Annotated in this window: 104 protein-coding genes (2 of these 104 running past the window's edge); 49 read left to right on the top strand and 55 right to left on the bottom strand. The window is 65.9% G+C overall.

The window, feature by feature from the left end; translation table 11 throughout:
• Positions 1-517, bottom strand: the 5' portion of a protein-coding gene (gene gluQRS / locus HNS03_RS06410) for a tRNA glutamyl-Q(34) synthetase GluQRS (protein WP_367193864.1). It extends 371 nt beyond the left edge of the window; 517 of the gene's 888 nt are visible here — the first part of the coding sequence; its start codon is at positions 515-517; its stop codon lies off the left edge, out of view.
• A 125-nt stretch (positions 518-642) separates the two neighbouring features.
• On the opposite strand from gluQRS, the gene HNS03_RS06405 reads away from it, so the two are divergent.
• Entirely contained in the window at positions 643-1284 is a 642-nt protein-coding gene (locus HNS03_RS06405; RefSeq protein ID WP_367193900.1) for a DNA-3-methyladenine glycosylase, read from the top strand.
• A gap of 26 nt (positions 1285-1310) precedes the next feature.
• Here HNS03_RS06405 and HNS03_RS06400 read toward each other — a convergent pair whose 3' ends face one another.
• Entirely contained in the window at positions 1311-1562 is a 252-nt protein-coding gene (locus HNS03_RS06400) for a GlsB/YeaQ/YmgE family stress response membrane protein (RefSeq protein ID WP_367193899.1), read from the bottom strand.
• Positions 1563-1739: 177 nt separating this feature from the next.
• On the opposite strand from HNS03_RS06400, the gene HNS03_RS06395 reads away from it, so the two are divergent.
• A complete protein-coding gene (locus HNS03_RS06395) occupies positions 1740-2390 on the top strand; it encodes an alpha/beta hydrolase (RefSeq protein WP_367193863.1) in 651 nt (216 codons plus the stop codon).
• A gap of 116 nt (positions 2391-2506) precedes the next feature.
• Complete coding sequence (locus HNS03_RS06390; protein WP_367193862.1) at positions 2507-3064, top strand: HNH endonuclease; 558 nt, start codon at positions 2507-2509, stop codon at positions 3062-3064.
• Between the two features lie 51 nt (positions 3065-3115).
• On the opposite strand, the gene HNS03_RS06385 is transcribed toward HNS03_RS06390, so the two are convergent.
• Together HNS03_RS06385 and HNS03_RS06380 are read right to left on the bottom strand one after the other, a co-directional pair.
• Positions 3116-4111, bottom strand: coding sequence for an MDR family oxidoreductase (locus HNS03_RS06385; RefSeq protein ID WP_367193861.1), 996 nt, complete (start codon positions 4109-4111; stop codon positions 3116-3118).
• 87 nt (positions 4112-4198) lie between these two features.
• Positions 4199-5419 (bottom strand): MFS transporter, encoded by a 1221-nt coding sequence (locus HNS03_RS06380; protein WP_367193860.1) that lies wholly within the window; start codon positions 5417-5419, stop codon positions 4199-4201.
• Between the two features lie 503 nt (positions 5420-5922).
• Between HNS03_RS06380 and HNS03_RS06375 the strand changes: the two genes are divergently transcribed.
• Positions 5923-7173 carry an Nramp family divalent metal transporter gene (locus HNS03_RS06375; protein ID WP_367193859.1) on the top strand — a complete coding sequence of 417 codons (1251 nt, stop codon included), beginning with the start codon at positions 5923-5925 and terminating at the stop codon, positions 7171-7173.
• Positions 7174-7325: 152 nt separating this feature from the next.
• On the opposite strand, the gene HNS03_RS06370 is transcribed toward HNS03_RS06375, so the two are convergent.
• Positions 7326-8087 carry an SDR family NAD(P)-dependent oxidoreductase gene (locus HNS03_RS06370; RefSeq protein WP_367193858.1) on the bottom strand — a complete coding sequence of 254 codons (762 nt, stop codon included), beginning with the start codon at positions 8085-8087 and terminating at the stop codon, positions 7326-7328.
• A 251-nt stretch (positions 8088-8338) separates the two neighbouring features.
• Here HNS03_RS06370 and HNS03_RS06365 point away from each other — a divergent pair, with 251 nt between their 5' ends.
• Complete coding sequence (locus tag HNS03_RS06365) at positions 8339-8818, top strand: MarR family winged helix-turn-helix transcriptional regulator (RefSeq protein ID WP_367193857.1); 480 nt, start codon at positions 8339-8341, stop codon at positions 8816-8818.
• 390 nt (positions 8819-9208) lie between these two features.
• Here the strand turns inward: HNS03_RS06365 and HNS03_RS06360 are convergent, their stop codons facing one another.
• The 3 genes from HNS03_RS06360 to HNS03_RS06350 all read right to left on the bottom strand — a co-directional run bounded on the left by HNS03_RS06360 (position 9209) and on the right by HNS03_RS06350 (position 11433).
• A complete protein-coding gene (locus HNS03_RS06360; protein WP_367193856.1) occupies positions 9209-9715 on the bottom strand; it encodes a tyrosine phosphatase family protein in 507 nt (168 codons plus the stop codon).
• A gap of 179 nt (positions 9716-9894) precedes the next feature.
• On the bottom strand, positions 9895-10524 hold the full coding sequence (locus HNS03_RS06355) for a hydrolase (RefSeq protein WP_367193855.1): 630 nt from the start codon (positions 10522-10524) through the stop codon (positions 9895-9897).
• 15 nt (positions 10525-10539) lie between these two features.
• On the bottom strand, positions 10540-11433 hold the full coding sequence (locus tag HNS03_RS06350; protein ID WP_367193854.1) for a folate-binding protein YgfZ: 894 nt from the start codon (positions 11431-11433) through the stop codon (positions 10540-10542).
• A gap of 186 nt (positions 11434-11619) precedes the next feature.
• Here HNS03_RS06350 and HNS03_RS06345 point away from each other — a divergent pair, with 186 nt between their 5' ends.
• Positions 11620-12960 carry a dihydroorotase gene (locus HNS03_RS06345; protein ID WP_367193853.1) on the top strand — a complete coding sequence of 447 codons (1341 nt, stop codon included), beginning with the start codon at positions 11620-11622 and terminating at the stop codon, positions 12958-12960.
• Positions 12957-13886 carry a DMT family transporter gene (locus HNS03_RS06340; protein WP_367193852.1) on the top strand — a complete coding sequence of 310 codons (930 nt, stop codon included), beginning with the start codon at positions 12957-12959 and terminating at the stop codon, positions 13884-13886. The genes HNS03_RS06345 and HNS03_RS06340 overlap by 4 nt, the downstream gene beginning before the upstream one ends.
• A 190-nt stretch (positions 13887-14076) precedes the next feature.
• Here the strand turns inward: HNS03_RS06340 and HNS03_RS06335 are convergent, their stop codons facing one another.
• The gene (locus HNS03_RS06335; protein WP_367193851.1) at positions 14077-14811 is read right to left on the bottom strand and encodes a hypothetical protein; all 735 of its coding nucleotides are present in this window, start codon (positions 14809-14811) and stop codon (positions 14077-14079) included.
• A gap of 305 nt (positions 14812-15116) precedes the next feature.
• Here HNS03_RS06335 and HNS03_RS06330 point away from each other — a divergent pair, with 305 nt between their 5' ends.
• Positions 15117-15761 carry a LysE family translocator gene (locus tag HNS03_RS06330; RefSeq protein ID WP_367193850.1) on the top strand — a complete coding sequence of 215 codons (645 nt, stop codon included), beginning with the start codon at positions 15117-15119 and terminating at the stop codon, positions 15759-15761.
• Between the two features lie 45 nt (positions 15762-15806).
• Here HNS03_RS06330 and HNS03_RS06325 read toward each other — a convergent pair whose 3' ends face one another.
• Complete coding sequence (locus tag HNS03_RS06325; RefSeq protein ID WP_367193849.1) at positions 15807-16247, bottom strand: NUDIX hydrolase; 441 nt, start codon at positions 16245-16247, stop codon at positions 15807-15809.
• Between the two features lie 77 nt (positions 16248-16324).
• Here HNS03_RS06325 and HNS03_RS06320 point away from each other — a divergent pair, with 77 nt between their 5' ends.
• Entirely contained in the window at positions 16325-17071 is a 747-nt protein-coding gene (locus HNS03_RS06320; RefSeq protein ID WP_367193848.1) for an SOS response-associated peptidase, read from the top strand.
• Positions 17072-17278: 207 nt separating this feature from the next.
• Here the strand turns inward: HNS03_RS06320 and HNS03_RS06315 are convergent, their stop codons facing one another.
• Positions 17279-17902: a glutathione S-transferase family protein gene (locus HNS03_RS06315; RefSeq protein ID WP_367193847.1), complete on the bottom strand. Its 624-nt coding sequence runs from the start codon at positions 17900-17902 to the stop codon at positions 17279-17281.
• Positions 17903-17931: 29 nt separating this feature from the next.
• Positions 17932-19374, bottom strand: coding sequence for an FAD-binding oxidoreductase (locus HNS03_RS06310; RefSeq protein WP_367193898.1), 1443 nt, complete (start codon positions 19372-19374; stop codon positions 17932-17934).
• 162 nt (positions 19375-19536) lie between these two features.
• On the opposite strand from HNS03_RS06310, the gene fabI reads away from it, so the two are divergent.
• The 5 genes from fabI (at position 19537) to HNS03_RS06285 (ending at position 23821) form a co-directional block, all read left to right on the top strand.
• Positions 19537-20355 carry an enoyl-ACP reductase FabI gene (gene fabI / locus HNS03_RS06305; protein ID WP_367193846.1) on the top strand — a complete coding sequence of 273 codons (819 nt, stop codon included), beginning with the start codon at positions 19537-19539 and terminating at the stop codon, positions 20353-20355.
• Positions 20356-20361: 6 nt separating this feature from the next.
• Positions 20362-20979: a histidine phosphatase family protein gene (locus tag HNS03_RS06300; protein WP_367193845.1), complete on the top strand. Its 618-nt coding sequence runs from the start codon at positions 20362-20364 to the stop codon at positions 20977-20979.
• 88 nt (positions 20980-21067) lie between these two features.
• The gene (gene aroC, locus HNS03_RS06295; RefSeq protein WP_367193844.1) at positions 21068-22180 is read left to right on the top strand and encodes a chorismate synthase; all 1113 of its coding nucleotides are present in this window, start codon (positions 21068-21070) and stop codon (positions 22178-22180) included.
• The gene (ribB, locus tag HNS03_RS06290; RefSeq protein WP_367193843.1) at positions 22177-23295 is read left to right on the top strand and encodes a 3,4-dihydroxy-2-butanone-4-phosphate synthase; all 1119 of its coding nucleotides are present in this window, start codon (positions 22177-22179) and stop codon (positions 23293-23295) included. Before aroC ends, ribB begins: the two co-directional genes overlap by 4 nt.
• Positions 23279-23821: a hypothetical protein gene (locus HNS03_RS06285; RefSeq protein ID WP_367193842.1), complete on the top strand. Its 543-nt coding sequence runs from the start codon at positions 23279-23281 to the stop codon at positions 23819-23821. The genes ribB and HNS03_RS06285 overlap by 17 nt, the downstream gene beginning before the upstream one ends.
• 282 nt (positions 23822-24103) lie before the next feature.
• Here HNS03_RS06285 and HNS03_RS06280 read toward each other — a convergent pair whose 3' ends face one another.
• The 7 genes from HNS03_RS06280 to HNS03_RS06250 form a co-directional block, all read right to left on the bottom strand.
• Complete coding sequence (locus HNS03_RS06280) at positions 24104-24418, bottom strand: hypothetical protein (RefSeq protein WP_367193841.1); 315 nt, start codon at positions 24416-24418, stop codon at positions 24104-24106.
• A 94-nt stretch (positions 24419-24512) separates the two neighbouring features.
• A complete protein-coding gene (locus HNS03_RS06275; RefSeq protein ID WP_367193840.1) occupies positions 24513-25610 on the bottom strand; it encodes a class I SAM-dependent methyltransferase in 1098 nt (365 codons plus the stop codon).
• A gap of 8 nt (positions 25611-25618) precedes the next feature.
• Entirely contained in the window at positions 25619-26896 is a 1278-nt protein-coding gene (locus HNS03_RS06270; RefSeq protein ID WP_367193839.1) for a class I SAM-dependent RNA methyltransferase, read from the bottom strand.
• Positions 26893-27669, bottom strand: a complete 777-nt coding sequence (locus tag HNS03_RS06265; protein WP_367193838.1) for a TlyA family RNA methyltransferase — start codon at positions 27667-27669, stop codon at positions 26893-26895. The genes HNS03_RS06270 and HNS03_RS06265 overlap by 4 nt, the downstream gene beginning before the upstream one ends.
• Positions 27670-27682: 13 nt before the next feature.
• Positions 27683-27817, bottom strand: coding sequence for a hypothetical protein (locus tag HNS03_RS06260; RefSeq protein WP_367193837.1), 135 nt, complete (start codon positions 27815-27817; stop codon positions 27683-27685).
• A 119-nt stretch (positions 27818-27936) separates the two neighbouring features.
• Positions 27937-28530 carry an SCO family protein gene (locus HNS03_RS06255; protein WP_367193836.1) on the bottom strand — a complete coding sequence of 198 codons (594 nt, stop codon included), beginning with the start codon at positions 28528-28530 and terminating at the stop codon, positions 27937-27939.
• Between the two features lie 175 nt (positions 28531-28705).
• Positions 28706-30145 (bottom strand): MFS transporter, encoded by a 1440-nt coding sequence (locus HNS03_RS06250; protein WP_367193835.1) that lies wholly within the window; start codon positions 30143-30145, stop codon positions 28706-28708.
• 812 nt (positions 30146-30957) lie between these two features.
• On the opposite strand from HNS03_RS06250, the gene HNS03_RS06245 reads away from it, so the two are divergent.
• Both HNS03_RS06245 and dxs read left to right on the top strand, forming a co-directional pair.
• Complete coding sequence (locus HNS03_RS06245; protein WP_367193834.1) at positions 30958-31872, top strand: pirin family protein; 915 nt, start codon at positions 30958-30960, stop codon at positions 31870-31872.
• Positions 31873-32033: 161 nt separating this feature from the next.
• A complete protein-coding gene (gene dxs, locus HNS03_RS06240; protein WP_367193833.1) occupies positions 32034-33965 on the top strand; it encodes a 1-deoxy-D-xylulose-5-phosphate synthase in 1932 nt (643 codons plus the stop codon).
• Positions 33966-34030: 65 nt separating this feature from the next.
• Here dxs and HNS03_RS06235 read toward each other — a convergent pair whose 3' ends face one another.
• From HNS03_RS06235 to HNS03_RS06225, 3 genes are all read right to left on the bottom strand, one after another.
• Positions 34031-34291 (bottom strand): exodeoxyribonuclease VII small subunit, encoded by a 261-nt coding sequence (locus HNS03_RS06235; protein WP_367193832.1) that lies wholly within the window; start codon positions 34289-34291, stop codon positions 34031-34033.
• A 359-nt stretch (positions 34292-34650) separates the two neighbouring features.
• Complete coding sequence (locus HNS03_RS06230) at positions 34651-35577, bottom strand: histone deacetylase family protein (protein WP_367193831.1); 927 nt, start codon at positions 35575-35577, stop codon at positions 34651-34653.
• A 58-nt stretch (positions 35578-35635) separates the two neighbouring features.
• Positions 35636-36670: an L-threonylcarbamoyladenylate synthase gene (locus tag HNS03_RS06225; RefSeq protein ID WP_367193830.1), complete on the bottom strand. Its 1035-nt coding sequence runs from the start codon at positions 36668-36670 to the stop codon at positions 35636-35638.
• 119 nt (positions 36671-36789) lie between these two features.
• Between HNS03_RS06225 and HNS03_RS06220 the strand changes: the two genes are divergently transcribed.
• The 3 genes from HNS03_RS06220 to panC all read left to right on the top strand — a co-directional run bounded on the left by HNS03_RS06220 (position 36790) and on the right by panC (position 40453).
• Complete coding sequence (locus HNS03_RS06220) at positions 36790-38574, top strand: acyl-CoA dehydrogenase (protein ID WP_367193829.1); 1785 nt, start codon at positions 36790-36792, stop codon at positions 38572-38574.
• A gap of 191 nt (positions 38575-38765) precedes the next feature.
• A complete protein-coding gene (panB, locus tag HNS03_RS06215; protein WP_367193828.1) occupies positions 38766-39611 on the top strand; it encodes a 3-methyl-2-oxobutanoate hydroxymethyltransferase in 846 nt (281 codons plus the stop codon).
• Positions 39608-40453, top strand: a complete 846-nt coding sequence (gene panC / locus HNS03_RS06210) for a pantoate--beta-alanine ligase (protein WP_367193827.1) — start codon at positions 39608-39610, stop codon at positions 40451-40453. Before panB ends, panC begins: the two co-directional genes overlap by 4 nt.
• A 166-nt stretch (positions 40454-40619) precedes the next feature.
• On the opposite strand, the gene HNS03_RS06205 is transcribed toward panC, so the two are convergent.
• From HNS03_RS06205 to HNS03_RS06135, 15 genes are all read right to left on the bottom strand, one after another.
• Entirely contained in the window at positions 40620-41123 is a 504-nt protein-coding gene (locus HNS03_RS06205) for a copper chaperone PCu(A)C (RefSeq protein ID WP_367193826.1), read from the bottom strand.
• Between the two features lie 67 nt (positions 41124-41190).
• On the bottom strand, positions 41191-41595 hold the full coding sequence (locus HNS03_RS06200; RefSeq protein ID WP_367193825.1) for a hypothetical protein: 405 nt from the start codon (positions 41593-41595) through the stop codon (positions 41191-41193).
• 167 nt (positions 41596-41762) lie between these two features.
• Positions 41763-42884: a 2Fe-2S iron-sulfur cluster-binding protein gene (locus HNS03_RS06195; protein WP_367193824.1), complete on the bottom strand. Its 1122-nt coding sequence runs from the start codon at positions 42882-42884 to the stop codon at positions 41763-41765.
• 7 nt (positions 42885-42891) lie between these two features.
• Positions 42892-44139, bottom strand: a complete 1248-nt coding sequence (locus HNS03_RS06190; protein ID WP_367193823.1) for an SRPBCC family protein — start codon at positions 44137-44139, stop codon at positions 42892-42894.
• Positions 44140-44394: 255 nt separating this feature from the next.
• Positions 44395-44532: a cytochrome bd-I oxidase subunit CydX gene (gene cydX, locus HNS03_RS06185; protein ID WP_367193822.1), complete on the bottom strand. Its 138-nt coding sequence runs from the start codon at positions 44530-44532 to the stop codon at positions 44395-44397.
• A 185-nt stretch (positions 44533-44717) separates the two neighbouring features.
• A complete protein-coding gene (gene cydB, locus HNS03_RS06180) occupies positions 44718-45872 on the bottom strand; it encodes a cytochrome d ubiquinol oxidase subunit II (protein WP_367193821.1) in 1155 nt (384 codons plus the stop codon).
• Positions 45873-45878: 6 nt separating this feature from the next.
• A complete protein-coding gene (locus HNS03_RS06175; RefSeq protein WP_367193820.1) occupies positions 45879-47471 on the bottom strand; it encodes a cytochrome ubiquinol oxidase subunit I in 1593 nt (530 codons plus the stop codon).
• 68 nt (positions 47472-47539) lie between these two features.
• Entirely contained in the window at positions 47540-49231 is a 1692-nt protein-coding gene (locus HNS03_RS06170; protein WP_367193819.1) for an amino acid ABC transporter ATP-binding/permease protein, read from the bottom strand.
• Positions 49228-50907, bottom strand: a complete 1680-nt coding sequence (gene cydD, locus HNS03_RS06165; protein ID WP_367193818.1) for a thiol reductant ABC exporter subunit CydD — start codon at positions 50905-50907, stop codon at positions 49228-49230. Before cydD ends, HNS03_RS06170 begins: the two co-directional genes overlap by 4 nt.
• A 4-nt stretch (positions 50908-50911) precedes the next feature.
• Entirely contained in the window at positions 50912-51484 is a 573-nt protein-coding gene (locus tag HNS03_RS06160) for a GbsR/MarR family transcriptional regulator (protein WP_367193817.1), read from the bottom strand.
• 368 nt (positions 51485-51852) lie between these two features.
• Complete coding sequence (locus HNS03_RS06155; RefSeq protein WP_367193816.1) at positions 51853-54795, bottom strand: FAD-binding and (Fe-S)-binding domain-containing protein; 2943 nt, start codon at positions 54793-54795, stop codon at positions 51853-51855.
• A 119-nt stretch (positions 54796-54914) separates the two neighbouring features.
• Positions 54915-56198 (bottom strand): TRAP transporter large permease, encoded by a 1284-nt coding sequence (locus tag HNS03_RS06150; RefSeq protein ID WP_367193815.1) that lies wholly within the window; start codon positions 56196-56198, stop codon positions 54915-54917.
• Positions 56195-56686, bottom strand: a complete 492-nt coding sequence (locus tag HNS03_RS06145; protein WP_367193814.1) for a TRAP transporter small permease — start codon at positions 56684-56686, stop codon at positions 56195-56197. Before HNS03_RS06145 ends, HNS03_RS06150 begins: the two co-directional genes overlap by 4 nt.
• A gap of 85 nt (positions 56687-56771) precedes the next feature.
• Positions 56772-57770, bottom strand: a complete 999-nt coding sequence (locus tag HNS03_RS06140; RefSeq protein WP_367193813.1) for a DctP family TRAP transporter solute-binding subunit — start codon at positions 57768-57770, stop codon at positions 56772-56774.
• Between the two features lie 37 nt (positions 57771-57807).
• Positions 57808-59454, bottom strand: coding sequence for an amidohydrolase family protein (locus HNS03_RS06135; protein ID WP_367193812.1), 1647 nt, complete (start codon positions 59452-59454; stop codon positions 57808-57810).
• A gap of 374 nt (positions 59455-59828) precedes the next feature.
• Between HNS03_RS06135 and HNS03_RS06130 the strand changes: the two genes are divergently transcribed.
• The 4 genes from HNS03_RS06130 (at position 59829) to nikE (ending at position 65095) form a co-directional block, all read left to right on the top strand.
• On the top strand, positions 59829-61454 hold the full coding sequence (locus tag HNS03_RS06130) for an ABC transporter substrate-binding protein (protein WP_367193811.1): 1626 nt from the start codon (positions 59829-59831) through the stop codon (positions 61452-61454).
• A gap of 152 nt (positions 61455-61606) precedes the next feature.
• Complete coding sequence (locus HNS03_RS06125; RefSeq protein ID WP_367193897.1) at positions 61607-62638, top strand: ABC transporter permease; 1032 nt, start codon at positions 61607-61609, stop codon at positions 62636-62638.
• Entirely contained in the window at positions 62635-63492 is an 858-nt protein-coding gene (locus tag HNS03_RS06120) for an ABC transporter permease (RefSeq protein ID WP_367193810.1), read from the top strand. The genes HNS03_RS06125 and HNS03_RS06120 overlap by 4 nt, the downstream gene beginning before the upstream one ends.
• Positions 63485-65095 carry a nickel ABC transporter ATP-binding protein NikE gene (gene nikE, locus HNS03_RS06115; RefSeq protein ID WP_367193809.1) on the top strand — a complete coding sequence of 537 codons (1611 nt, stop codon included), beginning with the start codon at positions 63485-63487 and terminating at the stop codon, positions 65093-65095. Before HNS03_RS06120 ends, nikE begins: the two co-directional genes overlap by 8 nt.
• Positions 65096-65134: 39 nt before the next feature.
• Here the strand turns inward: nikE and HNS03_RS06110 are convergent, their stop codons facing one another.
• The 3 genes from HNS03_RS06110 to HNS03_RS06100 all read right to left on the bottom strand — a co-directional run bounded on the left by HNS03_RS06110 (position 65135) and on the right by HNS03_RS06100 (position 68555).
• On the bottom strand, positions 65135-66373 hold the full coding sequence (locus HNS03_RS06110; RefSeq protein WP_367193808.1) for a saccharopine dehydrogenase NADP-binding domain-containing protein: 1239 nt from the start codon (positions 66371-66373) through the stop codon (positions 65135-65137).
• 50 nt (positions 66374-66423) lie between these two features.
• The gene (gene nspC, locus HNS03_RS06105; protein ID WP_367193807.1) at positions 66424-67521 is read right to left on the bottom strand and encodes a carboxynorspermidine decarboxylase; all 1098 of its coding nucleotides are present in this window, start codon (positions 67519-67521) and stop codon (positions 66424-66426) included.
• 113 nt (positions 67522-67634) lie between these two features.
• Entirely contained in the window at positions 67635-68555 is a 921-nt protein-coding gene (locus tag HNS03_RS06100) for a 3-hydroxyacyl-CoA dehydrogenase family protein (protein ID WP_367193806.1), read from the bottom strand.
• A 128-nt stretch (positions 68556-68683) separates the two neighbouring features.
• On the opposite strand from HNS03_RS06100, the gene HNS03_RS06095 reads away from it, so the two are divergent.
• Positions 68684-69427 (top strand): TSUP family transporter, encoded by a 744-nt coding sequence (locus tag HNS03_RS06095; protein ID WP_367193805.1) that lies wholly within the window; start codon positions 68684-68686, stop codon positions 69425-69427.
• On the opposite strand, the gene HNS03_RS06090 is transcribed toward HNS03_RS06095, so the two are convergent.
• Both HNS03_RS06090 and hppD read right to left on the bottom strand, forming a co-directional pair.
• A complete protein-coding gene (locus tag HNS03_RS06090; RefSeq protein ID WP_367193804.1) occupies positions 69424-70902 on the bottom strand; it encodes a gamma-glutamyltransferase in 1479 nt (492 codons plus the stop codon). The genes HNS03_RS06095 and HNS03_RS06090 overlap by 4 nt on opposite strands.
• Before the next feature lie 99 nt (positions 70903-71001).
• Complete coding sequence (hppD, locus tag HNS03_RS06085) at positions 71002-72114, bottom strand: 4-hydroxyphenylpyruvate dioxygenase (RefSeq protein ID WP_367193803.1); 1113 nt, start codon at positions 72112-72114, stop codon at positions 71002-71004.
• Positions 72115-72261: 147 nt separating this feature from the next.
• Here hppD and HNS03_RS06080 point away from each other — a divergent pair, with 147 nt between their 5' ends.
• Complete coding sequence (locus tag HNS03_RS06080; protein WP_367193802.1) at positions 72262-72729, top strand: Lrp/AsnC family transcriptional regulator; 468 nt, start codon at positions 72262-72264, stop codon at positions 72727-72729.
• Positions 72730-72734: 5 nt separating this feature from the next.
• Here HNS03_RS06080 and HNS03_RS06075 read toward each other — a convergent pair whose 3' ends face one another.
• From HNS03_RS06075 to HNS03_RS06045, 7 genes are all read right to left on the bottom strand, one after another.
• Complete coding sequence (locus tag HNS03_RS06075) at positions 72735-73541, bottom strand: DUF2189 domain-containing protein (protein ID WP_367193801.1); 807 nt, start codon at positions 73539-73541, stop codon at positions 72735-72737.
• Between the two features lie 283 nt (positions 73542-73824).
• The gene (gene dusA, locus HNS03_RS06070; protein WP_367193800.1) at positions 73825-74886 is read right to left on the bottom strand and encodes a tRNA dihydrouridine(20/20a) synthase DusA; all 1062 of its coding nucleotides are present in this window, start codon (positions 74884-74886) and stop codon (positions 73825-73827) included.
• 200 nt (positions 74887-75086) lie between these two features.
• Complete coding sequence (locus tag HNS03_RS06065) at positions 75087-75809, bottom strand: DNA helicase (protein ID WP_367193799.1); 723 nt, start codon at positions 75807-75809, stop codon at positions 75087-75089.
• Positions 75810-76046: 237 nt separating this feature from the next.
• Positions 76047-77183 (bottom strand): alanine racemase, encoded by a 1137-nt coding sequence (locus tag HNS03_RS06060; RefSeq protein WP_367193798.1) that lies wholly within the window; start codon positions 77181-77183, stop codon positions 76047-76049.
• Complete coding sequence (locus HNS03_RS06055; RefSeq protein ID WP_367193797.1) at positions 77180-78862, bottom strand: hydantoinase B/oxoprolinase family protein; 1683 nt, start codon at positions 78860-78862, stop codon at positions 77180-77182. The genes HNS03_RS06060 and HNS03_RS06055 overlap by 4 nt, the downstream gene beginning before the upstream one ends.
• Positions 78859-80961: a hydantoinase/oxoprolinase family protein gene (locus tag HNS03_RS06050; RefSeq protein ID WP_367193796.1), complete on the bottom strand. Its 2103-nt coding sequence runs from the start codon at positions 80959-80961 to the stop codon at positions 78859-78861. Before HNS03_RS06050 ends, HNS03_RS06055 begins: the two co-directional genes overlap by 4 nt.
• A gap of 39 nt (positions 80962-81000) precedes the next feature.
• The gene (locus HNS03_RS06045; protein ID WP_367193795.1) at positions 81001-82431 is read right to left on the bottom strand and encodes an MmgE/PrpD family protein; all 1431 of its coding nucleotides are present in this window, start codon (positions 82429-82431) and stop codon (positions 81001-81003) included.
• A 170-nt stretch (positions 82432-82601) separates the two neighbouring features.
• Between HNS03_RS06045 and HNS03_RS06040 the strand changes: the two genes are divergently transcribed.
• The 4 genes from HNS03_RS06040 to HNS03_RS06025 all read left to right on the top strand — a co-directional run bounded on the left by HNS03_RS06040 (position 82602) and on the right by HNS03_RS06025 (position 86604).
• Positions 82602-83330, top strand: a complete 729-nt coding sequence (locus HNS03_RS06040; RefSeq protein WP_367193794.1) for a GntR family transcriptional regulator — start codon at positions 82602-82604, stop codon at positions 83328-83330.
• A 179-nt stretch (positions 83331-83509) separates the two neighbouring features.
• On the top strand, positions 83510-84499 hold the full coding sequence (locus HNS03_RS06035) for a Bug family tripartite tricarboxylate transporter substrate binding protein (protein ID WP_367193793.1): 990 nt from the start codon (positions 83510-83512) through the stop codon (positions 84497-84499).
• Between the two features lie 125 nt (positions 84500-84624).
• Complete coding sequence (locus HNS03_RS06030) at positions 84625-85092, top strand: tripartite tricarboxylate transporter TctB family protein (RefSeq protein WP_367193792.1); 468 nt, start codon at positions 84625-84627, stop codon at positions 85090-85092.
• A 9-nt stretch (positions 85093-85101) separates the two neighbouring features.
• Positions 85102-86604 carry a tripartite tricarboxylate transporter permease gene (locus HNS03_RS06025; protein WP_367193791.1) on the top strand — a complete coding sequence of 501 codons (1503 nt, stop codon included), beginning with the start codon at positions 85102-85104 and terminating at the stop codon, positions 86602-86604.
• A gap of 59 nt (positions 86605-86663) precedes the next feature.
• Here HNS03_RS06025 and HNS03_RS06020 read toward each other — a convergent pair whose 3' ends face one another.
• From HNS03_RS06020 to HNS03_RS06010, 3 genes are read right to left on the bottom strand one after another with little or no spacing between them, the layout of a single operon-like run.
• Positions 86664-87836 carry an FAD-dependent oxidoreductase gene (locus HNS03_RS06020; RefSeq protein WP_367193790.1) on the bottom strand — a complete coding sequence of 391 codons (1173 nt, stop codon included), beginning with the start codon at positions 87834-87836 and terminating at the stop codon, positions 86664-86666.
• The gene (locus HNS03_RS06015; RefSeq protein WP_367193789.1) at positions 87833-89074 is read right to left on the bottom strand and encodes an MFS transporter; all 1242 of its coding nucleotides are present in this window, start codon (positions 89072-89074) and stop codon (positions 87833-87835) included. The genes HNS03_RS06020 and HNS03_RS06015 overlap by 4 nt, the downstream gene beginning before the upstream one ends.
• Before the next feature lie 9 nt (positions 89075-89083).
• Positions 89084-90970, bottom strand: coding sequence for a TonB-dependent receptor (locus tag HNS03_RS06010; RefSeq protein WP_367193896.1), 1887 nt, complete (start codon positions 90968-90970; stop codon positions 89084-89086).
• 285 nt (positions 90971-91255) lie between these two features.
• Here HNS03_RS06010 and HNS03_RS06005 point away from each other — a divergent pair, with 285 nt between their 5' ends.
• The 11 genes from HNS03_RS06005 (at position 91256) to HNS03_RS05955 (ending at position 101896) form a co-directional block, all read left to right on the top strand.
• Positions 91256-92218 carry a helix-turn-helix transcriptional regulator gene (locus HNS03_RS06005; protein WP_367193788.1) on the top strand — a complete coding sequence of 321 codons (963 nt, stop codon included), beginning with the start codon at positions 91256-91258 and terminating at the stop codon, positions 92216-92218.
• A gap of 193 nt (positions 92219-92411) precedes the next feature.
• Entirely contained in the window at positions 92412-93569 is a 1158-nt protein-coding gene (locus tag HNS03_RS06000; protein ID WP_367193787.1) for a M20 aminoacylase family protein, read from the top strand.
• Positions 93570-93617: 48 nt separating this feature from the next.
• Positions 93618-94133 carry a MarR family winged helix-turn-helix transcriptional regulator gene (locus HNS03_RS05995; RefSeq protein ID WP_367193786.1) on the top strand — a complete coding sequence of 172 codons (516 nt, stop codon included), beginning with the start codon at positions 93618-93620 and terminating at the stop codon, positions 94131-94133.
• 104 nt (positions 94134-94237) lie between these two features.
• A complete protein-coding gene (locus HNS03_RS05990) occupies positions 94238-95347 on the top strand; it encodes a hypothetical protein (protein WP_367193785.1) in 1110 nt (369 codons plus the stop codon).
• Positions 95337-96035, top strand: coding sequence for an aspartate/glutamate racemase family protein (locus HNS03_RS05985; RefSeq protein ID WP_367193784.1), 699 nt, complete (start codon positions 95337-95339; stop codon positions 96033-96035). Before HNS03_RS05990 ends, HNS03_RS05985 begins: the two co-directional genes overlap by 11 nt.
• A gap of 23 nt (positions 96036-96058) precedes the next feature.
• Positions 96059-97072 carry a zinc-binding dehydrogenase gene (locus tag HNS03_RS05980; RefSeq protein ID WP_367193783.1) on the top strand — a complete coding sequence of 338 codons (1014 nt, stop codon included), beginning with the start codon at positions 96059-96061 and terminating at the stop codon, positions 97070-97072.
• Positions 97069-98871: an AMP-binding protein gene (locus HNS03_RS05975; RefSeq protein WP_367193782.1), complete on the top strand. Its 1803-nt coding sequence runs from the start codon at positions 97069-97071 to the stop codon at positions 98869-98871. Before HNS03_RS05980 ends, HNS03_RS05975 begins: the two co-directional genes overlap by 4 nt.
• Positions 98868-99731, top strand: coding sequence for a VOC family protein (locus tag HNS03_RS05970; RefSeq protein ID WP_367193781.1), 864 nt, complete (start codon positions 98868-98870; stop codon positions 99729-99731). Before HNS03_RS05975 ends, HNS03_RS05970 begins: the two co-directional genes overlap by 4 nt.
• Positions 99715-100191, top strand: coding sequence for a TRAP transporter small permease (locus HNS03_RS05965; RefSeq protein WP_367193780.1), 477 nt, complete (start codon positions 99715-99717; stop codon positions 100189-100191). The genes HNS03_RS05970 and HNS03_RS05965 overlap by 17 nt, the downstream gene beginning before the upstream one ends.
• Positions 100188-101483 carry a TRAP transporter large permease gene (locus HNS03_RS05960; RefSeq protein WP_367193779.1) on the top strand — a complete coding sequence of 432 codons (1296 nt, stop codon included), beginning with the start codon at positions 100188-100190 and terminating at the stop codon, positions 101481-101483. Before HNS03_RS05965 ends, HNS03_RS05960 begins: the two co-directional genes overlap by 4 nt.
• Positions 101484-101491: 8 nt before the next feature.
• Positions 101492-101896, top strand: coding sequence for a PaaI family thioesterase (locus HNS03_RS05955; RefSeq protein WP_367193778.1), 405 nt, complete (start codon positions 101492-101494; stop codon positions 101894-101896).
• A gap of 16 nt (positions 101897-101912) precedes the next feature.
• On the opposite strand, the gene HNS03_RS05950 is transcribed toward HNS03_RS05955, so the two are convergent.
• Both HNS03_RS05950 and msrB read right to left on the bottom strand, forming a co-directional pair.
• Positions 101913-104030: a S9 family peptidase gene (locus HNS03_RS05950; protein ID WP_367193777.1), complete on the bottom strand. Its 2118-nt coding sequence runs from the start codon at positions 104028-104030 to the stop codon at positions 101913-101915.
• Positions 104023-104445: a peptide-methionine (R)-S-oxide reductase MsrB gene (msrB, locus tag HNS03_RS05945; protein ID WP_367193776.1), complete on the bottom strand. Its 423-nt coding sequence runs from the start codon at positions 104443-104445 to the stop codon at positions 104023-104025. The genes HNS03_RS05950 and msrB overlap by 8 nt, the downstream gene beginning before the upstream one ends.
• Before the next feature lie 293 nt (positions 104446-104738).
• On the opposite strand from msrB, the gene HNS03_RS05940 reads away from it, so the two are divergent.
• From HNS03_RS05940 to HNS03_RS05905, 8 genes are all read left to right on the top strand, one after another.
• The gene (locus HNS03_RS05940) at positions 104739-107129 is read left to right on the top strand and encodes a putative monovalent cation/H+ antiporter subunit A (RefSeq protein WP_367193775.1); all 2391 of its coding nucleotides are present in this window, start codon (positions 104739-104741) and stop codon (positions 107127-107129) included.
• Positions 107126-107545: a Na(+)/H(+) antiporter subunit B gene (locus HNS03_RS05935; RefSeq protein WP_367193774.1), complete on the top strand. Its 420-nt coding sequence runs from the start codon at positions 107126-107128 to the stop codon at positions 107543-107545. The genes HNS03_RS05940 and HNS03_RS05935 overlap by 4 nt, the downstream gene beginning before the upstream one ends.
• Entirely contained in the window at positions 107545-107922 is a 378-nt protein-coding gene (locus HNS03_RS05930; RefSeq protein ID WP_367193773.1) for a Na+/H+ antiporter subunit C, read from the top strand. Before HNS03_RS05935 ends, HNS03_RS05930 begins: the two co-directional genes overlap by 1 nt.
• Positions 107923-107962: 40 nt before the next feature.
• A complete protein-coding gene (locus HNS03_RS05925) occupies positions 107963-109495 on the top strand; it encodes a Na+/H+ antiporter subunit D (protein ID WP_367193895.1) in 1533 nt (510 codons plus the stop codon).
• A complete protein-coding gene (locus HNS03_RS05920; protein WP_367193772.1) occupies positions 109492-109965 on the top strand; it encodes a Na+/H+ antiporter subunit E in 474 nt (157 codons plus the stop codon). Before HNS03_RS05925 ends, HNS03_RS05920 begins: the two co-directional genes overlap by 4 nt.
• Complete coding sequence (locus HNS03_RS05915; RefSeq protein ID WP_367193771.1) at positions 109962-110285, top strand: cation:proton antiporter; 324 nt, start codon at positions 109962-109964, stop codon at positions 110283-110285. The genes HNS03_RS05920 and HNS03_RS05915 overlap by 4 nt, the downstream gene beginning before the upstream one ends.
• Positions 110282-110686, top strand: coding sequence for a monovalent cation/H(+) antiporter subunit G (gene mnhG, locus HNS03_RS05910; protein ID WP_367193770.1), 405 nt, complete (start codon positions 110282-110284; stop codon positions 110684-110686). Before HNS03_RS05915 ends, mnhG begins: the two co-directional genes overlap by 4 nt.
• Before the next feature lie 967 nt (positions 110687-111653).
• On the top strand, positions 111654-112103 hold the full coding sequence (locus tag HNS03_RS05905; RefSeq protein ID WP_367193769.1) for a MucR family transcriptional regulator: 450 nt from the start codon (positions 111654-111656) through the stop codon (positions 112101-112103).
• Between the two features lie 57 nt (positions 112104-112160).
• Here HNS03_RS05905 and HNS03_RS05900 read toward each other — a convergent pair whose 3' ends face one another.
• Positions 112161-112574, bottom strand: a complete 414-nt coding sequence (locus tag HNS03_RS05900) for a hypothetical protein (RefSeq protein ID WP_367193768.1) — start codon at positions 112572-112574, stop codon at positions 112161-112163.
• Positions 112575-113016: 442 nt separating this feature from the next.
• Here HNS03_RS05900 and HNS03_RS05895 point away from each other — a divergent pair, with 442 nt between their 5' ends.
• On the top strand, positions 113017-113112 hold the beginning of the coding sequence (locus HNS03_RS05895) for a helix-turn-helix domain-containing protein (RefSeq protein ID WP_367193767.1). The gene runs 228 nt beyond the window's last position; only the first 96 of its 324 coding nucleotides appear in the window; its start codon is at positions 113017-113019; the stop codon falls past the right edge of the window.

Here is a 113112-nt window from a genome sequence, read left to right as displayed (position 1 = left end):
CGAGGTCGATGGCCAGATGGGCGATGGCCTTGCGGGTCTTGAGGCGGAGCGTTGCGGGCGCATCCGTCGCAATTCGGGTGGCGATCGCGTCCGTGGTCAGGAAGGCTTCGTCGGGCGGGGCGATCCAGGCGCCGTCGGGGTCGCGGCGCCAGGGCGTTCCGGCTTTTTCGGCGGCTGCGGCAGCCTCGGCGATTTCGCGGCGGGTGGCGACGGAGCGGCGCACCAAGCCGAGGGCGTCGAGCCGGGCGAGGGCGGCGCGATAGTCGTCGGTGTGTTCCGACTGGCGGCGGATGTCCGGTGCCCATTGAAGCCCGAGCCAGTCGAGGTCTTCGAAGATTGCGTCTTCGAACGCCGGACGGGCGCGGGTCTGATCGATATCGTCGATCCGCACCAGAAAGCGCCCGTTGTTGGAGGCCGCCAAATCGTGGTTCAAAATGGCCGACAGCGCATGGCCCAGATGGAGATAGCCATTCGGGCTCGGTGCAAAGCGATAGGTGGGTAATGGGTCGGTGGGCACGGGCGTTGGCTGGCGATCGGTCGGATGCGATTTCGTTGGGTAGCGGGGAAGGGAGACCCATGGCAAGGACCTCGCGGGTTGCCAAGGCCAAAGCCGGGGCCGCGCCATCGGCTGCGCCGCTTCCGGTGGCCGCGATCCGCACGGAGGCGGACATTGCCCACGGGCTCGAAGTTCTGCTCGCCACGGACCCGCGGCTTCACGCCATTGCGAAGATCGCCGGTGAAGTGCCGCTGCGGTTGCGCGCGCCGGGCTTTGAGGGGCTGGCGCGGATCGTGGTCTCCCAGCAGCTTTCCGTGGCGAGTGCGGCGGCGATCTGGGACCGGTTGACGGCGACGCTGTCGCCTCTGTCGTCGGCAAGCATCGCCGAGGCCTCCGACGAGACGTTGAAGGCGACCGGTCTGTCGCGGCCGAAAATCCGCACGCTTAGGGCAGTGTCGGAAGCGGTCGATGGCGGGCTGGACCTTGCCGGGCTATGCGCGGTGCCGGCGGCGGACGCGCATGGCCAGTTGTGCGCGGTGAAGGGCATCGGGCCCTGGACCACGGACATCTATCTTCTCTTTTGCGCCGGACATCCGGATATCTTCCCCGTGGGCGATCTGGCGCTGCAGGTCGCCGTCGCCGATGCCTTGTCTTTGGAGGCGCGCCCATCGCAAGCGGAGCTCACCGCGCTTGCGGAAGGCTGGTCGCCGTGGCGCGGCGTGGCCGCCCGTCTGTTCTGGAGCTATTACCGCGCGCGTCGGCAGGGCCGCGAAACCCTGCCGGTTTGATCGGTCAGGCCCGGAGGCTGCCGGATTTAGCGGCGCAGCGCGCGGTAGATGGCGAGCAGGATCAGCGCGCCGACGATCGCGGTCAGGATCGAGGCGAGCGATAAGCCGCCGGTGACGGCGCCGAAGCCGAGCGCGGTTCCGACATAGCCGCCAACGAACGCGCCGGCGATGCCGATCAGCATGGTGATGAAGATGCCGCCGGGATCGCGCCCCGGCATGATCCATTTCGCGATTGCGCCGGCGATCAGACCGAGAATGATCCAGGAAATGATGGTGATCATAGTAGCCAAGCCCCTTAGGTGATGGTGCCCTCGGAAACCACGTTAACCGGGTTTGGGTTCCGTTTTCATGACGCCGTGGCGACTTGGATGCTTTCCCAATTCCGTTGGAAGTATCCGATTGTCGCCTGAAACTGCCGAAGCGAGCATCGCAGACCGAGAAGGGATCGCACAGCCATGAATCCTGAGAGTGCCCCGCGTCTTGAACCGGAAGGGCCCGTGCGCGGCCTGGTCGTGCTGATCCATGGCTACGGGGCCGACGGCTCCGACCTGATCGCGCTCGGCGAGGCGTTTGCGCCTGCGCTCCCCGGCGTCGCCTTCGTGGCGCCGAACGCGCCGGAGCCGTGTGCGGCCATGCCGATCGGGCGGCAGTGGTTTGCGCTCACGATGCGCGATCCCTCGGAATATTGGCGTGGCGTCAGCGCGGCCGGGCCTGGTCTCGACCGCTTCATCGATGGCGAGCTTGAGCGCTACGGCCTGACGGACGATCGTCTCGCCCTGGTGGGCTTCAGCCAGGGCGCCATGATGGCGCTTTATGTCGGCTTTCGCAGGGCGGAACGGATTGCGGGCCTGATCGGCTATTCCGGCCTGCTGGCGGGACCGGAACATCTGGCGCGGGATCTGCGCCATCGCTTCCCCGTCCTGCTGGTTCATGGCGACAGCGATGATGTCGTGCCGGTTAAGCACAGCCTTCAGGCGAACGAGCGCCTGCGGGAGCTGAACGTCCCGGTCACGTGCCATGTCGAGCCGGGCCTCGGCCATGCAATCGGGCCGGTCGGGCTCGAAATGGGAAGATCTTTCCTCGCCGAAGTCTTGCCGGCTAACTGATTCCGCGACACCATGTGCTGCGCACAAAGGCTCTTCACAAGAGTGACATAGAGCCTATACATAGTGTCGCCGCGCATCCGAAGTTGGCGAATCAACTGAGGGACGAGGGACATCGAGTGACCATAGCGGTATCTCCCGATGCGCACCCTACGTTGGTGCTGAACGCCGACTACCGGCCACTGAGCTATTATCCGCTCTCCTTGTGGTCCTGGCAGGATGCCATCAAGGCGGTCTTCCTCGACAGGGTGAACATCGTTTCCGAATATGAAGCGGCGGTGCGAAGTCCGTCCTTCGAGATGAAGCTTCCAAGCGTCGTCTCGCTCAAGACGTACATCAAGCCTGCCCGACACCCCGCGTTTACCCGCTTCAACGTCTTCCTCCGCGACCGGTTCGAGTGCCAATATTGCGGCACCCGGGAAGACCTGACCTTCGATCACCTGATCCCGCGCTCCAAGGGCGGCCTCACCCTCTGGGACAATGTGATCACAGCCTGCTCGCCCTGCAATCTGCGCAAGGGCAACAAGTCCTGCCGCGATATCGACATGTGGCCCCGCCAGATGCCGTACCGGCCGACGGTGCAGGACCTGCACAACAATGGCCGCCTGTTCCCGCCGAACTATCTCCACGAAAGCTGGCTCGACTTCCTCTATTGGGACACCGAGCTGGAGCCCTGATCGCGGCCTATGGGGTGTGCCGGGATGAACTTCCGCGGGGCGACCGGCGCCTCAGTTCAAATCGACCACCAGGCGGCCGCGCACCTTGCCGGCCATCAGCTCTTCGGCTTTGGTGATGATGTCGTCGAATCCGATCGCGGTGGTGATCCGGGTCAGCCGGTCCCGGTCGAAGTCGCGTACCAGCCGGTCGTAGGCTTCCACGCGCAGACGGCGCGGCGCCATCACCGAATCGATGCCGAGCAGGGAGACGCCGCGCAGGATGAACGGTGCCACAGAGCCCGGCAGGTCCATGCCTCCGGCAAGCCCGCAGGCCGCGACGGCCCCGCCGTACTGAACCATCGACAAGACGTTTGCCAGCGTTTCCGAGCCGACCGTGTCGATCGCGCCCGCCCAGCGCTCCTTGGCAAGCGGCCGTGCCGCGCCCTGAAGCTCTGAGCGCTCGACGATCGTGGTCGCGCCGAGCTCGTGCAGATAGTCGGCCTCCTCGGGCCGGCCGGTTGAGGCGGCCACCTCGTAGCCGAGCTTGGCGAGGATCGCGAGGGCGACCGACCCGACGCCGCCGGCGGCCCCCGTCACCAGCACCTGCCCGCGTTCCGGCAGGATGCCGTGACGCTCCAGTGCGATCACGCACAGCATCGCCGTGTATCCGGCGGTGCCGATCGCCATCGCCTCATAACCGGTGAGATCGTGCGGACGCGGGATCAGCCAGTCGGCGTTGACGCGGGCGTAGCCGGCGAAGCCGCCCATATGGGTCTCGCCAACGCCCCAGCCGTTCAGGATCACCTTGTCGCCGATCGCGAAATCGACGGTGTCGGAGGCAACCACCTCGCCGGTGAAATCGATCCCCGGGATCATGGGAAAGCGGCGGACGACCGGGCTCTTACCAGTTATCGCGAGCCCGTCCTTGTAGTTGATCGTGGTCTCCTCGACGCGGACGGTGACGTCGCCCTCCATCAGGTCGTCGAGACCGATCTCCCTTACTTCCGGCGGGTTCTGGCGCTTCTCGCCCTCGGTCTTGGTGATCCAGATCGCCTTGAACCGTTCCATCGCTGACCCTTTCGGCTCGCATTGTCTCCCACCCACTTCCGGTGTGACTGGGGACGGCGCGCGACGCAAGAGGGCGGTTGCGATCGATCAGGCGGCGGCGAGGCGCGGCGCGGGCGCATCGCGGATCGGCAGGTGGACCAGGGCGGCGAACACGCCGAGCCCGATCGAGATCCACCAGACGAGATCATAGGAGCCGGTCTGGTCGTATATGCGCCCGCCGAGCCAGACGCCCAGGAACGAGCCGATCTGATGGGAGAAGAACACGAAGCCGAACAGGGTCGCCATGTAGCGTGGACCGAACATGACGGCGACTAGCCCGGATGTGAGCGGCACGGTGGAAAGCCACAGCAGGCCCATGCCGGCGGCGAACAGCAGCACGCTTGCCGGCGACACCGGAAACGAGATGAACGCCAGGATGATGGCCGCCCGCGCGAGATAGAGCGCCGACAAGGCGTACGACTTGGAAAACCGCGCTCCGATGGCGCCGGCCGACAGCGAGCCGACGATGTTGAACAGGCCGATCAGCGCGAGCGCCCAGCCGCCGAGCATCGGGCTCATGCCGAGGTCGGTCAGATAGGGCGGCAGATGCACGGCGATGAACGCCAAGTGGAAACCGCAGACGAAAAAGCCGAAGACCAGCAGGATATAGCTGCGATAGCCGAACGCTTCCGCCAGCGCCTCCCGAAATGTCTGTGGGACGGCTCCCAAGTCGATCGCCGCTCGGCCCCTGAGCGCGTAGGCCAGCGGCACGAGGGTCGTGATCGCGACGGCCAGGACGACCAGCGTGCGCTCCCAACCGACCCCCTCGATAAGCGCCTGGGTGAGGGGGCCGAACAGAAATTGGCCAAACGAGCCGGCTGCCGTTGCAAGTCCGAAGGCGAGCGACTGCTTGGCGGGCGTCACGGACCGCCCGAAAGCGGCAATGACGATGGTGAACGAACCCGCGGCCAGCCCAACGCCGACGGAAATTCCCATCCCGAGTTGGAGCATCAGCGGGTCGGCCGCGAAGCTGGCAACGTAGAGGCCAATCGCATAGAAGACCCCGCCCAGAACCAGCACCCGGCCGGTCCCATAGCGGTCGGCAAGGGCGCCCATCACCGGCTGGGCCGCGCCCCAGACGAGATTCTGCACCGCCAGCGCGAGCGCGAAGGTCTCCCGCGTCCAGCCGCGGGCCTCGGTCATGGGGCTTAAGAACAAGCCGAAGGCGGAGCGCTCTCCAAAAGAAAGGAGCGCCACGAGGCAGCCGGATATGAGAATGACAGGGAGCGGAACGGCCGCCTTCACGGCAGGCGAGGACGATGCGCTCACGGTAACCTCCCGGCGGGTTTTGATCTTCTCAGCGCTTGATAGGCGCCATAGCACCTATTTATACGCCGGGATCCTGCCCCCGAATACCGAAACTTTGTGATGGAACGGATCGGGTTTGGTGATCGATCGGGAGTTGGGCTGGCTTCACCGGCACCTCGATTTATTAGAATTATTATTGGTATTGTCTGCATAATTTGCCTGAGAAAGCTGTATTCTTTCTAGTATTCATGCGTTGATAAAGAATTGATTCGGATCTCGGCGCCTGATAAGCGGTCGGTCGACTGGGCGGGGCGAGGAAAATGGGCGCGTGCCCGTTGAATCCGGCCCGGAACATCGAAATCGGCCAAGGACTGTGCCGCTGGGTTGTTTCGACCCGGGGGTGTCGATCGCGGCCGGAGCGGGCACGGGGGCTCGACATGTTGCGTGGTTTTCAAAGGCGGCGGCAGAGGAGGGAAATTCCTCTGCCGCGTGGTGAAGCATATTCGCTGGACCAAGAGAGCGTGGTGCGGCGGCCGGCATGGTGGCGCTTCTTCGGCCCGGCCTTCATCATCTCGATCGGCTACTTCGATCCCGGCAATTGGGCGACGGACCTGCAGGCGGGCAGCCAGTTCGGCTACACCTTGCTCTGGGTGCTGTCGCTGTCTTGCCTGATCGGTGCGCTGGTCCAGAATCTGTGTTCCAAGCTCGGCATCGCCACCGGCAAGGATCTGGCCCAGCATTGCGCGGAGCGTTTCCCGCCCTGGGCGGCGAAAATCCTGTTCGTGTCGGCGGTCCTGTCGATGATGGCGACCGATCTCGCCGAGATCATCGGCGTGGCAGTTGCGCTGCATCTCCTGTTCGCGATCCCCTTGTGGATGGGCGCGATCATTACCGCCGTCGACGTCTTTCTGATCCTGCTTCTGAACCGCTGGAGCTTCCGGGCGATCGAGACCGTCTTCCTGACATTTCTGACCAGCGTCAGCCTGATGTACGTGATCGAGCTCTTTATGAGCGATCCGGACTATGAGGCAGTGGTGCGCGACAGCGTTCTGCCCAGCGCCGACATCATGGATGCCAGCGCGCTGTTCATCGCCGTCGGCATCATCGGCGCGACGATCATGCCGCACAATCTCTACCTTCACTCCAACCTGGCGATTTCGCGCGTGCGCGAGAACCTGGCGAAGCCGCGAACCCTCTATCGCTGGTCGCTGTGGGACACCAACATCTCGCTCACGTTCGCCTGGTTCGTGAACGCCGCGATCCTGGTGGTCGCCGCCGCCGTCTTCAATCCGATCTACATGAAGACGGGCACCGTGATCGCGTCCTTCGATGACGCCTACAAGACGCTGGTGCCCATCCTGAGCCAGGGCGCGGGGCTGATCTTCGCCATCGCTTTGCTGGTCGCCGGCGTCGCTTCGTCCACGTCGGCGACGCTGGCCGGCCAGGTGGTGTTCGAAGGCTTTCTCAAGATGCCCAATGTGAGCCCGTTCCTGATCCGGGTCGGGACACGCACCGTGACCATGGCGCCGGCGCTGATCGCGATCTTTCTGAATGCGCCACCGGTGGAGATCCTGGTCTGGAGCCAGGTGGTCCTCTCCCTGCAGCTTCCCTTCGCGATGTTGCCGCTGGTGATTTTCACCGACGACAAGAAGACGATGGGCGACTTCGCCAACCGCGCCTGGATCCGTCTGCTTCTGTGGCCGGTGACGGTAATTCTGCTGATCCTCAACCTGGTGGTTCTGGGGCAGACGATCGGCTGGATTCCGAGCGGTTAGAGAGTATTTCCCGTTCAGATTGAAACAGTCCGAACGAAAAGGACATGCTCAAGCGATTGAAGTTGGGATCGTGTCCAGGCGAAGCGGAAACCGCTTCGCCTGGACACGTTTATGGGCCGCCCTCGCGGAGCCGGTGAGCGAAAAAGCGCTCTCTATTTCGGCGCCATCCGGAGCGCGCCGTCCAGGCGGATGACCTCGCCGTTCAGCATCTCGTTGTCGACGATCTGAAGCACCAGCTTGGCGTATTCCTCCGGCCGGCCGAGGCGGGAGGGGAACGGCACCTGCTCGCCGAGGCTCTGTTGTGCGGCCTCGGGAAGCCCTTTCAGCATTGCGGTTTCGAAGATACCGGGCGCAATGGTCACCACGCGAATCCCGAGCGGTGCGAACTCGCGGGCCGCCGGCAGCGTCAGCCCGACCACGCCGGCCTTGGAGGCGGCATAGGAGGTCTGGCCGATCTGGCCGTCGTAGGCTGCGATCGAGGCGGTGTTTACGATCACGCCGCGTTCGCCGGTCGCAAGCGGCTCGAGCTTGGCGGCACGTTCGGCAAACAGCCGCAACACGTTGAACGTGCCGATCAGGTTTACCTCGACGCCCTTGCGAAAGGCCTCGAGCGGCATGGTGCCCGAGCGCGACAGGATCTTCTGGGCCGGAGCGACGCCGGCGCAGTTCACCAGCAGGCGGGCATCGCCGTGGGCTGCGGCTGCGGCGGCGAGGGCGGTTTCCACGTCTTCCGGCTTGCTGACATCGCAGGCCTGCGCGACGCCACCGATCTCGGCCGCGACTGCTTTGGCGCCTTCCTCGTTGAAGTCGAGGATCGCCACTTTCGCGCCTTTCGCGGCCAGTGCCCGCGCGGTCGCCGCGCCCAGGCCCGATCCGCCACCGGTTACGACTGCTGCCACGCCATCGAGTTGCATCTGTTTCTCTCCCCACATCTTTCGCCGGGCGGATGCCCGAGCCGGAAACGTCGTTCTTCCTTTTTCACATCCCGCTTCGCGACGCGAGTCCGCCGAATTTGCGTTTTTCACCCTCGACATCTCGTTCGCCGCAATTAGATGGTATGGCACCTATCTTGCTGCCGACGAGATGCGTGCGGGATGTCCGGTTCGCGCGGCTCGCGGTCGGGGCCGGTGCTGGCCGACCCCGGAACGACAGGGAGGACGAGACGGTGAGCGGGCGTGATCCCGATCTGGCCTGCACGGCCTACCGCCTGCGCAAGGCTGCGCGGCGAGTCACTCAGGCCTATGAGGCCGCGCTGGCGGAGAGCGGAGTGTCGATCGTCCAGTTCGCGGTGTTGGCCGAGCTCGACCGGTCCGAAGCGCTCACGCTGTCCGCTCTTGCCGACAGGCTCGCCACCGATCGTACCACGCTGTCACGAACCGTCGATCGGATGTCGGCGCTGGGGTGGACCGGCTCGGTCCCGGCCCAGGATCGCCGCGAGCGGCGGCTCAACCTGACGGATGCCGGCAAGGCCGCCTTTGCCGGAGCGTTGCCGGCCTGGCAACGGGTGGAGTGCACCATCGCCCGCAATCTCGGAAGCGAGCGGCGCGACCAGCTTTGGACCATGCTCAAGGATTTGGACGATGTCCTCGTCGCCGTTGAAGACGCGGGCGAGGGGGAGCCGAGCGACGCTATGGCCCGACCTTAGTTGCTACAGGACTAAGTGCGAAGCCTGCGCGATCGCGCGCCGCTTGCCTTTCACTCCGCTCATTCCCGCGCAAGCGGGAATCCATAGTGAGTCGGCATACGATTCTGGCAGAAGAGGTCGGACACGGCCTCGATTTCAATATTTGTAAAACCCCATCCCGATCGAACGGGTCTCTAGTTTCCAGGCTGCTCGAAGCGCCCTATGGATTCCCGCTTGCGCGGGAATAAGCGGAGATTGGGACACTGGCTTGTCGCCAAATCCCCCTGGCGCATAGTCGAGCACTCTTAGTAGTTCACTCCAGCGAACGCCGCAGTCCAGGCGGGTTTCGCCGGGCGTATCGATTTGCTGAGCCGGGAGCTCTTTCTCGGACGCCGCGGGACAGCCCGGGCTCTACTCGATCGCGACCATGAAGGGTTCGCCTTCGAAGGCGTCGCGCCCGCGCCCGATTGCCTTTGCCGCCATGCGCATGCGTCCCTGTCGGTCGAGCCGCTCGTCGCCGAGTGCCACCAGCAGGCTGTTCGGGGTCGCCGTGGGCGAGGCCTTTCGGATCGCTTTGGCGATCTCCGCCTCGTCTCGCTCCGGCTGGAGGGCGCAGGCGGCAATGAAGGCGGCGGCCGTGGATCGGCTGATGCCGGCGAAGCAGTGCACCACCAGCGGGGTCGAGCGATCCCAGGCTTCCACGAACGTCACGAGCTGGTCGACATGGTAAGCGGCTGGCAGAACCATGCCTTCCATCGGATCGACGATGTCGTTGAAGCCGAGAAAGAGGTGATTTTCCTCCGGCACCGTTTCCGGGCGCACCACGGCGGTGCCATCGTTGATCAGCGTCACCACGTGGCGGGCGCCGCAGCTTTCCACGGTCTCGTGGAGGCGGGCGAGAGAGGTCACGTAGATCATCGGCGTCGTCCTCGAGTTGTCGGCGCGGCGGAACGGATGGATCAGGGCTGATACAACGCGGAAAGCCATTTCTCTCTTATCGTTCCGGTTCGAATCGGATCGGTGTCTTGTCTTGCACCCTGGCACGTCCCTTTTGCGACGGCGGCGCCGAGGTTGGTCGGCGACGCATCGCTCCAAGGCTAACCGGAGCGCGCAGACCGGGCCTTTTCGCACAGGGCGAAGCGCTCCAGAAATCGCGTTTGCGCGACCTCGGTGGGCCAGGGCTCCAGATAGTCTTCGGTCTCGCGGGTTGGTTTCAGCCGTCCGACGGGGCCGAAATAGCGCCGCGCTTCGCGCTCGTCGAAGCCGGCAAGGCACATCGCCTCGTGGCGGGCGGCGGCCATGTCGGCCTGCTTGATCAGGCTCGTCAGCGTGTTGCTCGGTTCCGCCGGCAAGGCGAACCGCATACGAATGGCCGCCAGCAGGCGATGTTCCACGGCCTTGTAGTTGCCGCCGAGCACCGCCTTGAACGGCGAGATCAGATCGCCCACGACATATTCCGGCGCGTCGTGCAGGAGCACGGACATGCGCGCTTCGGCCTGCATCTCAGGCTCCAGACGGGCGGCCAGATGCTCCACCAGCAACGAATGCTGGGCGACCGAATAGGGGTGCGGACCAACCGTCTGGCCGTTCCAGCGCGCCACCCTGGCCAGGCCGTGGGCAATGTCCTCGATCTCGACATCGAGTGGCGAGGGGTCGAGCAAATCGAGCCGCCGACCCGACAGCATGCGCTGCCAGGCTCGCGGCGGTGCGCCGGCAATGTCAGGCATGACGACCGAAGCGCCTCATCCTGCTTTGGTCTCGCTCTCCGGCCAGCCGAAACCGGCCCACTCCGGCAGCTCCAGACGGATCGGATGCCCGTCCGCGGTGATGGTTTCGCCGGCGTCCATGGCCGCCTTGGCCCTGTCGAGACGCACCAATGCGAGCCCGGCCTTTCCGGCCACGGAGCCAAGGGTGCCGATCGGCCGGTCGTTGGCGAGAATTTGCGCGCCCGGCGGCGGCAGGGATTCCTCTCCGAGCGCCTTCACGATCCGCCGGCGGGCGGTGCCGCGATGGTGCATGCGGGAGACGACTTCCTGGCCCACATAGCAGCCCTTGGTAAAGTCGACGCCCTTGAGCTGGTCCATGTCCACATCGTGCGGAAAGGCATCGCCGAGCACGAAGTCGCGGCCGGATTGCGGTACTCCGAGCGCGATGCGATGGGCGTGGTAGGCGCCGGGATCGGTGCGGGTGAAGCCGGAGAGGCCCGACCCCGCGACGATGGCCGTCCGTGGCACGACCGCCCGATAGCCGAGCGCATCGAGACGGGGATCGCGGACCACGACGCCCGGCAGCATCGGCGGCCCGGCGCCGCCCCAGACCACATAGACCCGGTGGTCGGCGGTCACGTCTGCGATCTCGACCTTGGCGCGCAGCTTGTAGACCTTCAGCCGCTTCAGGAATTCCGCCGCGCTCGCGCGCGGCAGGTCGACGATCAGCGTGTCGGGATGCTGGGTCATGACGAAGCCGTCGACCAGCACCTTGCCCTGGGGCGTCAGGAGTGCGCCGTAGCGGGCCGTGCCGTCGGTGATCGTCTCCAGATCGCATGTCAAAAGGTTGTGGAGAAAGGAGCGCGCCTCGGGCCCGCTCACGCGGATGACCGCCCGATCGTCGAGCTCGGCGATGTACTGAGCCGTCATCGAGGCATCTCCCAGATCACACATTGGCGCCGCAACGCGTCCCGCCGACTTCGACGTAGGGTCGCGGGCCCGCTCCGGCAAGGTTCTGCCCCGGCATCGGCGAATCGCCGCCATCGGGGAATGACCATTCAACTCATGATGCTATAAACGCGTCGGAATCGAAACCGGACCGAGGTCGCCTGAGAGATGAGCGGAAGCTTCGACACCGTGTTTGCCGGCGGTACTGTCGTCACCCCCAACGGCCGCGAGCAGGTCGACGTCGGCGTTCGGGATGGCCGCATCGCCGCGATTGGCGATCTGATCCAGGCGTCGGCTAGCGAGGTCGTGGACTGTCGCGGGCTGCACATCCTGCCGGGCGTGATCGACAGTCAGGTGCATTTCCGCGAGCCGGGGCTGGAGCACAAGGAAGACCTGGAGACCGGCGCGCGTGCCGCCGTGCTCGGCGGAGTCACCGGCGTGTTCGAGATGCCCAACACCTCGCCGACGACGACCTCCGCCGCTGCGCTGGACGACAAGCTGCGCCGGGCGTCCGGGCGCATGTCGTGCGATTATGCCTTCTGGGTCGGCGCCACGGCGGAGAATATCGATGCGCTGGCGGACCTGGAAAAGCTGCCGGGTGCGGCCGGCATCAAGATCTTCATGGGATCGTCGACCGGGACGCTGCTGGTGGAGGACGACCCGACGCTGGACCGGGTGATGCGGGCGATCTCGCGGCGCTGCGCGGTCCATGCGGAGGACGAACCGCGGCTGCGCGAACGCAAGGACCTGCGCGTGCCGGGCGATCCGACCTCGCATCCGGTCTGGCGGGACCCGACGGCGGCGCTGATGGCGACCCGCCGGCTCGTCGGCGCGGCGCGAAAGGCGGGCCGGCGGGTGCACGTCCTGCATATCTCCACCGCCGAAGAGATGGACTATCTAGCCGATCAGAAGGACGTGGCCACCCTGGAAGTCACGCCGAATCACCTGACGCTGGCGATCGACGAGGACGGCGAGCGGCTCGGCACCTTGATGCAGATGAACCCGCCGGTGCGTGATGCCGCCCATCGGGCGCGAATCTGGCAGGCCGTGCGCGACGGACTGGTGGACGTTTTGGGTTCCGACCACGCTCCCCATACCCGGGAAGAGAAGGCCAATTCCTATCCGGAATCGCCGTCGGGCATGCCCGGGGTTCAGACGCTGGTGCCGGTGATGCTCGATCATGTCGCCAAGGGCCGGCTTACGCTGGAGCGGTTCGTGGACCTGACCAGTGCCGGGCCGCAGCGGATCTTCGGGATTTCGCGCAAGGGCCGGATCGCGCTCGGCTACGATGCGGACCTAACCATCGTCGATCTGAAGCGGACCGAGACGATCAGCAACGACTGGATCGCCACCAAGGCCGGTTGGACGCCTTATGACGGGCTTTCCGTTACCGGCTGGCCGGTGGGCACGATCGTGCGGGGCATCAAGGTGATGTGGGAAGGCGACCTCGTCAATCCGGGGGAGGGCGCGCCGATCTCGTTCGTGGAGGCGTTGCCGGCGGAGGGATGACGTCGGGCGCGGCGAGGGAGGCCGCTGCCGCAAGCGGCGACAATCTCGCGCTTGCGATCGCCACGATCGTCGTCACGGTCGCCATTCTGTCTTTCGGCGATGCCGTCATCAAGTTCGTCAGCAGCGATTTTCTGCTCTGGCAGATCTTCGTGCTGCGTTCGCTGATCGCGATGCCGGCCCTGGTGGCGATCGGCTTCGCGCGCCGCGGGACCGGTCTCGCGGCATTGCGGGTGGTGCGGCCGGGTTGGACGCTTCTCAGAAGCGTGCTCCTGGTTGCCATGTGGGTGGTTTATTATGCCGCCCTGCCGCACCTGAAGCTGTCGATCGCGGCTTCGGCCTACTACACCCTGCCGATCTTCATCACGCTGTTTTCGGCGGCGTTCCTGCGCGAGCGCGTCGGTCTTGTGGGCTGGGGCGCGGTCGCGCTCGGCTTCGTCGGCGTGCTCTTGATCCTTGCCCCCAGCGCCGACGACTTCAACGCCTTCGTCCTGCTGCCGCTGGTCTCCGCCGTCTGCTACGCGCTCGCTATGATTCTGACGCGGACCAAATGTCGGGCGGAGCATCCGTTCGCGCTGTCGTTGGCGCTGAATGGCGCGTTCGTGGTCGCCGGCTTGCTCGGGACCCTTGCGGGCTGGCTCTGGGGCGGAGGCACGTCCGCCTATCTTTTGGGCAGTTGGACTGCGATGGGTCTCGGCCAATGGGGCGCCATGGCGATCCTTGCCGGTTCGCTGATCGTGGGAAGCGTGGGCGCGGCGATCGCCTACCAACTCGGCGCGCCGTCGGTGGTGGCGTCCTACGACTTCGCCTATGTCGGCTTCGCCGCGCTATGGGGCGCGCTGTTCTTCCAGGAACTCCCGGAGCTGCGCGCCGTCGCCGGCATCGTCCTTATCGTCGCCGCCGGCCTGATCGCGGTGCGTCGGCGGTAAGAAATGGCTCCAGATTCAATAACTTGAGCAAGTCCTTATCGTTTAAATAGAATCAGTTTGAACGGGACACGCTCTAGCGCACTTCCAGGCCAAGTGGAAACCGGTTGGCCGTCCGGAAATGCGTCAAAACAATGGGTTAGAGTCGTTCGGCGACTCCGTGGAAAGCAGAACGGGTCAAACCGTTGCGGGCCTACTCGCCGGCCACGAAATAGTGCAGCGTGCCGTCCGGACCGATCCCGACCCGGTAGAAGATGTAGCCGCCATGGCGGCGCATCTCGTCCACGTCGAAGGCGGTCAGGATACGATAGAGTTCGACCTCCTGTTCGGGCGACAGGCCATCGAGCGGCCAGCGCGCGAAATAGGGCCAGACATACATTTCCTGCGGCGTGCCGACATCGACATGGACCCAGCCGGCCTCCAGGATCTCCAGAAGCAGGGCCAGGATCTCCCGACCTTCGGCGTCGCCGGACGCCTGCTTGAGAAACGTCACCGGATCGTCGACCGGGTCGAACGAGAGGGTCGGCGGCATTTCGTTCTGTTCCAAGACCCGGCCGAGCTCCTCAACCTGGCCGGTTCGCGCCGCGTCCATCAAGGCATTGCGCATGCGGGCAACGGCTCTCGGCAACTCGGTATCGCCGTAGTGGACGGGCGGCGCCTTCCCGACCGCAGGCTCGGCCGGGGCCGGCGAGGTCTCCGATCCGTCACTCGGCTCGGTCGTTTGGTCCGGTGTTTGCTTCAAGGGAGCGAACGGGTGGAGGGGATCGTCGGATACCGGCGCCAGGCCCGGCTCCAGAATGGGCGCCGCGATCGGCCAGACGGCGGGGCGCTCGATGTCCGCAGCCGCCTGCGCGCCGCCCGCCGGCACGGCGAGCGCGAGCAATGGGAGGATCATGACGGCTTGTCTGATCGGTCGCGCAGCGATCACCGCACTGTCTCCTCTCGCAGGGGCTGTGCGTGCCCCAATCGTGTGGCGCATGTGCCGCCTGATCTCGCGCCGCGTCCGGCTTTCGAACGGCGATGACGTCGTGTCGCAGCGAACCGAACCCGAGGGCATGCTCGACTGGCCCGAGCGAGGGCAAACACCGAAGTCCACTTTCCCTCATCCCTCTCCAGTCTTACAAGTTGCACCGGCCTCCTTCCAAGTGTGATTGAAACTCCCCTCCAGATTGGTTCGTTAGCCGCTAACGTGATGTCTCTTGTTCAGCCCATCCTGCGGAGGCCCCCGACGTCGTGAGTGAGCTCGGCATGATCCTGTTGGGGGTCGCGATCGGTTTCATCGCGGCCGCTCCGGTCGGGCCCGTCAACGTCATGGCCATGCAGCGGGCATTTCGGCGCGGCTTTCTGCCGGGCGTGATCACGGGCACGGGGTCTGTCATCGCCGATGCCATGTTCGCGGCGGCGGCCGCGTTCGGCCTGACGGCGGTCGGCGATTTCTTCGAAGGCCATGCCCGCACCATCCAGGTGGTGGGCGGGGGGATTTTGATCCTGTTCGGGCTCCGGATCATTTTGAGCCACCCCCACATCAACGCCACCGATGGGGAGCGTTCCGAGGGTGTCCTGTCGGGAATGGCGGCCGCCTTTGCGCTGACCATCACCAATCCCGGCGCGCTGCTGGGCTTTCTCGCCCTGTTCGGAACGCTGGGCGAATGGGCGCCGGAGCCGGGGGATTGGCTGGCGGCGTCCGAGTTGGTGCTCGGGGTCGCCGCCGGCTGCCTACTGTGGTGGGTGATGATCTCGGCGATCGTGGCGCGGCTGAGGGTCCACCTGGACGATCACTGGCTGGAGCAGCTCAACTGGGTCGCCGGGGGATTGCTGACCGCAATCGGCGTGGTGATTCTCGCCCGGCTGGGTCTGATCGCGATCGGCGTGGTCTGAGCGTTTCTCAAGCGTTTCAGGCGATGCGGGGAAGCGCTTGATGCTTCAGGAGCCGTCGAGCAGGCAACGCGACCGCGCGACCACATCGGCGAGACCGTCGGTGGTCGCCAGTGCCTCGATTGTCTCCGGACGGGCCCATTGCACCGCGCGGGCGTCGTCGGCGGCGCTCGCCACTCCAGCGCGATAGCGGGCCGCGAACACCACCAGCACGTAGTGGGCGCGCAGCGTTCCGTCCTCGTCGCGGCGAATGACGTCGTGCGCATCGACAAGGCCGAGAAGGTCGGCGTCCACGCCGGTCTCTTCGGCGAGCTCCCGCAGGGCGGCATCGCGGATCGGCTCTCCCGGCTCGACATGACCGCCCGGCAGGCTCCACAGGCCCTCAAGCGGTGGACGGCCCCGCTCCACCAGAAGCACCTGGTCGCCGCGCCAACAGGCGACACTGATCCCCAGGCGGGGCAAGACGGGGGCTTGCGATTGGTTCGTCACAACGGGATACCGAGAGAGTTGGGGTCGGTGCGATCCCGTCAGGCCATGATGGGACCGAGGAACAACGGTAGGCGACGATGTGCGGCCGGTACACTCTTGTTGCGCGCCCTGAAGAGGTCCAGGCGCTTTTCGACGCGCTCGAGGCCCACCAGGCGCCGCCGCGCTACAACATCGCGCCGTCGCAACCGATTCTGATCGTGCGGGAGGACCAGCCGGGAGTGCGCCGGCTCGTTTTGGTGCGCTGGGGTCTGATTCCCGGTTGGGCCAAGGACCCGAGCAAGCTCGCCAATCTGATCAATGCGCGCTCCGAAACCGCGATCGACAAGCCGTCCTTCCGCACCGCCATGCGCCACAAGCGTTGCCTGATCCCGGCAAGCGGCTTCTATGAATGGCAAAAGCGCAAGGGCACCCGCTCCCAGCCTTATTTGATCCGCCCGAGCGAGGGCGATCTGGTCGCCTTTGCCGGCATTTGGGAAGACTGGACCGATCCCGATGGGGGGGTGATCGAAACCGCGGCGATCCTGACGACGGCGGCGAACGCGACGCTATCGCCGATCCATGACCGGATGCCGGCCGTGGTGCAGCCGGAGGATTTCGCGCTCTGGCTCGATACCCGTTCGGTCGACGCCAAAACGGCGACCTCGATCCTACGGCCGGCGCCGGAAGACACTTTCGAGGCGGTTGCGATCGGCTCCCGCGTCAATGCCGTTGGCCAGGACGATCCGGGCATTCAGAACCCGGTGGATCCGGTGTCGTCGCCACCGGCGGACGAGCCGGCCCCCGACTCGAAGCCGGACAAAGGTCAGTTCGACCTGTTCGACTGACGAAACCGGCTTTATCGTTGGCCTTCCTTGATGACTCCTCTCATTCCCGCGAAGGCGGGAAGCCATGCGGCTTTTGAGAAAGGAACGCCATCATTTCAAGCCGTTGGGAGTCGGGAAGTCTGCGCTCGCGCGCGACTTCTACTGTGAAATCGCTTGTTTCCTACGGCTTCCTGCCTTCGCGGGAATGAGCGGAATCTTTAACAGGTCTCACTGCATCGCGATTGCTGTCACATGGGTCTGGAACGGCTCGCGTTGGGCGATCTCGCCGAACCAACGTTCGACATTGGGACAAGACGGCCGCTGCTCGAACAACTCCAGAAAGCGGCGGACGTGGACAGCTGCCGGAATGTCGCCGATCGAAAAGGCGTCGCCAGCCAAAAAGCGGGTCTCGGCGAGCCGATCTTCCATCATGGCCACGGCCGCGAGGGTCTTTTCCTTCGCCGCGGCGATGGTCTTCTCGTCGCGCTCGGCCGCCGACTGGCGCACCAGACCCCAGAACACCGGGCCGATCGCCGGCGAAAGAACCGTCTGTTCCCAGTCCATCCACTGGCCGGCGATCGCGCGGGTGCGCAAATCGTCGGGATGGATCGCGGCGGCATGTTTTTCGGCGAGATAGCGCACGATGGCGTTGGATTCCCACATCACGAAGCCGTCGTCTTCCTGAAGCGTGGGCACCAGGCCGTTCGGGTTGAGCGCCAGATAGGCGGGTTCGCGGGTGCCGCCGAACGGCCCACCGATGTCGATCCGCTCGACCCGCAGGCCGATCTCGCCGATCGTCCACATCGCCTTCTGCACGTTCGCCGAGGTGTTCCGCCCCCAGATCTTCGCCATGTCGCCGCCTATGCTTGTTCGGACCAATCTCAATCGTCCGGATGGATCAATACGCGGCCGGGATTGAGGATGCCTTTGGGATCGAGCATCCTCTTGACCTGTCGCATCATTGAAAGCTCGACCGGATCGCGCACGCTCGCCACGAGATCGCGCTTCAGCCGGCCAATGCCATGCTCGGCGGAGATCGATCCGCCATGATCGCGCACGATCGCGTGGACGACCGCGTTGATCTCCTCCCAGCGTGCCAGGTAGGCGGCCTTGTCGGCGCCGACGGGCTGGCTCACGTTGAAATGGAGGTTACCGTCGCCGAGGTGGCCGAACGGCACCGTGCGCGCGCCGGGAATCAGGGTTTCGACCGCCCGGGTCGCCTCTTCCACGAAGGCGGGAATCGCGGCGATCGGCACGGCGATGTCGTGCTTGACCGATCCGCCCTCGTGGAGTTGGACTTCGGAGATCATATGCCGCAGGCGCCAGAAGGCGGCTGCTTGGTCGAGGCTTTCCGCAACGACGGCGTCGGTCGCAAGGCCGGCTTCGATGGCCTCGCCGAGGGCTGCTTCCAGCAGCGTGCGGGCTTCCTCGCGGCTCTGGCCGGAGGCGATCTCGACCAGCACATACCAGGGATGAGGCGTGGCCATCGGATCGCGATTGCCGGGCGCATGGGCGAGCACGAATTCCAGCCCGCGCCGGCCGATGAGCTCGAAGGCGACGACGGCGCCGCCGGCGGCCGCCTTCACCCGGTCGAACAGGGCGACCGCATCGGCCGGGCTTTCAACCGCGGCGATCGCGACCTCGCGGCCAACCGGCTTCGGGTGGAGCTTCAGCACGGCGGCGGTAACGATCCCGAGCGTGCCTTCCGCGCCGATGAACAGATTCTTCAGATCGTAGCCGGTGTTGTCCTTGCGCAGTCGGCGCAGTCCGTTCCAGATCTCGCCGCTCGCCAGCACGACTTCCAGCCCGAGCACCAGATCGCGGGTGTTGCCGTAGGCCAGCACGCCGGTGCCGCCGGCATTGGTGGAGATATTTCCGCCGATGGTGCAGGAGCCTTCCGAGGCGAGCGATAGCGGAAACAGGCGATCGGCCTCGTCGGCCGCGGCTTGCACGCCGGCCAGCGTGACGCCGGCCTCCGCCGTCAGGGTATAGCCCTCCGCGTCGACCTCGCGGATGCGGTCGAGCCGGGCGAGCGAGACGAGAATTTCCGCGCCGCTCTCGTCCGGCACCTGGCCGCCGACCAGGCCGGTGTTGCCCCCCTGGGGCACGATCGACGTATCCGATTCGCTTGCAAGCGACAGGATTTTGGCGACTTCATCGATGCTTCCAGGCCGCAGAACGAGCGGCGTGCGGCCATGATAAAGCCGGCGCCATTCGGTCAAGTAGGGGGCTTGGTCGTCCGGGGATCGAAGCGCATGGGATGCGCCGACGATGGCGGCAAACCGCTCGATGAGCTCGGGTGAAGGCGGGTTTTTTCGGGTCATTGCCGACACGATTTGCCACTTCTCTCCCCCTCCGTCGAGGGAGAACATGCACCTGCTCGCTCAAGCGTGTCTCGTCTCGCGGCTTGAAGCCCTCAAGGCCCTGTGCCATATCGGTGCGACCCGGGCGGAGGCGCCTCCAACAAGCGGATCATCAAGAACATCATGGCGGACTCTCGCGGCATCATGGAAGGCAGGCGCGGCCTGATTTTGGGTGTCGCAAACAACCGATCGATGGCATGGGGCATCGCCAAGGCGGTGCGCGCGCAGGGCGGGGAGCTTGCCTTCACCTACCAGGGCGATGCGCTGCGCAAGCGCGTCGAGCCGCTGGCGGCGGAGCTGGGCGCGTTCGTCGCCGGCCACTGCGACGTGACCGAGCCGGAAAGCATCAACCAGGTTTTCGACAACCTGGAGAAGGAGTGGGGCTCGATCGACTTCGTCGTGCACGCGATCGCGTTCTCCGACCGCGATCAGCTCACCGGCCGCTACGTCGACACCACGGCTGAGAATTTCAACAAGACGCTCAACATCTCCTGCTATTCGCTGACGGCGATCGCCCAGCGCGCGGAGCCGTTGATGACGGATGGCGGATCGATCCTGACGCTGACCTACTATGGCGCGGAAAAGGTGATGCCACACTACAATGTGATGGGTGTCGCCAAGGCCGCGTTGGAGGCGAGCGTGCGCTATCTGGCGGCGGATCTCGGGCCGAAGAAGATCCGCGTCAATGCGCTGTCGGCGGGGCCGATTCGGACGCTGGCCGCTTCCGGCATCGGCGACTTCCGCTATATCCTGAAATGGAACGAGCTGAATTCGCCTCTGCGCAAGACGGTGACGATCGAGGAAGTCGGCGATGCCGCGCTCTATCTCGTGTCGCCGCTGTCGCGCGGCGTCACCGGCGAAGTGCACCATGTCGATTCCGGCTACCACGTGGTCGGGATGAAGGCGGTGGACGCGCCGGACATCTCCACCGTCAAGGACTGAGCGCGGGTGACCCCGCCGGAAATCCTGCGTCCGGGCGTTCTGCTGATCCACATTCGCCACGGCCAGACCGACTGGAACGCCGAAGAGCGGCTCCAGGGCGAGACGGACGTGCCGCTGAACGATCACGGCCGGAGCCAGGCGCGGCGCAACGGCGATCGCCTGGCCGATTGCCTGGCGCGATTCGGTCGCTGCGTCGGCGATGTCGATTGGGTCGCCTCGCCCCTGTCGCGGGCGCGGGAGACCATGGAGATCGTGCGCGGCGAAAACGGGCTGGAGGCGGACGGTTATCGGCTGGAAGAGCGTCTGCGCGAGGTCGCGTTCGGTCAGTGGCGCGGCCACACCATTCCGGAACTCAAGCAGATCGATCCCGATGCGGTGCGCGCCCGGCGGCGCGACAAGTGGGGCTTCCTGCCGCCAGGCGGCGAGAGCTACGGCGACCTGAAGCGCCGCGTGGCCGGTTGGCTGGCGACGCTGGAGCGTGATTCGGTGGTGGTCTCCCATGGCGGGGTCTACCGGGTGCTGCATCACCTGGTTGTGGGTACGCCGACGGCGGAGGCGCCGGCACTACCGGCCCCCCAGGACCGGATCGCGGTCTTTCGCGACGGCGGTGTGGAGCTGATTTGAGCCTCGCGGCGCCCGGCGAACTCCCGACCGTTTGACCCGGCCGGTCACAGGACCTAGATCAAACCGCCACACATCCGCGGTCGAGAGCATGTCCCACAACACCTTCGGTCATCTGTTTCGCGTCACGACCTTTGGCGAAAGCCACGGCCCTGCCATCGGCTGCGTGGTGGACGGCTGCCCGCCCGGCCTCTCCGTCAGTCGCGACGAGATCCAAGCCGCGCTGGATCGGCGCCGGCCCGGCCAGTCGCGCTACACCACCCAGCGGCGCGAGCCGGACGAGGTGCGAGTGCTGTCGGGCGTGGTGGAGGAGGCCGATGGCCAGTACCGCACCACCGGCACGCCGATCGCCATGATGATCGAGAATGTCGATCAGCGCTCCAAGGACTATGGCGCGATCGCAGACCGCTATCGTCCGGGCCATGCGGATTTCACCTACGACGCGAAATACGGCTTGCGCGATCCGCGCGGCGGTGGGCGTTCGTCGGCGCGCGAAACGGCGGCCCGCGTTGCGGCGGGCGCGATCGCCGCCAAGGTGCTGCCTCAGGTGACGATTCGCGGCGCACTCGTGCGGATCGGGCCGCACGAGATCGACCGCACCGCCTGGAACTGGGACGCGGTGTCGGAAAACCCGTTCTTCTGTCCCGATCCCGGCACCGTCGAGGTCTGGAGCGACTATCTCGATTCGGTTCGCAAGCGCGGCTCCTCCACCGGCGCGGTGGTCGAGGTGGTGGCGGAGGGGGTGCCCTCCGGCCTCGGCGCGCCGATCTACGGTAAGCTCGACCAGGAAATCGCCGGGGCGATGATGTCCATCAACGCCGTCAAAGGCGTCGAGATTGGCGCGGGTTTCGCCGCGGCGGCGCTGTCGGGCGAAGAAAACGCCGATGAAATGACCGTCGGCAACGATGGCCGGCCTCATTTCCTGAGCAATCACGCGGGGGGCATCTTAGGCGGCATTTCCACCGGCCAGCCGGTCGTCGTGCGGTTCGCCGTCAAGCCGACCTCCTCGATCCTGACGCCGCGCCGTTCGATCACGAGCGCCGGCGAGGAGGTCGAGGTGTCCACCAAGGGCCGACACGATCCCTGTGTCGGCATCCGCGCCGTTCCCGTGGGCGAAGCGATGCTCGCCTGTGTGCTGGCCGATCATGCCCTGCGTCACCGCGGTCAGATCGGCGACTCCCTTAACAAGGTATTGCATTCATGACCGAAAAGTTCACCCGCGTCGCCGATGCCATTCGCGCCTTCGAGCGCGGCGAGATCGTCGTGGTCACCGACGACGACGATCGCGAGAACGAGGGCGATCTGATCGTCGCCGCAAACCATGCCACGCCGGAAAAGATCGCCTTCATCGTGCGCCACACCTCCGGCATCCTTTGCGCGCCGATGACCCGGGGCGATGCGGAACGGTTCAATCTTACGCCGATGGTGTCTGACAACAACGCGCCGCTGTCGACAGCCTTTACCGTCTCCGTCGACGTGCGCCATGGCCTGACCACCGGCATTTCGGCGGAAGAGCGCTGCAACACCGTGCGCGCGCTCGCCAACGGCAATTCCGGCCCTTCCGATTTCGTTCGCCCCGGCCACGTGTTCCCGTTGATTGCGCGCGACGGCGGCGTGCTCATGCGCTCCGGCCACACCGAGGCGGCGGTCGATTTGTGCAAGCTGGCCGGTCTGCCGGCGGTGGGCGCGATCTGCGAACTCGTCAATGACGACGGTACGGTGAAGCGGGGCGAGCAGGTTGCCGCCTTCGCGGCGGAGCACAAGCTGCAATCGGTGTCGGTTGCCGACTTGATCGCGTGGCGCCAGCGCACCGAGCGGCTGGTGGAGCGCATCGGCGAGGCGATCGTGGAAACCCCGATCGGTCCGGCTCAGGCGGTCAGCTATCGCACACGGTTCGAAGGCGTGCAGCATTTGGCTCTGATCTTCGGCGATATCCGCGACGGCGAATCCATTCCCGCCCGGCTGCAGCGCGAGGCGATCCTGGACGATGTGTTCGGTAAGGATCGGCCGATCGAACGGATCATGGAGCGCATCGGCGAAGCCAAGCGCGGCGTCATCGTCTATCTGCGCGATGGCTCGGCCGGCGTGTCGCCGACCTCAGACCGGCCGCGCCAGTCCGCCGGCCTGGACGAGGGGCACGACACGGCCCGCCAGCGGGACGAGGAATGGCGCGAAATCGGTCTCGGCGCGCAGATCCTGCGCGATCTCGGGGTCAGCTCGATTCGCCTGTTGGCCTCTCGCGAGCGCCACTATGTCGGCTTGGGCGGCTTCGGCATCACGATCGACGCGACAGAGATCCTCGATGATCGAGCCGGATGACACAGCCCCCGAGCCGATGCCGAAGGCCTTCTCCGTCGGCTACAATTCCACCAGCGGAGAGGCGCTGGTCTATGGCGGCGCGACGCTGATCTTCATTGGCGCGATCGTGACGCTCCTGCAGCGCGAGCCGGCCGGATTGCTGCTCGCGTTAGCCGGGCTCGGCAGCTCCGTCTACTTTCGGCCGCTGATCGAGGCCCGCCGCCCCCAGATCGCGGCGAACATGCAGGGTCTCTATGTCGATCGAATCGGTGTGATCTCTTGGACGGCGATTGCCTCGATCGACGTGCGTGAGACCAATCTGAGAACCATGCACTTCTCGCGGCTGGTGGTGCGTCTGGCCGTGCCGCTGGAGCGGGCGGTGGTGGTGCCGGACGAAGGGCCATGGTGGCGCCGGCTGACGGTGAAGAACTGGAAGCGCAAGGATGACCGGCTGGAAATCAAGCTGGATACGCTGAAAGCCGACCCGATGGTGGTGATCCGCCGGGTGAAGGCCTTTCATCGAGTGGCGACGTTCTCCCCGAGCTGATTTATTCGGTCTGCGTGTCCTTTTACTCCGCTCATTCCCGCGAAGGCGGGAATCTATAGGGAGTAAGCTGCCTGGTGGAAATACTTCCATCGCACTCTGCGCTCTTGCAGGCGCCATTCCAAATAGGAACGCGGCTATTTTCTCAGAGATGTCGTATGGATTCCCGCTTTCGCGGAAATGAGCGGAGTTTGGATCAACGCACAAGAAAAACGTTGCCGCGGAAGCTTGGAAAAGTCTGGGCCCGGTAAGACTTTCGACGTCACGCGCGGCCTGAACGAAATCCTACCCCGCCGGCCGATTCGGATCGCTCGCGGAAGCCGGCACCAGCTTGGGCTTGGGGCGGAAGGGTCGGGTGCGCTTCAAGGTGACGGCCATGGAGCGATGGGCCCGCGCTTCCACCCATTCGATGCCGCGATCGATCCGGGGCACCCGGGTGCGCAGTCTGCGCAGCGCCTTCTTGGCGCGGGGGCTCACCGTCAAAAGCAGGAAGATGCCGACGGCGAGCAGCGGGACGCCAGTTGGAATGGGGGTCCAAACGGTCAGAAGACCGAGGACAATGCAGAAGGCGGCAACCGTGAGAATTGCGATTCTGCGCATGTCTCGCACCGCTCGAGGGAGCAATAGAAAAGACCGAGCGCCTCGACCATCGACCGGCGCTCGCCTTGACTCAAACCATCACTCTACGTCCGATTTATGACTTAAGGCCCCTCGCGTCAGATCCTTTGCGTCGAAAAACCACGATCTTCGACAGGAAGGCGGTGAAGCTGTCCTCCACCGTAAAGCCCGCCGTCTCGAACGGACCGCTAAAATCGGATGTGAGATAGTTGCGATAGTAGGGCTCGTGGAAAAGCTGAGGGAACAGGTCCAGGAGCCCGTCGAAGTCCGGCTGGTCGCCGAATTGCAGCGAATCGACCAGCACGAACAGGCCCCCGGGCGCGGTTGCACGCGCCAGCTCCCGGGCGACGGTGGCCCGCACCTCCGGCGGCAACTCGTGAAAAAGGAAGATCGCGGTCGAAAAATCGAGCACGCCGGGGGCGAACGGAAGCTGCTCGGCGCTGGCGACCGCAAGCCCGCTGCGCGGACGCCGGCCGATCGTCTCCCTTGCATGGGCGAGATAGGCGTCTGAGAGGTCGATCCCGATCGTCGCCAGCCGTGGGAACGCCCGGTTGACGGTGCGCAGAAAGCCGCCGGTACCGCACGCGAGATCCATGAAGGAGAGCCGCCGCTGGTCCCGCTTCGCCAATTCGGCGGCGATGGGCACCAGCGCCTGGCGGCGCATGGCGGCGGCGGCGCCGAGGAACAGGGTCTCCACCTGGGTGTCGTAAAGGCGGGCGGAATGCTCGCTCATCCAGCCGTCGCTCTGGAAATGGAAATTCTGCATGTAGTAGTCCGGTCGGGAGGCGCTGGCCGCACTGGCGCCGACCTCGTCGTGGCTGCGCGAATGGCGACGGCGCACCACGTCCGGCAGATCGTCGAAATAGGCGCGTGAGCGCTTGATCGCGCCGGAGACGCCGCCGCGCTCGTCGCGCGGCATCGGATACAGGCCGGCCTCCACGTTGGCGAGATCGCGGGCAAGCAGGGCCTGCACGTCCTGAAACAGCCGAGCCCGGGTGGGTGTCGGCCGTTCGGTACGCGCCCTCCGCCGCTCTTCCTCGGGGATCTCCCGTCCGATGCGGTCCACCAGGCGGGTCGCGAGGAGGCTCTGGGTGCCATACCAGCCCACCCGCGCGCTCTGGGCGACGGCGTAGCGGGTGCGCGTCGCGAACCGTTCGAACGGGGACAGGGCCATGGCGCGATTCACCTCCTCAAGACGGCGACCACTTCGATATGGGGCGCGTAGAGGAATTGGTCCACCGCGGTGACCGTCTCGATCCGGTAGCCACCGTCGACCAGACTCCTGAGATCGCGGGCGAGCGTTGCAGGATTGCAGGAGACGGCGACCACCGTCTTCGCCTTGCAGGCGGCGATTTCGGCGGCCTGGGCGGCCGCGCCGGCACGCGGCGGATCGAACACGACGAGGTCGTAGCGGTCGAGCTCACGGGTGGCGAGCGGGAAGGTGAAGAGGTCGCGCACCTCGCCCGTAACCTGCTTCAAGCCCGAGGTCCGCCGGGCGGCGGCCTGGCCCGCCTCCACCAGCGCGCGCTCCGATTCTACCATGTGGACCGGACGATCTTGGGCCAGGCGCAGGGCGAACGTGCCGAGGCCGGAAAACAGGTCGACGGCCGATTTCGCGCCCGCCGCTGCCGCGGTCACATGGTCGGCGAGCGCGTGTTCGGCATCCTGGGTCGCCTGTAGAAAGGCGGCGGGAGGTAGCCCCACCCGCGCGGGACCGATGGCGACGACCGGCTCGGTGAGCATGATGACCGCCTCGCCGTCGTGGCTGAGACGGGCGATCCCGGCCGTGTGCATGGTCTCTGTAAGGGTAGCGAGGGCGGTTGGGTCGGGTTCGCGACCGCCTTCGATCGCCAGATCGATCCCGGTTTCGGTTTCCGTGACCGTCAGCCGGAGGCCGCCCTTCGCCTGGAAAGGCTTTGCGAGCGTGCGCAGCGCGGGCAGCAGCGCTTCCAGTCCCGGCGTCAGCACCAGGCAGGACTGGATGTCGACCAGGCTGTGGGAGCTGCGCTCATGATAGCCCAGGGCGAGCGAGCGGCCGCGCGCCTCCGCGCTCAAGACCGCGCGCCGGCGGGTGTGGGGTCGCGCCGAAATCAGGGAATCGATTGGGGTTGCAAAGCCGCGGGCGGTAAGCGCGGCTAAGACCAGCTCGCGCTTCCAGGCCCGGTAGGCGGGTTCGGCCATGTGCTGGAGCGCACAGCCGCCGCAGCTTCCGAAGTGCGGGCAGGGCGGCTCGACCCGGTCGGGCGAGGGGGTCTTGACCGCGAGCAGGGTGGCTCGGCTTCCCGAGACTTCGATGTCTACGGTCTCGCCGGCAAGCGTGCGCGGAACGTAGATCGGCGGATCGCCCCGCACGATGCCGTCGCCGTGGTGTCCGAGGGCGTCGATTGTGACGGTCATCCGCTTGGGCGGAGGCGCCGGCCGGGCGCTTCGGCCGCGGTTGCGCGGGCGGCCGCGGCTCATCGCTCCGCCCTCCGTGCCGCGATCAGATATTCCCGATTGCCGTCGCCGCCGGCAATCGGCGAGGCGATCAACCCGATCACCTGCCATCCGGCTTCGGTGACAAAGGCGCGGACGGCGACGAGCGCCGCCTCCACCCGCGCCTCGTCGCGCACGATCCCGCCCTTGCCGACGCCGTCGCGCCCGACCTCGAATTGCGGCTTGACCAAAGCGGCAAGGGTCGCGCCCGGGGCGGCAAGCGCAAGCGCCGGCCCCAGCGCACGGGTGAGCGAGATGAAGCTTAAGTCGGCGACGATCAGGGAGGGAGCTGCCGCCAGACGATCCGCTGTCAGTTCGCGGACGTTCAGCCCTTCGATTGCCACAACGCGCGGGTCGGCGGCGATCTCCGGTGCGAGCTGGCCGTGCCCGACATCCACCGCCGTCACTCGGTCTGCGCCGCGCTCCAGGAGCACCTGGGTAAACCCGCCGGTGGAGGCGCCGAGGTCGAGGGCTTCGGCTCCGGCGGGATCGATGGCGAAGGCATCCAGCGCGGCAATGAGCTTCAGCGCTCCGCGCGAGACGTAGCCGCCAGCCGGGTCGTCCACGACGATTTCCGCGTCGGGCGCGACCTTCGCGGACGGGCGCGATACGGCCTTCCCGTCCACCGACACAGCGCCGCGCAGAATGGCATCGCGGGCAGCGGCGCGCGAGCGCGCAAGGCCGCGTTCCGCGAGCGCCTGGTCGAGGCGCACCGGACCCTTTGTGGGGGCGAAGGAGGAGGCGGCAGCAGCGGTCACGGGATGCGGATGATCAAAAGCAGCCCGCCAGCGTCGCGAGCATGTGCTCCACGAAAATGTCGTCGCCGTAGCCGATCCACAACACGCCGGCGGTCGCGAGCAACGCGACGAGCAGCAGGGAGACCCCCAGGGCGACGGGCTTCGTCATTTGGTCGATTGGTCCTTGTCCGATCGCGCGCGCGAACAGCGTACGGATCAGACGCTATCTTACCGGTTCCGTCGGTCGACGGAAACCGTCTGCGCCGAGCGGCCGTCCGTTCGATGGCGTCAGCTTCCGTCGACGAGCCGTTCCAGCTTCGCGACGGCGTTCTCGGTCGGCTCGCGATAGTCGATCGTGCCTTTGAAATTGCCGTCCGCGTCGAACAGCATGACCGAGGCGGTGTGATCCATCGTGTAGTCGCCGTCGTCCAACTCCACCTTGCGGGCATAAACGCGGTAGTTCTTGATCACCTCGTCGATCTGCTCGCGGCTGCCCGAAAGGCCGATGATGCGCGGGTCGAACGAGGAGAGATAGAGCTTCATCTGCTCGGGCGTGTCGCGTTCGGGATCGACGGTCACGTACAGCAAATTGAGATCGTCGGCCTTGTCGCCGAGCGCGTCGAGCCAGCCTCCGGCTTCATAGAGCGTGGTGGGGCAGACATCCGGACAGAAGGTGAAGCCGAAGAACATCGCCCGGGGCTTGCCTTCGAAATCGGCCTCGGTAACGGTGTTGCCCTCGGTGTCGACCAGGGTGAACGGTCCGCCGATCGCGGTCTTGTTCTGGTCGCCGAGCTCGCCGGTATACCAGCCGATCGAAGCGGCGGCGGCTGCCGCGGCCACGAGTATGACCAGTCCCCAGGCGACGTAGCGTACGGCCTTCATGTCCGGTGATCCTGTCTCTCGGGTGTACGGTCGCGCAACCGCCGTACGTCTGCCGGCAATTTAGGCAACGATCTGGCCTGCCGAAACAGGCCGAGCGGCGTCGCACGGTCGCAGGGGGAAGGGATTCGGAAATGGGGACCGGCTGTTCCGTTCCATCACCAAACTGACAAAGCGCTCACGACGATCGGGATTCGGAATCCGGCATATTGCCGCCGCCACGATTGACCTCGTCGGACAGCGCGTCCAGCGGCTCCTCGCCTGCGGGCGCCTGCAGAAGATCGTCATAATCGGTCTCGGCATCCGGCAGCGGAAAGCCGGCGGTTTCCACCAGATGGTCGAACTCCGATTCGACGGTTTCCGGCGGCTCCGGCATTTCCATTTGCGGATGGCTTTCGTCGACGGCCTCCGGCGTGATGGCGCCGCCGACCGGCGCGGTGGAGTAGATGTCGAAGTCCGACTTCTCCTCGGTGGTGAGCGCGGCCCGCTTGCGGATCCGCACCAGGATGAAGGCGGCGAGCAGGAGCTGGACCACCGCGCAATAGAGGAACAGCCCGCCCGGTCCGGCCGACTTCATCACCACGGCGGCAATCAGCGGCCCGATGATGGAGCCCGCTCCGTAGAGAAGCAGCACCGTCGCCGACGTCTCCACCATGTCTTCCGAGGCGGTGGAATCGAAGGCGTGGGCGGCGGCGAGCGAGTAGCCGGGGAACGCCATCGCGCCGAAGCCAAAACCGAGCGCGGCCAAAAGCCACCAGCTTTCTGCCTCGGCCCTGGCCAGCAACAGCGCGAAAATGGTCGAGGCCACCATCGCCGCGACCATGACGATACGACGGTCGTAGAAGTCGGACAAACGGCCGAGCGGATATTGGCCGATCGCGCCGCCGACGAAGCAAAGGCTCATGAACACTGCCGCGGTATTGGCGGAATAGCCGAGCGAGGTCACGAACACCGGACCGAAGCCCCAGATGGCGCCCAGGATCAGGCCACTGCCGGTCGCGCCCACGAAGGCGGCAGGCGTGCTGCGAAACAGGTGATGCGGCCGGAAGCGGACAACGGCGATCGGGGCGGGTTGACCGGAATTGGTGAGCGCGATCGGCACCGCCGCCAGCGACAAAAGGATCGAGGACAGCGCGAACTGGGCGAAATCGGTGATCGGATAGAGCGTGACCGCGAGCTGGCCCAGCATGATCGTTCCGAACGAGACCAGAACGTAGGCCGACATCACCTGGCCGCGGGTGGTGTTGGTCGCCTTGTCGTTGAGCCAGCTCTCTACGATGTTGAACAGGCAGGCGATGCAGAAGCCGAACAGGAGACGGAACAGGCTCCAGCTCGTCGGCGCGACCAGGAGCGGGAAGGCGAGCGCGGCGGCCGAGCCGATCGCCACCATCGCGGCGAAGGCGCGGATGTGGCCGGATCTCAGAATCACAAACGGGCCGAACAGGCAGCCGGCAACGAATCCGATATAGTAGGCGGACCCCAACAGGCCGAGCGAAAGCTCGGAAAAGCCTTCCAGCTCGCCCCTGAGCGGCAGCAGGGTGGACTGCAAGCCGTAGCCGGCCAGCATGAAGCCGGATCCGATCAGGACGGCGACAATGGGCGCGATTGCTTGGACCATGAGGCCATCCGGGTTCGGCAGGACCAAGCCGTGTGCGGCCTGGCCGTCGACGTCACAAAGGTCGGGGCGTCGGCCCCGGCGGACAATGCGCAATCGCGGCCGCCCGGTCGTTCGTCGGGCGCCGACTTCTACTGCCTTAAACCCTGAGCGGGGCGAGGAAAAGTGGGAACCGGTTTTCCGCCCGCGCCCCGCTCGAAATGGGTGTCGATCACGTTTACGGCTTTGGCGGCGGCGAGCCAAAGCCGTCGTGATCTTTAGCGGGGCGAGGAAAAGTGGGAACCGGTTTTCCGCCCGCGCCCCGCTCGAAATGGGTGTCGATCACGTTTACGGCTTTGGCGGTGGCGAGCCAAAGCCGTCGTGATCTTTAGCGGGGCGAGGAAAAGTGGGAACCGGTTTTCCGCCCGCGCCCCGCTCGAAATGGGTGTCGATCACGTTTACGGCTTTGGCGGCGGCGAGCCAAAGCCGTCGTGATCTTTAGCGGGGCGAGGAAAAGTGGGAACCGGTTTTCCGTCGTTTTTCTCGCTCACGCCAGCTCGCTTTGTTCGCGGCTGCGCGGGCGCGGCCTGGTCTTTCGCCGTGGTCGCTGCGCTCCGCGCCTCTTGACCGGCCGGCGCGCGGTCGCGCGCTGGCTGCGCGGAAGTCTGAGGAAAGCGGCACCGGTTTCGCCCCAACCCTTCTAATGTTCGGAGCGAACCGGAAAGCCGGGTTTTCTGCGAGCCTCGCTTTGGCCGCACCACAGCCCTAGATACCGAAGAGCGAACATGGACATTCCCCGTCAGCCGATCCTTGGGCGGGGGGCGAGGAGCGCGCCGATGAGCTGGCAGCCAACGGACTTCCCGGAAAGCGTGGACGAGGGCGGCTCGCCGATCGAGACGGTCATCGTGCCTCGGGCGCGCGATATCGGCGGCTTCGAGGTGCGCCGCGCGCTTCCCTCCGCACGCCGGCAGATGGTCGGGCCGTTCATCTTTTTCGATCAGATGGGGCCGGCCGATCTGCCGGTCGGCGAAGGCCTCGACGTGCGCCCGCATCCCCATATCGGCCTTGCCACGGTCACCTATCTGTTCGAAGGCGAGATCATGCACCGCGACAGCCTCGGCTCGGTGCAGGCGATCCGACCGGGCGAAATCAACTGGATGACGGCGGGCAAGGGGATTGCCCATTCCGAGCGCTCGCCGGCGGAGGAGAGGGTCAAAGGGCCGCACATGCTCGGACTTCAGCTGTGGGTCGCGCTTCCGAAGGAGATGGAGGAGGTCGAGCCGGCATTCTTCCACCATGGCGGCGCGGACCTGCCGGTGGCGGAAGGCGAAGGCAAGCAGGTGCGGATGATGATCGGCTCGCTCTACGGCCTGTCGTCGGCGGTCACCACCTATTCCGATACGCTCTATGCCGACATTGTGCTGGAGCCGGGCGCGCGATTGCCTCTGGACGCCGGCCACGAGGAGCGGGCGCTCTATTTGATCTCCGGCGAGGTCGAGATTGCCGGCGAACGCTACGAGCCGGGTCGGCTGATCGTGTTCCATCCCAAACACGCCGCGACCCTGACCGCGCTTTCCGCCGTGCGCGCCGTCCTGGTCGGGGGCGCTTCCATGGACGGGCCGCGCTATATCTGGTGGAATTTCGTCTCCTCGTCTAAGGAACGCATCGACGATGCCAAAGCCGATTGGAAAGCAGGACGGTTCGCGCGCGTTCCTGGTGAGGACGAACTGATTCCGCTGCCCGAGCGTTGAGACCGACAGCGACAGCGGTTGGCAGGCTCTCGTCGTGCCGCTAGACCTTTGCCAGAAGCCGGTCGACGGGGGCGGCGCCGATCTGGCAGATTGACCGACTTGATATGTTGCGCGATCAGCCCATCCTGTTTCGGGAACGGGCGATCGGACCGAAGGACAGCATGACTGACGACCGTCATCCGACATTCCAAACGCCGCTCCTGGACAAGATCGGCGTGCCGGCCGACTTGAGGCAGCTTTCGGAAGCCGACCTCAAGCAGCTTGCGAACGAGCTCCGGCAGGAGACGATCGATGCCGTATCGGTCACCGGCGGGCACTTGGGCGCCGGCCTGGGCGTGGTGGAGCTGACCGTTGCGTTGCACTATGTGTTCGAGACCCCGCGCGACAAGCTGATCTGGGACGTTGGTCACCAGTGCTATCCGCACAAGATCCTGACCGGCCGGCGCGACCGGATCCGGACGCTGCGGCAGGCGGGCGGGCTGTCCGGCTTCACCAAGCGCGCGGAGTCGGAGTTCGATCCGTTCGGAGCCGCGCACTCCTCCACATCGATTTCAGCCGGTCTCGGTTTTGCGGTCGCGCGCGATCTTCTGGGCGAGAAGCACAATGTCGTATCGGTGATCGGCGACGGGGCGATGTCCGCGGGCATGGCCTACGAGGCGATGAACAATGCCGGCGCGATGGATGAGCGGCTGATCGTCATCCTCAACGACAACGACATGTCGATTGCGCCGCCGGTTGGCGCCATGAGCGCCTATCTGGCGCGGCTGACTTCCGGCGAGGCCTATGTCTCCATGCGCGAGGCCGTGAAGGGCATCGTCAGCCACCTGCCGCGCTTCGTGGAGCGCGGCGCGGCCCGTGCGGAGGAGTTCGCCCGCGGGCTCGCCATGGGCGGCACCCTGTTTGAGGAGATGGGGTTCTATTATGTCGGCCCGATCGACGGGCACAATTTCCACCATCTCCTGCCGGTCCTGAAGAATGTCCGCGACGCCAAGCGCGGCCCGATCCTGGTTCACGTGGTGACTCAGAAGGGCAAGGGCTACGCGCCGGCTGAGGGATCGTCGGACAAATATCACGGCGTTTCCACCTTCGATGTGGTTACCGGCAAGCAGGTGAAGGCGGTTTCCAACGCGCCGAGCTACACCAAGGTGTTCGGCCAGAGTCTGATTTCGGAGGCTCGCAAGGACGACCGGGTGGTGGCGATCACGGCGGCGATGCCGTCGGGCACCGGGGTCGACATGTTCCAGGAGGTGTTCCCGAACCGGACGTTCGATGTCGGGATCGCCGAGCAGCATGCGGTAACGTTCGCAGGCGGACTTGCGGCCGCCGGCATGAAGCCGTTCGTGGCGATCTATTCCACCTTCCTTCAGCGGGCCTACGATCAGATCGTGCACGACGTGGCGATCCAGAAGCTCCCCGTGCGGTTCGCGATCGACCGGGCCGGTTTTGTGGGCGCCGATGGGCCGACCCATGCCGGCGCGTTCGACATCGCCTATTTGGCCTGTCTGCCCGACATGGCCGTGATGGCGGCGGCCGACGAGGCGGAACTCCGCCATATGGTCGCGACGGCGGCTGCCTATGACGAAGGGCCGATCGCGCTGCGTTATCCGCGCGGCGAGGGCGTCGGCGTCGATATGCCGGAAGAGGGCGTGCCACTTGCGATCGGCAAGGGACGGGTCCTCCGGGAAGGAACGACAGTGGCGCTGTTGTCGTTCGGCACCCGGCTCGCCGCGGCGCTGAAGGCGGCGGAGGAGCTGGAGGCGCAGGGCGTGTCGACGACCGTCGCCGATGCCCGTTTCGCCAAGCCGCTGGATGTCGAGCTTCTTCGTCGGCTCGCCCGCGAGCACCAGATCCTGATCACCATCGAAGAAGGCGCCGTGGGCGGCTTCGGCAGCCATGTGCTGCACACGCTGGCAAGCGAAGGCCTGCTCGACACCGGCCTCAGGGTGCGGCCGCTGGTGCTGCCGGATGCGTTCATCGACCATGGCAAGCCGGATCGGATGTACGCCGATGCCGGGCTCGATTCCGCCGGGATCGTCGGGACCGTGTTCGAGACGCTCGGCCGCGATCAGGTCACCCTCGCCAAGAGGGCGTGAGGTGCTAATTTTTCTCCGCAAATGCGGACGGAGATCCGGTTCCCACTTTTTGTGGGACTTTACTGTCAGCTCGGATCGAACGGCTCGGTGCCGCCGGCGGTGCCGTCGGCGCGGGCCTGGATCTTCTCCACGCGTAGCTCGGCGCGACGCAGGAGCGTCTCGCAATGGTTCTTGAGCGCTTCGCCGCGCTCATAGATCGCGATTGATTCTTCCAGCGGGACCTCGCCCTGCTCCAGCTTCCCGACGATTTTCTCCAGCTCTGCCAGCGCCTGCTCGAAGCTCAGGGCGGCGATGTCTTCGGGAATGGTGGGCGTGGTCTCGGTCACGCGAAGCCTCTTTGGTGTTCGGGGGCGATCTCTTCCCCCACGCATGCCGTCCCCGGCCCGCCAAGGCAAGCCCCGCAAGCGGGATCAGGAAAAGTGGACACCGGTTTTCCGTCCGATCCCGCGTAGGAAAAACGGCGGGATCAGGAAAAGTGGACACCGGTTTTCCGTCCGATCCCGCGTAGGAAAAACGGCGGGATCAGGAAGTGGACACCGGTTTTCCGTCCGATCCCGCGTGGAAAGTCCTTCTCGCTCACGCCAGCTTGCTCCGCTCGCGGCTGCGCGGGCGCGGCCTGGTCTTTCGTCCCGATCGCGCGCGGGCGACGCACTCTCTGAGGCCTATCCCAGTCGGCGGCGATCCCTCACGAATCCATTAGCGCCATGATGTGGGCGGCGGTGGAGCGGGCGAGCCCTTCCAGGTCGTAGCCGCCTTCCAGGACCGAGACGACGCGACTGCCACAGAATTGGTCCGCGATCTCCATCAGGTGATAGGTCGCCCAGGCGAAATCGGCTTCCACCAACTCCAGCTCCGCGAGCGGATCGCGGACATGGGCGTCGAACCCGGCGGAGATGATCACCAGGTCGGGCCGGAAATCTTTCATCGCCGGCAGGATCCGCCCGGTCATGGCTTCCTGGAACACTGCGCCGTTGGCGCCGGCGGAAAGCGGTGCGTTGACGATGTTGCCGGCGCCGGTCTCCCTCAGGGCGCCGGTGCCCGGATAGAGCGGCATCTGGTGGGTCGAGGCATAGAGCACGCTCGGGTCGTCCCAGAAGATGTCCTGGGTGCCGTTGCCGTGATGGACGTCGAAATCCATGATCGCGACACGCTCGGCACCGTGCACCGCCTGAGCGTGGCGGGCGGCGATGGCGGCGTTGTTGAAGAAGCAGAAGCCCATCGCCGAAGCCTTCTCGGCGTGATGGCCGGGCGGGCGAATGGCGCAGAACGCGTTCGTCACCTTGCCGGTCATGACCTCGTCGACCGCGATGCAGGCCGCGCCCGCGCTCAACAGGGCGGCGTCGAGGCTACCCGGCGACATGGCGGTGTCCTCGTCGACACGCGCAAAGCCCTCTTCGGGCGCCAGCCGTCGGATGCGGGCGATATAGTCCATCGGATGGCAGCGGGCGATCTGCTCGTCATTCGCCGGCTTGGCGAGATCGCGCTCAAGCTGCTGAAAGCGCTCGTGCTCCAGAATGCGGTCGATGGCGCGCAATCGGTCGGGACGCTCCGGATGGCCGTGGGGCGTTTCGTGTTCGAGAAATTTCGGATGATGCAGAAGAAGCGTCGGCAAGTGGGCGGTTCCCGGTGATTTGTTTGTCGTTGATCTGACGACGCGCCGTCCCGGCTTGTCAATCGCCGTGGATCGAGGGCCGAGGTGCCGCCGCGCGTACCAGCCTGTCGCGGATCGCTTCGCCCAGACCCTCAGGCGGGATCGGGGCAACCGCGATGGTTGAAACGCCGGTGCGGTCGAGCCGACGCAGCGCCTGGAACAGATTTGCAGCCGCTTCGGCCAGGTCGCCGGTGGGGCTCAGGTTGACGATCGCGACCGCGCGTTCGGCGCCGTCGGGCAGATCCGGCCCGAAGGCGAGCAAAGCTTCACCGGCGGCGACGTCGTCAGCGTCCAGCCGGACGGCGGCGGACGGCGCATAGTGGGAGGTCAACAGGCCCGGGGCGGCGGGCGATTGGGTCGCGCTGGCGGGCGGATCGGCGAGCGTCGCGCCCAGGGCCTCTTCGATCGCAGCTCGAGCGAGCCCGCCGGGTCGCAACAGCCGGGCCGGCTCCCCGGAGACATCCACGATGGTGGATTCCACCCCGATCGGGCAGGGGCCGGCATCGAGCACGACGGCGACGGCCCGCCCGAGATCCTCCACCACGTCATCGGCGGTGGTGGCGCTGACCCGGCCGGAGATGTTCGCGCTCGGCGCGGCGATGGGACGGTCGAGGGCGCGGGCGAGCGCCTGCATCAGCGGTGCGGCCGGCACCCGGAGCGCAAGCGTGGGCCGGCCCGCACACGCGGCGGGCGTGACGCGACACATTGTCCCGCGGCTCACGACCAGGGTTAGGGGGCCGGGCCAGAATGCGCGTCCCAGACGGTCGGCCCGGGCATCGAGATCGCCTTCTCGGGCCGCCGCTTCAAAGTCGGGCACATGTGCGATCAGGGGATTGATCGCCGGCCGGCCCTTGGCCGCGTAGAGGCGCGCGACCGCGTCCGGATTGGTTGCGTCGCAGGCAAGCCCGTACACGGTTTCCGTGGGCACGGCGACCAGCTCTCCGTGCTTGAGCGCTTCGACGGCGCGCGCGAACGCGTCCGGATCGTCCTCCGGCCGGGTTAGCCGGGCGACGAACGGGCGCGTGACGTCAGCTTTGCTCTGATCGGCGGCCATTGACGGGAACCCGCGCCTTTCTACTGTGGATCCATATGCGCCCGGCGGGACGCGCCCCCGCCCGGCATGGCGCGGCACCGCTGCGGTGACGCCCAAGACGGCGTGGGAGGAAACGACTTATGGCCTATCAAACGCCCGTAGACGAGATCGGCTTCATGCTCAAGTCGGTGGCCGGTCTCGACCGTGCCATGGCGGAGGGGCTGTTCCCGGAGCTGACCGACGATCTGGTCGATGCGATCCTTCAGGAGGCGGGGCGGTTCGCCACCGATGCGATCGCGCCCTTGAACGAGGTCGGCGACCGCGAGGGCGCGCGGCTGGTGGATGGGCGGGTGGTGACCCCGACGGGTTGGGCCGGGATCTATCGCCGGTGGGCCGAGGCTGGATGGTCCGCGCTTGCCGGGCCTGCCGAATTTGGTGGCCAGGACCTGCCGAAGGCGCTGCATGCCGCCACCATGGACATCTGGAACCAGGCCTCGCCGGCGTTTGCGATCGCGCCGACGCTGTCCTCCGGCGCCGTCGAGGCGGTCCTCGCCCATGCCGACGAGGCGCTGAAGGCGACCTATCTGGAGCCGCTGGTGACTGGTCGCTGGGCTGGCACCATGAACCTGACCGAGCCTCAGGCCGGGTCCGACCTCGGGGCGCTTCGAACCCGTGCGGAGCGCGCCGCCGACGGCAGCTACCGGATTTTCGGTCAGAAGATCTTCATCACCTATGGCGATCAGGACCTGACCGAGAACATCGTCCATCTGGTGCTGGCACGCCTGCCCGATGCGCCGCCCGGCACCAAGGGGATCTCGCTGTTCCTGGTGCCGAAGGTGCTGGTGAAGGACGACGGCAGTCTCGGCGCCGCCAACGATGTGACCTGCCGGGCCGTGGAGCACAAGCTCGGCCTGCATGCCTCGCCGACCTGCGTGATGGGCTATGGCGATCGCGGAGAAGGCGCGGTCGGCTATCTCATCGGCGAGGAAAATCGCGGGCTCGCCTGCATGTTCACGATGATGAACAACGCCCGTCTCGCAGTCGGGCTGCAAGGGGTCGGCGTGGCGGAGCGCGCGCTTCAGGCCGCGAGCGACTATGCGCGCGAACGCACTCAGGGCCGGGCGCCGGGCTACACCGGCGAGGGCATGAGCCCGATCGTCTATCACCCCGACATCAAGCGGATGCTGCTCACCATGCGCGGCCTCACCGTGGCGGCGCGGGCGATTGCGTATCAGTGCGCGATCGCGCTCGACCGAGCCGAGCGCATGGAGGGCGAGGCCGCCGCGCACTGGCAGGGGCGGGCGGATCTGCTGACGCCGGTCGCAAAGGCCTTTTCCACCGATATCGGTGTTGAGGTCGCCTCGCTCGGCATCCAGGTCCATGGCGGCATGGGCTATATCGAGGAGACCGGCGCGGCACGCCATTTCCGGGACGCGCGCATCTTCCCGATCTACGAGGGCACCAACGGCATCCAGGCGATCGATCTGGTGATGCGCAAGCTGCCGATGGGCGGCGGCGCGGTGCTGTCGGCCTGGGTGGACGATCTGAAGGCTGATGCTGAACGCGTGCGTGGTGCCAACCAGCCCGAGCTGGCCTCCGTCGGCGACCGGCTGTCGTCGGCGATCGAGGATCTGGAGGCCGCTGCTCGCTTCCTGGCGGAGGCCCGGGCGGCGGGCCGCGATGGCGAGGCGCTGGCCGGTGCGACACCGTTCCTGACCTTGTGCGGGCTGACGGCCGGGGCTTCGGCGCTGGCGGTTGCCGCCGTCCTCTCCGCCCAGCAAGGTGCGCGCGCGACCGCCCAGCGGACCCTTTTGGCCCGCTTTTTTGCCGAATCGCTTCTGGGCCGGACGGCGAGCCTGCGGCAGGGGATCGAGGACGGAGGCGATGCGATCGCCTCGGCATCTGTCGACCTGCTGGCGGGATAGACAATCGGGCAGAAGCGGGTGCCGGTTTTTCGCCAGAACCGGCGCGATAGGCGAAAGGCCGAGCGGCCGGCGGCCGGTCGGTCTCGATACCCCTTTGCGGTCTTCCGGACGGCAGGGGTTGAGCCGAGGGCTGCGGAAGGGTCTATGTGTGCCCGCGAATGTCGGCTGAGCGTGATTTAAAGGACAACGATATGAGTGTTTCGGCACCTCGGCGGCCAGTGACGGCGCCGGACGTGCGGGCGCGCAAGGGCGGCGAGCGTCTCGTCTGCCTGACCGCCTACACCGCGCCGGTAGCGCGGATCGTGGACAGGCATTGCGACATCGTGCTTGTCGGCGACAGCGTCGCGATGGTGGTGCACGGGCTCGATACCACCCTGTCGGCAACGCTGGACATGATGATCCTGCACGGCACGGCCGTGCGCCGGGGCCTCGATCGGGCGCTGATGGTCGTCGATCTTCCGTTCGGGAGCTACGAGGAAAGCCCCGAGCAGGCCTTTCGCTCGGCGGCGCGCGTCATGGCGGAGACCGGCGCCGGCGCCGTCAAGCTGGAAGGCGGGGCGGCAATGGCGGAGACGATTGCCTTTCTCTCCGGCCGGGGAATCCCGGTGATGGCCCATATCGGCTTGACGCCGCAGGCGGTGAACGCCTTGGGCGGTTACAAGGTACAGGGACGCGGCGGTGCGGCGGCGCAGATCAAGGCGGACGCGACCGCCGTGGCGCAGGCCGGAGCATTTTCCGTCGTCCTGGAAAAGGTCGCCGAATCGCTCGCGCGGGAAATCACGGCGGAGCTTGCGATCCCGACCATCGGCATCGGCGCTTCGGCGGCCTGCGACGGGCAGGTGCTGGTGGTCGACGATATGCTGGGCCTGTTTACCGAGTTCCGGCCCAAATTCGTCAAGCGCTATGCCGAGCTCGGCGAGACCGCAGATGAGGCCGTCGCCGCCTATGCCGAAGAGGTTCGTCGCGGCACCTTTCCCGCCGACGAGCATGTGTTCGGGGGCGAGCCGAAAGCCGTTGCGGGCGGGTCGGCGGCATGAGCGTTCGGATTTTGCGCACGCGCGGCGAATTGCGCGAGACGACCGCACGGTGGCGGGCGGAAGGGGCGGCCGTGGGTGTCGTCCCGACCATGGGCGCGCTTCATGCCGGCCATTTGAGCCTGGTGGAACGGGCGCAGGCAGAGTGCGGCCGGGTCATCGTCACGTTGTTCGTGAACCCCAAGCAATTCAACAATGCCGCCGATCTGGCCGCCTATCCGCGCACGGAGGATAGCGACGCGGAGAAGCTTGCGGCGATGGGCGAACCGGTTCTCTACGTTCCCGGCGGCGAGGAAATGTACCCGGCGGGCTTTGCCACCACCGTGTCCGTCACCGGTGTGTCGGAGGGGCTGTGCGGGGCGCACCGGCCCGGCCATTTCGACGGAGTGGCGACGGTGGTCGCGAAGCTGTTTCAGCAGACCGGCGCGGATCGAGCCTATTTCGGCGAAAAGGACTTCCAGCAGCTCCACGTGGTGCGGCGTATGGCGGCCGATCTCGACATGACGATCGAGGTGATCGGCTGTCCGACCGTGCGCGAAGCGGATGGGCTGGCGCTCTCGTCGCGCAATGTGCGCCTGTCTTCGGCTGATCGGGCCGTGGCTCCGGTGCTCTACCGGACGCTCGCCGATGCGGCCGATCGCATCGCGCGCGGGGAGTCGACCGACCTGGTGCTGGCGGAGGTCCGAGACCGGATCGTCGCCGCCGGCTATAGCGAGGTGGAGTATTTGGAACTCAGGGCGGAAGCCGATCTTGCGCCGCTCGACAAGGCGGACCGGCCAGCCCGGCTGCTCGTCGCCGCCTGGCTCGGTGGGGTGCGGCTGATCGACAATGTGAAGGTCGGATAGGGTGGTTTCATGCGAAGCCGATAAAGGTCCGGCGCGGGAACGTTTTATCGCTCACGCCCGCTCGCTTTGCTCGCAGCTGCGCGGGCGCGGCCCAATTGGGCCGGCGCGCAATCGCGCGCTGGCTTCGCGTTGTCCGGCGAAAGTAGGCGCCGGTTCGACGTGCCGCTTACTGGTTCGCCTTCGGCATCTTCATGTCGCCGTGGCCGTTCTTCGGCCCCGGTGCGCCGGGCGGTGTGACGGCGAAGGTGACGTCGACCTTGCCCGCCTTTTCGAAGTCGAGCGTGGCGGTCACTTTCTCGTCCTCGGTGATGGCGTGGTCGAGCCCGACGAACATCATATGATTGCCGCCGGGCTTCAGGGCGACGGTTTCTCCGGCGGGGATCTCCAACCCGTCGGTCAGCTGTCGCATTTTCATGACGCCGCCGTCCATCGTCATGGTGTGAACCTCCATCTTGGTGGAGATCGGCGAGGTGCCGCCGGTTAGCCTGTCCGGCGCGTCTCCGGTGTTGGTGATCACCATGAAGCCGGCGCCGGTCTTGGCGCCGGGCGGCGTGGCGCGGGTCCACGGATGTTCGATCTGCAGCGTGCCGACCTTGAAGTCGTGCGCGAGGGCGGGAAGGGCGGTGCTAAGCGAAAAGGCGGCCACAAGGGCCAGTACGGTGGTCCGCATGAGAGCGTCTCCCAAAACAAGATCTGAAAGCGCCGGCAAATCGAGCGCGGCGCAGGAACAAGAACGATCAGACGGTAAGGGAGAGCTCGGGAGGGGCGCGGGGATAGGCGAGCCGTCGATCGCCGGACGACCGGGCACCGCGAAGCGGCGTTTCGGCCGGGCGTGGGGCGAGATAGGCCGACCCGAATGCCGGGGTCGCGTCGCGGCCGGGCAGGGCGGCCCCGATGGCACAGGCCATGCCACATGCGGCGGAACAGCAGGCGGGCGCATTCGGAGCCTGGTCGGAGCGCGACGGAGCCTGGCTGAACGGGTTGCAGCGCACGGCATGCGGGCCGAGCGGGTCGGCAGCGGCGGCAGCCATGGAGGCGGAGGCTACTGCCCCCACGAGCGCCTGCAAGAGCAGGAAATAGACCAGCAGGGCCGCAAAAGGTCCCCGCATCGCCCGCCTCAGCTCATGGTTGATCGCCCGCATGAAGGGGTTCTAGAGCAATTTCGGGACAAGTGGGAACCGATTTTCCGTCCGAAATCGCGACAAAGCAAGCAGGAGAGTTCGTCCGGCGGCGGCGAAATCACGGAACCATCTCAGGCCGACTTGGCCCAGTCGGCCATCTGCGACGTCGGATCGTTTTGCCTTTCGGATCAAGCTTCGACGGAGACCGGACCCACAGGCGTTGAGCAACACGCCAGCACGTAGCCTTCCGCGATCTCGTCGTCGAGAATGCCGCCGTTGTGGTTCATGTTGATCGGCCCTTCCGCCTTTACCTTGCAGGTGCCGCACAGGCCAAGCTCGCAGGCGGCGGGAATGCGCACGCCGGACGCGCGCGCGGTCTGCAAAAGGGTCTGGCCCGGCATCGCCTCGGCCTCGACCTCGGAGAAGGCGAAGGTGACCGGCACGGTCTGCACGTCCGGCGGTTCGGACGGCAGAAGGCCGTCGGAGGCTTCCGCGATCGGGGCCGGAACCGGCTCGATCGGTCCGGCGCCGAAGCTCTCCTCGTGGTAGCTGTCCATGTCGAAGCCGCCGGCTTCCAGAAGCGTGCGCACCGCGCGCATGAACGGCTCCGGTCCGCAGCAGAAGATTTCGCGCTCCTGATAGTCCGGCACCAGCATCGCGAGCCTAGTCAGGTCGATCCGGCCGGTCGGACCGAACCAGCTCACGTTGCGCGTACGCTCCTCCACCAGGAAACCGAGCGACATCGCCGGCAGGCGGCTTGCGATCAGCTCCAGCTCGGAGCGGAAGATAATGTCCTCCGGGCGCCGGGCGCAGTTCACGAAGGCGATATCGGACAGCGGCGAGCAGTCGTTCAGCCAGCGCAGCATCGACATCATCGGGGTGATGCCCGAGCCCGCCGACAGGAAGAAATATTTCGCCGCCGGATAGTCGTAGATGGAGAAGCCGCCGGCGGGGCCGTAGGCCTTGAGGTGCATGCCGGGCACGAGATTGTCGAACATCCAGCGCGTGCCGATGCTCGACGCCTGCGCCTTGACCGTCACGGAGATCGAAAACGGCCGCGACGGGCTCGACGACAGCGTATAGGTGCGCATCACCGGCTCGTCGCCGACCGGCAGCTCCAAGGTCAGGAACTGGCCGGGCTTGTAGCGGAACCAGGTCTGGCTGTCGGAGCGGAACGCGAACGTCCTCACGTCCGGCGCCTCTTCGTGCACCCAGATGCACTCCAGCACCTGGAGGTGATCGCTCCAGGGCTCCATCTCGTCGAGATAGCGATACAGGCTCGTGTGCGCCGGTGCGATCGTGTCCAACATGGCGGCCTCAGGCGACGCGCAAGGATGGCGAGGCTTCGCCCGACAGACGCTCGGCCACTGTCCGGCAATACCACTCGACGAACTGCTCCACCCCGCCTTCGTGAACGCGCGAATAGGGGCCGGGCTCGTAGGCCGGGGAGCGAATGCCGAGAGCGTTTTCCTCCACGATCTGCCGATCCTGGTCGTTGGTGAAGGTCCACACGTGGGTCAGTTCGTCGAGGTCGTAGTCGACCCCTTCGACGGCCTCGCGGTTGACCAGCCACTTGGTGGTGACGGCGGTCTCCTCCGGTCCGATCGGGAGTACCCGGAAAGAGACGGCGTGGTCGCCCAGGATGTGGTTCCAACTCGTCGGGTAATGGAACATCAGCATGGTGCCGATGCGGTCTTCGGTGACGCTGTCCGCCAGCGGTTTGCGCACCGCCGGCCGGCCGGATATGGTGTAGCTGGTGGCATCGCCGATCAGCGGCATGCGGGCGACCCGGCACTGGCCGTTGTCGGCAAGCCGGATCGTGCTCGGCAGGCCGGCGGCTTCGCAGCGGCGCCAGTGCTCGGTGATCTCCGGATCCGACATGGCGGTCTGCACGTCGGTGACGCCGGGCGCTTCGGGATAGGTCTTGCAGAGCTCGGGATGGTTTCCCGCGCAGTGATAGCACTCGCGGTTGTTCTCCCAGACGAGCTTCCAGTTGCCCTTTTCGATGATGGTGGATTCGAACGCGATCTTGGTGTCGGCGAGCTTGTGCGGCGCCAGATAGGGCTCCGCCAGCGCCCGGATCGGGCCGAAATCGGCTGGCGAATCGGCGAGCGAGACGAACACGTAGCCGGCGACCGTTTCGCACGCGACCTGCTTCAGGCCGTAGCCGGAGGCGTCGAAATCCTCGCCCATCTGACGGGCGAACAGAAGCTTGCCGTCCAGGTCGTAGGTCCACTGGTGATAGGGGCACACGAGCCGTGCGGAGGTGCCGCGCTGGGAGGCGCAGACTCGCGACCCGCGATGACGGCAGGAATTGTGAAAGGCCCGGATGTTGCCCTCGCGATCGCGCACCAGGATGATCGGATAGGCGCCGATCTGCACCGTGAAGAAGGCGCCGGGGCGCGAAAGCTCGCATTCGTGGCCGACGAACAGCCACTCCTGGTACCAGACCAGCTCAAGGTCGGCCTGGAAGAAATCGGGGTCGATGTAGAACGGCCGATCAAGGGTGAAGCCCGGGTGGCGCGCCGTGATCCGGTGAAGCATGTCGTCGCGAACGTGGTGCATCGTCTAACCTCGCTCGGTCGCACGCACACACACGCGCGGCGGCCATTTTGAACCGCCCAACTGAAGCGCAGTCCTTTTCTTCCCGCGTGCCGAAATACGACATCGCGAGACGCTCTCGACGACACGCGCGGAATTTCTACAGTTTCGCGCCAGCCGAATACCTGGGTGCGATGCACAAAAAGCGGGCGCCGGAAGCCTCCGACGCCCGCATTCTGCTTGTTTCATTTGCGCGGCCGAGGGACAGCGCGCTTGCGCTCAGTGCTGGTGGCGGTGTCCGGTGTGGCCGTTCTGCTCTAACACCGCGTCGTCTTCCTTAAGCTCGAACCACATCGCATTCAGCACCGCGAAGGCGGCGGCGAGCGGCAGGCCCAGCAGCCAGGCGAAATACCACATCGTTGATCTCCTTCATTCCGTTGGCCGGGCGCTCTGTCGCGCATGGGACAGCGCCTCGGCCGGTCGTCTCGTTCGATTGGCTCTTGGAGTGGGTCCGGGGCTGCGAAGCCGCCGAACTCACTCCAGCTCGTCGTGTCGGCGCAATTTCCGACGGAAAACCGGTTCCCTCTTTTCCCGAAATTGCTCTAGTAGGCGTGGCCTTTGCCTTCCTTGATCGCGTCTGCGTCCACCTTGCCCCAGAGCACTTTGTAGACCCAGGCGGTGTAGACCAGGATCAGCGGCAGGAAGATCACCGTGCACACCAGCATGATGAACAGGGTGAGGTGGCTCGACGAGGCATCCCAGACCGTCAGGCTCGAGGCCGTATCGATCGACGAGGGCAGGATGAACGGGAACATCGACAGCCCCGCCGTGGAGATGATGCCGAAGATCGATAGCGAGGAACCCAGGAGCGGCAGGAGATCCCGCTTCGCCCGGAACCCGACGAAGGCGATCAGCGCGCCCAGGAAGCCGAGCGCCGGCGCGATCATCATCCACGGATAGCGGCCATAGTTCTCCAGCCACACGCCCGGCGCGACATCCACGGTCTTGGCCAGCGGATTGGACGGCCCGGTCGGGGCGACCTCGCTGGTGAAGTGGTAGCCGTTGACCAGGAGCCACAGCGCCACGCCGCCGAGCGCGAACAGCACGATGGTGGCAAGCGACGCGACGCTGGCATAGGAGCGGGCCCGGGCATTGACCGTGCCCTCGGTTTTCAGAACCAGCCAGGATCCGCCGTGCATGACGACCATGGCCACCGACACCAGGCCGCACAGGAGCGCGTACGGGTTCAACAGCCCGAAGAAGGTGCCCTCGTAGAAGATCCTGAGATCGTCGTCGAAGCGGAAGGGCACGCCCTGCAGCACGTTGCCGACCGCGACTCCGAAGATCAGCGACGGCACGAAGCCGCCGACGAACAGCGCCCAGTCCCAGCGCGAACGCCAGGCCCGGCCGTCGCGCTTGGAGCGGTACTTGAAGCCCACCGGACGAAGGATGAGCGCAAATAGCGTCGCGAACATCGCCAGGTAGAAGCCGGAGAACGACACCGCGTAGAGCGGGGGCCAGGCGGCGAAGATCGCGCCGCCGCCCAGGATCAGCCAGACTTGGTTGCCTTCCCAGACCGGACCGACGGTGTTGATGACCACCCGGCGCTCAAGATCCGTCCGGGCGACGAAGGGCAGCAGGGTCGCGGTCCCAAGGTCGAAACCGTCGGTGACCGCGAAGCCGATGAGGAGGACGCCGAGCAGCACCCACCAGATCAGGCGCAGGACGTCATAGCTGATGAGATCGTGGAGGATCATTTTGGCTTACTCCGCCGGAACCAGCTTGGGAGTCGTGGGGGAGGGGCGGGCGTGGTCTTGCTCGGGACCGTCGTCGGGCTGCGGCCCCTTGCGGATCGCGGCGATCATCAGGCTCATTTCGATGATGAACAGCACCGTGTAGATCAGGACGAACCCGCAGATGGTGAGAAGCACGGTCCCGGCGCCGAGGCTGGAAACGGCAGCCGCCGTCGGCAACACGCCCTCGATGATCCAGGGCTGACGGCCGAATTCCGCCACGAACCATCCGAGCTCCGCCGCAAGCCACGGCAGCGGGGTCGCGAAGACGGCAACCCACAACAGCCAGCGCCGATCCTCCATCGTCCGGCGGGCCGACAGATAGAAGAACACGCCGGTCAGCAGGATGAAGAAGAAGCCGAGACCGACCATGAGGCGGAACGCGAAGAACAGCGGCAGGCTCGGCGGCGCCGTGTCCCAGGCCGCCTTTTCGATATCGGCATCGGTCGCCTCGGTGGGATCGTCGACATAGCGCTTCAGAAGCAGCGCGTAGCCGAGATACTCGCCATTGTCCTCGAAGGCGGTGCGAACGGCGGGGTCGACCGCATCGAGGCTTCCGGCCGAACGGATCGTCTTCAAGGCGTCGTAGGCGATGACGCCGCTGCGGATATGGCCCTTCGCGCTCTCAACCAGCTCGGTGATGCCCTCGATCGGCGTGTCGAGTGAGCGGGTGCCGATGATGCCCATCGCATAAGGGATGTGCACCGCATAGAGCGTCTCGCGCTTGGACTCGTCGGGAATGCCGAACAGGGTGAAGGACGCCGGCGCCGGCTCCGTCTCCCACATCGCCTCCATCGAGGCGAGTTTCATCTTCTGATGCTCGGTGGTGAGATAGCCGCTCTCGTCACCCAGCACGACCACCGATAGCGACGCGGCCAGGCCGAACGAGGCGGCCACCGTCATGGAGCGACGGGCGAGGGCCACATGCCGACCCTTCAGGATGTACCAGGCCGACACGCCGAGCACGAACAGGGAGGCGGTCACGTAGCCCGCGGAAACGGTATGGACGAACTTCGCCTGGGCCACCGGATTGAAGATCACGGCGGCGAAGTCCGTTACCTCCATCCGCATGGTGTCGACGTTGAAGGCGGAACCGACCGGGTTCTGCATCCAGCCGTTGGCGACCAGGATCCAGAGCGCGGAGAAGTTCGAGCCGGCCGCGACCGCATACGTTGCCACCAGGTGGCCGCGCTTGGACATCCGGTCCCAGCCGAAGAAGAACAGGCCGACGAAGGTCGCTTCGAGGAAGAAGGCCATCAGGCCTTCGATCGCAAGCGGCGCGCCGAAGATATCGCCGACATAGTGGCTGTAATAGCTCCAGTTCATGCCGAACTGGAACTCCATCACGATGCCGGTGGCGACGCCGAGCACGAAGTTGATGCCGAACAGCGTGCCCCAGAACTTGGTCATCTGGCGCCAGATCGGGCGGTCCGTCATCACATAGACGGTTTCCATGATCGCAAGCAGGACCGACAGTCCGAGCGTCAAAGGCACGAACAGGAAATGGTAAAGCGCAGTGATCGCGAATTGCAGTCGCGAGAGGTCGACGATGTCGAGTTCCATGGTATGCCGGGAAATCCCGCCTCCATCATTGCGTTGCGGCCGGACCGAGACGCATTCAGTTTTGGAACCTAGTCGGGCCGCAGCCCGGCCAGGGTGGTATCGAACTCTGGGCTTCCTCGCCTATGATCTGAGACAATGCCGCCGTCGTTCAGGAGCACGATCCGATCGCAGATCGCGGCTTCGCGGCGGACATGAGTGGCGACGAGGAGGGTGCGCCCTCGGGATTCCCGAGTGAGGCGCGCCAGTACGTCGCGCGCGGTGGCTCCGTCGAGACCTTCTGTGGGTTCGTCGATCAGCCAAAGCGGGGTGTCTCTGAGAACCAGCCGGGCGAGCGAGAGCCGCCGCGCCTGGCCTCCGGAGAGACCCAGCCCGGCCTCGCCCAGCCGCGTATCGAGACCGTCGGGAAGCGCCGCCACCTCGTTTCTGAGGCCGGCGGCGGAGAGAGCGGCCCACAGCCGGGCGTCGTCGGCATCGGCGGCGGCCAGGATCAGATTTTCCGCAAGGGTGTCGCGAAAGAGCTCCGTGCGCTGGGTCAGCAGCGTTGCGGTCGCATTGGCCACGTGGCCGGTGGTGGGCGCGACTTCGCCGGCGATCACGCCGAGCAAGGTGGACTTGCCCGATCCGCTCGGCCCCACCAGCGCGACCCGCTCGCCCTCTTCGAGCTGAAGGGTCACGTCGGAGAGGATCGCCCGGCCGATGCCGTCGACGCGGACGCTGACATCGGCAAGCGACAGGGCGACGCCGGTCCTGGGCGCGGGATGCGGTGCCTGCGAGGACGTCGTTTTCAGGCGAGGTGCCAGCCGCCCGGCGGCGAGCAGCGTGCGGCCGAGTTCCAGGGCGCCGCGGCGCAGGCCGGTAAAGGGCTCCAACGCGGCGAACGCTATCAGGACGGCAAGCGTTGCCGCCGGCGCGCCGATCGCGCCGGTATCGGCGAGCAGGGTGGCCGCCGCCAGCGTGGCCGCCAGGATCAGGGCGCCGGCTGCGCCAAAGGCAAAGATGGTGAGCGCTTCGGTCCGGTTGAGCGTGTCGTCCGCCTCCGCCATGCGGCGGTCGGCGTCTGCGATCGCCGCCTTTTGGGCGTCCTGGCGACCGGCGAGCAAAAGGTCGGTCTGGCCCGAGAGAAGATCGATCGTGCGGCTTCTGAGCGCTTCCACGGCGAAGGCGCGCAGGCGAGCGGGCCGCAGCGAGCGCCGGGCCGTCCAGATCGGGACCGCGATCCCGGTTAGAAGCAGGGCGGCGGCAATTCCGATCCCGAGCCAGAGAGAGAGCGAACCGAGCACGATGCCGGCCACGATCGCAGCGACGATCGTCGCTGCGGCGGGCACCAGAATGCGCAGATAGAGCCCATCGAGCGCGTCGATATCGGCGGTCAGCCGGTTCAACAGACTGGATGGGCGCAGGGCGAGCTGGCGGGCCAGGCCCGGTGTGGCCCATCCTCGGAACAGCCGTTCGCGCAGGGCCGCCAGCACGGCGAGCGTGGCCTCATGGGTGGCGAGCCGTTCGCCGTAGCGCGCACCGGTTCGCGCGAACGCCAGAAAGCGGATGCCCGCGGAGGGGGCGAACACGTCGAAGGCGAGCGCGGTCGCGGTGGAGAGGCCCGCAATGGCGGTTGCCGTGATGAACCAGCCGGACAGTCCGAGAAGAGCGATGCCGGCCAGCACCGTGGTCGCGGCGAGGGCGGCGCCGGCAAGCAGCAGCCAGGGGCGTTCCCGGAAGAAAACTGCCAGGACCGGGAGAACGTCGCGCGTCAGCCGCCTCATGCCACGGCCTCCGTGAGCTTTTTGTCGGCGAAACGGATCACCCGGTCGGCCCGGTTCGCGATCCGCGGATCGTGGGTGGCGACGATCAGGGTTCGGCGTTCGGCAATGGCGAAAAGATCGGCTGCGATCCGATCGGCCGTGGCTGTGTCGAGATGGGCCGTCGGCTCGTCGGCAAGCAGAAGGTTCACGCCGGGTGTGGCAACGGCGCGCGCGATCGACAATCGGACGACCTCGCCGCCCGAGAGGCCGACGCCGCCTTCGCCGATGGTGTCGGGGCGCAGCTCCGCGAGATCGCCAAGAGCGGCAAGGCCGAGGGCGCGGTCGATCGCGGTGCGGTCGAGGCCGGGGCGATGAAGGGCAACGTTTTGGCGCAACGTCCCGACGAAGACGTGGGGGCGCTGGCCGATCCACGCCATTCGGCGGCGCAACGTTGCGGCGGTTGTGTCGTCGAGGGGCACACCGTCGATCCGGATCGCGCCATCGGGGATCGGGGCGAGGCCGGCGATCAAGGCCAGCAGGGTCGATTTGCCGATGCCGCTCGACCCGTAGAGCGCGATTCGCTCGCCGGGAGCGACCGTCAGATCGAGGGCTTCGAACACGGGATCGGCGCGGCCGGCATGGGAAAAGGTGAGGCCATTCACTTCTACGGCCGCGCCGGAGGTCGCGGTGGCGGGCGCAGGCTCCGCCTCGGCGTCGTGGGCGCCGGGAAGCGGCAGGCCTTCGGCGGAAATGTTGGCAAGCGCCGTCTTGGCAGCCTCTCCGGCCGCCCGGTCGTGCCAGACCGCGGACAGCTCTCGAAGCGGTTCGAAAAAGGTCGGCGACACAAGCAGGACGAACAGGGCGTGGGCGAGATCCAGCTTGCCGCCCCAGGCGCCGAAGGGAATGCTGCCGAGCAGGTGGAAGCCGACGAACACGGCCACCAGGGCCACGCCGAGCGCGGAGAAGAGCTCCAGCACAGCCGACGACAGGAAGGCGATCCGAAGCACCTCCATGGTCCGCGTGCGCAGGCTTTCCGCGTCGGCCCTAAGCCGCTTGGCCGTCTGGTCGACGGCATCGAAGGCGCGGATCGTCTGCATGCCGCGCAGCCGGTCGAGCAGAAAGCCGTTCATATCGCCGAGCTTTTCGAGCTGGGCTTCGCTGGCCGCCTGCGCCTGCCAGCCGATCAGCGCCATGAAAACGGGAATCAGCGGGCCGGCCACCACGAGGATCGCCGCGGCGAGCCAGGAAATCGGTGCGACGCAGGCGAGAATCACCAGCGGCACGACGGTCGCCTTCAGGCGGGCCGGCTGAAAGCGCGACAGATAGGGCACCAGCGCTTCGGCCTGCTCGGCCAGAGCGCTAGCGGCCGCGCCCGAAGCCGGACGGTCGGTATCGAGGGGGGATCGGCCCGCAAGCGCGGTGACTGCGATGGCGCGTTCGCGCGACAGCGCTGACCGGGCGGCGCGGAAGGCAAGCCGGGTGCCGGCCGCATCCAAGCCCGCGCGCAGGAGCCCGAGAACGAGCACGCCCAAGGCACATAGGAGCCCGGTTCGGATTGCATCTTCCGATCCGATCGCGCCGATCGCCGCGGCGATCAGGGCGGCCTGCGGGAGCCAACCGAGGGCGGCGGCGATCTGCAGTCCGCCGGCGATCCGGACGGCGCGCGTCTCGGGGCTGGGGGCGCCAGGTGCAGCCATGCCGTCAGCTCTCCTCCGATGCGGAGCGCCGCCGGCCAAGGGCCACGATCTTGTCCTTGGTGTCGAGCACCTTGGTCACCTTCGCGCCGAGCGACAGGAGGGTGGCCAGGCGCTCGGCATCGAGCTGCTTCACGTCGTCGTACCAGGTGGTCAACTGCTCGATCAGCCCGTGCATCTCCGCCATGCGCTCCTGGGCGAAGCGTTCGTTTTCGCCCGACGGCTGCTGCAGCAGGATTTCCCGCAGCACCGACAACGTCGGGTCCACCTCGCGCTTCTTGCGCTCTTCCGCCAGCGTGCGAAGGATCACCCAGACGTCGTCGGGCGTGGTGTAGAAGTCGCGCCTGTCGCCAGGCTGGTGTTTCAGAAGCACCAGGTTCCAGCCCTGCAGCTCGCGCAGGCTCATGGAGACGTTGGAGCGCGACACGCCCAGCGCCTCGACGATCTCGTCGGCGCACAGCGGTTCGGGCGAGACATAAAGCAGCGCGTAGATCTGGCCGACGGTGCGGTTAATGCCCCACCGGCTGCCCATTTCGCCGAAATGGAGCACGAAAGATTGGATCAGCGGGGGAAGCGTCACGAGAGGCGGTCTCTGTCGGTCGGTGTTTCGGGGGCGGCCCGCCGGTGGGCGGGATCTCTCCTGGGAGCCTAGCGAGGAAGCGGCACACGCTCCTTATTCTGTCTCAAATCTGGGGTTCGCCCCGGATGACGGTCGGATTGCGGGTCGGACCGGCTCTTGAGCCAGGCATGTGCGGGCAAAATCGTTTGGATTCTCCTGTTGCATTTGAGATTTCAGAAATTTCTGAAACTTATTTATCGCCTTTACCGCGATGCAACAGGGGTCAGTTCGCCGCAGTCGCAGCCGGGGCGACGGACAGGCTCTGGCGGGCCAGCGTCGTGTTTTAAGACAAGAGAGCTTGTAAGAGCGGGTCCGTGCCGGACTTCGGCTCAGGCGTGAAGCTGGTCCGCGAGGGCCTCGACGGGATGGCGCAGTCGGCGGTTGGAGAAGCGCTTCGCCTGGGAGCGGCAGGAATAGCCGGTGGCGAGCACCTCCGTGTCGCCGGTCTCCACCGTTTCGCGCCACGAGAGGTCGTAGAGGCGCTCCGACAGGGCGCGGTGCTCCGCCTCGTGCCCGAACAGGCCCGCCATGCCGCAGCAGCCGGACCGCGCCGGGGTGAGCTCCTGGCCCAGGGCTTGGAACACCCGCCGCCAGCGCGGCGCAACCGCGGGATCGGCGGTCTTTTCGGAACAATGCGCCATCAGCCGGAACGCGGCTCGGCGAGACGTGGTCGGCAACGGCCGCCCGCTCGCAACCGCTTCGGCGAGAAAGGAGTCGATCGACAGGACTTCGTAAGGGACGCGTCCCTCGGCGGCATATTCGGCCCGGTGCAGAAGGGTCGCCACCGGCTCCACGCCGATCATGGGCAGCCCGAGCCTGGAGAGCGCCGTGAGCTCGTCCACTCGCTGGTCCCGCACCTTGCCGAAGGCATCGCGAAAGCCGCGCACATGCAGCCCTTTGCCGTTTTCGCGGACCGGAGCGGCCACCACGCGGTAGCCGAATGCGGTCAGGACATCGGCGGCAGCGAACAGCACCTCGGTGTCGAATGTGCCGGTGAAGCTGTCTGGCAGTAAGAGGACCGACGGCCGCCCGTCCCCGGCCGGCAGGGCCTCGCCGGGCGCAATCGTTGGGATGTCGCGGGCCCGGAACCCGGTCTCCACCGGTGTTCCCGAGATTTGCGGCAGGTCCACCATGGCGAACGCCCGGTCGGCGATCGCCGCGCTGACGGGGTTGCCGATCGCGAGGTTCGCGAGCGCCGGCACGCGACGCAGGGCGAGCGTCAGCGGTTCCATATGCTGCACCACCCGGTCGCGCAGCGGCCGGGCGTGGTGTCGGAAATAGCGGTCGAGAAAGGCCGATTTCATCGACGGGATATCGACCTTGATCGGGCATTGGCTCGTGCACGCCTTGCAGGAGAGGCAGGTCTCCAGCGAGCCGGCGAGCGCGGCCTCCACGGTCGCCAACGCGCCCGGGTCCTCACCGGTGGAAGACAGCCGCGTCCACTCCCGCACCAAGGCCGCGCGTCCCTTCGGCGACTGCACCCGGTCGCGCGTCGCCTTGTAGGACGGGCACATGGCATCGAGCGCATCCCAGGAGTGGCAGGCGGCGTTGCCGTTGCAGGCAACGGCCTTGTCGAAGTCGACGAGATAGGCTCGGTCGATCTCCTGGTCGGCGGCGCCGCGAAACGGCACCTCGTCGATCTTCAGAATCGACTCCTCCATCCCCTCCGGAACGGCGAGCTTGCGTGGGTTGAAGACATTGTCCGGATCGAACGCGGCCTTGATCCGGCCGAGCACGCCATAAAGCTCCTCGCCGAAGAAGAAGGGCGAATATTCCGCCCTGACCCCGCGCCCGTGCTCGCCCCAGAGCAGGCCGCCATTCTCTTTGGCGAGTTCGGCGACTGCGTCGGAAATCTCGCGGATGAGCTGGCGGTCCGCCGGCTCGGTCATGTCGACGGTCGGCCGCACGTGCAGGCAGCCGACATCGGCGTGGCCGAACATGCCGTAGTCGAGCCCATGGTTGTCGAGGATCTGCCGGAAACCGGCGACGAAGGTCGTCAGCTTCTCCGGCGGCACCGCGCAGTCTTCCACGAAGGCGCTGGCCCGGCGCTTGCCGTCGAGCGCGCCGAGAAGACCGACGGAATCGCGCCGCATTGCCCAGATGCCCGCGATCGCGGCCGGATCGGTGGCGACCTTGGCGGCGATTTCGAGCTTGGGCCCACGCTCCAGGATCGCGGTCAGGCCGGCGACCTTGCTCGCGACCTCATCGTCGGTTTCGCCGGTGAACTCCACGAACAGCAGCGCCTTGGCGTCGATGTCGCCAAGGGTTTCCTTCAGCGTCGTCCACACCGGGGTCGACTTCGCCAGCGTCAGGATCTTGTCGTCGATAATCTCGACGGCAAGCGGATCGGCGTCCACCATCCGCGGCACATCGCCGAGTGCGACCTGGAAGTCGTCATAGGCGACGATCACGAGGGCGGAGCGCTTCGGCTTGCGTTTGACCTTGAGCGTCAGCGCCGTGGTCCAGGCGAGCGTGCCCTCGGAGCCGGACAGCAGCTTAGCAAGCCGCATGCTGCCGTCAGCCCCGACCGCGTCGCGCAGATTGTAGCCGGTGAGGCCCCGGTTCATGGACGGAAAGACGTCGTCGATGAGGTCCCGGCGCGGGGCGATCTCGTCCAGGACCGTCCGGTGAATGCGACCGATCTGGTCGTCGCGGCTGGCGATCTCCCGTGCCTCGTGGGCGTCGAGATCGCGGACCTGGAAGGCTTCGCCACCGGCCAGCACCACGTCCATGGCGACGATGTAGTCGGATGTTTTGCCGTAGTGGCGCGACCCCTGGCCGGAGGCATCGGTCGCCACCATGCCGCCCACGGTCGCGCGGGTAGCGGTGGAGACCGCCGGCGGAAAAAAGTAGCCGAACGGCGCCAGATAGGCGTTGAGTTGATCGAGCACCACGCCGGGTTCGACCAAGACGGTCTCCGTGTCCGGATCGAAGGCGACGATCCGGTTCATATGCTTGGAGGCGTCGAGGATGACGCTTTCCGTGAGCGATTGGCCGTTGGTGCCGGTGCCGCCGCCCCGCGCGGAGACGGCGACCCGGTGACGGGCCGCAAGCTCGGCGACCAGGCGGATGTCGTCGCCTGTGCGCGGGAACACCACCGCCGTTGGGCGGAGCTGGTAAAGGCTATTGTCGGTCGACTGGACGATGCGCGTGCCGATATCCGTCGCGATCTCGCCGGTCCATCCGGAGCGGGCGAGATCCGCCAGAAGGCGATCGATCGCGGAGACGGCTGGCTCGCCTCCGGTTTCAAGATGGTTCGGCGCGTGTTTCATAAGGCTTTCAGGCTTCTCCGGAGTGCATCCGTACGGTCGGAGCCGGTGAATGCGCTCGAATTATTTGTTTTGTCGCAATTTCGGACGGCGAACCGGTGTCCACTTCGCCTGGAAATGCTCTACCGAACCAATGAGGGCAGGGCGAGCGTCACCCAGGGCACGTAGGCCACCAGGGCAAGCACGACCATCATGATCAGGAGCATCGGCCAAAGCGCCTTGGCGACCTCCTCGATCGAGAGTTTTGAGATCGCCGCGCCCACGAACAGGGAGTAGCCGAACGGTGGCGTCGCCATGCCCATCGCGAGGTTGATCACCACCAGCGCGCCCAGATGGGTCGGATCGAGCCCGATCTGGTTGCCGATCGAGGTCAGGATTCCGCCCAGGATGATCATGGCGGCGATGTTGTCCATCACCGCGCCGATGAACAGCAGGAACAGGTTCAGAAGCAGCAGGATCACGATCGGGTTGGACGACACCGACAGGATGCCCGAGGCGATGGTATCGGGAAGCTGTTCGATCGCCACCAACCAGCCGAAGGCGGAGGCGACGGCGATGATAAAGCAGACGATGGTGGAGGTGCGCATCGACTGCAGCATGATCGCGCCGAGATCGGAGAGCTTCAGCTCGCGATGGATGAAGAAGCCGACGATGAAGGCGTAGGCCACGCCGATCGCGGCCGCTTCGGTGGGCGTGAACACGCCGCCATAGATGCCGCCCAGGATGATGACGGGCGCGGCCAGCGACCACTTGCCCTGGTTGAGCGCGGAGCGCAGCTCCGGCCAAGTGGCGCGCTTGACGTCGGTCATGATGTTCTGGCGCCGGGCGGTGAAATAGCAGACCGTCATCAGACCGACAGCGACCAGGAAGCCGGGGATGATGCCGGCAAGGAAGAGCTGGCTGATCGATTCTTCCGCGACCACACCCCAGATGATCATCGGGATCGAGGGGGGAATCATCTGACCGATCGGACCGGAGGCGGTGGCAAGGGCGGCGGAGAAGTCGCGCCGCCAGCCGCGCTGCTCCATCTCCGGCACCATGATGCCGCCGATCGCCGCCGTGGTGGCCGGCGCGGAGCCCGAAATCGCCGCGAAGAAGGTGGCCGACAGAACCGTCACCATCCCGAGCCCGCCGGTGACGTGCTGGACCAAGGCCTGGCAGACCTTCACCAGTCGTCGCGACAGGCCGCCATGCATCATCAGATCGCCGGCAAGCACGAAGCCCGGGATCGCCAAGAGCGAGAACACCTGGGTGCCGGCGATCACGCGCTGGGCGAGAACGACGAAGGGGAAGTCGGCCACATAGAGGCCGGCGATCGCGGCAAGCCCGATGGAGAACACGATCGGAACGCCGGTCAACAGGCCGCCGAGGAAGACGAGGAGAATGGTCCAGGACGCGTCGCTCATGACGGGCTGTCCTCTTTGAGGTCGAGCGGTATCAGCAGGCGAGTCAGAGCGTGCAGCGCGCCGAGGACGCCTGCGACCGGGGCCACGACATGCAGCCACTCGATGGAGATGCGCATGGCGGCCGTCACCTGGCCGAAGGTCGAGTCCACATAGGTCGCGCCGGACCAGGCGAACACGACGCAGAAGGCCAGCACCGCAGCTGCGACGACCCGCGACCAGACCAGGCGCACCGGTTCCGGCAGCGCGGAGATGATGAACACCAGCCGGACATGAGCGCCGTCGCGGATTGCCGAGGTGGCGGCAAGCAGCGTGGTCCAGGCGAAGAGAATGATCGCCAGCTCTTCGGTCCAGGAGAACGCCGAGCCGAGCACATAACGCGAAAAGACTTGCAGGATCAGGCAGAGGATCATCAGCGTCGCAGTCGCGATGACGATCCAGCCGGTCACCCGCGCGACCTCACGGGAAATCCGGTCGAGCAGCGTGAGCATGACGGTTCGAAGCCTTCGTTGGAGCTCCCGTCTCGGGCGTGACCACCCCGGGGAGTGAACTCCCCGGGACGGACGATAGCCGAGACTATTGTTGGACCTGGGAGAGGGCCTTGTCGAACAGGTCCGGGCCGACCTCGCCTTTGAAGGACTCGTAGACCGGCGTCACCTTCTCGCGGAACGCGGCCGCGTCGGAGACGTCGTTCACCTGCATGCCGGCGGCCTTCAGCGTGTCGATCAGCTCGGCGGCGTTCGCCTCGGTCCTCTCGCGCTGCGTGGCGATCGCGGTCTTCGCCGCCTCGCGCACCGCTGCCTGCTCGTCCGGCGTCAGCTTGTCGAAGAAGCGCTTGGAAGCGAGCAGCCCGAGCGCGGAGTAGGTGTGCTTGGTCAGCGACAGATACTGCACCACGTCGGCATATTTGTTGGAGGCGATCACGGCGAGCGGGATCTCGAGTCCGTCGATGGTGCCCTGCTGGGCGGCGGTGAAGGTTTCGCCCCAGGCCATCGGCACGGCGTTGCCGCCGAGCGACTGGAACATGTCGATGAAGACCGGATTCTGCATGACCCGGAACTTCACGCCGGAGACGTCGTCGGGCTGATTGATCGGGCGGGCGTTGTTGATCATGTGGCGATAGCCGCCCTCGGCGAAGCCGAGCCCGATGATGCCCTTGGACTCCAGCTTGCTCATGAGCTCCTGGCCGACTTCGCCGTCCAGCACCTCGTGGGCCTGGTCCTCGTTGGCGTAGAGGAACGGCATGTCGTTGAGCTGGAAGGCGGGCTCCAGGTTGGCGATCGGGGCGTTGGTGATCACGCCGATATCGAGGGTGCCGAAGGTCAGCGCCTCCAGCATCTGCTTTTCGTCGCCGAGCTGGTTGTTCGGGAAGAACTGGAAGGTGAACTTGCCCGGAAGCGCCTTCTCCACCTCCTCGGCGAACTGCCGGGCGGCGATGGCGTAGGGATCCTTCTCGCCGTCGGACGTGGTCCAACCGATACGCACGGTCTGCGCGGCCTGGGCCGAGCCGAGCGAGAGCGCGAGGGCGGCCGCGGCTGTTGCCGCGAAGACTCGGCGCCTGGTGAAGTCGAACATTGGGATACCTCCCGAGGTTGTTTGTTTCAGTGGGAAGTTACACGTCGAAGCCGTAGAGCTTCGCCGGGTTGTCCGCGAGAATGCGATCTCGCGTCGCTTGGTCCGGCGCCCAGTCGAAGAGCATGTCGAGCAAGTCTCCGTCGTTGGGCATCGGAACGTTTACGTACGGATGCGGCCAGTCGGTCGCCCACAGCACCCGCTCCGGATTGGCCGCGATGATCGCCTTGGCGTAGGGCGCGACGTCGGAATAGGGCGGATGGGTCTGGGTGGTGATGCGGTAGGCGCCCGACAGCTTGACCCAGGAGCGGCCGTCCTTCAGGAGCGTAAGCATCTCCTGGAAGCCGGGGTGGTCGGTGCCGATGGAAGTCGGCATGTGGCCCATGTGGTCGAACACCGTATCCACCGGCAGCTCGCCCATGGTGGCGCGCAGGTCGGCGAACTCCGAGACGTCGATCAGCATCTGGAGATGCCAGCCGAAGGGCGCGATCCGCTGCGCCAGCCGACGCACGTCGGAGACCTCGATCCCGCTCTTGAACAGGAGATTGATGCGCACCCCGCGCACGCCGGCGGCGTGCATCTCTTCCAGTTCCCGCTCGGGGATATTTTCGTCGACCACGACGACGCCGCGAAAATTCGGCCCGCCGGCCTTTACGGCATCAATGGTGGCGCGGTTGTCGGTGCCGTAGACGCTCGGTTGCACGATCACCGCGCGGGAGATGCCGAGTGTCTTGAGCATGTGCCGATACTGCTCAAGCGAGGCGTCCGGCGGCGTATAGGTGCGGTGGGGGGTGTAGGGATAGGTCCCGGCCGGTCCGAAAATATGGGCGTGACAGTCGCAGGCCCATTCCGGCGGCGTGAATTTCGGCGGGCGCGGAGTCGGGTCCGCCGCCGCACAGGCCGGAATGGTGGTGTCACCAATCAACGTCATTCTGCTTTCTTCCCATCCTTGCAGACCGCGCAGGCCAAGTCGGTCGGCCGAGCGCAACAGGTGGTTCCAGACCGCGCGACGGGCCTGGTCGGGGTCGCCGACGCGCACGGCTTCGAGGATTGCCGCGTGCTCGGCCAAAAGGCTCGGCGCGGCGGCCCGGTCGCGGGGGGCGTGGCGCTGCTCGGCCTCGAGGCTGGCGGCGATGCGCCCGCCGACGAATTGAATGAAGTCGCTGAAGTGCGGATTGTTGGTCGCGCGCGCGAGCACGCGGTGAAACTCCTGCTGTTCGGCGATCGCCGACACACCCTCTTGGAGTCTGGCTCTCAGGGTCACGAACGCCGCCTCCAGCTCGGCGAGCTGATTGCGGGTGCGACGGCGGGCGGCCATGGCGGCGCCGGCCACCTCCATCTCCATGCGCAATTCCAGGATCTGGCGCAGGTCCTCGATGGTGCGCAGGCGCTCGACATCGATTCGGAAGGCGGAGGTCTTGGGATCGGCGGTGACGAAGGCGCCGATGCCCTGGCGGGTTTCCACCAGGCCTTCCTGGCGCAGCTTGGCAATCGCCTCGCGAATGGCGCTGCGGCCGACACCGAACTCCCGGCAGAGGGCGGCCTCGGTCGGCAGGCGGTCGCCAGGGGTGAGGGCGCCGGCCTCGATCCGTTCGGTGATCTGATCCGCGATCTCGTCCGGCAGACGCTTCGGCCGTTCCAGCGATCGGAACGTTGCCGCACCCGCTCCGGACGTGCTTGCCGTCATCTTGCTCGCCCTCCCGGGTCGATCTGTTGCTTTTGACCTCTCGTTAGCAGGTCTTCAGATGTCTGACAACTGAGGATGACGCCCCTGCCGGTGCTCGTGAGAGGGGAAGTGAGACGCTGGTCCGGTCGACGTTGGCGGGGGCGGTTGTCGTTTGGGGAAGCTGGCGGGCGCCATGCGTGATGCGTTAGCGCATAACGCACTGTGCGCAGGCGGCCGCGCACAGTGCGCGAAGAATTGCGCATGTCTGCGCGATCCGGCATCAGAGTGCGGCATCGCGCAGCAGGGACGAGTCCCTCTGGCCTCGATCCGGCGGCGACGGTGCAGGGGGCGGGATGAGGGCATCCCCGCCGGGCCGACATTTTGAGGAGGAAGGCGTGCCGAGTTTGGTTTCCAGTATCCGTCACGGTCTGATCGCTTTGAGCTTCGTCGTGGGCGCAGGCGTTCTGGCCATCGGACCCGTCGCTGCGCAGACGCGGGAGGAGACGCTGCGCGAAGTGATCAGCGGGACGATCAATTCGCTCGATCCGATGACGCTCGGGGCGACCCCGGCATCGCTTGCGCTGAGCGCGGCGACCTATGACCGGCTGATCGCCTTCGAGCGCAAGCCCCAGGAGGACGAGCCCGGCACCTACGTGTTTACGTTTTCCAAGCTGCGCGGCGAACTCGCCGAGAGCTTCGACGTGAGCCCCGACGGCCTCACCATCACGATCCACCTTCGCCCCGACGCGGTCTGGCAGGACGGCTCGCCGGTGACGGCCGCGGACGTGAAATGGTCGCTGGACCGCGCTGTCAGCGCCGACACCATGTCGAAGGCACAGCTCAAGACCGGCTCGCTGACAAGTCCGGATCAGTTTACGATCGTCGACGAGCGGACCGTGCGCATCACGCTGCCTCAGGTCGACCGGCTGGCGCTGGCGAACCTCGCCTCGCTCTATGCCCCGATGTTCAACGCCGAGCTGGTCAAGCGCGAAGCCGGTCCGGACGATCCCTGGGGCGTGGAGTGGCTGAAGACCCATACCGCATCGAGCGGAGCCTATGAGGTCGCCCGTTTCGAGCCCGGCGAGGCGGTTGTGCTTGAGCGCAACGACGATTGGAAAAGCGGCCCGATGCCGGCCTTCGAGCGCGTGATCGTGCAGACCGTGCCGGACCCGTCGCTGAGGGCCAGCCTGGTTGCGCGCGGCGATGCCGATGTGACGACCGACCTTCTGGCGGAGGATTTGGTTCGCCTGCGCGATGACGATGCGGTGAAGGTCATCGCGGCGGCACGACCGAGCGCGTTCATGGCGGTGATCTTCAACACCCAGATGGCGCCGTTCGACGATCCCAAGGTGCGCCAGGCGATTTCCCTGGCCTTGCCCTACGAGGCGATGTTCCAGACGGCGGTGTCCGGCCTCGGCGGCCGGCTATATGGTGCCGACTGGACCGACCAGCCGCCAAGCGCGGACTTTCCCCAGGCGCTGCCGCTCCACACCGACGTCGTGGCCGCCAAGGCCCTGCTCGCCGAGGCCGGCTATCCGGACGGCTTCGAGACCACGCTGTCCTATGCGGTCGCCCGGTCTTCGTGGGCGGAGCCTTCGGCCGCGCTTGTGCAAGAGGCGCTCGGCAAGATCGGGATCACGGTCCGGATCGACAAGCTGCCGGATCCGCAGATGGCCGAGGCGATCACGGAGAAGCGGTTGCCGATGCTTCTGGAGCGCTCCTACGCGCTGTTTCCGTCCGCGGAATATTTCTTCCGCATCTTTTTGAGCGGGGACTCCCGCTGGAACTTCTCAAGCTGGAACAACCCGGAGGTCAACGCGCTGTTGCCGAAGGCGCGCTTCGAGCCGGACCAGGCGGCCTATGACACGCTTGCCAAGGAGATGATTGCGATCGCGGCCGATCAGGTGCCGATGGCCTTCCTCTGGCAACCGACCCAGGACGTGGTGATGGGGACCGATATCGACGGCTTCACCACCTGGTATCACTATTATATCGACGTCCGGGACCTGAAGCGCCGCTAGAGCATTTCCAGGCCAAGTGGAAACCGATTGGCCGTCCGGAAATGCGTCAAAACAAACGGTTAGAGCCGTTCAGCGATTCCATGAACAGCTGAACGGCTCTAGACATGGCCGTCGGCCGGCGGCCGGCGGACGGGCGGCGGCGAGAGCAGACGATGCGGGTGGTGAGCCTCCTTCTGGCACGCGTGGCGAAACGGTTGTTGGCGGCCCTTCCCGCAATCGCCGGGGTGCTCGTCCTGACGTTCGTTCTGCTGCGCGTGCTGCCCGGCGACCCGGCGAGCCTGTATGCCACCTCGCCATCGGCGGGGGAGGCCGAAATCGCGGCGATCCAGGCGGACCTCGGGCTGGACCGGCCGCTGCCCGAACAGTTTTGGATCTACCTCCGGGATCTGGCGCGCGGAGACCTCGGCACATCCCTGATGACGGGCCGGCCGGTTGTCGCCGATCTGGCGCGTCGGCTTCCGGCTTCGCTGGAGCTGATCGCGGCGGCCTTCGCGCTGGCGCTGCTGGTGTCCCTGCCGCTCGGGATCGCGGCGGCGCTGCGGCCGCACAGCCTCGTCGATCTCGGCGCCCGCGTCTTGGCGACGGTCGGTATCGCGGTGCCGACCTTCGTTACCGGTCTGGTCCTGATCGAGATCTTTTATGTGCTCTTCGGTTGGGCGCCGGATCCGACCGGCCGGCTCGACATCTTTCTGATCCCGCCGGAGCAGGTCACCGGGTTTCTTGGCCTGGATGCGCTGATTGCGGGCGATCACGCCGCATTCTCCTCCGCACTTGCCAAGCTGGTGCTGCCAACCGTGACGCTCGCCGTCTTCGTCATGGCACCGATGGTGCGCATCACGCGCACGGCGATGCGGGCGGCCATGGCGAGCGATTTCGTCCGCACCGCCGAGGCGATGGGCCTGTCCCGGTTTCGGGTCGTGCTGGTCTATGGCCTCGGCAATGCGCTGCTTCCGGTGCTGACCCTCTGCGGAACCGTGATTTCCACCCTTTTGGGGGCAAGCGTGCTGGTGGAAAAGGTGTTCGCCTGGCCCGGCATCGGCTCCTATTCCGTCGACGCGCTGATGGCTGGCGATTTTGCCGCCGTTCAGGGCTTCGTGCTGATGATGGCCGGCCTGTTCGTCCTGATGAACCTGGCGATAGATCTTTGTTACCGCGCCGTCGACCCGCGCGTGTCGCTAGCATGAGCGTGCGCACGGCCATCGACAGGCGCAGGAGCTGGGCCGCTCGGTTTGACCTTGCGGCCTTGATCGGCGGCTTCGCCGTCGCGGCTCTGGTCGTTGTCGCCGTTGCTGCTCCCTGGCTTGTGCCCTACGACCCCTATGCCTCCAATGCGGCGCAAGCGCTGCAGCCGCCCAGCCTCGCTCATTGGGCGGGCACCGATCAGATCGGCCGGGACGTGTTCTCACGCCTGTTGATCGCCGCGCGGCTGGATCTTCTGATCGCGGCGGCAGCGGTGTTCGCCTCTTTCGCCATAGGCACTTTTGCCGGCGCGCTGGCCGGCTATTTCGGTGGCTGGTTCGATCGGGTCACCGGTCGGCTGGTGGACGTGCTCCTGGCCTTTCCGCTGTTCGTGCTGGCGATGGCGCTGGCCGCAGCACTCGGCACCGGCGTGGCGAGCCTCATCGTCGCGACGGCGGTGGTCAATCTGCCGTTCTATGTGCGGCTGGCCCGGGCCGAAGTGAATGCCCGGCGCGGCCTCGGCTGGGTGGAGGCGGCGCGACTTTGCGGCCGAGGGCCGCTCGGCGTGGTGTTCGGCGCATTGGTTCCCAACGTGCTGCCGGTTTTGATGGTGCAGGCTTCCACCAATCTGGCCTGGGCGATCCTGAATGCTGCCGGCCTGTCCTTTGTTGGCCTGGGCGTGCATCCGCCCACGGCGGAGTGGGGCATGATGGTCGCCGAAGGTGCGCGCTATCTGGCAAGCGGCCATTGGTGGCTGGTGGTGTGTCCCGGAGGCGCTCTTGCCGCCGCCGCGCTCGCCTTCACGCTTCTGGGCGATGGTCTCGGCGACCGGCTCGACCTGCGGGGCCGGGATGGCTGAGGATGTGTTGCAGGTCGAAGGGCTTTCCGTCCGCTACGGGGGGCACGGCGCTCAGGAGGCGGCGCTGCGCGAGGTCTCCTTGTCCATCGCGTCGGGCGAGGTGGTCGCGGCGGTGGGGGAGAGCGGGGCGGGCAAGAGCACGTTGGCAGCCACCGTGCCCCGGCTGCTGCCCCCCTCCGCAACGATTACCAATGGTTCGGTCCGCTTTGTTCGCGAGGAACTGACGACGGCGTCTCCCGCTCGGATGCGTGTGTTGCGCGGTGGGGAGATCGCGATGGTTTTTCAGAACCCGCGCGCGGCGCTGAACCCGATCCGCCGGATCGGCCGGCAGATCGCCGATGCCGTCCGTGCCCACCGATCGTTGCCGCGGCGTGGGGCGCGGGCGGAGGTTGTGGCGCTCCTGGAGGCAGTGAAGATCGCCGATCCGGAGCGCGTGGCGAACGCTTATGCCCACGAACTCTCCGGCGGCCAGTGTCAGCGTGCCTTGATTGCGCTCGCGCTGGCCGGGCGGCCACGGCTTTTGATCGCCGACGAGCCGACCACTGCGCTCGATACCGTCACCGGTGCGGCGGTGATGGAACTGCTAGCCGGACTCGTTGCCGAACGGGACATGGCGATGCTGTTGGTCACCCATGATCTCGCGCTTGCGGCCAAGCGGGCCGACCGGATCGTCGTGATGAAGGCCGGGCGGGTCGTGGAGACCGGGCCGTCGTCGTCGGTGTTGGCGACGCCGGGCGACGCCTACACGCGGGCGCTTGTGGCGGCGACGCCGCGAACCGGGCGAGGGATTGAGGCGATCGCAAGCGAACAGCTGCCGCCGGTGCGTCCTGTCGCGGTGGAGGCCGAGCCGCTGCTCGCCGTCTCCGATCTCTCCATGCGGTTTGGTGCCGTTCAAGCTCTCGATCGAGTGTCGTTCGAGGTTCGGCGAGGCGAAAGCCTTGGGATCGTCGGGGAAAGCGGGGCCGGCAAGAGCACGCTCGCTCGGCTGATCTGCCGGTTGGATGATCCATCCGCGGGCGCAATCCGGTTCGAAGGACGGGAAATCGGCAAAATCCCGGCCCGTGGCTTTCATCGCATGCCGGAGCGCAGGCGAATCCAGCTCGTGTTTCAAGATCCCGGCGGCAGCCTCGATCCGAGGCTGACCGCGTTCGAGGCGATTGCCGAACCGCTGAGGCGGATGGCGGCGCTGGGAGGAGGATGCCTCAAGGAAACGGTCGCGGATCTTGCTGAACGGGTTCAACTGTCGAGGGAGCTTCTTGAGCGTCCTCCGCACACGCTTTCGGAAGGCCAGGCCGCGAGAGTCGGGATCGCCCGGGCGATCGCGCTCTCCCCGAATCTGCTGGTGCTCGACGAGCCGACCGGCGCGCTGGATGTCTCCGTCCAAGCGGCGATCCTGACGCTTTTGGAACGGCTGAAGCGGGAGATGGGATTGTCATTCGTCTTCATCAGCCACGACCTCGCGGTCGTGCGGATGATGTGCGAGCGCGTGGTGGTGCTGCGCGACGGGCGGGTTGTGGAAGCGGGTCCCACCGAAACGGTGTTCAGCCAGCCGGCGGAGGATTACACCCGCCGGCTGATCGAGGCGCTGCCGGTTTTAGAGTAGGCCCAGATCGGGCCCAATCAATCCGGCATTGGCAGAGAGTTACGCGAACAAAGGTTCTTGCCGGTTGCCTTCCCGAATCCAGGTCGGAAGTCCGATCTTCCCGAGCACCGACAGGAACGGTTTCGGCGGAAGGTCTTCCACGTTGGCCATCCGGCCGACGTCCCAGGTGCCGTCGGCGATCAGCATGGCGGCCGCCACCGGTGGCACACCGGCGGTGTAGGAAATTCCCTGGCTGCCGACTTCCTCGAACGCGTCGGAATGGTCGGCCACGTTGTAAAGGAAGACCTCGCGCGGATTGCCGTTCTTGGTGCCCTTGACCAGGTCGCCGATGCAGGTCTTGCCGGTGTAGGTCGGCGCCAGCGAGGCCGGATCGGGCAGCACGGCCTTGACCACCTTCAGCGGCACCACCTCCTGGCCTTCCGCCGTGGTCACCGGCTGCTCGGAAAGCAGGCCGAGATTGTTGAGCACGGTGAAGACGTTGATGTAGTGCTCGCCGAATCCCATCCAGAACCGCACGGTCGGCACGTCCAGGCGCTGCGACAGCGAATGGATCTCGTCGTGGCCGCACAGATAGGTCGGCTGGCGGCCGACCACCGGCAGGTTCCAGTCGTGGCGCACCTCAAACATCTCGTTGGAGACCCATTCGTTGTTCTGCCAGGTCAGGACTTCGCTGGTGAACTCGCGGAAATTGATCTCCGGATCGAAGTTGGTCGCGAAATAGTGGCTGTGGCTGCCGGCGTTGACGTCGATGATGTCGATCGTGTCGATGGTATCGAAATAGTCGTCGCGGGCGAGCGCGGCATAGGCGTTGACCACGCCCGGATCGAAGCCGACGCCGAGCACGGCGGTCACGCCGGCCGCGTCGCATTCCTTGCGCCGCTTCCACTCGTAGTTTTCGTACCAGGGGGCCCCTTCCTGGGCCTTCAGCGGATCTTCGTGAATGGCCGTGTCGATATAGGCGGCGCCGGACTCGATGCAGGCCGACAGCACCGACATGTTGATGTAGGTCGTCCCCACGTTGATCACGATGGAGCTGTCGGTCCGGTCGATCAGATCGACGGTGGCCGACACGTCCATGGCGTCGAGCTGATGCGCTTCGATCGCGCCGGGAACCTTGAGCGCATCGGTCTCGGCCACGGAAGAGACGATCGCCTCGCCTTTTTCCACGGTGCGTGAGGCGATGTGAATGTCCCCCAAGACATCGTTGTTCTGGGCGCACTTGTGCGCGACGACCTGCGCCACACCCCCGGCACCGATGATGAGGACGTTTTTCTTCATGTCGGTGATCAGCTCCTTTGCGATATCAGTTCTGTGTCAGCTTGCGTTTCTCAAGAAAGGCTGTGTTCGTAGTCGGAAAAATCGAATTCGCGCACGACGCGGACCGTCCCGTCGAGTTCCTTGACCGCGATCGACGGCATCTTGACGCCGTTGAACCAGTTCTTCTTCACCATGGTATAGCCGGCCGCGTCGCGGAGCGAGATCCGGTCGCCGATCCGGAGCGGATCCTGGAAGCGGAATTCGCCGAAAATATCGCCGGCCAGGCAGGATTTGCCGCAGACCATGTAGGAATACGGTCCCTCATCCGGCGAGATCTCGGCGCTGGCGCGGTAGATCAGGAGATCGAGCATGTGTGCCTCGATCGAGCTGTCGACGATGGCGAGGCGCTTCTCGTTCTCCATCACGTCGAGGACGCTGACCTCCAGGGTCGTGGAGTTGGTGATCGCCGCTTCGCCGGGCTCCAGATAGACCTGGACGCCGTAGCGCTCGGAAAACGCCTTCAGCCGGGCCGCGAATGCGCCGATCGGATAGTCTTCGCCGGTGAAGTGGATGCCGCCGCCGAGGCTGACCCAATCGACCTTGGAAAGAAGCGGGCCGAAGCGGGCCTCGATGTCGTCCAGAAGCTGGTCGAACAGCGCGAAGTCGGCGTTTTCGCAGTTGTTGTGGATCATGAAGCCGGAAACCCGGTCCAGGGCGGCTTCGATCCGGGTAGGATCGCGCTCGCCCAGCCGGCTAAAGGGGCGCGCCGGGTCGGCAAGATCGAAGCTCGACGAGCTGACGCCCGGGTTCAGGCGCAGCCCGCGCACCAGGCCCTCCGACTGGGCGGTAAAGCGGTCGAGCTGGCTGAGCGAATTGAAGATGATCTTGTCGGCGTGCGAGACGACCTCGTCGATCTCGTCGTCGCCGTAGGCCACGCTGTAGGCATGGGTCTCGCCGCCGAACTTCTCGCGCCCCAGCCGCACCTCGTAGAGCGAGGAGGAGGTGGTGCCGTCCATGTGCGCGCGCATCAGATCGAACACGCACCAGGTGGCGAAGCATTTCAGCGCCAGCAGCGCCTTTGCGCCGGAAAGCTCCCGCACCCGGTCGATGATCTCCATGTTCCGCTGCAACGCCGCCTTGTCGATCAGATAGTAGGGCGTGCGGATCATCGGCGAGTCCCTTCGGTTTTTTGGGCGGGGACCCCGGGACATAGGCAACTCAGCGTCGGTAGGCAACCGCGCTGAGTGCGCTTTTTGCGTTTCCAGCCGAAACGGAGCGGTCGTTAGGCCTCCAGAATGGTCTCCAGCCGCTTCAGATGGGTCGCGAGCCGGCGGTGCAGGGCCGCGGCCTCCTCCTTGCTCCAATGGTGAAAGCCTTCGCCGGACTTCATGCCGAGCCGGCCGGTTTCCACGAGCTGTTCCAGATAGGGGGAAGGATCGGGACGGCTTTCCAGGTCGGAGAAGATTACCCGCGCGATGTCGAGCAGGAGATCAGTGCCGACCAGGTCGGCGTTCTCCAGCGGGCCGATCACCGCCAGTCGGCGGCCGAAGCTCTCCTTGACCACGGTGTCGACGGCATCGGCGTCGCAGATCCCCTTTTCCACCAGGCTGACGGCCTCGCGCCAGAGGGCGAGCTGCAGCCGGTTGCCGATGAAGCCTGGCACGTCCTTTTCGACCCGGACAGGGCGCTTGCCGACCTCCACCAGAAGATCGAACACGGCGTCGATCGCGCTGTCGTCGCTCCACTCGGTGCGGATCACCTCCACCAGCGGGATCATGTGAGGCGGGTTCCACCAATGGGTGCCGAGCGCGCGGCCGCGCCGGGTGAGCCCGCCCATGATGGTGGAAATCGGAATCACCGAGGTGTTGGAGGCGAACAGGCAATCCGGCTTTGCCGCCGCCTCGATCTCGGCAAACAGCGCCTGCTTCAGCGCCGGCTTTTCCGGTGCGGCCTCGAACACCAGGTCGGCGTCCGCCACGGCGGCTGGGATCGCGTCGGTCACGGCAATGCGCGACAGAAGCGCGTCCGTTTCCGCCGCGTCGCAGCCGATTGCCTCCGCACTCACCCGGATCCGATCGGCAAGGTCTGCGCGTGCGGCCTCGTTCGGGTCCTGAACCGTCACCCGGCGCCCGGAGCGGGCGAAGGTCAACGCGATGCCGTGGCCCATCAGGCCGGCGCCGACGACTGCGATCTGGTCTATCATGGCTGTGTTCTCTCCCCCGGCCGTTGCGGCCTCTTGTTGCCCGTTCCGCGCGCTCCGGCCGGTTTCAGCCGAGACCGCGGTCTTGTAGTGTCCCGCTCACACCCGCCGCTTCAACCGGATTCCTCGCAATGTCCTGGCAAGTCTTTGTGGCCGGATGCGCCATCGCCGCATTCGCAGCCGCGATCAGACGAATGACCGGCTTCGGCTTTGCGATGGTGATGGTCTCCCTCCTGACGTTGATGATCGGTCCGACCCGCTCGGTGCTGGTGGCGCTGTTCCTGCAGCTTGTTCTCTCCGCGCGTAACGTCAATCTGATCGTGAACGAGACCCGTTGGCATTTCCTGCCGTGGATGCTCGGTGCCGGTTTCCTGGCGATTCCCGTCGGCTTGGCTATCGTGTCGGCGGTGGACGAGCCGACGCTCAGGATCCTGGTCGGCGTCGCGGTCTTGTCGGCGCTGGTGCCGTTGGTCGGCGAGCCGAGGCCGCTCGAGCCGAGCTGGCAGGGCGGCGCGGTCAGCGGCTTCTGCGCCGGGATCTTGAACATCCTGGCCGCCATGCCCGGCCCGCCGCTGCTGCTCTATCTGATGCGGCTGAAGGACGTGAGCCTGGAAGCGCGCCGCGCGACGCTGATCACTGTGTTCACGCTTTTGACGGTCGCGGCGCTCACCGGGCATCTGGTGGCCGGCGGGGTCGATCGGGCCTCGCTGCTTCTGGCTGTCGGTTTAAGTCCGGCCGCGGTGATCGGCGACATCGTCGGCCGCCGATCGCCCTGGTCGATGAACCGGCGCATCATCGACATTCTTTCGATCGCGATCGTGATCCTCGCGGCTGCGATTCTGGTCCTGTCCGGCGCCTTTGCCTATGTCGCTTAAGCCACGCCGCACCAGGTCTCGCGGCGCCAGTCGGCGCCGGCAAGCGGAGCCCCGTCGTTGATGCCCGCCACCACCAGTCCGCCGAACGTGCTGTCGCCATCGTCGAGCACTTTCAGGCTGTGGCCGCGCCTGCGGAGGGCGGCGATTTCCGGATGGCTGCGTTCGATCAGGAGATCGCGATTTTCGCTGCGCCAGCGCGGCGCGGCGATTGCCGACGCCACGTCGCGCCCGTCCCGGTAGATCTTGGAGATCACCTGCAGCAGCGTCTGCACTTGGCCGTCGGCGCCGGGGGTCGCCAGCGCAAGCACGCTGTCCTTCGCCGTCACCATGGAGGGCGCAAGCGTGTGGACCGGACGCTTGGAAGGGGCGGGATCGTTTGGCGCGGCCCCGAACCCGGCGGCACGATCGTTCAGCACGAAGCCCCCCTTCGGCACGAACACGCACGAGCCGAAATCGTCGAACACGCTGATCAGCGAGGAGACCACCATGCCGTCAGCGTCGGAGGTCGCCACCCCGGCGGTGTGGAGATAGGCGCGCGGGCCACCACGGCGCTGGGCGCGCTCCAGATTGATCCGAAGCTTTTGGTCGAGAAGCGCCTTCCCTTCCCCAACGCGTGCCCGGTAGCTGAAGGCCGCCTCGGTCAGCTCGACGCCGGCATGATCCGCCTGATCGTCGGCCAAGGCACCGGCCTGCTCCAGCCCGTTCAGCGCCATGTTGAGAAGGATGCCCTGGGTCATCGGGGGCTGTGTCGCCACGTCCACGCCGGCAAAGCGGGTCACGTTCGGCTCGGCAAGGACGGTTTCATGGGCGGCGAGATCCTCAGCCGCCAGACGGCCGCCAAGCGCACCGACGGCTGAGGCGATCGCATCGGCGATTTCGCCTTGGTAGAAGGCCACTCGGCCGGTGTCGCCGATCGCGCTCAGGAGATCCGCAAGGGCCGGCTGCACGAACCGGCCGCCCCGACCAAGTCCCATCAACGCCCAATCGCCGGCACCACCCTCAAGCAGGCGCGTATGCTGCTCGTTTCGGGCGGTCTCCAGCCTGTTCGGAATCCGAAAGCCGGCACGGGCGATCTCGATTGCAGGCTGCAGACAATGGCCAAGGCTGAGACTGCCGAAGCGCTCACTGGCCTCGCACCAGGCACAGACGATGCCGGGAACGGTGATGGCGTTGGCGCCCTCTGGACGCTCCCCCTGATAGCCGGCGGGGGCGAGCCCCGTGCCGTTGATCGCGGTGATTCGTGCGTCGGGGCCTCTCACCAGCGCCAGCATGTCGCCGCCCAACCCGCAGGCTTCCGGGGCGACCACGCACAGCACGGCCTGGGCGGCAATGGCCGCGTCCACCGCGTTGCCGCCGGCGACCAGCATTTCCTGGCCGGCGGCGACGGCCAGCGGATGAGCCGCTGAAACTGCACCGCGCCGGCCTTCCAGCACCGGCCGCGCCTCCGACGAGAATGGATCGCGGATCTCCGGCATCGGTCCTCTCCAATGGTCGTTCGCTTGAACCTGGTATTCGCTCAGATGTAGCGCGCGACCGGAGGCGGAGAAACCGGTTTCTGCCGGAACGGGAAAGGCCTATTCCGCCGCCGAGGCGGAAAGTTCGCCGGTGCGGATCTGCTCTTCCTCGATCGATTCGAACAGGGCACGAAAGTTGCCTTCGCCGAAGCCGTTGTCGCCCTTGCGCTGAATGAACTCGAAGAAGATCGGCCCGATCACGGTCTTGGAGAAGATCTGCAGCAGGATCTTGGTCTCGCCGCCGCCCACGACGCCTTCGCCGTCGATCAGGATGCCATGTTTCTTCATCCGCTCGATCGGCTCGTCGTGGCCTTGTACGCGGTCATGGGACATCTCGTAGTAAGCATCCGGCGGGCCCGGCATGAACTGGAGACCGTTGTCGGCGAGCTTGTCGGTGGCGTCGTAGATCGCCTCGGTCCCGATCGCGATGTGCTGGATGCCTTCGCCGCGATATTTCTTCAGGTAGCTCTCGATCTGGCTCTTGTCGTCGGTGGATTCGTTGAGCGGAATACGGATCTTGCCGCACGGCGACGTGATCGCCCGGCTGACCAGACCTGTGAGCTTGCCCTCGATGTCGAAGAAATGGATCTGGGTGAAGCCGAACAGCTCGCGGTAGAAGTCCCACCACTTGTCCATGTTGCCGCGATAGACGTTGTGGGTCAGGTGGTCGAGGAAATAGAAGCCGACGCCTTCCGGCTTCGGATCGCGCTCGGCCAGCCACTCGAATTCCGCCGCATAGGGCGAGCCCTTGTCGCCATAGGTGTCCACGAAATAAAGCAGCGAGCCGCCGATTCCCACGATCGCGGGCGCGTCCAGGCTCTTGTCGTCTCCCTCGTAGGGCGTGGCGCCCTGAGCGACGGCGTGTGCCAAGGCGTGCTTGGCATCGACGACGCGCCAGGCCATCGACGGCGCGCAGGGGCCGTGCTGGTCGACGAAACGGCGGCCGAAGCTCTCCGGCTCGGCATTGAGGAGATAGTTCACGTCGCCCTGGCGCCAGACCGTGATCGCCTTTGTCCTGTGCTTGGCCACCGGCGCGAAGCCCATCTTGGCAAATAGGTCTTCCAGCTTCTCCGGTTCGTCGCTGGAGAATTCCACGAACTCGAAGCCGTCGGTGCCGGCCGGGTTCTCGGCGGAAATGGTGGCGGGCGGTGCATCGTGCGGGAACGGACCCATGGCTTCTCCTCCTGAGCTCACGCGGCCGGGAAGGGGCGACCGCGACCGTCAATCGAGCAAGTATCGCGCATTTGGGCCGCAACGGGCTTGCAGATTGCCGCGCGTAAGGGCTCACTATGCGTGGAGTGTGCGGAATCTTACCTTTGAATGCGGGAGTCGTGCATGGATGGCTACGATCGCAAGATCCTGCTGGCACTGCAGGAGGATGGCAGGCTGACCAATGCGGAGCTGTCGGAGCGGATAAACCTGTCGGCCTCCCAATGTTCGCGCCGGCGGGCGCGGCTGGAGGCGGACGGCGTGATTCGACGCTACGGCGCCCGGCTGGACCGCGATGGGCTGGGGTTTGGGCTCGCGACCTTCATTTCCGTAACGCTCGCAACCCACAACCGGGACAATGCACAGCGTTTCGACCGGCTGGTGAACGGCTGTCCGGAAGTGTTGGAGGCACACGCCCTGACCGGCGAGATGGACTATCTCTTAAAAGTGGTCGTGAAGGACCTGAGGGCGCTGTCGGCCTTCGTCAACGACACGCTGCTGCCCCACGATTCGGTCTTGCACGTGAAGACCTCGATCGTGCTGGAAACGCTGAAAGAGACCAGCGCCTTGCCGCTATAGGCCGCTCACCAGACGATGGTGCGGCGATAAAGGTGCCAGGTGGCGAAGCCGACGACCGGCAGCGCGACCAGAAGCCCGATCAGGAAGGCCGCCAGGCCCGCGGCGATCACCGCGGTGACGAGAATGGCGTAGACCAGGAAGGCGACCGGACTGCGCGCGACCGCCGCGATGCTGGTGGTGACGGCGTTCCACGCGTCCACGTCCCGGTCCAAGAGCATGGGGGCGGCGATCACCGACAGGCAGAAGGTGAGGATCGCGAAAACGGCCCCGACCGCGATTCCGATCGCGGCATAGCGGGCGCCTTGCCAGGTGGTGAAGACGGCCTCGACCAGGCCGGCAATCGTCCAGACCGGGTGGCCATAGATCTGATCGTGGATGAAATCGGCGGTTGCGAGCCAGGTCACGGCAATGACCGCCAAGGCACAGCCGAATACCGCGATTTGGGCGCCGCCATGACGCAGGCCCGCCAGATAGATCGCGCGGGGGAGGATGGGTTCGTCGTCCTCGTGGCGCCGGCTGATCTCGTAAAGCCCAAGCGCGATCCCGGGGCCGATCAGGAGAAAGGCGCTGAGCGCGGGCACCACCAGATAGACCCGGTTATGGCTGTTCAAATACCAGATGAGGAGGGCGCCCACGACGGCGTAGACGGCACCGAACAGCATCCCGAACAGGGGCGTTTCGCGCCAGTCCGCCATGCCTTCGGCGAAGGAATCGTAGACATCGGCCAACGTGATGCGGCGGACTTCCGGTCGTCCGGTCCCGACCATGAGGGTCCGTGGCGGGGCAAGGCGATGAACGTTCCCTTCGAACATCTTGGCGTGTTTCCTCAATCGTTTTCTTTGTTGCGGTTGCCCGGTCTCCCCCCAGACGCGTCGGTTCGCCACACTGCGACGGAAGGCTACAGGCGAATTGAACGCTTGAATTTGTTTAAGATCAACGTCCGGTTTCGCGACCGGTGCGGCGGGGTGCGTGTCGCGGCCGGATCGTGACGGAGCGAACGGCGCGCCTGCGGCAAGGGCCTCCCGACAGCAGGGGACGCCTTTCGCCGTTCGAAACCGCGTTCCGGAGGGGGAGGCGGACGACGTCAGGCCGCCGTCAGGCCGCCGTCAGCGTGCCGGCGCGTGCGCCGTCGTCCGCGGCGCGAACCAGGGCTATTGCCTCTGCCAGCACCTCGGCGCCGGCGTTCGGCGCCCGTGCAGCTTCGGTCAGATGGCGTCGGAACGCCCTGGCGCCGGGCCGGCCATGGACGAGGCCGAGCATATGGCGGGTGAGCGCGGAGGGGCGATGGCCGGCCGCAACCAGCGTGTCCAGATAGGCAAGCAGACCCTCGGCGACGGCAAGCGGATCGGGATCCGGTCCGGCTTCGCCGTAGATCAGTCGGTCGACGGCGGCAAGCAGGCCGGGCGTCTGATAGGCGGCGCGGCCCAGCATGACGCCGTCCACATGGGCCAAGTGGTCGCGCGCGGCGGCCAGGGTGTCGATGCCGCCGTTGATGCCGACGAACAGAGAGCCGAGCCGTGCCTTCAGCCGATAGACCCGATCGTAGTCAAGCGGGGGCACCGTTCGGTTTTCCTTTGGCGACAGGCCTTTGAGCCAGGCCTTCCGGGCGTGGACCCAGAGCGCGTCCGTGCCGGCGGCGACAACGGCGTCGGCGAGCCGGTCGAGCGCGATTTCCGGATCCTGATCGTCGATGCCGATGCGGCATTTGACGGTGACGGGCAGGGCGACGGCCGCCTTCATCGCCGCCACCGAGCGGGCGACGAGGTCCGGATCGGCCATCAGGCAGGCGCCGAAAAAGCCACCCTGAACCCGGTCGGACGGGCAGCCGACGTTGAGATTGATCTCATCGTAGCCGGTGTCGGCCCCGATCCGCGCGGCTTCGGCCAGAAGTGCGGGATCGCTGCCACCAAGCTGCAGCGCGACCGGATGCTCCTCTTGAGAAAAGCCCAACAGCCGCTCCCGGTCGCCATAAACGACCGCGTTGGCAGTGACCATTTCGGTGTAGAGCAGCGCTCGCCGCGACAGCCGCCGATGAAACACGCGGCAGTGCCGGTCGGTCCAATCCATCAAAGGTGCCACAGCAAAACGGTGCGCACAGTCGGAAGGGGATGTGTCTGATCGTTCTGACGCCTCCGGCCTTTCACCACTTGCGGACATAAACGGTCTTCTTTCCTTCCAAGCGTGGCTGCCGATTGCGGATCGCCCAGCGGCGTCGCGCAACCAGCAGCCATGCTCACAGATCTGATCCGGCGTCGCCGATGGCCAAATGGAAACCAAGTCTATCAAGCGCGAATTGTCAAAGTGCCGATGGTCCAGCCTCTGGCGCGTGCGCCGATTCGGGCGTCCTCGAACGCGCTCTATTGTCGGTCGGCAGCGCTTTGAAATGCGACGTTGCCATCGTGCAGGAAGCAGGTCTTGGAGAATGCCGCCGGATCGAAGGCGTCGGACCGGCTGATGTCTCGCAAGGCCGGAAGCGGGTTCCTGGCGGGATCATAGGAGCGCTGGATCTGGGAGAGGAAAACCAGGATGACCCCCCGCTTCTGCGCAAAGCTCTGCAGAGCGGCGATTTGCGTCATGAGGTCGGGCTTGGTCTTCTCCTGATCCAGAAGCTGCAAATAGTCGATCAGCGCGAGGGTGCCGGGCGCGGCATCGGACATCGAGCGGATGATGAAGTCGGCCCCGATCGCGTCGGAGGTGACGATCGACAGCGGGGGACCGAGGTCCGCCGGCGTTGCGCGGATCGCCTGGAATTGGCCGATGGCCTCGGCCCGGGTGTGGAACAGGGTGAAGTAGATGGCGCGCCTGCCTTCGTGCGCGGCGTCGAGCAGAAGCTGCAGCCCCATCGCGGTCTTTCCATGTCCCGGACGGGCGCCCAGAAGCAACAGATCGCCATTTCCCAGACGAGAAAGCAGGACCTTGGACGGCGAGGTTCGCGCATAGGCCGCGGCGAGCAGGCCCCACGTAGCGAAGCCTTCCTCCCGCGCGACGTGGTCCAGGGCCTTGCCCAGCGCGATCCTTTCGCTGCGGGCATGAAGCTTGGCCCGGTGCTTCAGGCGATAGATGGGAGCGGACAATCTCATTCAACGAACCTCCGTTGCGAGCGAAAACCGCAATCCCTCCTTATGCGACGGCTCGTACAGACGGTTCGGTGATCTGAAGGCCCTGTATGTCGGATACTTCCCCAGTGCGGAGGGAGGAGGCGCGGGCCAAGCCTGTTCAAGAACGATATCTCGAGAGCGCTTCCAGGCCAAGTGGAAACCGGTTGGCCTGGACAGGGCTGCGGGGACAAGAGGCGCGCCGGGCGGGGGGGAAGTGCCTCAAGCCCCGCGGGCGTCGATCGGCCAGATCTCCTTCAGGCGGTCGCCCTCGAAGACGTGTAGATGGTCGTAGAGATTGATCGTCGGGTCGCAATGGGGAACGACGAGCTCGATCAGGCTTCCGAGCGCGAGCATGGTGCCTTCGGGCAGCGTGATGCGGCCGTGCTCGTCGCTGGTGGCGGCATAGGTCGTGCCCTCGGGTGCCCCGCGCACGATTTGGGGCGGCACGCCATATTTCGAGGCAAGCCGTTTCTCGCCGGCATCGGCGGTCGCCAGACCCGGATGGTTGGCGCTGGTCACCGAGGTGGCGACGAACAGGCTCGGCGCGAACATCGGCGCGCCGCTGCCATCGGGGTCGACGGCAGCATATTCGGTATCCATGAGGGCGTAGGATCCGCACTGCAGCTCGGTGTAGATCCCGCCGGCGAGTTCCAGGACCAGGGCGCCGGTGCTGCCGCCGGTCACCCGTTGCGGCCGATGGTCCAGGGTGTTTTCCAGCGCCTCCAAAACGGCCGAGATCCGGGATGTTGCCTCGGCAGCGCCTGCCTTGCGTTCGGCAAAGTCGCGGGCGTGGGAGAGATGGCCGGCATAGGCCTGGAGGCCGTCCAGCTTCACGCCCTCGAGCGCCAGGATGCGGCGGGCCAGGGTAACGGCGTCCTCAGGTCCGGCGACGCCGGCGCGCTGGCGGCCCATGTCGAGATCGACGAGGAGGGGGACCGCCACACCACGATGCCGTGCCTGGAACGCGATCGCATCGGCCACATGCGGATGATCGACCACGCAGGACAGGCGGACGCCGCCGGCGGCGACGTCCGCGACCCGGGTGATCGCCTGCGAACTCGCGAAGGTCGAGGTCAGCAGAATGTCGCGGACGCCGGCATCGGCGAAGACCTCCGCTTCGCCCGGCGTGGCCACACAGACCCCGGCGGCTCCGGCCGCGATCTGACGCTTTGCGAGCGCGGACGATTTGTGCGCCTTGCCATGCGGTCGCAGCGCCACGCCGGCCTCATCGCAAAGATACTGCATCTTGGCGATGTTGGCATCGAGTTGGGCGCGGTCGATCAGGAGCGACGGCGTGAGAAGTCGCCGCCGCGCATCGTCTTCGCCGATCAGATGGGCATTGGCGCTGGGCTTCACGCCTCGATGGCCTCCCGCTCCACATAGCCATAGACCTTGCGGGCATGTTCAAGGCTCATCTTGCCTTCGGCGATGTCCCGGGCAATGGCCGCCCGGTCCCGCTTCTCCGGGGCGCCATAGCCGCCGGCCGCGGCCATCTCCGCGTTCAGGACGTCGCCCTTGCCGAGGGTCCGGATGAACTTGGAGGGAAGCGCCTCCTCGCGCTCTGTGCCGGGATTGAGGGTGAGCTTGCCGCCGGCCCCCGGACCGCCTCCGAACAGCCCCCAGGGCTGTGAGGTGTAGCGATCGGAGCGCACCTGGACCCGGACGTTGTCGGTCAGGAAGCGATAGTCGCGCACGATGCCGAGAGCGCCGCGGAATTCGCCGGATCCGCCGGTGTCCGGCAGGAACTCGTAGCGCTCCACCCGGATCGGGTTTTCGCTTTCGATCAGCTCGATCGGCACGTTGGCGAGGTTGCCGATGCAGTAGGGGCCGGCATCCTGGCCGTCCCGGTCGGGCCCGCCGCCGAGGCCGGTGTTGTTGTGGAACTCCAGGTGCAGGAACGAACGCCCCGTCTCCGTCCGGCCCGAAGCCGCCAGCGCGAACTCCGATCCGCCGGCGCAGGCGGGCATGCGATCCGGCACCAGCTTGGCGAGCGCGCCCAGCACGATGGAGCGCAGGCGGAAGCCGATCTGGCCGCGCGATCCGACGGCTGCGGGAAACTGCACGGAAATGAAGGTGCCCTTCGGCGCCGTCACCGTGATCGGCCGGTAGAGGCCGGCATTGTTCGGGATCTCGGCGGCCAGCACGGTGCGCAGCGCCGCATAGGTGCAGGAGACCGCGAATTCCCAATTGCAGTGGACCGCGCCACCGGTGTCGTCCTGGGTGCCGGTGAAGTCGCAGACGATCTCGTCGCCCTTCTTGGTGAGCTTCAGGTGCAGGTGGATCGGCCCGTGGCCGGCACCGTCGTCGTCGTTCCACTCATCGAATTCGACTTCGCCGTCGGGAAGTTCGGTGATGGAGTTGCGGGTCAGCTCCTCGGCATAGTCGACGAGATCGACGAGATAGCTGCCGAAGGTGGCCGGCGTCATCTGGCGGGCGATCTTCTCCACCTCGCGGGACGCCTCGTCGAGGGCGGCGAGCTGGGCATGCAGGTCGCCCATGACGCGCTCGGGAATGCGGGTGTTGGCCTCGATGATGCGGAAGACGGCGTCGCTGTTTTGGCCGCCGTCGCGCATCTTCACGGGCGGCAGCCGCAGCCCTTCCTCGAAGATCTCCTGGCTGTCGGCGGCGTTGCCGCCGGGCACCCGGCCACCGAGATCGGTGTGGTGCAGCACCAGGACGACGAAGGCCACCCGCTTGCCGTCCACATAGACCGGCTTGAAGGTGAAGATGTCGTTGAGGTGCGAGCAGCCGGAATAGGGATCGTTGGAGGCGAGGACGTCGCCTTCGCGGATATCGTCGCCGAAATAATCGAGGCAGCCCCTGAGGGCGGGCATGACGACGCCGAGATGGACCGGAACGGCGAGCCCCTGGGCGGCAAGGTTGCCGTCGCCGTCGCAGATGGCGGCGGAGAAGTCCATCGAGTTCTTCACGTTCGCCGTGCGCGCGGTGCGCGTCACCATGACGAGCGCGTTGTCGGCGATCGTGACGAGAGCGTTCTTCAGAAGCTCGCGCCGGATTGGGCTGATGTCGCTCATTGTGCCTCTCCGGTACGCGTGAGGTGGATGTTGTTCCAGTGATCGAGGCTGGCCTGCCAGCCCGGCCGGATAACGCAGGTCGTGTCGTATTCCTCCACGATCAGCGGTCCCGCGCGCGGCGCGTCCTTAAGTTCGACCCGGGTGATCACAGGCGTGTCGCACCAGCCATGCGCCAGGCCGAAATAGGCCTTGCGGCCGGTCGCGCCGAGGCTGCGCTCGTTGCCGCGGCGGCACTGCTCGGGCATGCGGGGCGCGTCCGGGACCCCGCGACAGACGGCCTTCACCGCCACGAACTGCAGTGGCTCGCCGCGCGAGGCGTAGCCGAAGGTCTGGCCGTGCTGCGTATGGAAGGCTTCCACGAGCGCGTCGACGGCCTCTTCGCTGGCGGTGGTGCCGGGCAGCACAACGGTGAGCGGAGCGGTCTGGCCGACATATTTCATGTCGATCTCGATGCGGATGTCGTGAGCCTCAGGGGCGAAGCCCTGACCGTTTAGAAGTTCGCGCCCTTGCGCGACGAGGCCGTCGATCGCCCGCTGCAGGGCGTGTCGGTCGGTCTCGTCGAAGCGGTGATAGAAGGCGGAGACGAGCTGATGCTCGACATCGGCGAAGAGCATGCCAAGGGCGGAGTAGAGGCCGGCGACGGGCGGCATGACCACCCGGCTGACCCCGGCCTCTTCGGCCAGCGAGCAGGCGTGCACCGGTCCGTTGCCGCCGATCGCCATCATGGAGAAGTGCGAAGGGTCGCGACCCTTTTCCGACGTCACGCCGCGCAGGGCGCGCAGCATGGTGGCGTTGGCGATCAGATGGACGCCGTAGGCCGCTTCGGTCTCCTCCACCGACAACTCGCCCGAAAGCTTCGCAAACGCCGTCTTCACGGCCTCGCCGTCGAGCGAAAGCTCGCCGGAGACCAACGCCTGGGGATTGAGATAGCCGAGCATGAGGTTGGCATCGGTCACGGTCGGTTGCGTTCCGCCGCGCCCGTAGGCGACGGGGCCCGGCTCGGAGCCGGCGCTGCGCGGCCCAACGGCGATGCCGCCGGCGCTGTCGACGGCGGCCAGGCTGCCGCCACCGGCGCCGACCTCGGCGATATCGATGGTCGGCACCTGCACCGGATAGCCTGCGCCGCGCACCATGCGGGCGCCGAGTACGGGCTCGCCGCCGACCTCGGTCTCCGGCGAGATGGTGTAGGCGCCATTCTCCGTCAGGGTCGCCTTGGCCGTGGTCCCGCCCATGTCGAAAACGAGCATGTCGCCGAGACCCAGATACTGGGCAAGGCGGGCCCCGCCCAGCACACCGGCGGCCGGGCCGCTTTCGATGATGGTGATCGGCTGGTCCTTGACCAGGTTGCCGGGAGCGATACCGCCGGACGACTGCATGATCATCAGCGGGGCGATAATCCCCATGGCGTCGAGGCGCCCCTTCAGCGACTCGACATAACGCGTGACGATCGGCCGGAGATAGGCGTTCACCACCGTGGTCGAGGTGCGCTCATATTCGCCGATCTGGGGGACGAGATCGGACGAGGCCGTGACCATTACGTTCGGCATCCGCTTGCGGAAGAACGCGGCCAGACGTTGCTCGTGGTCGGCGTTGACGTGTGAGTTGATCAACGCGATGGCGACGGCTTCGACGCCGGCCGCCTCGAAAGCGGTGGCGATTTCCTCAAGCCCGGTCTCGTTCAGCTCGGTGACGACCTCGCCACCGGCGCCGATGCGCTCCTCGACCTCGAAGCGGAGATCGCGCGGGACCAGCGGGTCCGGCTTGCGGTAGGTGATGTCATAGAGGCGGGGCGTCCGAAATCGGGCGATCTCCAGCACATCGCGGAAACCGCGCGTGGTGACGAGCCCGACCTTGGCACCCTTGCGCTCGATGATGGTGTTGGTGGCCACCGTGGTGGCGTGCACGAACTCCCGGACCTGTCCCGGCTCGACGCCAAGCTCCTTAAAGAGCGCGCGCGAGCCGACTTCGATGGCTTCGGAATAGTCCTTCGGCGTGGAGAGGATCTTCTTGGAGAAGACCTGCCCGTCGTCGCCGATCATGACGATGTCGGTGAAGGTGCCTCCGATATCGACGCCGAGGCGAAAACGCTGCTTGGTCATGATGCCTTTCGTGCCATCCTTGTTGGCGTGCGAGCTGTCTCAGGCACCCGCACGAACCGCGCGGAACGCGGTGACGACGTCACGGACGTCGGAAGCGGATTCGAGGGCCAGGATGGCCTCGGCGAGCTTAGCGCTCGCCGCCCGGTCGGCTCCGAATCCCCAGGCGAGACAGTCCGCAAACTTGGCGAAGATCTCGTCCTCGCTCATTGGCTGGTCCGGTGAGCCCTTCATCGTTTCCGTGCGCTTGGCGACGGTTCGCCCGTCCTTCAGCACGAGTTCGATGGCGGCGGGTGCGATCGCCGTGGCTTCAATGGTTCCGGGAACCGTCACCTCGAAGCAGGTGGCGAGCGCGCTTTCCGGTGCGCGCACCCGGTCGGCCGTGTAGGTGGCGAGCCCGACGCGGCCGTCGGTCAGAGCCGCGGCGAGGCCGTAGCAGGCGTTGAACTGGGCGTGGACCACCGGATTGGCGTGATCGGGCACGAACGGGGCTCCGACGATGCCGGCGTTGACCTCGCCAAGAACGATGGTTCCGGAAACGACGTCGTCCGGCCGGATGCCCTCTTCATAGAGCTCCAGGCCGAGCTGGATTGTGGAGTGCACGCAGCGGCAGCATGGATAGGGCTTCATGGATAGGTCGAGCAGGTGCCAACGCTCGCCAATGCCATCGCGCAGGATCTCCGGCTTCACTTCGCCGCGTTCGTGGAGGGTGAACAGGCCGGCCTTGCCTTCCAGGAAGCGGACGGGGCCGGTGACGCCGGTTGCGGCAAGCCGGGCGGCCAGCACGCCGTTGCGGGCCGCAAAGCCAGGCCCCATGCGCTTGGCGAGCGCCCCGTCGGCAATGAATTGGGTGGTGCCGCTCATCTGGGTGAAGGCGAGGCCGAGCGCGTGGGCCATCCTCTCGCCGTCGAGGCCAAAGATGCGGCCGGCGGTGAGGGCGGCGGCGAGCGACCCGAGCGCGGTAGTCGGGTGCCAGCCCTTGCCAAGGCTGTTGTAGCAGGCCAGCCCGAGCCGGCAGAACAGTTCCACGCCACAGGCGACGGCGGTCGTGAAGGTCCGGCCGTCGACGCCGCCCTTCGCCTCGCTGGCGGCAAGAGCGGCCGGAAGGACGACGCAGAAGACGTGGACGCGGGCGGGATCGTGCTGGTCGTCGAAATCCAGCGCGTGGGAGGCGGCGCCGTTGAGCATGGCGGCGATCGACGGACCCCGGCCGGCGTCGCCCAGAAGCACCGTCGCGGCGCCTTCCGGCTCGAAGCCCTCTACGGCCCGATTCATCTCCGAAATGCCCGGGGCACGGGCGGCGCCGGCGATGACGCCGAACGTGTCCAACAGGAATTGGCTGACCGTCTCCCGAACCTCGTTCGGCACGTCATCGGCGTCGAGCCGCGCGAATCGGTCCGCGACAAAAGTCCCGATATCCGTCCATGCGTGGCTCTGGGCTTCGTCGGACATTGCCGCGTCCTGTTGGGTCATGGATGCTCGCCTCACCGCGTTTCGACCGTGTTCCCGTCGGCGCCTGCGTGGACAGTCGCAGCCGCGGTTGACTATGCTTCTTCGTCAACCGGCGCTGCCGACACCTCGCCGCCGTTTCGCATCGCTATAATGACTAGTTGTATAGTCATTTCAAGTCCGAAGGAAACCCCGTGCCGCCGTCCAGCGCATTCACGCCGCTTTACGTCCAGATCCGCGATTTCATTCGCAACGGCATCGAGTCCGGCGAGTTCGCTCCTGGCGAGCGCCTTCCGTCGGAGAAGGAGCTGTCCAGTCGCTTCAAAACGACGCGGGCAACCGTCGCCCGCGCGCTGCAGGAGCTCGTCTTCGAAGGCTTGGTCCAGCGGCGGGCCGGCAGCGGCACGTTCGTTCTTCAGCCCGACCTGACGATTCCGTTCGAGACGACGCGGATCCGGTCCTTCGACGAGCAGGTTGCGGCAAGCGGAGAGCGCATTTCCTACCGCCTGCTCGGGTTCGGCGTGACGGATGATTCCAGGGCGGCTGCGGCGCTCGGCGAGCCAAAGGGCTCGATCTACCTCCTTGAGCGCGTGCGCTTGGCCAACGCGGTGCCGCTCAGCCTGGAGCGCCGCTTTATTCCGGCCGATATCGGCGACCAGCTCACGGTCAGTGCTCTGAACACCCTCTCGATTCATCGCATCCTTGAGGAGGTGATCAAGCAGCCGGTCGCCGCCATCGAAGGCGTCATTCGGGTGGGATCGGCCGGGGCGACCCTGAGCGAGCTGCTCAACGTTCAGCAAGGGGCGCCGTTGCTCATCCGCGACTACACGCTGTGCAATGCGGAGGGCCGGGCGCTGGTGTTCGGCGAGTCCTTCTATAAGGAGCAGTTCCGAATTCCCTATCAGGTCCGGCAGAACGAGTGAGCTTGGAGTCGCAGTCTCGAACTTGACTAGTTGACTAGGCTCTTTATTCTCAACCCCGTCATGAGCCGGGCAAGGCCATGGCATTTCGAGCAGTCGCAGGGCATGTCGGTGCTTGCGGCAAGACCGATTGCCTAGTGCGGGTTGCGCAGGCGATCGAAAGAAAAAGGGGAACCAGCAACATGATTGGCGCATCGTTCGTTCGCCGCTGCCTGGGCGCGACCCTCGCAGCCGGCTTGGCTTTCGGCGCCGCCTCCCAGGCGGCCGCACAGGATTGGCCGACAGAGCCTGTCCAGATCATCGTCTCTTATTCCGCCGGCGGCGGCAGCGATCGGCAGGCTCGCCTGCTGTCGGGACCTTTGGAAGAGGTGCTCGGGGTTCCGGTGACCGTTCAGAACCTCCCCGGCGGTGGCGGCCAGGTCGCCGCGATGGCCGTCCTCAGGGAGCCGGCCGACGCGCCGATCCTGCTGGCGACCAACGAGCCGGATCTGACCATGGGGCCGCTTCTGAACAACGCCCCGTTCTCCCGTGACGACCTGTCGGTGATCGTCGTGGACGTGACCGACCCGCGCATCCTGCTGGTCGCCAAGGACAGCCCCTACGAGACGTTCGACGACTTCGTGACGGCTGCGAAGGAAAATCCCGGCGAACTGACGATTTCCGCCGCCCAAGGCGGGGCCCAGGAGCTGTTCGCGAAATGGCTCATCAAATCGATGGATCTCGACGTGCGCATCGTCGGCTATGGTGGCGGCAGCGATGCGGCCAATGCCATGCTCGGCGGCCATGTCACCGCCGCTCTTGGTGACGACTTCTCGCGCATGAACATTCGCGACCAGTCGCGGGCCCTTCTGATTGCGTCCGATGGGCCGAGCCCGCGCTGGCCGGAAGCCGAGGTGATGAAAGACGTGATGCCGAAATACGGTGTCGAGGTCCCGGCGCCGGACTTCCTGGCCCGTTTCGGCATCTATGCGGTGCAGACGGCGATGAAGGACGACTATCCGGACCACTACAAGACGCTGCAGGATGCGATCCTGAAGGCGATGAACTCCGACAGCTATCTTGCCGCCGTCGAAAAGTCCGGATTGGACGATCTGTCCAAGCGGGCGCCGGGCGAACAGTTCCAGTCCTCGTTCGACGCGACCGCCAAATCGGTCAAAGGCATCACGGAATAGGCCGGCCGCCTTTCCGGGAGCTCGCAAGGGTCCGGAAAGCTATCCGGGTTCTTTGATCACGATGAGGGTGGGACGGGCGGATGGGCCACAAGCGCATCCGCCCCGACGCAATCCGGATTGAGACCATGACCAAGAGATTTCCCTTCGGCGAACTGGTGGTGCCGGCGGCGATGCTGGTCTTCGTCGTCGCCTACTGGCGGCAAGCCTACGGGCTCAGCTTTGAGGCCCGGCTGTTTCCCACCGCTTTGACCATCGCCCTGCTTTGTCTTGTGGCCGTTATCGTCTTCAAGCTCTTTCGGCAGGCTCCGTCGGTGGAGGATGCCGACAGCGCCGAAGCGTCGCCGCGGATCTTCACCTTCGGACGCATCGCCGTGGTCCTCGTGCCGGGGCTTCTTCTAAGTGTCTGGACGGTCCTCGGCGGCATCGTTTTCACCGCCGCGACGACATTTGCGGTCGCCTTGGCCCTCGGCGAACGGCGCCCGCTGCTGTTGATCCTGTTGCCGCTCGGCATGGCGCTCGGCCTGCACGTCATCTTTTCGGTCGTGCTTCATGCCCGCATCCCGCACGGCCTGACGGCCGGCCTGCTGGGCTGAGGAGACAAGATGGAATTCCTCGCCCACCTGACAGACGGTTTCGAAGCGGCCTTCACGCTGCATGCCGCCGGTTTCGTGCTGCTCGGCACCTTTCTCGGCATCATCGTGGGCGCGACGCCCGGCCTTTCCTCCGGGATGGCGGTGGCCGTCCTGCTGCCGCTCACCTTCACGATGGATTCGCTGACGGGGCTCATCTTTCTGACCTCCGTCTATGTCGCGGTTACCTACGGCGGCGCGATCACCGCGATCATGCTCAACACGCCGGGTGCGCCGGAAAATGCCGCCACCGCGCTCGACGGCCACGCGCTGACCCGCCTCGGCCAGTCCGGGCGCGCCCTCGGCGCGGCGATCGCCGCGTCGGCGTTGGGTGGCCTGCTGTCCTATTTTCTGATGCTGTTCGGCATCGGCTCGGTCGCTCAGGTCGCGCTGACCTTCGGCCCGACCGAAATCTTCCTGATCGCGCTTAGCGGTGTGATGGTGCTGGGGGCGGTCGGCACCGGCTCGCCGACCAAGATCCTCGCCTCGGGCATGTTCGGGTTGCTGATCGGAACCATCGGCATCGTGCCGACCGGAGAATGGCGCGCCACCTTCGGCGAACCCTTCCTCGCCGACGGCATGCAGATCGTCCCGGTTCTGATCGGCATGTTCGTTGTGGCCGAACTCTTGATGCTTGCCGGCCGCAGCACGGTGGTGGATGCCGATATCGAGGTCAATCGCAGCGTCGGCGCGATCTTTTCCGGTCTTGGTGAAGCTTTGCGCATGCCGGTGACGCTGTTGCGCTCGGCCTTCATCGGCATGGGCGTTGGCCTGATCCCGGCGGCAGGCGCGACCTTGGCGGCCTTTTCCTCCTATTCGGTGGCGCGACGCTTTTCAAAGGAGCCGGAGACCTACGGTAAGGGCTCGACGGAGGGGATCGTTGCAGCGGAATCGGCGAACAACGCCTGCTCCGGCGGTGCGCTGACGGTGTCGCTGGTGCTCGGTGTGCCGGGCAGTGTCACGACCGCCGTCATTCTCGGCGCCCTGACGATGCAGGGGCTGCAGCCCGGCCCGATGATGGTCGTTCAGCAGCCCACCCTGGTCTACGGGCTGATCATCGCGGCGATCCTGTCGCAGCCGGCGATGGTGCTTTTCGCCGTGTTGGCCGGCAATGCCATGTCGCGGGCGCTCACCGTTTCCACCCGCGTGCTCGTCCCGGTCCTGCTGATCCTGTCGATCTACGGCACCTTCGCCTTGCGCAACGCCATGTTCGACGTCTGGATGATGCTCGGCTTCGGCGTGCTCGGTTACTTCATGAAGCGCTACGACTATTCGCCCGCCGCGGTCGTGATGGGGGTGATGCTGGCCTCGATTACCGACTCCGAGTTGATCCGCACCATGCAGATCTTCGGGCACGACTGGTATCTGGCCTTCTTCCAGCGTCCGGTTTCGTTGGTGATTCTCATCATCCTGGTGGCCAGTTTGGCCCGCGCGGCCTTCGGGCATCGCCGACGCCGGACAAGTGACGCCGAGTGACCGTCTTGGCGGGGACGCGGACGGGACCCTGAAAGGGGGCCGGTCCGCTGTGCGCCCTGTCATGCGTTGCCGGGTTGCCCGGCAAGCAGGATTTCCGACTTCACCGCATTCATAAGATAACGCCCGAGCCAGGCCTTGGGCATGTGCTTCAAGGCCGTGTTGCGCAGGTGGAACATCACCGGGTTGGAGGGCACGAACGTTCCCGCCATCCGCCGGCTGCGGGTCTGAAGGCGCGTGATGGCCGGGCGAAGCCGTTGTTCGTGCGCGACCAGCGCGGCGTCGATCTCGGACCGGGCCAACTCTTCGGCGAGGATCTCCGCAGACGCCAGCGCCATTCCGGCGCCCTGGCCGGAAACGAGTGTCAGGCAGTGGGCGGCATCGCCGAGCAGCAGCACCCGTCCTTGGGACCATTTCGGAAGGTCGACCATGGTCAGGGAATCGACCAGAGGTGGAGGCCCTGCCTTTGCGGTCTGAAGGAAGGCGCGAACGGGCTCGGCGCTGCGGGCCGTCACCTTCTCCAACAGGTTCCACCGTGCCTCCGGAGCAACGGGGCCCGTCTCGCCGTCGCGCCACACATGCATCGCCGCGAGCCGCCCGCCACGCAGGGCGTAGTATTCGGCGAGATGACCGGGCTCGGCGAAGGACAAGAAATCGGAGCCGAGGCCGAGCGTGTCGTCCACCTCGTAGACGGCGAAGCGGTAGCCGAGATGGGCGTAATGTTCGGCATGCTCGCCGGCGATGCGGCTGCGAACCTGGGAGCGGAGCCCGTCCGCGGCGATCACGAGATCGGGATGCAGAACCGCGCCGTCGCTCAGCCGCGCGGAGACGTCCTTGCCGTCGGTCTCCAGCGAGGTGAGCTCGGTGGCGAGCCGTAGATCCACGCCGTCCGGCACCGTTTCGAACAAGGCCGCGATCAGATCGGTGCGCTCCAGCGCCAGATAGGGGAGTCCCTGAAGGAAATCGCGATATTTCAGGCGCAGGAACTCGCGCCCTTTGCGGTCGCGATAGACATTCTCCTGGATCTCATAGGATACCTCCGACAGCCGAGGCAGCAATCCCATCCGCTCGGCGCTGGCATAGCCGGGACCGGACAGGCCGATCATGTAGCCACCATTGCGCAGGCTCGGTGCGCGCTCGACGACGGTTACCGTCCAACCCGCGCGCGCGAGCCACCATGCGCTTGCAAGCCCGGCAACCCCGGCGCCGGCAATGAGAACGGTGCGCGTTGTCATGACATCTCTTTTGCTGGTGTTGCGGGCAGGCGCCGATAGGCCAGGGGGATCACGGCAAGCGCCGTTGCGGCGGCCGCCACGGCGAGCGCGAAGCAGGCTCCGTAGCCGAGATGCTGGGCGATCAGACCTGCGCTGAGGCCGCTGGCTCCGGCGATAAAGGCGTCGGCGCACTGGAAGATGGTGAAGTCCACCCCCGCCTGCTTGAGCGAGGAGAGGTTCATCAGAAGCGTGTAAAGGGTGACGAATCCCATCGCCATGGCGAGCGACAGGAGCACGGAGAGGCTCGCGAGAACCGGGATGGATCCGATGTCGGCGGCAACCGCGAATGCGATCAGCCCGAGGGCTGCGGCCTGGACCGCCGCTCCGGCGACGACTGCGGCCCGAACGCCGAGAAGGCGAACGGCGATACCGCCGAGAAGGGTTCCGGCCAAGCCGGCCACCACGCCTCCGACACCTTGCAGCGTGCCCAGCAGCGCTAGGCCCATCCCCAGATCGATCAGATACGGCCCGAGCATCGCCTGAGCGAGGCGGACCCCGATTTCGAACACGATCACGATAGCGATCCCGACGCGGATTTCCTTGCGCGCGAACGCAAAGGAGAGGCTCGGCCGATGCGTGGTCGATTGGACCGGAGAGCGGTCCGGCTCGCGGGTTACGGCGAACGGAAGCGCGAGCAAGGCGACGAGGCTCGCCATTGCAATCGTCCCGGCCTGCCAGCCGGCGGTCGCGACGATGAAGACGAACAGACCGCTGCCGAACAGAATGCCGAAATAGCCGCCCGCGACTTGGGTGGTGCCGCCCCATCCTCGTCTTTCCGGCGGCAGTTGCTCGATCGCGAATGCGTCGCAGGCGATGTCGACGGTCGCGGAGGCAAGCGCGAGGACGGCGATGACCAGGAAGAGGGGCGTGTAGGCGGTCGGCGACAGGAAGGAGATCGCCAGCAGCGCCGCCGCGACGATCGCCTCGCCGCCGATCACGATCCGTCGGGATCGGCGGCGGGTTCCGCTGGGCAGCCGGTAGCGCTCCACCGCCGGCGCCCACAGGAACTTGAGCGCCCACGGGATCATGGCGAGCGACACGAGCCCGATCAGGTCCAGCGGCGCACCGCTTTCGCGCAGGATCGCCGGCAGCCCCTGGAAGGTGAGTCCGCCGACGAGGCTCTGCGCGACGTAGACGCCGCCGATCGCCGCCAAGACACGCGCAAACGGGACCCGCAGCTCTGCGGCGGACATATCCATCGCCGCGCTCTAAAACGTCATGTCGAAGGACACGCCAAAGAGCCGGCCGCCGTCGACCGTGCTGATCGTGTTGCCATTAAAGTCGAAGCTGGAGGTGCGGTAGACCTCGTCGGCGATGTTGTCGACGAAGAAGCGCAGGTTCTGCCCGGTGTCGAAAGCGAACTCGAGACCGGCGTCGAAGGTCGCGTAGGCCGGCTGGGACAGCGTGTTGGCCTCGTTGAAGTAGGTCTTGCTGACATAGTGGGCGGCGCCCGTCACGGCCACATCCGCGGGAATCCACGTCTGCGGGAGAATGTAGCGCGCGGCGAGATTGGCGGTCACATCGGGCGCGTAAGGCACGCGATTGTCGGAATAGGACACGCCGGAATAGGGATCGACGAAGCCGTCGAATTCGGAGCGTCCGAAGGAGCCGTTTGCCGTGATCTGCAGCCGGTCGGTTGGGTGGACGGTCGCGGACAGCTCGACGCCGGTGCTGGTGGCGTCGCCGACATTCTCGATCACCTGGTTCGGCAGGATGCCGACATAGACCTGTTTGTCCTGGGAGCGGATGTAGTAGACCGCGCCGGACAGATCCAACCGACCGTCGAACACCGAGGCGCGGCCGCCGACTTCGAAATTCCAGGCGGTTTCGGGATCGTAGGCTTCGCCGTCTTGGGGCGTGGCAATGGTGTGGTTGAAGCCGCCGGGCTTGTAGCCTTCCGACACCAGCGCATAGAGGCGGGCGGTCTCGGTGACCTGGAAGCCGATCGACGCTTTCGGCTGAAGGCTTGAGTAGTTGGCGCTTTCGTCGATGGCGAAGCCCATTCCGTTTCCGTAGATGTCCGGGCGGCTATAGTCGATCGACGACCAGTCGTAGGAGGCGCGCAGGCCGAGGGTGAGGTCGATGCGGTCGGTGAGCGAATAGGTGCCTTCGCCGAACAGGGCCGCGCTCCGGCTGGTGACGTCATTGCGCGCGTTGGCGTAGTAGCCAGTGTAGCCGCCGGTATCGCGGGCGAACTCCTCATTCCAGTAGGTCGCGCCGGCGACGGCGGTGAACGCGCCACCCGCGTCGTAGGCGAGCCGCAGCTCCTCGTAGAAGGTGCGGGTGCTTTCGGGGGACGCGGTGCTGAAGATCGTGCGATCCAGGTCCACGCCTTCGTAGGACGTGGTGTTGGTCAGCGTGAACGCGCCGAAGCGGTAGTTCCAGTTGATGCCGCCGGTGACGACATCGCGACTAAGCAGGCTGTAAGGACCGAGGACGGCGGACTGGTACTCCTGGGCGTCGAAGTCCTGATCGAGCACATAGGTCTCTTCCCGCGAACGCAGGTGCTCCCCGGAGACCCAGATCGTGGAATCGAACGGCCCGCCAGTCGGCGCGTAGCGCACGGCGGCGCGCCCATCGACGGCGTTCCACCAGTCGATATTGTCCTCGCCGACATCGACGTCGTCGATCTGGCCGTTGTCGTAGGTCCCCTTGATTGAGACGTCGAAGAAGACCGTCTCGGGCACCACGGTGGCGGTCGCCGAGGCGCCGGCGATGAAGAGGTGGTTCGACACCGTGCCGAACGCCTTCATCCGGGTCTCGCGCGGCTTGGCCGTGACGATGTTGATCACGCCGGCGAAGGCGTTGCGGCCATAAAGCGTGCCTTGCGGACCGCGCAGGAATTCCACGCGTTCGACGTCGACCAGTTCCTGGGTCATCGCGGCCGCCGGCTGCGGCACGCCGTCGACGTAAACCTGAACGCCGGGATTGTAGTAGTCGGGCGAGGAAATGCCACGAACGGTGAAGTTCGCGTAGGCGCGATTGCCGCGACTGTCGATCGTCAGGTTCGGGAATACGTTCTGGAGATCCTGAACGGTGCGGACATCGCGCTGGGCCAGGTCTTCGGCCGTGGCCACCGAGACCGCGCCTTCCACGTCGAGCAACGTCTGGGGTCGTTTGTTGGCCGTGACCGTAATGGCCTCGAGCAGAACCTCGTTGGATATTTCTTGGGCGTGAATCGAAAAATTAGAAGCCATCAAAATAGAGAGGGAGGAGGTGGCAAGAATAAACCTTCCTAAGAGCATTTCTAAACAACCTTCCTCTGTCATGACATCCTGGGCTGACGGAATGAGGAAGGATGGAAACATTGTCTAACGGAATCGGGGTCTATATTTGTTGGATTCGGGACTTCTTCGGAGGGTCTGTGTCGGAGGGTTGAGATGAACGCGCAAATGCAGCCATTGGCCGCCGGATCTTCCCGTCACAAGACCTGGCGCGAGGCGGTGGATCACGAGATCGAACAGCTTGGCTGGGCCGGCGGGGTGCGGGTCGACGAGCCGGCTGAGGACATCACCATCTATGTCATCGACACGGTGGTGCCGGAGGCGCGCAGTTTCGATCCGGAAGGACCGGCGACCTTTTCCTTGAGCGTCTTTCTGGACGGCGCCGGAACGTTGTCGGTGCACGGGGCCCGCCCGTTCGAGATCTATCCCGGCGCGGCGGTTCTGTTCACCAGCAGCAAGGTCGCCAGCGGCGAGAATGTTCTGCCTGCCGGCCAGCATTTCCATGTGGTGGACGTTCGGCTGGAGCCGGAGCTGCTCGTGAAGGTCGGGGCCGCTCCTCTGGCCCGGCTGGGTTTCGATCTGTTCACGGAGCACAGCCGGCCGGAGGACGAGGTCTACCTTCTTGGATTTCCCGCTTCGGCGGCCCTCGTTCAATTGGCACGCGACATCAGCGCCTGCGCCATGCCCAACGACATCGCGCGCAAGCTCTACCTGCATTCGAAAGCGATCGAGGCGCTGGGGCTTGCGATTTCCGCGCTCCAGAAGCCGCGCAGCGCCGCGGCGTTGCGTCCGGCGGCGCGGGAGAAGGTGGCGTTGGCGCGCGACCTTCTGGAAACCCGCTTTCACGAGGACTGGACGATCCCCAGCCTGGCACGGGCGGTGGGGATCAACGAGCGCTTGTTGAAACAGGGCTTCCGGACGCTGGTCGGCAACTCCGTGCACGCCTATTTGCGCGACGTGCGCCTGGACGCCGCATCGTGTCTTCTGCGGGAAGGGCGCAGCGTCACCGATGTGGCCTTCGCCGTCGGCTTCGATAGCCTAAGCCACTTCAGCAAGGTCTTTCGCGCGGCAAAGGGCGTCGCGCCGAGCAAGTACGCTCGGCTGGCCGACGAGGGATAGTCCCTTCGACGGAGGGGGACCCCAGAGCCTCACGCCTTTTCAGCGATATGCAGAACGGCTCTCAGCCACGGTTTTAACGCGGCTGCGGACGGCGAACCGGTTTTCGCGTCGCCCGTCAACGCTGTTGGGAAGCGTTGACAGGTCGGTGTGCTTGCGGCTTCATTTCGTCAACTTTATTGACAGTGAGGCTGCCATGCTCCCCGAACGCGATGTCGCCGTCGACCTTGAGTCCCTGACCGCGCTCCGCCGCGATCTGCATCGCCACCCGGAGCTCGGCTTTGCCGAAGAGCGCACCGGCAGGCTGGTGGCGGAGCGGCTTTCGACGCTTGGCTGGTCGGTGAACCGAGGGCTTGCGGGCACCGGCGTCGTCGCGACCATGGAGAACGGCGACGGGCCGGTGATTGGGCTGCGTGCCGATATGGACGCGCTGCCGATGCGGGAGGAGAGCGGGCGCGCGTGGGGCTCCACGATCGAAGGCTGTTTTCACGGCTGTGGCCATGATGGGCACACGGCGGCACTGCTCGGTGTTGCCGAGCATCTGGCCCACCGCAAATGCTTTCGTGGGACCGTGGTTCTGATCTTTCAGCCGGCGGAGGAGGGGCTCGGTGGTGGCCGGGTGATGGTCGAAGAGGGACTTTTCGAGCGCTTTCCTTGCGAGGCGGTTTACGGCTTCCACAACATGCCGTTGCTACCGCTTGGGTCTGCGGCGGTTCGTGCGGGGCCTCAGATGGCCTCCCAGGACATCTTCACGGCGGTCTTTCGTGGCCGCGGTGGACACGCCGCCATGCCGCATCTTGGCCGCGATGCCGTCTACGCGACGGCGGAGGCCGCGGTTTCGCTGCAGGGGCTGGTGGCCCGCGAAACGGACCCGCATGTGCCGGCCGTCGTCAGCGTGACCGAGATCCATGCCGGCACGACCCACAATGTGCTGCCCGACGACGGCTGGCTCGGTGGGACGGTGCGCACGCTCGATCCCGGCACCAGAGACGCCTTGGAAGCCGGCATTCGACGGGTCTGCCAGGGTATCGCCGCCACCCGGGATGTCGTCGCCGACGTGACCTACACGCGCGGTTTTCCAGTGCTGGTCAACGAGGCCGCCGCGGCAGAGACAATGCGGGGCGCAGTGGTGCGCGCGCTTGGCGCGGAGGCTTTGGACGACAGCTTCAAGCCCTTGCTTGCCGCGGAAGATTTCGCCTTCATGCTCGAAGCGCGTCCGGGCGCCTACGTCCTGCTCGGCCAGCGCGACGAGACCCATACCGCGATGGTTCACCAGCCGACCTATGACTTCAACGATCGGCTGCTTCCGATCGCGGTTCGCGTGCTTTCCGCCCTTGTCGAGACGCGCGACTGAGTGCGGCAGGACGTGCGCCCGGATCGAACAGTGAGGAAGACGCCAGATATGACCAAGACGAAGCCCGCAGCGGGCACGCTCGACGACAGCCAGCTCGAGGATTTGCGGCGGCGCAATCTCGGGCGCCTACTCGACGAGGTGCACGTGGGCTTCGACCGATTGGCCTTGTCCTATCTGCGCGAGGAGGGGTTTCCCGACATCACCTCGGCCGCCGAACACGTCCTGCGCACCATGCGGACGGAAGGGGCGACCCTGACCAGCATGGCCGAGCAGGCCGGAATCTCCAAGCAGGCTATGAGCAAGCTGGTCGCCGTCTTCGAAAAGGGCGGATACGTGGAATGGCGCTCCGTGGAGGGCGGGAATACGCGTCTCGTTCACGCCACCCAAAGCGGCCGAGATCTGCTGGAAACGGGCCTCAGGGCCGTGAAGCGGGCGGAAGAGGTCTATTTCGCCGCGCTGACGAGCGAGGAGCAGGAGACGCTGCGCGAGCTGCTTTTGCGCGCGGCCGTGTCTCATGAAGGAAGCCCGGAGCGGGATTCCATCTGGCGCCGCCGCAGGGCCTGACATGCGATATCGTCAACATAGTTGACAGATAGGCGCGAACTGCGCATCCTCTGTTCAGCCGCGAAAAAAGAAGGGGCGCGGCGACCTGAAATGGAGGAGTTTTTATGCGGGCTATTGCAGCGAAGTCGGCGCTTGCGCTTGCGCTCGCCGCGTTCGTGACGGGAGCTTCGGCGGAGACTTTCACCTACGGCTCCGGCGTTCCCGAGCGTTCGTCGGCCAATCGGGCCGGCGTGCTTCCGATGCTGGAGAAAATCCAAGAGGCGACCGATGGAGCGGTTGCCTTCACGCCCATTCTCGGCGGCCAGCTCGTTTCGCTGCCCGGCGCACTTCAGGCGATCGCCGACGGGGTTGTCGCTTCCGGTTTCATGATCACCCAGTTCTATCCGGCGGAGCTGCCCGCCGGCTCGCTGATGTCGGAGGTGACCGGGCTCGGCACCGATCCGTACGCGACCATCGGCGCCTTGAACGAGGCGTTCTTCGTGGTTTGCGACGAATGCCGCGAAGACTTCCGCGCCTCCGGCCTGGTTCCGGTCCTGCTCCAGTCGGCGACGCCGCTGACCATGCAGTGCACGAAGGAAGTCTCGACGCTCGACGATCTCCAGGGATTGCGGGTGCTGACCATCGGCCGGCCGGAGATGCGGTGGGCGGAGTCGATCGGCATGACGCCGGTGAAGACTTCGATTACCGACATCCTGTCCGGCCTGCAACTCGGTCAGGCCGACTGCACCCTGGTGGGCACCGCCTGGATCCGCAGCTACGGGCTTGAGGATACGGTGAAATCCGTGATCGAGATGCCGCAGGGCATCATTTCGGGTGCTGCGCCGCTGACCTTCAACGCGGATGCATGGGGCTCCATTTCCGAGGCGGACCGCGCCAAGATCGTCGATCTGATGCCCGGCGTCCTGTGGGACTACGTGACCGGGGCCTATGTCGAGGCCGACGCTGCGGTGAAGGACGCGGTTTCTGACAAGATCGCGTTTGCGCCCGGAGACCCGGCCCTTCAAACGGCATGGAAATCCTTCTACGCCGGCGAGATCACCGCCCTGAAAGAGCTTGCCGCCTCACGAGGCGTGAACGATCCCGACGCCCTGATCGACGAGATCGCGGAGGTGTTCCGGGTCTGGCACGAAGAGCTTCTGCCGCAGTTTCGCGGCGATCCGGAGAAGTTCGCCGCAATCGCCCGGGAGCGCATCTTCTCCCACTATGACTTCTGACGGACGCACCGCGCGGCGGATCGGCCTTGTCGGCGGGATGAGCTGGCACTCCAGCGCGCTCTACTACGCGCGTCTGAACGAGGCGGCGGAGGCGCGGTTCGGTCCGCATGCCAACGTGGAGAGCATCCTCGTCACGCTGCGCTTCGCCGATCTGCTCGCAGCCGCCGACAACGACGATTGGGCGACGGTGTCGGACATGATCGCAACAGCGGCCCAGCGCGCAGAGCGGGCGGGAGCGACGTGCATTCTCCTGACGGCGTTCACCGCGCACTTCGCCGCCGAGGATGTCGCCGCACGACTTGGCGTCTCGCTGCTCAATGCCGGCGATGCGCTCGCGGCGGAGTGCCGAAGACGCGGGCTTCGCCGGATCGGCCTTCTCGGCACGGCGGCCACTCTCGGCTCCGGCGCGATTGCCGAACGGCTTGCGGCTTGCGGCATCGCGACAGTGCTGCCGGACGGTGGCGAAGCCGCGGCGTTGGACGATTGCATCCGCCGCGACCTGACGCGGGGAGACCTATCCCCGGCAGCGGGGGAGGCGTTCGATCGGGCCGTCGACGCGCTGCGGCGCAAGGGGGCTGAAGCGGCCGCACTGGCATGCACGGAGCTGCCGCTGCTGCTACCTCGGCAGTCTCCCATTCCCCTGATCGACGGCGTGAGCGTCCACGTTCGCTACGCCTTGGACACATGACCTGATTTCTCAGAGGAGACCCGATGAAAGCGCTCTATTTTACGAGCCACGGCGACGTTGACGCCCTGCACTACGGCGACATCGAAACCCCAACCCCGGCGCCGGGGTGGGCGCTTTTGAAAGTGCGGGCCGCGTCGCTCAACTATCTCGACGTCTTCACGCTGCGTGGCATGCCTGGCATCAAGGTGCCGTTCCCGATGATCACCGGCGGCGACTGCGTGGCCGAAATCGTCGAGATCAACGGCGAGCCGTCCGGGTTCTCGGTTGGCGATCGGGTGCTGATCAATCCCGCCCATGTCGACGACAAGTCCGGTCATTTCGAGATGATGGGCGAGACCCGGCCCGGCGCGCTCGCCGAATACGTCACCGCTCGCACCGAGCAACTCATCGCGATGCCGGATGTCGTTAGCGACGCTGATGCGGCCGCGCTTCCGGTCGCCTATGCCACGGCCTACCGCATGCTGGTGACCCGTGGCCAGGTCGCGGCCGGCGAGAGAATGCTGGTGCTCGGTGCGAGCGGCGGCGTGGGCACGGCGGCGGTGCTTCTCGGCAAGCTTCTCGGCGCCCACGTCACCGCGGGGGCCGGATCTGAGGCGAAGTGCCAGCGCCTGATCGAGCTCGGCGCGGATGCGGCCTACGACTATTCGAGCGAGCCGGTCGACGCCTACACCAAGCGCACCACGGGCTCGCTGTTTCGCGGGGGCGGCTTCGATGTGGTGGTCAACTTCACCGGGGGCGACACCTGGGCGCCGTCGCTGCGGTCGGTGAAGCGCGGCGGCCGGTTGCTGACCTGCGGCGCTACGGCGGGCTACGACCCGAAGACTGACCTGCGTTACGTCTTCATGTCGGAAATGGATATCCGCGGCTCCACCGGCTTTACCAAGGACGAGATCGCAAAATGTCTCGGCCTCGTCGCCGAGGGCCGTCTCAAGCCGGTGATCGACCGGACGCTGCCGCTCTCCGAAGCCGCCGAGGGCGTCCGCATGCTGCGCGACCGCGAGGTGTTCGGCAAGATCGTCGTGGTACCGGACGCATGACCGCGTGGCCGCTCTTCGACGGGCCCGCGATCGTCGAACAGGTGGAAGCGGAACCACTTGCCACCTGGCTCAGGGGCGAGACGATCCCCGCGATCGTCGCCAAGGCCGCCGAGGAGGCCGGCGGCGGGCTGGCCCATCGCTTCCTCGATGTGCCGGACGGCGCGCCCGTCGACCGTAGCTTTGACGAGCTGTTTGCCGAAACGGCACGGATGGCAGGCGCCTTCTCCTCTCTCGGTGGGCGGCCGGTGGTGGCGAGCCTGCTTCCGGGCCTCCCGGAAACCTTGCCTCTGATCTTCGCGGCGAGCTGGGCCGGCGTGATCCTGCCGATTAATCCGTTTCTGGAGGCCAGTGCGATCGCCGACATGCTGCGGCGGACCGGCGCGCGCGTTCTCCTGGCGGAAGGGCCTTCGGGCAAGCAGGGGACCTGGGAGAAGCTTGCCGACATCCATGCGGCGATGCCGGAGCTGGAGGTCATCATCTGCGGCGAAAGCGAGGGGCCCGACCGGCTGGAGCCATGGCTCGACGCCCATGCGGCGCCTCCGCCGCCGATGCCGGCTGCGGACGAGATCGCCGCCTATTTCCATACCGGCGGCACGACCGGCCTTCCCAAGATCGCGCGGCTGAGCCATGCGAACCTCGCCTATATGGCCTTTCTGGCCGGCTTTGGCGGCGACATGCGCGCTGGCGATGTAATCCCGTGCGGCATGCCGCTGTTCCATGTCGGCGGGCTGGTCTTCGGCGGTTTGGCACCGGTCGCCGCACGGGCGACGGTGGTCCAGCTCGGGCGGGGCGGTTTTCGCGATCGGGCGATGCTCGACGCCTTTTGGCGGATCGCCGAGCGGGAGGGAGCGACCATTCTATTCGCCCCGCCCACGGTGGCCGCTGCCGCGCTGGAGACCTTCGCGCCGCCCGCGCCGGCCAACGTCCGCCACTGGGTTTCGTCCGCAGCACCGTTGCCGGCCGCAACCCACCGTCGCTTCACCAAGGCGACGGGGATTGCGATCAAGGAAGCCTGGGGACTGACCGAGGCGAGCCTGGTACTCACCTTCACGCCGCCCGGCGGAGAAAGCCGGCCGGGGTCCGTCGGCCTCCGGCTTCCATATTGCGAGTTGAAAATCCGCTCCCTGTCCGATCCCGTCCGGGAAGCTGCCCCTGGCGAACCGGGCGTGGTCATGGGGCGCTCGCCCGGCCTCTTTGCCGGCTATCTCGGCCATGCCGACGACGGGCTCACCGAGGCTCCGGCGCTCGGGCCGGGCCGTTGGCTCGATACCGGCGACGTCGGCTATTTCGATGCCGATGGCTACCTGGTGCTGACCGGCCGCGCCAAGGACATGATCCTGCGCGGCGGCCACAACATCGATCCGGTCGTGATCGAGGAGGCGTTCGGCGCGCTCGACGAGGTCGCCGCGGTGGCCGCCGTCGGACGTCCCGATGCCAGAGTGGGCGAACTGCCGGTGGTCTACGTGACGCTGTCTCCGGGCGCGCAGGCCACGCCCGACGATCTCCTCCGGCGAGCGTCCGGCGCCATCGCCGAGCGGGCCGCCCACCCGAAGGAGGTGATCATCGTCGAGGCCATGCCGCTGACGGCCGTCGGCAAGATCAACAAGCTCTCATTGCGCCATCAGGCGGCGCTGTCGGCGGTGCGGTCGCTCTATCCGGAGGTGACGGACATCGCTGTACGCGCCGGTGCCGACGGCCGCATCCGGGTCGCGCTGACCCCTTGCCCCGACGGGGCGGCCGATGCCGTGGCCGCACTTGGCCTGGAGCTCGACATTCCCGCAGACGAAAGAAGAATATGAGCGACGCGTTTCTCGACATCGATCATCTCATGGTCCACGTGCCCGACAGCGAGAGGGCGGGGGCCGCGTTCGAGCGGCTCGGCTTCGTGGCCACGCCTAAAAGCGAAATGCCGGGCCTGTCCAATCGGCTGATCTGCTTTTCCGACACCACAGCCGACAGCGGCGTCTGCAACTATATCGAGCTGATGGAATTGGAGGACGCGGCCATCGCGCCGCCCCAGATGCAGAAGGTCCTGCTCGGTCCGGGGCCTGCCTCCACTGTCCTGTCGGTCGAAGATGCGGCGGCCGTGCGTGAGCGCCTTGCGGAGGAGGGGATGACGATTTCCCCGGCTCTCGAACTGTCGCGCGACTGGATCCTTCCCAACGGCGAGGTTCTGAAGGCCGCATTCGCCGTTGCGATCCCCGAACCGGGCCAGGCACCGTTCTACTGGAACTTCTGTAAGCATCGCACCGCGCAACACTATGTGCGCCCGGACTTCACCGGTCATCCCAACGGCGCCTTGCGCATCTCTCAGATGATCGCGGTGGCGGAAGATCCGGCCGACACGGCGGCGCACTACGTCACCCATTGGCAGGCGCGATTCGAGGGCGGACGGCTTGTGCTGCCGCACGGCCGGGTCACGCTCGCGCTTCTCAACCCGGCTGATTATCGTGCAGCGGTCGCGGGCGTACCCGGTCTCGACGCACGCCCCGGGCTGAAGGGAATTCGCATCGCGGTTTCCGACCTCGCCGGAGCCCAAAGGCTGATCGAGGCGGCGGGCGTGTCGACCTATGCGGTCGGCGACGGGTTTGCGGTGGCACCGGTCGATGCGGCCGGTACGCTTCTGATTTTCGAAGGGCCAGATGCTGCGCGCGAGTGATTGGATCATCCGCCTTGGCGAAGGCGTGGCGATGGCGGCGCTTGCGGCGATGATGCTGCATTTGGGCGCCGATATCGTCCTGCGCACCGCATTTGGCCACCCACTTGGCGGAACGGTGGAGATCGTGGCGGAGATCTACATGCCGCTGGTGGTGTTTGGCGCGCTCGCTGCGGTTCAGCTTCGCGGCGAGGAGATCCGTGTGGATCTGATCGACAAGGCGTTGACCCCGGCCATGCGGCGCCGTTTCGATCAACTGAGCCAGCTCGTGATGGCAGCGGCGGCCGTGGCGCTCGCCTGGTACACCGGCGGGCAGGCCGTTCACGCGATCAAGATCGGCAAACGGATCGAGCTGGAGGGACTGGTGCTCCCCTCTTGGCCGGGGCACATCATGGTCGCCGTCGGCTTTGCGTTGCTGGCCGTCGCCGCCTTGGCGCGTGCGTTCCGGGTGGCCAGGCCATGACGCCCTTGGAAATTGGCGGCGCCGCTCTCGCCGCGGCCCTCGTCATGATCCTGCTGCGGATCCCGGTGGGGCTCGCCCTTGGCCTTGCTGCGTTCGGCGGCGCGGCCTCGATCCTACCGCTTTCGGCGGCGATCAGCCTGATGACGCGCGTGCCCTACGAGTTCGCCGCAAGCTGGGAATTCGCAGCGGTTCCGATGTTCCTGGCCATGGGCGCGGTGATCACCCGCTCGCGCATGGCTGACGGCCTGCTGCTACTGGCCGAACGAGGCCTCCGGCGCTTGCCGGGCGGGCTTGCGATCGCCACCAATTTCGCCGGCGCCGCTTTTGGGGCAGCCTCTGGATCGAGCTTGGCCACCACGGTAGCGCTTGGCCGGATGGCAACGCCCCAGATGCTCCGCTCCGGCTACGATCCGGGCCTTGCCACCGCGACGACCGCCTGCGCCGGCACTTTGGCGGCGCTGATTCCGCCGTCGATCCCTTTGATCGTCTACGGCATCTTGGCGGAACAGTCCGTGGCCAAGCTGTTCTTTGCGGGCATCCTGCCGGGACTGCTCACGGCTCTCGCCTATGCGCTGATGATCTTCCTGAGGGTGCGGGCCAATCCCGAGCTTGCACCCCGAAACGAGGAGATATCCCGCGAGCCGGTGGGCTGGAGCGTTGCCGCCTTTCCGGTGATCGCGGTCACCATTCTGGGCGGCATCTATGGCGGCATTTTCAGCCCCGGAGAGGCTGGTGCGGTCGGTGCGTTGGTGGCGATTGCGCTCGCCTTCTGTCAGCGCGGATTCGGCTGGCGGGAGCTCGCGGCCGCGCTGGGCGATGCCGCCCGCCAGACCGCCGCGATCCTGTTCGTGGCGATCGGCGCCTTCATGCTGACGCGGACGATGGCGCTTACCGGGCTGCCGAATGCGCTCGCCGATCTGGTCGAGGCCTGGTCGGTGTCGCCGGTCCTGCTGGTGCTCGGCTCCGCGCTGCTGTTCGTGTTGCTGGGAATGGTGCTGGATCCGTTCGGCGTGATGCTTTTGTCGGTCGCCGTGCTGTTGCCGGCGTTCGAGCGGCTCGGCTTCGACCTGATCTGGATGGGCATCATCATCGTTAAGTTCATCGAGATCGGGCTGGTCACGCCGCCGGTCGGCCTCAACGTGTTCGCGGCGAAATCCGTCGCCCCGCCCGAGATCGGTCTGACCACCATCTTCCGCGGCGTTACCTGGTTCCTCGCCGCCGAAGCGGTGGTGATGACCCTCCTGTTTCTGTTCCCGGCGCTGACGCTTTGGCTGCCGGGACTTATTTTGTGAGGCAAGACATGACTCTAGACGAGCTTTCCGGGCTGCTCTCCCAGGCGGAGTTTCACAAGACGCTGAAGGTCGAGGCGGTGGCGCTGGAGGCGGATGGCGCACTGACGCTGAAACTGCCGTTCGATGAGGGCTACACGCTGTTCAAGAAGGTCGGTGCCTACCATGGCGGCGTCATCGCCAGCTTGATCGATGTGGCCGGCACGATGGTGTGTTCCGCGGTGAAGGGCCGACCGACGCCAACCGTCGATCTGCGGGTCGACTATCTCAAATCGCCGGTGCGTTGCGATCTTTACGCCGACGCCGTGCCGCGCCGGATCGGCCGTGGCATCGGGGTCGCCGATGTCACGGTGCGCGGGGAAGACGGAACCGTTTACGCGATCGGGCGCGGAGCATTTTCGACAGCGGACGGATAGCGCCCGTCGGCGGGGATTATCCGCCAAGGCGCTCCTTGACGGTGCCGGTGACCGACAGGGCGAAGGCCTGGATCAGTGCGACCTCTTCCAGCCGCTTGAAGCGGCCGGAGGCACCGCCATGGCCGGCGTCCATGTTGGTTTTGAACACGATCAGCGGTTCGCCTGCCGCCGTCGCCCTCAGCCGCGCGACCCATTTCGCCGGTTCCCAATAGGTCACTCGCGGGTCGGTGACGCCGGCCAGCACCAACAAGGCCGGATAGGTCTTGGCGGCCACGTTGTCGTAGGGGCTGTAGCCGCGGATGCGGTGGAACGCCGCCTCGTCCTCGATCGGATTTCCCCATTCCGGCCATTCCGGCGGAGTGAGTGGCAGAGTCGGGTCGAGCATGGTGTTGAGCACGTCCACGAACGGGACCTCGGCCACGATGCCGCGGAAGCGCTCCGGCGCCATGTTGGCGATCGCGCCCATCAGCATGCCGCCGGCGGAGCCCCCCTGGGCCACGATCTTGTCCGAAGCAACCCAGCCGTCGGCGACGATGCCTTCGGCGACTGCGACGAAGTCGGTGAAGGTGTTTTCCTTCTTCTCCCGCCGTCCGTCCCGGTACCAGTGGTAGCCCTTGTCCCGGCCGCCGCGAATGTGGGCGACGGCATGGACGAAGCCCCGGTCGACCAGCGAAAGCGCATTGGTGGAAAAACTCGCCGGAATCGTGATGCCGTAGGAACCATAGCCATAGAGCAGGCAAGGCGCTGTGCCGTCGATCGACGTATCGCGGCGGTACAGGATCGAAACCGGCACCTCCTCGCCGTCCGGCGCCTTGAAGTGCAGGCGCCGGGTGACGTAATTCGCCGGATCGTGGCCGGTGGGAACCTCCTGTTCCTTTCTGAGCATGCGTTCGCGCGTCACCATGTCGTAGTCGTAGACCCGCGCCGGCGTCGTCATGGAGGAATAGGTAAAGCGCAGCGTGGTGGTGTCGAACTCGTAGCCGCCGACCAGGCCGAGGCTGTAGGCCTCCTCGTCGAAGGCGATCGCATGCTCGTCGCCGGTGGCGAGATCGCGGACGATGATCCTCGGCAGGCCATCTTCGCGCTCCAGCCGCACCAGATGGCCGGAAAACACCACCATCGACAGGATCAGCCGCCCCTCCACATGGGGCACCAACTCCTGCCAGTTCTCCCGGTCCGGCCGGTCGAGCGGTGCGGTCACGATCCGAAAATCTTCCGCGCCGTCGGCATTCGTCAGGATATAGAGCCGGTCGCCGTGGTCGTCGATGTCGTATTCCTGTTCGGTGACGCGCGGCGCGATCAGCTTCAGTGCGCCCTCGGGCGCTGTGGCGTCGATCAGGTGGACTTCGGAGGTCTCGTGGTCGTGGGTGTCGATCACCACGAACCGATCCGACAAAGTGCGACCGACGCCGACGAAGAAGCCGGGGTCCGGCTCTTCGTAGACCAGCACGTCGTCGCTTGCCGGCGTGCCCACCCGATGCCGGAACACACGGGCCGGGCGATGATTGTCGTCGAGCTGCACATAGAACAGCGTCTGGCCGTCGGCCGCCCAGGCGGAGCCGCCCGAGGTGTGCTCAATGCGCTCGTCCAAGTCCGCGCCGGTGGCGAGATCGCGGATGTGGAGGGTGAACATCTCGCCGCCGGTTTCGTCGGCCGCCCAAGCGAGCAGACGGTGATCGGTGGAGTGCTCCACCCCGCCGAGCCGGAAATAGCCCTTGCCTTCGGCCTCCTTGTTGGCGTCCAGGAGCACGGTCTCGTCACCGCCGTCGCGCGGGGTGCGCACGACCAGCGGATGCTCGGCCCCTTCGACGAAGCGCACGCCGTAAGCATAAGGACCGTCGGGGGAGGGGACGGTGGAATCGTCCTCCTTGATCCGCCCTTTCAGCTCGGCGAACAGCGCCGTCTGCAGCGCCTCCGTCGGCGCCATCATGCGTTCGGCATACTGGTTTTCGGCGTCGAGATAGGCGCGGATGTCGTCGGAGAGCACGCTCGGATCGCGCATCACCTCGCGCCACTTCTCGTCGCGCAGCCAGGCATACGGGTCGACCAGCTCCACACCGTGCACCGTGCGGTGCGTCGGCTCGGCGTGGGCCTTCGGAGGATGAAGCGAAACCGTCTCGATCGCGTCAGCCATTGTCGGAGCCCGCGTCCGGGGCAAACGTCATCGCAAGGCCGTTCATGCAGTAGCGGTCGCCGGACGGTTGCGGACCATCGGGAAACACGTGGCCGAGATGGGCGTCGCAGTTGGAGCAGCGCACCTCGACCCGCGTCATTCCATAGGACCGATCCTCGTGCAGCGTGACCGCATCCGGCGTGATCGGCTGGAAAAAGCTCGGCCAGCCGCTGCCGGATTCAAATTTGGTCTCGGTGCGAAACAGCGGCGCATCGCAGCACACGCAGTGGAAGATGCCCGGCCGCTTTTCTTCGAGATGGGGACCGGTGAAGGCCCGCTCCGTACCGTGATTGCGCGTGATCTCGTATTGCTCGGGCGTCAGCTCGGCGCGCCATTCGGCATCGCTCTTGCTAACTTTTCCGTGATTTTCGCTCATGGCGGGCGATCCTTTTCGACCTCGGCGGAGAGAGGGCGGCGCACATAGGCAAGTCGGCGTGTCTCTGCCGCGACTTGCCCAGACTTAGGAAGGCCGATCAAGCCTCTCAAGCGCTGGCGTGAGGTCGCCCACCGGTAAGGGATGCGTCAATTTTCAACAGCGGGTCGCTTGCTCGCCGTCGTGACCAACGATATGTCAAAAAAGGGTGCCGCTGTCAGCCGTCCGTGGGAGGGCATGCGGAAACGTGTTCAGTGTCCGGCGGTTCGGCCGGAAGCTCCAGGAGGCGCGTACGCATGCCGCCGAGTGCGATCGACGGAACGCTAATATTTGCGCTCGCGCCGTTCGTTGCCGCCGCTCTCGGTCCCTGGCTCAAGAGCCTGGTCGGGCATCGCGCCGGTTGGATTCTGGCCATCGTGCCCGCGCTTCTGTTCGTGCACTTCGCGCAGATGGTGCCGGCGATTGCCGACGGATCGGTGCTTCGCGCCGGTATCGATTGGATCCCGAGCCTGTCGATCCGTTACTCCATCCGCCTGGATGGGCTGTCGCTGCTGTTCGCGCTGCTCATCACCGGGATCGGGACGTTCATCGTCATCTATTCCGGTGGCTACCTGAAGGGCCACCCGAATCAGGGACGCTTCTTCTCCTTCATCCTGTTGTTCATGGGCGCGATGCTGGGGCTCGTCATTGCCGACGACCTGATGTCGCTGTTCGTGTTCTGGGAGCTGACGTCGATCACGTCGTTCCTGCTGATCGGCTTCGATCATACCCGCTCCGCATCGCGCCGGGCGGCGTTGCAGGCGCTGGTGATCACCGGCGGCGGCGGGCTTGCGCTGCTTGCCGGCTTCCTGCTCCTGATGATTTCGACCGGTGCCTCCAGCCTGAGCGATGTGCTCGCGTCGGGCGATGCCGTGCGCGACAGCGCCGCCTATCTGCCGATCCTGATCCTGGTGCTCGGCGGGGCGTTCGCCAAATCGGCGCAGGTGCCACTGCATTCCTGGTTGCCCAACGCCATGGAAGCGCCGACGCCGGTGTCGGCCTATCTGCATTCCGCCACCATGGTGAAGGCCGGCGTCTACCTCCTGATGCGGCTCAATCCGGCGTTCGGCGACACGCTGCTTTGGGAAACCATCCTGCCCATCTTCGGCGGGGCGACGTTCCTGACCGGCATGGTGCTGGCCGTCCGTAACACCGACCTGAAGCAGATCCTCGCCTACACGACCGTCGCCTCGCTCGGCGTGCTGGTGTTTCTGACCGGGATCGGCACCGAGATGGCGCTGACCGGCGCCGTCCTCTACCTGATCGCCCACGCGTTGTTCAAAGGCGGCCTGTTCATGGTTGCCGGCACCATCGACCATGAGACCGGCACGCGCGAGATCGACGGTCTCGGCGGTCTTGCCGGCAAGATGCCGATTACCTTCTTCGCGGCGCTGATTGCGTGCCTGTCGATGGCCGGACTGCCGCCGCTGATCGGGTTCGTGGCCAAGGAGGTGCTGTACGAGGGCCTGTGGCATGCCTCCGGCGTCTCGCTGGCGCTCGCCGTGGCGGTTCTCGGCAACGCGATGATGTTCGCCGTGGCGGTGATCCTGGTTTTCAAGCCGTTCCTGGGCGCGCACCAGGAAACGCCGAAGCCGGCCCATGAAGGTCCGATCTCGCTCTGGCTCGGCCCGATCGTCCTGGGGCTGTTGTCGCTTGTGGGCGCGCTCGGGCTGGAGGCGACCACGCATGCGATCGTGGGGCCGATGGCGAGCGCGGTGGCGGGGCGTCCGCTCGATCTTCACCTGCATTTGATCCCCACGGGCCTGAAGCCGCCGGTGATTCTGACTCTGATCACGATCGCGCTCGGCGTCGTGTTCGCTGTGGTCTATCGGCCGCTGCGCCGCTTGTTCGTGAGCGTGTTGGACGGCATCGGCTGGGGGCCGGATCGCGGTTTCGACCAGATCTTGCGCAGCCTTGTGTTCCTGGCCAGCGGCCTCAGCGACATCCTGCAGCCGGGCCGCATGAAGGGCTATGTCACGATCACTTTCCTGGCCGTGACGGTCGGGCTGCTCGTGCCGATGTGGTTGTTCGGCGAATTCCCGACCTTCATGGGGATCAACGCCGACGCGCCCTTCTATTTCTGGGTGGTTCTAGGCATTGCCGCGGCGAGCCTCTTGGCCGTGCTGGTCGCCCAGACGCGCCTGATCGCCATCGTCACGCTCGGAATCCAGGGCACGATGGTGGCCATCATCTTCATGCTCTATGGCGCTCCGGATCTCTCCTTCACCCAGTTCATGGTGGAGATCCTGTCGGTGGTGATCCTCGCCCTGGTGATGACGCGCCTGAACCTGAGCCCCACCGATCATCGGCCATTCCCGACCCGGCTGCGCGATGGTGCCTTGGCGCTTGCCTGCGGCGGCGCATTCACCCTGGCGCTCATCGCCGTGATCGAGCAGCCGTTCGATCCACGCGTTTCGGAATTCTATGCCGAATATGCCCGTGCGATCGCCCACGGCCGCAACATCGTCAACGTCATCATCGTCGACTTCCGCGGCCTCGACACGCTGGGTGAGATTTCGGTGGTCATGTGCGCGGGGCTCGCCATTCTGGCGCTGATTCGCCTCAAGAGCCGGGAGAATCGCGGTCCGCTGGCGCGGCCCGATCTCGACCAGGGCGAATCTCTGAAGGAGGCTGCGCTCGACCAATGAGCACGATCATCTTTCGCACGATTGCGCCGTATATTGCCGCCCTTGCGGTGTTGTTTTCCATCTTCGTGCTTTTGCGCGGCCACAACGATCCCGGCGGCGGCTTCATCGGCGGTTTGATCGCCGCCTCGGCGCTTTCGATCTACGGCATCGCCTGGGGCGTCGCGCCGGTGCGTCGCGCGCTGTTGGTCCATCCGATCGCGCTCGCCGGGTTCGGCGTGTTCCTCGCCGCGTTTTCCGGCTTTCTCTCCTTCTTTGTCGGCAAGGGCTTCCTGAGCGGCCTCTGGGTGACGCTGCACCTGTTCGGCGTGGAGATCCCGCTGTCCTCGGTGATGCTGTTCGACACCGGGGTCTATTTCACTGTGGTGGGGGCCATCACCACGATCGCGCTCACCCTTGAGGAGCCGGAGCAGGAGTAATGGAGGGAATTCTCGCGCTCCTGGTCGGACTGTTCTTCGTCTCAGCGATCTACATGATGCTGTCGCGGCGGACCGTGCGCATCCTGATCGGCGTGGTGTTGCTCGGCAACGCGGTGAACCTTCTGATTTTCACCTCCGGGCGCCTGACGATCGCCGCGCCGCCGGTGATCCCGCTTGGTCTGCAGACGGTCGACGACACGGTCGCGAACCCGCTGCCGCAGGCACTGATCCTGACGGCGATCGTGATCTCGTTTTCCCTGTTCGCCTTTCTTTTGGTTCTGAGCTACCGGGCCTTCCAGGAGCTCGGCACCGACGACGTCGACGAAATGCGCGACGCGGAGCCGGCCGAGCGGCGGCTTCCGCCGATGGAGTACTGACGTGGCTGGACCGGGTCCCATCGTCGATCGCGCTCAGGCGATGATCATCGAACCGCTCGCGGCCGTCGACTGGCTCGCGATCGCGCCGGTGGCGCTGCCGCTCGCCGGCGGCGCGCTCTGCCTGATGCTGCGGTCGCGCAACGACTATGCAAGCCGCCTGACCATCATCGTTCTCGGCCTGCTGGTCTTGATCAACGTGGGCCTGCTGGGCGTGGTCCTGAACCACGGACCCGTGGTGATGGCGATGGGCAACTGGCTGCCCCCGTTCGGCATCCTGTTCACCGTCGATGTGCTGGGTGCGTTGTTGTCGCTGACGACCTCCGTGGTCGGTCTCGTCGGCGCCATCTATGCCGGAGCCGACATCGATGTCGGGCGCCGCCGATTTGGTTTCTACACCTTCTATCTCCTGCTGATTTCTGGTGTGTCCGGTGCCTTCCTGACCGGCGATATCTTCAACCTCTATGTCTGGTTCGAAGTGCTTCTGATCGCCTCGTTCGGGCTCATGATCCTGGGTGGCGAGCGGGCGCAGCTCGACGGCGCCGTGAAGTATGGCGTCCTCAACCTGGTTGCGACCACCTTCTTCCTGATCGCGGTCGGCCTGCTTTACGGTCTGGTCGGCACGCTCAATATGGCCGATATCGCCCGCTCCGTGCCCGAACTTGCCGATACCGCGCCGATCGCGGCGGTTGCCACGCTCTTTTTCGTGGCGTTCGCCATGAAGGCGGCGGCATTTCCGCTGAATTTCTGGCTACCGGCCTCCTATCACACGCCGCGGATCGTGGTGTCGGCGGTGTTCGCCGGCCTGCTGACCAAGGTCGGCGTCTATGCCCTCCTGAGGGTGCTGGTGATGCTCCTGCCGGAAAGCCGGATGGGGCTGGACCACGTCTTTTTGTGGGTGGCGATCCTGACCATGCTGGTCGGGGCGTTCGGCGCGTTGGCCCAGGGCGATGTCCGCCGGCTTCTGGGCTTTGTGGTGATCACGGGCATCGGGACCATGCTCGTCGGCGTCGCGGTGGGCACGGAAGAAGCACTCGCCGGCGCGGTCTACTACGCGATCCATTCGATCCTGGTGATGACGGCGCTTTATCTCGCCGTCGGTGGCATGGAGCGGCTGGCCGGATCCTGCTCTCTCCACACAACGAGCGGGCTCTATCGTACCGATCCGACCTTTGCCGCGATCTTCCTGATCCTGGCCTTTGCGGTGTCCGGCCTGCCGCCCTTCTCCGGCTTCTGGCCGAAGGTCATGCTGGTGCGCGCGAGCGTGGCGTCCGGGTCGGAATGGGCGGCGGCGACGATCCTGTTCACCGGCCTGTTGACCACCATCGCCATGGCGCGGGTCTGGCTTCTGGCGTTTTGGCGCGATCTCGGCACCGAGGCGCCGATCCGGGTCGCCGGCTTGCCGACCGCCAGCCGGGTCAACTGGCTCGGTCCGATCGCGATTTTGACGGTGATCGTGATCGCGCTTGGCGTGGTGCCGGAAGGGTTGATGAGCGCGACGATGAAGAGCGCCGACGCGCTGTTGGATCCCGCCGGCTATGTCGGCGTCGTGCTGGGGCAGGGGGAGCAGCCATGACCGTGCTTCTGGCCAATGTCCTGCTGGCGCTTGCCTGGGGGGCGATCACCGGCAGCTTCGCGCTTCTGAACCTCCTGTTCGGCTTTGTGCTCGCCTCAATGGCGCTCTGGCTGATCCGCGAGCAGCTCGGTACCGCCGGGGCGGTGACCCGGATGTGGCGCGCGGCGGGACTGGCCGGGCTCTTCTTCTGGGAGCTGGTGATGTCGTCGATCCGGGTGGCGATCATCGTGCTTTCGCCGCACCGCCCGCTCAAGCCGGCGATTGTCGCCTATCCGCTGCAGGTCGATCGCGACTTCGAGATCACGCTTCTGGCTAACCTGATAACGCTGACGCCGGGAACCCTTTCGCTCGACGTGTCGGAGGATCGCGAAACGCTGTTCATCCATTGCATCGATGCGCCGGATCCCGACGGGGTGATCGAGGACATCAAGAACGGTTTTGAACGCAAGATCATGGAGACTTTCCGATGATCCCGGTCAGCCAGTTTCTCGGCATTTGTGTCGACATCGCCTTTCTGCTCCTGTCGATCTCGTTCATCGTGATCGTCTACCGGATCGTGACCGGACCGACGCTGCCGGACCGTATCCTTGCGCTCGATATGCTGATTGCCGTCGCGATCGGCTTCATCGCCACGTTCGGCGTGCACAGCGGTTTCTACCTCTATGTCGATATTGCGATCGCGCTCGGGCTGATCGGTTTTCTGTCGACGGTCGCCTTCGCCCGCTTCGTGCTGACGCGCGGCTCGACCGAAGACATCCCATCCGCCCTCGATGAGGGGAGGGACCAATGACCCTTGCCGAAGCCATCGACATCATTGTTGGGCTGATGCTGCTGATCGGCGCGTTCTTCGCGCTGGTTGCCGCGATCGGTCTGCTGCGTCTCGACGACGTCTATATGCGCATGCATGCGGCAAGTAAGGCCGGGACGCTGGGTTCGGGGGTGCTGCTTCTTGCGCTGGCCGTCGATTCTCAAGAGCTGGATGTCGTGACCCGCGCGATCGCGGGCGTCGTGTTCTTCTTGCTGACGGCTCCGTTGTCGGCCCATCTCTTGGCGCGAGCGGCCTATCTGGTTGGCTATCGCCCCTGCAAGGCGACGTACCAGGATGCACTTGCCGACACCATCGTTCAGCCGAGCGGTGTCCTCAAGGCCGACACCCCCGTTCAGACCGGTCAGAAGCCCGACCGGACCTAAAGCATTTCCAGGCGAAGTGGGCACCGGTTCGCCGTCCGGAAATGCGCGTAAGAATCTCATCGCTCGCGCCAGTTTGCTTTGCTCGCGTCTGCGGGGGGCGCTGCCATGAGCATTTCCAGGCGAAGTGGGCACCGGTTCGCCGTCCGGAAATGCGCGTAAGGATCTTATCGCTCGCGCCAGTTTGCTTTGCTCGCGGCTGCGGGGACGCTGCCATGAGCATTTCCAGGCGAAGTGGGCACCGGTTCGCCTTCGAACTGCACCATCCATCCAGATCAGCGCGTCGATCGGCTCCTGCCGGAGCGCACGCAAACGGCGCCGCCCGGGCCCTGTTTCAAGTTCAGAACAGCTTCTAGTAGATCCATTCCAGGTTGGCGTTCGGCAAACCTAATCTCGGTTGGCTATTGGCAGTGCTGACGGATCTCCAGGGTATCCGTAGCGATCTTTTCGCAATAATGCTGCGCGAGCGGCCCGCAGCTTCCGCGTGGATGCGGTTGGACACTCGACTTTTTCGTTGCTTGATCACCCAGTCATCCATTACGGCGCGCGATGGGATTTCGGGGTAAGTATGCGCGGATCGGTTTCCTTGTCACGCGCCCTTGTGCTCTCTTGAGCCGGGCTCCCGGTTGGCGAAAAGTGGCTGAATCCGGGCGAAATTGCCAGTTTCGGCCTTTGATGCCCCCGGCCTGTTCTGCGGAATTTACGGTCAGAATGGAACAAGCCTTCGTGTTTTGCCCGGATTTGCCCCCCTTAACTTTCGTGGGCGCACGTTTTTTTTCGCCGGATCGGGTCTGGGGCACTTGTCTTTTGAAAATTCGCACTTATACACTCGCATAGCAAAGCAACGGATCGATTCACTTTGCTGGAGCAGTGCCGAGAAAGACACGGCCGCCTCCGCTAGGGCGCGAGTGCTGACGACGACTGTCTTATCCCGGCGCCGATAGGCAACAGCTATAAAAGCGAGAATGTTATGAGCGAAATCACGCAGGACGCGAACTTTATCGACCTGACGGCTGACATTGTTTCCGCCTATGTCAGCAACAATACGGTGGCTGCCCAGGATCTTCCGGGGCTGATCAACGAAGTTTACGGTGCCCTGCTGAAGACGAGCGGCGAGGCGGCGGAGCCTGAGCCGGAGCCGCTGAAGCCGGCTGTGCCGATCAAGAAGTCCGTCACGCCGGACTACATCATCTGTCTTGAGGACGGAAAGAAGTTCAAGTCGCTGAAGCGGCACCTGCGCACGCACTACAACCTCTCGCCGGAAGAGTATCGCGAGAAGTGGGGTCTGGCGGCTGACTACCCGATGGTTGCGCCGAACTATGCCGCTGCGCGCTCCGAGCTTGCCAAGCGTATGGGCCTCGGCCAGCAGCGCACCAGCGCGGCGCCGACCAAGGCCACGCGTGGGCGCGGCAAGTCCTAATCGCTTTCTCGGTCCGTGATTCCGAGAAAAACGGAACGGGCCTAGAGCCTTTTTCGATCAGGTGGAGACATCTGATCGCCAATTGCTCAATACCAAGTCGTCGTCAAAACGCCCGTGGCACGCCGCGGGCGTTTTTTCTTTGGCTATCGTTTTCCGGCTGGACAGGTCGGGATCTGGTCGTAGCTGCAATCCATGGCGTTGCTGAAGCAGGTCCACGGCTTGTTTCAGCGCGATATGCCGGTTGAGGTCGTAGGACCAGTGCCCTGCAATGCCGCGTTGGCGCTCTGCCCGGATCGCGCGGCGCAGGCGGGTGAGGAGCCGCTGTTGCCCTTCCACGGAGCGATCGGCGATCTCCGCATCGGTTGCGGGGATAAGGTGGCGCAATCGCCGCATCTCGCTGGATTGCTGCGCGCTGAAATCGTTGAGGGAAACAAGCGTCGGTCCTCGGTTCTCTCCCGGGAAATCGGCCATCCCGCTCTCCTTTGATGATCATGTCAGGAGCAGACAGTGTCGCGCCCTGGGCGCGGGCGGGGATGAGGCCGGCCGCAAAGAGCGTTTTAGGGCGAAGGCGCTGTATCGCCCGAGCGCTCGGTCCTTTCCTTTGCGCGCCGGACCTTGCGGAAAGCCGGCGCCGATGTTCTCGCCCGGCGGTCCGGCCTCAGCGATGCAGGGTCGAAAGCGGATCAATTGCGGCGGCCGCTGATCCAGATTTTTTAGATCACGTCAGAGGGAAACTTATCCCCGCCGACACGGGGAGTCGTATCACTGGATATAGGCATAAAATCCTATTCTGATGCGTCTCGATGTGGTCGGATGGAGGTAAGTGGTCATGTGGCGTGGGTCTGGAAGGGCCATCGAAATGCGGGAGCGGGCGAGGGCATGGAGCGTTTCGGATCGGGCCGCGGCCCGGCGGATGATTGAATCGACCGTTGCGGCCGCGTTTGCGCTTCCGATCGACGAGCTTGCCGCCCCAACGCGGCGGCGGGCGGAAGTGGCGTTCGCCCGACAG

Origin of the sequence: Amorphus sp. 3PC139-8 (assembly GCF_040750475.1) — a bacterium.
In the GTDB taxonomy this organism is placed as follows: domain Bacteria; phylum Pseudomonadota; class Alphaproteobacteria; order Rhizobiales; family Amorphaceae; genus Amorphus.
The sequence above is the reverse complement of the archived record's forward strand: the minus strand, read 5'-3'. Positions and strand labels throughout refer to the sequence as shown.

Bases quoted from the DNA above. Each gene is read 5' to 3' on its own strand.
- HNS03_RS05960 (WP_367193779.1), top strand. From the start codon at position 100,188: ATGACGCCCTTGGAAATTGGCGGCGCCGCTCTCGCCGCGGCCCTCGTC.
- HNS03_RS06260 (WP_367193837.1), bottom strand. From the start codon at position 27,817: ATGACGAAGCCCGTCGCCCTGGGGGTCTCCCTGCTGCTCGTCGCGTTG.
- HNS03_RS05950 (WP_367193777.1), bottom strand. From the start codon at position 104,030: ATGGCTGACGCGATCGAGACGGTTTCGCTTCATCCTCCGAAGGCCCAC.
- HNS03_RS06005 (WP_367193788.1), top strand. From the start codon at position 91,256: ATGAACGCGCAAATGCAGCCATTGGCCGCCGGATCTTCCCGTCACAAG.
- HNS03_RS06100 (WP_367193806.1), bottom strand. From the start codon at position 68,555: ATGATAGACCAGATCGCAGTCGTCGGCGCCGGCCTGATGGGCCACGGC.
- HNS03_RS06025 (WP_367193791.1), top strand. From the start codon at position 85,102: ATGGAATTCCTCGCCCACCTGACAGACGGTTTCGAAGCGGCCTTCACG.
- HNS03_RS06065 (WP_367193799.1), bottom strand. From the start codon at position 75,809: ATGAGATTGTCCGCTCCCATCTATCGCCTGAAGCACCGGGCCAAGCTT.
- HNS03_RS05915 (WP_367193771.1), top strand. From the start codon at position 109,962: ATGATCCCGGTCAGCCAGTTTCTCGGCATTTGTGTCGACATCGCCTTT.
- HNS03_RS06120 (WP_367193810.1), top strand. From the start codon at position 62,635: ATGAGCGTGCGCACGGCCATCGACAGGCGCAGGAGCTGGGCCGCTCGG.
- HNS03_RS06340 (WP_367193852.1), top strand. From the start codon at position 12,957: ATGACGTCGGGCGCGGCGAGGGAGGCCGCTGCCGCAAGCGGCGACAAT.
- HNS03_RS06395 (WP_367193863.1), top strand. From the start codon at position 1,740: ATGAATCCTGAGAGTGCCCCGCGTCTTGAACCGGAAGGGCCCGTGCGC.
- HNS03_RS06315 (WP_367193847.1), bottom strand. From the start codon at position 17,902: ATGGCGAAGATCTGGGGGCGGAACACCTCGGCGAACGTGCAGAAGGCG.
- HNS03_RS06055 (WP_367193797.1), bottom strand. From the start codon at position 78,862: ATGAGCGACATCAGCCCAATCCGGCGCGAGCTTCTGAAGAACGCTCTC.
- HNS03_RS06095 (WP_367193805.1), top strand. From the start codon at position 68,684: ATGTCCTGGCAAGTCTTTGTGGCCGGATGCGCCATCGCCGCATTCGCA.
- HNS03_RS06255 (WP_367193836.1), bottom strand. From the start codon at position 28,530: ATGAAGGCCGTACGCTACGTCGCCTGGGGACTGGTCATACTCGTGGCC.
- HNS03_RS06280 (WP_367193841.1), bottom strand. From the start codon at position 24,418: ATGCGCAGAATCGCAATTCTCACGGTTGCCGCCTTCTGCATTGTCCTC.
- HNS03_RS05985 (WP_367193784.1), top strand. From the start codon at position 95,337: ATGACTTCTGACGGACGCACCGCGCGGCGGATCGGCCTTGTCGGCGGG.
- HNS03_RS05920 (WP_367193772.1), top strand. From the start codon at position 109,492: ATGACCGTGCTTCTGGCCAATGTCCTGCTGGCGCTTGCCTGGGGGGCG.
- HNS03_RS05925 (WP_367193895.1), top strand. From the start codon at position 107,963: ATGATCATCGAACCGCTCGCGGCCGTCGACTGGCTCGCGATCGCGCCG.
- HNS03_RS06205 (WP_367193826.1), bottom strand. From the start codon at position 41,123: ATGCGGACCACCGTACTGGCCCTTGTGGCCGCCTTTTCGCTTAGCACC.
- ribB (WP_367193843.1), top strand. From the start codon at position 22,177: ATGACCGAAAAGTTCACCCGCGTCGCCGATGCCATTCGCGCCTTCGAG.
- HNS03_RS05965 (WP_367193780.1), top strand. From the start codon at position 99,715: ATGCTGCGCGCGAGTGATTGGATCATCCGCCTTGGCGAAGGCGTGGCG.
- nspC (WP_367193807.1), bottom strand. From the start codon at position 67,521: ATGATCCGCACGCCCTACTATCTGATCGACAAGGCGGCGTTGCAGCGG.
- panC (WP_367193827.1), top strand. From the start codon at position 39,608: ATGAGCGTTCGGATTTTGCGCACGCGCGGCGAATTGCGCGAGACGACC.
- HNS03_RS06020 (WP_367193790.1), bottom strand. From the start codon at position 87,836: ATGACAACGCGCACCGTTCTCATTGCCGGCGCCGGGGTTGCCGGGCTT.
- msrB (WP_367193776.1), bottom strand. From the start codon at position 104,445: ATGAGCGAAAATCACGGAAAAGTTAGCAAGAGCGATGCCGAATGGCGC.
- HNS03_RS06285 (WP_367193842.1), top strand. From the start codon at position 23,279: ATGATCGAGCCGGATGACACAGCCCCCGAGCCGATGCCGAAGGCCTTC.
- HNS03_RS06310 (WP_367193898.1), bottom strand. From the start codon at position 19,374: ATGACCCGAAAAAACCCGCCTTCACCCGAGCTCATCGAGCGGTTTGCC.
- HNS03_RS06110 (WP_367193808.1), bottom strand. From the start codon at position 66,373: ATGAAGAAAAACGTCCTCATCATCGGTGCCGGGGGTGTGGCGCAGGTC.
- HNS03_RS05905 (WP_367193769.1), top strand. From the start codon at position 111,654: ATGAGCGAAATCACGCAGGACGCGAACTTTATCGACCTGACGGCTGAC.
- HNS03_RS06050 (WP_367193796.1), bottom strand. From the start codon at position 80,961: ATGACCAAGCAGCGTTTTCGCCTCGGCGTCGATATCGGAGGCACCTTC.
- HNS03_RS06360 (WP_367193856.1), bottom strand. From the start codon at position 9,715: ATGATCTACGTGACCTCTCTCGCCCGCCTCCACGAGACCGTGGAAAGC.
- HNS03_RS05940 (WP_367193775.1), top strand. From the start codon at position 104,739: ATGCCGCCGAGTGCGATCGACGGAACGCTAATATTTGCGCTCGCGCCG.
- HNS03_RS06090 (WP_367193804.1), bottom strand. From the start codon at position 70,902: ATGCCGGAGATCCGCGATCCATTCTCGTCGGAGGCGCGGCCGGTGCTG.
- HNS03_RS06045 (WP_367193795.1), bottom strand. From the start codon at position 82,431: ATGACCCAACAGGACGCGGCAATGTCCGACGAAGCCCAGAGCCACGCA.
- HNS03_RS06345 (WP_367193853.1), top strand. From the start codon at position 11,620: ATGAGCGGAAGCTTCGACACCGTGTTTGCCGGCGGTACTGTCGTCACC.
- HNS03_RS06270 (WP_367193839.1), bottom strand. From the start codon at position 26,896: ATGAGCCGCGGCCGCCCGCGCAACCGCGGCCGAAGCGCCCGGCCGGCG.
- HNS03_RS06370 (WP_367193858.1), bottom strand. From the start codon at position 8,087: ATGCAACTCGATGGCGTGGCAGCAGTCGTAACCGGTGGCGGATCGGGC.
- HNS03_RS06175 (WP_367193820.1), bottom strand. From the start codon at position 47,471: ATGGAACTCGACATCGTCGACCTCTCGCGACTGCAATTCGCGATCACT.
- HNS03_RS06200 (WP_367193825.1), bottom strand. From the start codon at position 41,595: ATGCGGGCGATCAACCATGAGCTGAGGCGGGCGATGCGGGGACCTTTT.
- dusA (WP_367193800.1), bottom strand. From the start codon at position 74,886: ATGTCCGCAAGTGGTGAAAGGCCGGAGGCGTCAGAACGATCAGACACA.
- HNS03_RS06135 (WP_367193812.1), bottom strand. From the start codon at position 59,454: ATGACGGCAAGCACGTCCGGAGCGGGTGCGGCAACGTTCCGATCGCTG.
- cydD (WP_367193818.1), bottom strand. From the start codon at position 50,907: ATGGCTGCACCTGGCGCCCCCAGCCCCGAGACGCGCGCCGTCCGGATC.
- HNS03_RS06145 (WP_367193814.1), bottom strand. From the start codon at position 56,686: ATGCTCACGCTGCTCGACCGGATTTCCCGTGAGGTCGCGCGGGTGACC.
- HNS03_RS05970 (WP_367193781.1), top strand. From the start codon at position 98,868: ATGAGCGACGCGTTTCTCGACATCGATCATCTCATGGTCCACGTGCCC.
- HNS03_RS06125 (WP_367193897.1), top strand. From the start codon at position 61,607: ATGCGGGTGGTGAGCCTCCTTCTGGCACGCGTGGCGAAACGGTTGTTG.
- HNS03_RS06275 (WP_367193840.1), bottom strand. From the start codon at position 25,610: ATGGCCCTGTCCCCGTTCGAACGGTTCGCGACGCGCACCCGCTACGCC.
- HNS03_RS06035 (WP_367193793.1), top strand. From the start codon at position 83,510: ATGATTGGCGCATCGTTCGTTCGCCGCTGCCTGGGCGCGACCCTCGCA.
- HNS03_RS06150 (WP_367193815.1), bottom strand. From the start codon at position 56,198: ATGAGCGACGCGTCCTGGACCATTCTCCTCGTCTTCCTCGGCGGCCTG.
- HNS03_RS06080 (WP_367193802.1), top strand. From the start codon at position 72,262: ATGCGGGAGTCGTGCATGGATGGCTACGATCGCAAGATCCTGCTGGCA.
- HNS03_RS06225 (WP_367193830.1), bottom strand. From the start codon at position 36,670: ATGGCCGCCGATCAGAGCAAAGCTGACGTCACGCGCCCGTTCGTCGCC.
- HNS03_RS06350 (WP_367193854.1), bottom strand. From the start codon at position 11,433: ATGACGGCTCAGTACATCGCCGAGCTCGACGATCGGGCGGTCATCCGC.
- mnhG (WP_367193770.1), top strand. From the start codon at position 110,282: ATGACCCTTGCCGAAGCCATCGACATCATTGTTGGGCTGATGCTGCTG.
- dxs (WP_367193833.1), top strand. From the start codon at position 32,034: ATGACTGACGACCGTCATCCGACATTCCAAACGCCGCTCCTGGACAAG.
- cydX (WP_367193822.1), bottom strand. From the start codon at position 44,532: ATGTGGTATTTCGCCTGGCTGCTGGGCCTGCCGCTCGCCGCCGCCTTC.
- HNS03_RS06220 (WP_367193829.1), top strand. From the start codon at position 36,790: ATGGCCTATCAAACGCCCGTAGACGAGATCGGCTTCATGCTCAAGTCG.
- HNS03_RS06030 (WP_367193792.1), top strand. From the start codon at position 84,625: ATGACCAAGAGATTTCCCTTCGGCGAACTGGTGGTGCCGGCGGCGATG.
- HNS03_RS06195 (WP_367193824.1), bottom strand. From the start codon at position 42,884: ATGTTGGACACGATCGCACCGGCGCACACGAGCCTGTATCGCTATCTC.
- HNS03_RS06385 (WP_367193861.1), bottom strand. From the start codon at position 4,111: ATGGAACGGTTCAAGGCGATCTGGATCACCAAGACCGAGGGCGAGAAG.
- HNS03_RS06000 (WP_367193787.1), top strand. From the start codon at position 92,412: ATGCTCCCCGAACGCGATGTCGCCGTCGACCTTGAGTCCCTGACCGCG.
- HNS03_RS06320 (WP_367193848.1), top strand. From the start codon at position 16,325: ATGTGCGGCCGGTACACTCTTGTTGCGCGCCCTGAAGAGGTCCAGGCG.
- aroC (WP_367193844.1), top strand. From the start codon at position 21,068: ATGTCCCACAACACCTTCGGTCATCTGTTTCGCGTCACGACCTTTGGC.
- HNS03_RS06245 (WP_367193834.1), top strand. From the start codon at position 30,958: ATGAGCTGGCAGCCAACGGACTTCCCGGAAAGCGTGGACGAGGGCGGC.
- HNS03_RS05900 (WP_367193768.1), bottom strand. From the start codon at position 112,574: ATGGCCGATTTCCCGGGAGAGAACCGAGGACCGACGCTTGTTTCCCTC.
- HNS03_RS06075 (WP_367193801.1), bottom strand. From the start codon at position 73,541: ATGTTCGAAGGGAACGTTCATCGCCTTGCCCCGCCACGGACCCTCATG.
- HNS03_RS05975 (WP_367193782.1), top strand. From the start codon at position 97,069: ATGACCGCGTGGCCGCTCTTCGACGGGCCCGCGATCGTCGAACAGGTG.
- HNS03_RS05955 (WP_367193778.1), top strand. From the start codon at position 101,492: ATGACTCTAGACGAGCTTTCCGGGCTGCTCTCCCAGGCGGAGTTTCAC.
- HNS03_RS05935 (WP_367193774.1), top strand. From the start codon at position 107,126: ATGAGCACGATCATCTTTCGCACGATTGCGCCGTATATTGCCGCCCTT.
- HNS03_RS06140 (WP_367193813.1), bottom strand. From the start codon at position 57,770: ATGTTCGACTTCACCAGGCGCCGAGTCTTCGCGGCAACAGCCGCGGCC.
- cydB (WP_367193821.1), bottom strand. From the start codon at position 45,872: ATGATCCTCCACGATCTCATCAGCTATGACGTCCTGCGCCTGATCTGG.
- HNS03_RS06190 (WP_367193823.1), bottom strand. From the start codon at position 44,139: ATGCACCACGTTCGCGACGACATGCTTCACCGGATCACGGCGCGCCAC.
- nikE (WP_367193809.1), top strand. From the start codon at position 63,485: ATGGCTGAGGATGTGTTGCAGGTCGAAGGGCTTTCCGTCCGCTACGGG.
- HNS03_RS05990 (WP_367193785.1), top strand. From the start codon at position 94,238: ATGCGGGCTATTGCAGCGAAGTCGGCGCTTGCGCTTGCGCTCGCCGCG.
- HNS03_RS06170 (WP_367193819.1), bottom strand. From the start codon at position 49,231: ATGAGGCGGCTGACGCGCGACGTTCTCCCGGTCCTGGCAGTTTTCTTC.
- HNS03_RS06155 (WP_367193816.1), bottom strand. From the start codon at position 54,795: ATGAAACACGCGCCGAACCATCTTGAAACCGGAGGCGAGCCAGCCGTC.
- HNS03_RS06015 (WP_367193789.1), bottom strand. From the start codon at position 89,074: ATGGATATGTCCGCCGCAGAGCTGCGGGTCCCGTTTGCGCGTGTCTTG.
- HNS03_RS05995 (WP_367193786.1), top strand. From the start codon at position 93,618: ATGACCAAGACGAAGCCCGCAGCGGGCACGCTCGACGACAGCCAGCTC.
- HNS03_RS05980 (WP_367193783.1), top strand. From the start codon at position 96,059: ATGAAAGCGCTCTATTTTACGAGCCACGGCGACGTTGACGCCCTGCAC.
- HNS03_RS05930 (WP_367193773.1), top strand. From the start codon at position 107,545: ATGGAGGGAATTCTCGCGCTCCTGGTCGGACTGTTCTTCGTCTCAGCG.
- HNS03_RS06250 (WP_367193835.1), bottom strand. From the start codon at position 30,145: ATGGTCCAAGCAATCGCGCCCATTGTCGCCGTCCTGATCGGATCCGGC.
- panB (WP_367193828.1), top strand. From the start codon at position 38,766: ATGAGTGTTTCGGCACCTCGGCGGCCAGTGACGGCGCCGGACGTGCGG.
- fabI (WP_367193846.1), top strand. From the start codon at position 19,537: ATGGCGGACTCTCGCGGCATCATGGAAGGCAGGCGCGGCCTGATTTTG.
- HNS03_RS06355 (WP_367193855.1), bottom strand. From the start codon at position 10,524: ATGCCTGACATTGCCGGCGCACCGCCGCGAGCCTGGCAGCGCATGCTG.
- hppD (WP_367193803.1), bottom strand. From the start codon at position 72,114: ATGGGTCCGTTCCCGCACGATGCACCGCCCGCCACCATTTCCGCCGAG.